Consider the following 115,343-nt stretch of genomic DNA (forward strand, 5'->3'; position numbering starts at 1 on the left):
AGGTACTCCGGGGATAACAGGCTGATACCGCCCAAGAGTTCATATCGACGGCGGTGTTTGGCACCTCGATGTCGGCTCATCACATCCTGGGGCTGAAGCCGGTCCCAAGGGTATGGCTGTTCGCCATTTAAAGTGGTACGCGAGCTGGGTTTAGAACGTCGTGAGACAGTTCGGTCCCTATCTGCCGTGGACGTTTGAGATTTGAGAGGGGCTGCTCCTAGTACGAGAGGACCGGAGTGGACGAACCTCTGGTGTTCCGGTTGTCACGCCAGTGGCATTGCCGGGTAGCTATGTTCGGAATAGATAACCGCTGAAAGCATCTAAGCGGGAAACTAGCCTCAAGATGAGATCTCACTGGGACCTTGAGTCCCCTGAAGGGCCGTCGAAGACTACGACGTTGATAGGTTGGGTGTGTAAGCGCTGTGAGGCGTTGAGCTAACCAATACTAATTGCCCGTGAGGCTTGACCATATAACACCCAAGCAATTTGCAGGCTTTGAGCCCAAGGGCGAAAAAGCACCAGATTGCGGTGTGTGAAGACGACACAAGTCGAAAGTTTGCGATCAAACACACAAATCTATTACATACCCATTCGCTGGCGTGTTACCCGTAAGGGCTGACGCACTGGCTACCGAATTTCTTGACGACCATAGAGCATTGGAACCACCTGATCCCATCCCGAACTCAGTAGTGAAACGATGCATCGCCGATGGTAGTGTGGGGTTTCCCCATGTGAGAGTAGGTCATCGTCAAGATTAAATTCCGAAACCCCTATCTGCTTATGCAGGTAGGGGTTTTGTTTTAGTAGAAGTTATTGATTTTTCTGGCACGTTACTGCGGTAACGCGCTGGTCACAGAATTTCTTGACGACCATAGAGCATTGGAACCACCTGATCCCATCCCGAACTCAGCAGTGAAACGATGCATCGCCGATGGTAGTGTGGGGTTTCCCCATGTGAGAGTAGGTCATCGTCAAGATTAAATTCCGAAACCCCTGTCTGCTAATGCAGACAGGGGTTTTGTCGTTTTGGCGTAGGCAAAGCGTCGAACCATAAACCTCAAGATAGAAGTCCCAAGATCACCTGATGGTAATGGATCAATAACAATGCTCGAATTGAGCGTGCATCGGCGCGAAGTCGTCACCACGAGTTAGTGGCGATTTAACTTTCATCAGAAATGATCTATTCCGATCTTCCCGTACACCGTTCGGCGGGAATAGCTCGCCAATGCCGGACATTTTGTACGGAGCCCTAAGATTTTTCCGGCTTGTGCCGAAAGATTAGTGAGACATGCGCGCACCAAAGTAGAGCGGAATTTAGAGCGCCGTCTGTGCTGTTACATGGAATGTTGCAACTTGGAACGCATCCCACTTTCTGCATAAGAAGTCCTATGAAATGAATCTTAAGTTCAGCCATAAAATTCTTCTGGCCGCCTCGGGCGTCGTGGTCCTGGCTTTCGCGTTGTTCACTTTGTACAACGACTATCTGCAGCGAAACACCATCCGGCAGAACCTCGAGTCGTCCGTTCAGCAATCCGGTGAGCTGACTGCCAGCAGCGTACAGAACTGGATGAGCGGTCGTGTTCTTGTGCTGGAAAACCTCGCGCAGAACGTCGCCCACCAAGGTGCCAATGCCGATTTGCCGGGGCTGGTTGATCAGCCAGCCTTCACTTCGAACTTTCAGTTCACATACGTCGGTCAATCCAACGGTGTATTCACCCAGCGCCCAGACGCGAAGATGCCAGACGGCTACGACCCGCGTCAGCGTCCTTGGTATAAGCAAGCGGTGGCAGCTGACAAAACCATGCTGACCCCACCCTACATGGCCGCGGTCGGTGGTTTGGTGGTGACCATCGCCATGCCGGTGAAAAAGAACGGAGAACTGCTCGGAGTAGTCGGCGGTGACTTGAGCCTGGAAACCTTGGTGAAGATTATCAACTCGGTGGACTTCGGCGGTATTGGCCATGCATTCCTGGTCAGCGCCGATGGACAGGTGATCGTTAGTCCGGACAAAGATCAGGTCATGAAAAACCTGAAAGATATTTACCCCGGCGCCAACGTGCATATCGAGAAGGGCAATCAGGAAGTAGTGCTCGACAAGCAGGATCGTATTCTTTCGTTTACCCCGGTCTCTGGTTTGCCGAATGCCGAGTGGTATATCGGTCTGTCGATTGATAGGGATAAGGCTTACGCACCTCTTAGCCAGTTCCGCGCCTCGGCGTTGATTGCGATGTTCATCGCCGTTAGCGTCATCGCGGTGTTGCTGAGCCTGTTGATTAACGTATTGATGCGTCCGCTCATCACCATGGGTCGTGCGATGAAAGACATCGCGCAGGGTGAAGGTGATCTCACCCGTCGTCTTGCCGTGGAAAGTAAAGACGAGTTCGGTGAACTCGGCAGTGCATTCAATCAGTTCGTGGAGCGGATTCACGCGTCGATTTCCGAAGTGTCCTCGGCTACCCGTCAAGTCCATGATTTGTCACAACGGGTGATGGCGTCGTCCAACGCATCGATTATCGGTTCTGACGAGCAAAGTGCTCGTACAAACAGCGTCGCAGCGGCGATTAACGAGCTGGGCGCCGCGACCCAAGAAATTGCCCGTAACGCCGCCGATGCGTCGCTGCATGCCAGCGGTGCTAGCGATCAGGCGGACGACGGTCGTCAAGTGGTGGAAAAAACCATCCTGGCCATGACCGAGCTGTCACAAAAAATCAGCCTGTCATGCACCCAAATCGAAACCCTGAACGCGAGTACCGATAACATCGGGCACATTCTGGATGTGATCAAAGGCATCTCCCAGCAAACCAACCTGTTAGCGCTGAACGCTGCCATCGAAGCGGCACGTGCCGGTGAGGCCGGTCGTGGTTTCGCGGTGGTGGCTGACGAGGTGCGTAACCTTGCTCATCGCACCCAGGAATCGGCGGAGGAGATCCATAAGATGATCACCTCGCTGCAAGTGGGCTCTCGCGAAGCTGTGACCACCATGAACGCCAGTCAGGTCTCTAGCGAAGAGACTGTCGAGGTGGCCAACCAAGCCGGTTTACGTTTGGTGAGCGTGACGAAGCGCATCGGTGAAATCGACGGCATGAACCAGTCCGTGGCGGCAGCGACGGAAGAGCAGACTGCTGTGGTGGAAACCCTCAACGTCGACGTTAACCAGATCAACCTGCTGAACCAGCAGAGTGTGGCCAACCTCAATGAAACATTGAAGGATTGTGATGCGCTGTCGTTGCAGGCGAATCGGTTGAAGCAGTTGGTTGATAGCTTCAAGATCTGATTCAGCTTTATGGTTCAATCGCGAGCAAGCTCTCACAGTCGACGGCATTCCTTGCGAAGGAACTCAGTCAACCTGTGGGAGCAAGCTTGCGAAAGCGTTGCATCAGTCACCGTTGTACTAAAGCCCTATACGAACAGTTTCAGGGCATTGTTCATCGCATCGTCGGCGAACCCCTGAACGAAATCCTTGAATCCCGGCAACGCCTCGGCTCCGCCTTGGGTGGGTTCGGCGATGATGGTCCAGGTTGCTCGAGATTTGCCCATTCCCAAGGACTCCACATTCATTGCGGCCCACAGATTGGCCACGCCCAAGGTGTTATAGATTGTGGTCCAGGTCATGCAACGCGTTTGGTCGTCCCTAGAGTTGAGTTGTTCGACCACTTGGTTGCCGTCCTTGAAGAACTTCTTGCGCAGCGAAGAAACGCCCTCACCGGTCATCTCGATGTGCGACAGCGCGGGGATGAATCGATCGAAACCGGCAAAGTTGCCGACCACGGCCCAGACGGTTTCCGCGTTCGCAGGTACTTCCACCGAAGACACCACGTGGCAGCCGTGAGGGTTTTTGATCAGGGTATCGGGTTGCAGAATATTCATGGTCTTGCTCCATTGGTTGGGGTGCATCAGATGAAGTTGATTTCTTTGAGGTAATCGCAACCGCGCCGTAGCAATGCCGGGGACTTTTGCGGGTAGTGCGCGCCCATCTGTTTTATCCCCGCTTGGGCGTTGTCGTGGCCAATCATCGAGATATCGCCGATGTCTTCCTCAAAGCCGTTGAGGTAGAAACCCAGCACACCGAACAGCGCGTTATTGCTGTCGACCCGGCCCAGTTGCTGCTGCCAGTCGGCGACGCTGACCATCGAAAACTCCCTACCGGCTTCGCGAAAAGACGCCACGTAAGCGTCCCAGCTCAGCGGCTCTGGGTTGTGCAGGTTGAACACGGCGTGCGCGGGTTGATAACGGCTGGCGTGGAAGGCGATGAACCGTGCGAGAAAATCCACCGGCATCAGGTCAAAATTCAGCGCGAACTCTGGCACCTGGCCGAGCTGAATCGAGCCCTTGAGCATCAGCATCAGGCGATTTTTATGTGGCTGACAGACACCCGTGAGGCTGTTGAAACTGATATTGCCGGGACGATAAAGATTGACCTGCACCCCTTGCTCGCGCGCCCGCTCAAGGATCCGTTCAGCCACCCACTTGGACAGGTTGTAGCCGTTCTTAATGTAGATGGGCGGTGTCTGCGCGGCCGGCAGTTCAAGCACCCGGCCATCAGCGGAAATGTTGCTGGAGGCGGAGAGGGTCGAGACGAAATTGAAGATTTTCTTGCTGCGCCCTTCACATAAACGCAGGCACTCGAAAATCGGCTCGACGTTGTCCGGCGCCAGGGACTCGTAATCGAGGACGTGATTGACGTTGGCGGCGTTATGCACCAGCGCGCCAAACTCCCGGTCCAGCCGTTCGTAGACATCCACTGCGAGCCCTAATGATGGGCGCGCGATGTCTGCGGCGTAGACTCGCACCCGACTCAGGTCCAGATGTTCGAGTCGATTCTCGCGCAAGGCGTGAGCAAAGCGCTCGGCTGCTGATTGGCCGCCGCCGTCGCGCACCAGGCAGGCGACCTCGCTGGCGCCCCAGGCCAGTAGTGCCTCGACAATGTGTACGCCGACAAAGCTGTTGGCGCCGGTGACGATCACCTTATGTACGTCGCCCATGCGACTGACGGGCAGCGGTTGCAAATCGAGCTCGCGGAACGCATCGGCCATCGCCTGCGCGCTCAGCACTTCTTCGGTGCCTGAGCCGCGTACTAACGTCGCCAGCTTCACGATAGTGGGCAATTCGATAAAGCGGTTGATCGAGATGCTCCGGCCAAACTCTTCACGCAGTCGCAACAACATGCGCGACAGCAGGATCGAATGACCGCCGAGGTTGAAGAAGCTTTCGTCGGTGGAAATATCGCTGGCCGGCAACTCCAGCAACTCAGCCCAGATCTGCAGTAACAGTGCTTCGTCGGCGCTGGTGGGTAGCCGTCGATCACTGTCGTGCAGAATATTCACCGGTAACGACAGCAGTGTCCTGCGGTCAACTTTGCCGTTGCTCGCGAACGGCATGCTTTCCAGCTCCGTCCAGGCAATGGGCTGCATGTAGTCCGGTAAAAACTGCACCGCGTGGGCCTTCAGCGCTTCGCGGGCGTTACCCGTCTGGACCTCTTGTGGCTGAGCGAGAAACGCCAGAATTCGCCGCTGGCTGTCGATGACCACCGCCACCTGACGGTACAACTGGCTGCCTCGCAGGCAGCGTTCAATCTCTTCCGGCTCGACCCGAAACCCGCGAATCTTCACTTGGTTGTCCCGGCGTCCGCACAGCTCGATGCCCTCGGCGGTCCACTTCGCCATATCGCCAGTGCGGTAGGCGCGCAAACGCTTGCCGTCCGGGAGATTGAGCATCAGATAGCGTTCGCCAGTTTGCTGTGGGTTATTCAGATAACCCAGGCATACGCCCGGCCCCACGATGAACAGTTCCCCCACGGTTTGGTTGACCACCGGCTGCAAGTCCTCATCCAGGATCAACACTTGGCTGTTGGCAATCGGCGCGCCGAGCGTGCGGTTACTGTCGCCAGTGCGCAGTTGTCGCGCAGTGATCAACACCGTAGCCTCGGTCGGGCCATAGAGGTTGTAGAGGTTGCCCTGACGGGTCAGTTGCTCGATGACATAAGGCTCGCAGACATCGCCGCCGGTCATGATGTGATTCACAACCTGCAACTGATCCAGCGGCAGAATGCTCAACAGTGCCGGCGGCAGGAACGCGTGGCTCAATTGTTGATGACGGATCAACGCCACCAGTTGTAGCGGGTCGCGACGTTGATCATCGTTGGGCACGATCAGCTCGGCCCCCTGGAGCAGAGTCGGAAAGATATCGATCAGCGACGAATCGAAACTCAGCGACGAAAACTGCAGCACTCGGCTCTGCGCAGTCAGTTGTACATAATCGGCGTACCACGCGGTAAGGTGCGCCAGGTTGGCCTGGCTGAGTAGCACGCCTTTGGGATGGCCGGTGGTGCCTGAGGTGTAGAGCGCCATGCAGGGCGCATCCAGTTCGGGTCGTTGGCGCATCAAGGGTTGGTCGAGATCCACGTCATGGATGTCGACCTGACTGATGTCCAGCCCTGGCATTTCGTCGGCGAGCGGATGTTGCCCGTCATGCAGCAACAACACCGCGCCGGCATTCGAAAGAATGTACTGCTGACGTTGCATTGGGTGGCTCGGTTCCAGCGGCAGGTACACTGCGCCGCTGCCCAGGATCGCCAGAATTGCTGCGTATAACGCGCTGCATTTGGGCAGACAAATCCCTACCACGGGCGTGCCCTGATGCTGATCGAGTAGCGGCTGCAAGCGCTGCTGGATTGCACGGCTGTGGGCATGGAGGTGGCGATAGCTGAGGGAGCTGCCGGCGATGTTCAGCGCCGGGCGTTCAGCACATTGGATAAAGCGTTGTTCGAGGCGTTCGATCATCGGAATCTGACCGAGGTCCAGCAGCCGCTGCTCAGCCGTGAAGTTGAGCTGATGGACGAACGCCAGGTGTTCCAGAAACAGCAAATTTTCCACCCGCTCGAAATCAGCGCGCGGCGTAGGCTCGGCACACGAAAAATACCCGGCATCGCGCGAGAAGCGACTGACCAACAGTGCTGCCTGGTCTACCAACTCCGCCACGGCTCGCAAGCGTAATGCCTGGCCGTTGCCGAAGGAGTCATCAGCGATAGGCACGCGACTGAGCGGCTTAGAGCCATACGTCAACAGTAAGTCCAGCGAGGGTAACCCAGAAGCTCCTGGCCGCCCGACCCCCAGACTCAGCCTCAGCCGTGGCACCTCAATCAGGCCCTTGAACGACAGGCTGGCGTCGTCGATCAGCAAGTCGGCGTTACCTGACGGCTGCTCGTCGTCCGCCGCCAGGCGTGCCAGTGAATGACCGTGTTGCTCGAGTTCCAGCGCCAGGTCGGTCAAGGCCTGGCTTTGCCCAATCAGCAAAATATCGAGACGTCTCATGATTTTCTCCGCGTTAAGCCAGGTAGTCGGTCAGGGTGTCTTGCACACACGGTGAGTCCAGCAGCGAACTGCTGCGGAAAAACCGCACGATGTTGGCGACCAGCGGGTGATGGCGATTGATCGGGAAGGCCAGGCCCGACACTTCGTTCTTGAGTGCGTGCTTTGCGGCGTCGCTGACTTGCAGGGCATCGATCAAGCGAAAGTCGAAAGATTTCTGGATGTCATTGGTCAGGTAATGGCTGATGAACACCGGCAGGATTTTCGCGATGCACTCGCGATCGGCTTCGCTTGCGGTGTGCCAGTAGATGCGTACCAGCCGAGCCCAAAACCCGGAGTGTCGGCCTTCGTCCAGCAAGTGGTCGGCCATCAGCCCCTTTATCGACTGCTTGACGGTGGCGTCTTTGGCGAATGCGGCCACATCGCCGGTCACGGTGTTTTCGGCGATAGCCACGCATATCAACTCGACGGCACTGCGCAGGTGCTCCGGTGCCAATGCAACGGCTATGGGAATAGCCCGGCTCAACTCGATTTCATCCGGTAGTTCGATGGGTGGGATGCCGGTCATGGCCATGGTCTGTTGCATAAAATCCATGGCCACCAAGGCGTGGTAATCCTCGTCCACCACCACGGTCATAGCGTCATAGCGGCAAGGGAAAGGGAACTCGACGCTGAAGCGGTTTTTGGCGATGCTGCGCGCGGTTTTGTCGACGATTTCGGTTTCGAAAATCACCACGTCGTTGATGAACTTGTAGAGCGTCTGCACCAAGGCGAAATCCCTCTGATGCGGGCACTCGCGCAAGAAGGTTTCGCTCAGCACCAACGGCTGGCGACTCAAGGGGTAGATCAACTTATCGTCGTTTTCCAGCACACGCCGTGGGCGGGAGCGGATGGTCGCGCGGCTTTCCCACGCGTCGGCAAAGGATTGGTAGTCGGCGGCCTTCATGCGCTCACCTCGCTGACTGTTTCGTGCATGCTCAGGCGCAGGCCGTCCCACAAGGCAATGCGGTTTTCTACGGCCGCGATGGCACTGGCATAGACCTCTTCCTGGCGCTGCGGGTCGCCATCGACCAGGCGGGCGAGGAGTTTTTCTGCGGCGGGGCCGTGGTCCTCGGAGTCGACTTCAATGTGGCGCTCCAGGTAGTACCGGAAAGTGGGCGCCTGTTCGATGTCGATGCTCCAGTCATCGAGGATTCTCTGGAACATCTGTGGGATCACGTGCTCGCGCCCATGCAAAAAGGCTGCCGCTACACAGTGACTCGATGCGTGCAACGCGGTGTGTAAGGTGTGCCGGACGAACTGCGCTGCGGCGGGGTCGATGTCGATACTTTGCAGGGCGATGTCATAGCTCACGCCTTCTTTTTGCAACACGACAAAGCGTTCCACCGCCACCGTACTTGCACCGACTTCACGCATGGCTTCCAGGTACAACTCGAAATGGCTGCAGTGACCGTTGGCGGGTCGATCATCAGACTCCTCGCCGAGCACAATCTCGTTGATCAGACGTGCCGCTAGCGCGTCCCGCGGTGGTAGCCAGGGCACCTGAACGCAGGTGAGTTCCTGTTGCAGGCGCTTGGTCAGCGACATGAAGTCCCATACGGCAAATACATGGGTTTCCATGAAGCGTTGCAGGACCGATAGCGAATGTATTTCGGAAAAAATCGGATGAACGCTAAGTTCTGCTTTCTTCTGGTTTAGATGGGCTTTAGTCGGTTTCATGAGCGAGCCTATACGTGATTAAAAGTGTCGGTGAGTGATGCAATAGCCAAGCGAAAGTTGGTAACTACTTTCTGTGAGCGAACGAAGGCATAAAAATAAATAACTTTTAAGTTGCGTCACAATTTTTAGAAGTGACTTAGGCCTTGCTGGCTTAAGCCGTTGCCCCAGGGGTTTCAATGGGTGCGGAGAAAAACTAATACAGGGATAAAGTGTTGGGCAAGTTATTTTTATATTATTTTAAAGTTTGGTTTTCTCGGGCGCGACAAGTCCCAATAAAACTTTTAGTTTGAGTTTTATTGGGCTGAAGTTGCTCCTTCCGATTTATAAAAGTCAGAATAAAATAAGAAAGCGAATGCCTCGCTCGTAGCAACTTTCTAATTAAGAGAATTAGTATGATTTGATGGGACGGAAGTAGGCCGGGAGTACGCCGTTCTTCCTTTCCCGTGGCAAGACTCCTTCCGTAGGTTCTTGATGCGAGGACTACGCCGCTGGTACGCCCGTTCAATGTTGGGGTGTTGGATCCAAGAGTGAGCGTAAATCGCAACAGCCGCTATCTCCGCAACGCCTCATCCATGAGGTGGCAGATAGGGAGCGGGAGGATGTTAGTAAGGGGTGCGATACGCCATACCTATCAGAGGCGAGCACCGCAGGCTTTGTAAGCAGATTGTTCGCTAGACACATTCAGATACGATCAGAGGTGGCGAGTTGTTTCAGTGGTAGGAAGCAGTCGTCACTGATTCGTGGCGGTTGCCGCCATGGCCGGAACTCAGCACGGTCCGCTGTTCGCGTCTCTGACCGTGCGCCGTTGCGTTGTCGCGTCGTTTTTATCGGGTGCTGCTGCTCGTGCGGTGTGCAGTCAAACTATTGAGGTAGTGTGTGATGACCTCGACCCCACGACTGAGGTGTTGTTCGAGCAGTTTCACCGAATGATCGACGTCATGGTTTTCGACGGCCCGCAGCAGATTGCGGTGATCCTCTTGGGACAACTTGCCCAGGCCCATCGCTTCGAGGTTGAAGCGCAGGAAGCGCTCCTCCTCGTTGAGTCCGTCTTCCACCAGTCGCAATAGTCGTTGGTTAGGCGCTTTGCAGTACAAGGACATGTGGAACAAGCGGTTAAGCCGGCCGATTTCGGTGTAGTCGTGCTCTGTTTCCAACTTATCGATGTAATGCGCCGCTTGTTCGAGGTCGCTGGCCTTAAGCAAGGGAATCGAACGGCGCAGGGCTTCTGATTCCAACAGAATCCGCAGCTCATATGTTTCGGCCGCGTCGCCCTGGACCAGCGGGGCAACCACTGCGCCTTTATGGGCGATAACGTTGAGCAACGCTTGCGCTTCGAGCTGGCGCAAGGCTTCGCGAACCGGCATGCGGCTAACGCCGAACAGGTCGGCCAGATCCTGCTGGCGCAGGGCGGTCCCGCAAGGAATACGGCCGTCCAGAATGGCTGAGCGCAATGTGTGCTCGATCACCGATCGCGCCAAGTGAGCGGGAATCGGTTCGTTGACCTTGATGCTATTCAGAGGATTGGGCTTCTGTGTCACGACTACGCACCCTGATTGACTGAAATGATTTTTGGATCCAGATGGACACTAGTAACGACAGAACACCTTGTCAAACCGCCGAAAAGATCGTCTGACATCCAAAGTTTAGCGCGTCCAGGGTGATTGCACCGTGCCATTGTTTTTTGCATGGCGAACCTTCACCATCAACCGACTTCTCAACCTGCCTACCCTGGATGCCTCGCATTGGCGGTACGTTTCGCTTTTCCCCGGATTTTGCGCTGGCTAGGCTGCTCGTTGCTGCTGGCCTGCGTCATGCTGGGCGGGCTGCATGCAGATTGGGACTTCTCGTTGATCAGCCGCCGCGCCGAGGCATTGTACGGGCCATTGGGGGTCGGGCAGCAGCGGATTGATGCCTGGCAACATTTGTTGGCCACCCAGAAACAGATCAGCGAGCTGGAAAAGCTCAACGTGGTCAATCAGTTCTTCAACAAGCAGATGCGCTATGAAGAAGACATCGACTTGTGGCACGTGGACGATTATTGGGAAACGCCCATCGAAGCCTTGTGGAAAGGTGCCGGCGACTGCGAAGACTATGCCATCGCCAAGTATTTCAGCCTGCGTCATCTCGGCGTGTCCAGTGACAAGCTGCGGATTACCTACGTCAAGGCTTTGCGCCTGAATCGTGCGCATATGGTTTTGACTTACTACACCAGTCCCGAAGCCATGCCGCTGGTGCTCGACAGCCTGATCAACGAGATCCTGCCGGCGAGCCAACGAACCGATTTGCTGCCGGTCTACTCTTTCAACGCTGAAGGCTTGTACTTGCCCGGCGCCAAGGGCAACAAAAAAGTCAGTGACACCAAACGTCTTTCCCGCTGGCAGGATGTACTGAAAAAAATGCAGGCCGAAGGATTCCCGGTCGAGACGACTAACTAGGAGCACACGCTCAGATGTCTTTGTTCAAACAGCTGTTGATCGCTATCTGTCTGTTCCTGGTGGTCGCCTTCACGGGTAGCTTCATGGTCAGCCTGGAAAGCTCGCGTACCCAGTACGTCAACCAGTTGCGCTCCCACGCCCAGGATGCCGCCACGGCGCTGGCGCTATCCCTGACACCGAACATCGACGACCCGGCGATGGTTGAGCTGCTGGTCAGCTCGATCTTCGACAGCGGTTATTACGCGAGCATCCGTGTGGTTGACCTCAAGACCGACAAGACCCTCGTCGAGCGCAGCGGTATACCCGCGGTGAACAACGTGCCGGACTGGTTCGTCAAACTCATCGGCCTGGAACCGGCGGGCGGTGATGCACTCGTCAGCCGTGGCTGGGAACAGGCTGCGCGGGTCGAAGTCGTCAGCCACCCGATGTTCGCGTTGGCCAAGCTCTGGCAGAGCGCGCTGGGCAGCCTGGGCTGGTTGTTGATATGCGGCGCGGTGAGTGCGGTGCTGGGTGCGCTATTGTTGCGTCGGCAACTGAAGCCGCTGGACTACATGGTCCAGCAGTCTCATGCCATCGCCCGTCGTGAATTTCTCAGCCTGCCACAACTTCCGCGCACCCCTGAATTACGGCGGGTGGTACAGGCCATGAATCAGATGGTGGAGAAACTCAAAGCCCTGTTCCAAGAGCAGGCCGAACGCAGTGAAAAACTGCGTGTCGAGTCCTATCAGGACACCCTCACTGGCCTGGCCAACCGGCGTTATTTCGAGATGCAATTGCACGCTCGGGTGAGCAATCCGGAGCAGACCAGTTCCGGTTATCTGCTGTTGTTAAGGGTCACTGATCTGGCCGGATTGAACCAGCGCTTGGGTGGCCAGCGTACCGATGAGTTATTGAAAGCTGTTGGCGAGCAGCTGTGCCGCGAGTGCGCCAGGCACCCTGAAACCCAGAACCTCATCACACGGATTCGCGGCGGAGAATTCGCCGTGCTGGCCCCCGGGCTGGTGCGTGAAGAAGCGCTGCAACTGGCACAGAACCTCGACGGTGCGCTCGCAAGTCTGTATGCGACTGGAGCGACCGATGTGGCGTCGGTGGCTTCCATCGGGTTGGCGCCGTTTGCGCATGGTGACTCGCCGCAAGCGGTGATCGGCCTGGCGGATCAGGCGTTGGCTCAAGCTGAGGTTCAAGGAGAGCAGAACTGGGCCTGTCTGGACCACAGCGCCTCGACCAGTGTCGGCGATGACCATCATGCCTGGCATACACTGCTGGATCGGGCGCTGAGTCAGCAACGTTTCGAGCTGTACTTTCAACCGGTGTTCGCGACGCAAGACACCACATTGGTGTTGCATTACAAAGTGCTGTCGCGCTTGCTCGACGATCAGGGCCAAACCATTCCCGCCGGGCGCTTCCTGCCGTGGCTTGAGCGTTTTGGCTGGACCGCGCGGCTGGACCGACTGATGTTGGAGTGGGTGTTGGTGCAGATGGCCAGTCACGAAGAGTCCTTGGCGCTGAACCTGTCGTCGGCGACCCTCGCCGATTCACAGGCTCTGAATAAGATTTTTGACATTCTGCGTCAGCATTCGAACCTCGGGCCGCGACTGACCCTGGAAATCGGCGAGGAGCAATTGCCTGAGCAAGCGGTGCTGGAGCAGTTGACCCGGCGTCTGCGTGAACTGGGGTTCTCCTTGAGCCTGCAACGCTTCGGTGGACGCTTCAGCATGATTGGCAACCTCGCGCGCCTGGGGTTGGCGTATCTCAAGATCGATGGCAGTTATATTCGGGCCATTGATAAGGAGAGTGACAAGCGGTTGTTTATCGAGGCGATTCAGCGCGCCGCGCACAGCATTGATCTGCCGTTGATTGCCGAGCGGGTCGAGACCGAAGGGGAACTGTCGGTGATTCGCGAGATGGGGCTTTACGGGGTTCAGGGTCAGTTGTTGGGTGAACCGAAGCCTTGGAAATGAGCCGTTGAACCGTTAGCCAGGGCACCCCAAAACGCCGCCGACGACCTGATTGCTTCGATCTACGGCCGTACTGTGGGGGCGCCCTATACGCTGGACATCGATTCGATTAGTTGAGTGGGCTGCGACATTCGGGCCATTGATCAAGAGTCAGATCAATCCTCTTTCGTCATCATCAATCAGATGGCTCAACCCGCCCAACACTTCACGCGCCTGGTTCCGGTCCATCAGTTTGGCCTGGGCGGCCGGCGGCAGGTCGGTGACTCGGATCACGCCTTTACTGGTCAGCACCTGGATCAAGTCGTCGAGTACCCGGATCATTTCCAGGTCGCTTTGCTTGAGCTGTTTGAGGCTCGACTCCACGACTTCGTTGGCATACCAGGCCTGGATTTCGTGATTGTCAGCCGGCAGGGTTTCCGTGGCCTCGGCGTAGGCCGCAGCTTCTACGCGCATTAACTGGCCTTGCGCATCGCGTTGCACGTAAAACATTGAGCATCCCTCAGAAATGGACCGGTACCCTGCTGTCAGCAGCATAGGTGAACTGTTGGCGAGTATGCGTTGCAGTGACGGGCTCGTCACCCGGGAGATGGGTGCAAACATGACGGCCGCCCCTTGAGGGCGGCCGTCAGCCAGCGAATCAGCTGTTGTTGTGATCGACTTTGATGGTGGGGTCACTGCCGGCAATCAACGAGTGAATGTTGGCGGTGGACCAGTTGTTGCCTTCGAGTTTGATCGTCACGTCCGGTGCGGCTGCGGCTGCGTCGGTACCATTGAACTTGCCGGTAGAACTCACTTGCAGGGACGACACGCCGTCCACAGTAGTGATCTTCAGGAAGTTGTCGATGGTGCTGCCGGTTTCACCCTGCAACAAGTCGCGCAGATCAATACGGTCACCTTCGCTGGCTTTGAAGTCCTTGATCACATCGTTGCCAACGTCGCCCGCTTTCCAGACGAAGGTGTCGGCACCCGCGCCGCCAATCAGGATGTCGTTGCCCGGACCGCCGATCAATGTGTCGTTACCGGTACCGCCCAGCAGGATGTCATTGCCTTTGCCGCCATCGAGGTAGTCGTTACCTCCTTGGCCGAAGAGAATGTCATTGCCCGCGCCGCCCAGCAGCGTGTCATTGCCGTCATGAGTGCCGGACACGTCGAATGCGGCGTAGTGCTCCGTAATGAACTGATGCACGTTGCTGGCGGTGACTTTGCTGACATCCACGCCAGTTTGCTGGGCGACGAACGCCTGCATGGCCTGGTAACCCTCGCCCGCAATGCCGGTGAAACTCACCAAGTCGCCAAATATGATGTCATTGCCGTCGCCGCCACTGACCGTGTCGTTGCCCGGCAATGTTGCTTCAGTGTGACCGACGATCGAGTTCGCCAGGTCTTTGGGGTCGATGTTGGTTTGCGGCGAGTGGTCGGAATCATACGGTTTCAGGTCGTTGAGGCTCACTCCGCTATTGATGCCGATGGCCTCGACATTCGACAGATGGCTCAACAGCGCGAAGCTGCTGCTGGCATTGCTGGTGGTCGAAGAGTCGGTACTGTTACCAGTGCCCGCCAGCGTCGACAACTCGTAGGTGCCGTCCCCCTGAGCGTGAACGGTGCCCAGGCTGGTATAGCTCCAGTTGCCGTTTTTATAAATTTGCAGGGCCGCGCTGCCCGAACTGTTGATGGACAGGTAATGCGTGCTGTCGATGTACGTGCTGAAGGTGTCACCGGTTTTGTAGTTGCTGCTAGTCACCACGTCATCGAGCTTCACGTTGCCATACAGCGTTGGGTTGGTCTGCTCGCCCGTCTGGTAGAAGGTCGGCTGGCCGTCGGTGATGAAGTACGTCAAGTTCTTCGCCCCGGTGTTGGCCACTGCGTCGGCGCTTTGGAACCAGTTGGCCGTGGTCTTGAACACGTCCTCATAGTTGGTGCCGCCACCGGATGACATCGAGTCCAGGACCGTTTTGAGCGTAGCCAGTGCGTTCGGGTCATTCAGGTTGACCGACACCGATTTGTTGACCTGGGTGTCGAAGTCCACCAGGAAGATGTTCACCGTCCCGGAGTTGCCGCCCAGGCTCTGCTTGAGGGTGTTGAACACCGACGTCAGGGAGTCCTTGGCCGCGTTGATCGACGACGTGCTCATGCTGCCCGAGCTATCGACCATGAACGCGATGTTGTAGTTGGTGCCCGGCACCACGGTGAGGCCGCCGATGTCAGCGACGATAATGTCGTTGCCGCTGGTGCCGGTGACCGTGTCATCGCCAGACGTCGCCGTGATTGCGTTGTAGACCGCGGGGTATACGGTGACTGGAATCTGCGCGGTGGTGGTTGCTGAACCGCCCAAGGCTTCGGTGGAGGTCGACGTCACGGTCAGGTTGAACTGGCCGTTGTAATAAGACGGCGGGGTGACGGTCAGGGTGCCGAGGTTCCAGCCGGTGACGTTGGCGTCGCCAGACGTCGTGGTGACGGTGAAGGTGTGACCTGCGCCGTCAGTGAGTACCGAGCCTGCCGGGATGCCGCTGATCTTCACGCTCAGACTTTCGGAGCCATCGATGTCGGTCAGTGCCGTTTTGATCGCGCTCAGGTGAACGCTGGTGCCTTCGGCGCCTTCGTTGAGTTTGTAGCCGTCGTAGTAGCCTTCGCCGTTGGCGCCGTGCAGGTCGGAAACCGTTACACCGGCGGCGACCAGATCCGCTACGCCGGTGTACAGCGCCACGCCGGCACTGCTCAGGTCTATGGCGGCGCCGCCGTTGACCGACAGGTTGACGTCATAGTTGCCTGGGCCGTTCTGGTTATCGTGGTAGATGTCCAGGGTGTAGTAACCACTGGTCATCGGGGTGAACGAGCCGTTCAGTTTGCCGCCGGCACCCCACGTGGTGGCCGCGATGTTGTTACCGCCGATGGTCACCAGCAGGCTGTCGTCGCCAGTGCCACTGAAGGTGTACGTCTTACCCGCCTCGAGGTAGATCAGGCCGGAGGTTTTCGACGCCGTGCCCGCCGCCACATCACCGTCGGATTGCACGTTACTGACGGTGCTGCTGGACTTTGGAGTCCCCGCGCCATCGATGACCGATTTCAGTGTGGCCGTCGGTGCGCCACTGCCATCGGTGCCAAGGCCCGCCAGACCGGTCCACACGGCTTTGATCAGCCCGGTGGATTTGACGCTGTTATCCGCCACGTTCAGGGTCGGTGCATCGGCGACAGGCGTGATGTCGATTTTCACCGTACCGGTGTTACCCAGCAGTTGACCGTCGGTGGGCTGGAACTTGATTTGCGCGTAGTCCGCCTGGTTATTGCCCAGGCCGGTACCACCGTAGCCGTTGGCGCCGGATTCGTTGGCATCTGGCACGAAGCGCAGTTTTCCGGCGTCAATGTCGGCCTTGCTAAAGGTCTGGTTACTCGCCACGTCGGTCCAGGTTTTGCCATCGCTGCCCAGGAACTGCAACTTGCCTTCGCCCGGTAGGCCGGTGATTTTTACACCGAGGCTGGTGGCTGGACTGTCGACGTCGCTGACACCGAATGTCGACCACCCGAGAATCAGTGGGGTGTCTTCGGTGCCGGTGACGTTAACAGGCGCCGCTGTCGGAGCATCGTTGACCGCTACCACGTTGACCGTGGTGGTCGCGACGTTGGAGTAGTTACTGCCATCGGTCACGGTCACGGTGATGATGCGCGGCACCGTGCTTGGGTCGTGACTGCTGTTGGTGAAGCTGATGTTCTTGATCTGCTGCATGTAGTCGGCAAGCGTTGCGTTGCCCGACAGGGTTAGCGTGACCGAACCATCCTTACTGTTGGCATTGATGGTGATGCCGTTGACGCTGTTACCCAGGTTCAGCGCATCGCCTGGCTGACGGTTGGTCAGCACGATGGTCGCGCCGGTCAGCATGGTGCTGTCCGGGTCGGTGATTTTCAGGTCGGTGTCAGCAATCGACACACCCTGGCCGAGCGTGCCCTCGGTGAACGTCACCTTGTAGTTGGCACCGGTCGCGCCGCTCGAATCGTTGGCATCGAGGTCGATGACCGGCGGCGCATCGTTGTCGATGATCGAAGTGCTGACGCTGCCACTGGTGGTGCTGATCGCCAGGTTTTCGAAGTTGCCACCGGTGGCCGAGTCGATCTTGACCACAAAGTTTTCGGTACTTTCGGTGATTTTGTCGTCGATGGTCGCGACGTTGAAACTGGCGCTGCTGGCGCCAGCCGGGATTTTAACCGTGTAGACGCCGGTGAAGTCCGAGCCGTCGGTGGCGGTGCCGCTGTAGACGATTTTGAGCGTCACGTCAGTTTGCGCGGGGTGCGTCAGGCTGACGGTGTAGCTGGCGGTTTCGCCTTCGGTCACCGAGGTGCTACCGGTGATGCTGAGGGTCGTAGTGTCCTTGACGTCGCTGACGGTGGTCGAGACGACCGACTTATCCACGCCCAGCGCTTCGAGGTTACCGCCGATGGCGCTCTTGATCGATTCAGTGACAGTCGGCGCGCCGATGTAAACGTCATTCGCTGCGGTCACCGGCAAGCTGCCGGAACTTTGGCCGACGGCGATGGTGATTACTTTGCCGCTGTCGAGAGTGACGGTGACAGGGTCGATGTGCGCAGTAACGAGATTGCCTTTGGCATCGGTCAGGGTCGCGGTGTAAGTGATCGTGCCGCTTTCGTTGACGGTTGGCGTGGCGGTCAACGTTACAGTGGTGGCATCGGTGACGTCATTGACGGTCGTGGTGACCGGCGTTTTGTTCGGCGCTACCGCTTCGAGGTTTCCGCCCGAAGCATCTTTGATCGACTCGGTAACGGCGGTCGGGCCTTTGTAAACGTCATTCGCTGCGGTCACCGGCAAGCTGCCGGAACTTTGGCCGACGGCGATGGTGATTACTTTGCCGCTGTCGAGAGTGACGGTGACAGGATCGGTGTGCGCAGTGACGAGATTGCCTTTGGCATCGGTCAGCGTCGCGGTGTAAGTGATCGTGCCGCTTTCGTTGACGGTTGGCGTGGCGGTCAACGTTACGGTGGTGGCATCGGTGACGTCATTGACGGTCGTGGTGACCGGCGTTTTGTTCGGCGCTACCGCTTCGAGGTTTCCGCCCGAAGCATCCTTGATCGACTCGGTAACGGCGGTCGGGCCTTTGTAAACGTCATTCGCTGCGGTCACCGGCAAGCTGCCGGAACTTTGGCCGACGGCGATGGTGATTACTTTGCCGCTGTCGAGAGTGACGGTGACAGGATCGGTGTGCGCAGTGACGAGATTGCCTTTGGCATCGGTCAGCGTCGCGGTGTAAGTGATCGTGCCGCTTTCGTTGACGGTTGGCGTGGCGGTCAACGTTACGGTGGTGGCATCGGTGACGTCATTGACGGTCGTGGTGACCGGCGTTTTGTTCGGCGCTACCGCTTCGAGGTTTCCGCCCGAAGCATCTTTGATCGACTCGGTAACGGCGGTCGGGCCTTTGTAAACGTCATTCGCTGCGGTCACCGGCAAGCTGCCGGAACTTTGGCCGACGGCGATGGTGATTACTTTGCCGCTGTCGAGAGTGACGGTGACAGGATCGGTGTGCGCAGTGACGAGATTGCCTTTGGCATCGGTCAGCGTCGCGGTGTAAGTGATCGTGCCGCTTTCGTTGACGGTTGGCGTGGCGGTCAACGTTACGGTGGTGGCATCGGTGACGTCATTGACGGTCGTGGTGACCGGCGTTTTGTTCGGCGCTACCGCTTCGAGGTTTCCGCCCGAAGCATCTTTGATCGACTCGGTAACGGCGGTCGGGCCTTTGTAAACGTCATTCGCTGCGGTCACCGGCAAGCTGCCGGAACTTTGGCCGACGGCGATGGTGATTACTTTGCCGCTGTCGAGAGTGACGGTGACAGGATCGGTGTGCGCAGTAACGAGATTGCCTTTGGCATCGGTCAGCGTCGCGGTGTAAGTGATCGTGCCGCTTTCGTTGACGGTTGGCGTGGCGGTCAACGTCACCGTCGTGTCATCGACTTTGTCAGTAACGGTGGTTTCAACCGGAGTCTTGTTGGCGCCGAGGTTTTCGAAGTCGCCGCCGGTGGTGCCGGTGATCTCAGTCTTAACTGGAGCCGCGCCGTTATAGACGTCGTTCGGCGCATTAACGTTAATGCTGGCGCCAGTCTGACCCACCGGGATGGTGATTTTTTCACCATTGCCCAGCGTCACAACCACGTCCGAACCGGTGACTTTAACCGGGTTGCCTTGGGCATCAGTGATGGCGGCGGTGTAAGTAATGACACCGGCTTCGGACACGGTAGGCGTCGCGGTCAACGTCACCGTCGTGTCATCAACCTTGTCAGTAACGGTCGTTTCGACCGGAGTCTTGTTCGCGCCGAGGTTTTCGAAGTCGCCACCGCTCGTTCCGGTGATCTCGGTTTTAACTGGAGCCGCACCGTTATAGACGTCGTTCGGCGCGGACACGTTGATGCTGGCGCCAGTCTGACCCACCGGGATGGTGATTTTCTCGCCATTGCCCAGCGTCACGACCACGTCCGAACCCGTCACTTTGACTGGGTTGCCTTGGGCATCGGTGATGGCGGCGGTGTAAGTAATGACACCGGCTTCGGACACGGTCGGCGTCGCAGTCAGCGTCACCGTCGTGTCATCGACTTTGTCAGTAACGGTCGTTTCAACCGGAGTCTTGTTCGCACCGAGATTTTCGAAGTCGCCACCGGTGGTGCCGGTGATCTCAGTCTTAACCGGGGCCGCGCCGTTATAGACGTCGTTTGGCGCGGCCACGTTGATGCTGGCGCCGGTTTGGCCGACGGGGATGGTGATTTTTTCACCATTGCCCAGCGTCACGACCACGTCCGAACCCGTCACTTTGACTGGGTTGCCTTGGGCATCAGTGATGTTGGCGGTGTAGGTGATCGCTCCACTTTCCGAAACGGTCGGTGTTGCCGAAAGAGTTACGGTGGTGTCATCAACCTTGTCAGTAACGGTCGTTTCAACCGGGGTCTTGTTCGCGCCGAGGTTTTCGAAGTCGCCGCCAGTAGTACCGGTGATCTCAGTCTTAACCGGGGCTGCACCGTTATAAACGTCGTTTGGCGCGGCCACGTTGATGCTGGCGCCAGTCTGACCCACCGGGATGGTGATTTTTTCACCATTGCCCAGGGTTACGACCACGTCAGAACCGGTGACTTTAACCGGATTGCCTTGAGCGTCGGTGATGGCGGCGGTGTAAGTAATCGGCCCGCCTTCAACCGTGCTTGGCGAAGCGGTCAGTGTGACGGTGGTGTCATCGACTTTGTCGGTAACGGTCGTTTCAACCGGGGTCTTGTTCGCGCCGAGGTTTTCGAAGTCGCCGCCAGTAGTACCGGTGATTTCAGTCTTAACCGGGGCCGCGCCGTTATAGACGTCGTTCGGCGCATTAACGTTAATGCTGGCGCCGGTCTGACCCACCGGGATGGTGATTTTCTCGCCATTGCCCAGCGTCACGACCACGTCCGAACCCGTCACTTTGACTGGGTTGCCTTGAGCGTCGGTGATGGCGGCGGTGTAAGTAATCGGCCCGCCTTCAACGGTGCTCGGCGAAGCGGTCAGCGTGACGGTGGTTGTATCGACTTTGTCAGTAACGGTCGTTTCGACCGGAGTCTTGTTCGCACCCAGATTTTCGAAGTCGCCACCGGTGGTGCCGGTGATTTCAGTCTTAACCGGAGCCGCACCGTTGTAGACGTCGTTCGGCGCTGCCACGTTGATGCTGGCGCCAGTCTGACCCACCGGGATGGTGATTTTTTCACCATTGCCCAGCGTCACAACCACGTCCGAACCCGTCACTTTGACTGGGTTGCCTTGAGCGTCGGTGATGGCGGCGGTGTAAGTAATCGGCCCGCCTTCAACAGTGCTCGGCGAGGCAGTCAAGGTCACCGTCGTGTCATCGACTTTGTCGGTAACGGTCGTTTCAACCGGGGTCTTGTTCGCGCCGAGGTTTTCGAAGTCGCCACCGGTCGTTCCGGTGATCTCAGTCTTAACCGGGGCCGCGCCGTTATAGACGTCGTTCGGCGCATTAACGTTAATGCTGGCGCCAGTCTGACCCACCGGGATGGTGATTTTTTCACCATTGCCCAGCGTCACAACCACGTCCGAACCCGTCACTTTGACTGGGTTGCCTTGGGCATCAGTGATGTTGGCGGTGTAGGTGATCGCTCCACTTTCCGAAACGGTCGGTGTTGCCGAAAGAGTGACGGTGGTGTCATCGACTTTGTCAGTAACGGTGGTTTCGACCGGGGTCTTGTTCGCACCGAGGTTTTCGAAGTCGCCGCCAGTAGTACCGGTGATTTCAGTCTTAACTGGAGCCGCACCGTTATAGACGTCGTTCGGCGCATTAACGTTAATGCTGGCGCCAGTCTGACCCACCGGGATGGTGATTTTTTCACCATTGCCCAGCGTCACAACCACGTCCGAACCGGTGACTTTAACCGGGTTGCCTTGGGCATCAGTGATGGCGGCGGTGTAAGTAATGACACCGGCTTCGGACACGGTAGGCGTCGCGGTCAGCGTGACGGTGGTGTCATCAACCTTGTCAGTAACGGTCGTTTCAACCGGGGTCTTGTTCGCACCCAGATTTTCGAAATCGCCACCGGTCGTTCCGGTGATCTCAGTCTTAACCGGGGCTGCACCGTTATAGACGTCGTTCGGCGCGGACACGTTGATGCTGGCGCCAGTCTGACCCACCGGGATGGTGATTTTTTCACCATTGCCCAGGGTCACAACCACGTCAGAACCCGTCACTTTAACTGGGTTGCCTTGGGCATCGGTGATGGCGGCGGTGTAAGTAATCGGCCCGCCTTCAACAGTGCTCGGCGAGGCAGTCAAGGTCACCGTCGTGTCATCGACTTTGTCGGTAACGGTCGTTTCAACCGGAGTCTTGTTCGCACCGAGATTTTCGAAGTCGCCACCGGTGGTGCCGGTGATCTCAGTCTTAACCGGGGCCGCGCCGTTATAGACGTCGTTTGGCGCATTAACGTTAATGCTGGCGCCAGTCTGACCCACCGGGATGGTGATTTTTTCACCATTGCCCAGGGTTACGACCACGTCAGAACCGGTGACTTTAACCGGATTGCCTTGAGCGTCGGTGATGGCGGCGATGTAAGTAATGACACCGGCTTCGGACACGGTAGGCGTCGCGGTCAACGTCACCGTCGTGTCATCGACTTTGTCGGTAACGGTCGTTTCAACCGGGGTCTTGTTCGCGCCGAGGTTTTCGAAGTCGCCACCGGTCGTTCCGGTGATCTCAGTCTTAACCGGGGCCGCGCCGTTATAGACGTCGTTCGGCGCGGCCACGTTGATACTGGCGCCGGTTTGGCCGACGGGGATGGTGATTTTTTCACCATTGCCCAGGGTTACGACCACGTCCGAACCGGTGACTTTAACCGGATTGCCTTGAGCGTCGGTGATGGCGGCGGTGTAAGTAATCGGCCCGCCTTCAACAGTGCTCGGCGAGGCAGTCAAGGTCACCGTCGTGTCATCGACTTTGTCGGTAACGGTCGTTTCAACCGGAGTCTTGTTCGCACCCAGATTTTCGAAGTCGCCACCGGTGGTGCCGGTGATCTCAGTCTTAACCGGGGCCGCGCCGTTATAGACGTCGTTCGGCGCATTAACGTTAATGCTGGCGCCAGTCTGACCCACCGGGATGGTGATTTTTTCACCATTGCCCAGGGTTACGACCACGTCAGAACCGGTGACTTTAACCGGGTTGCCTTGGGCATCAGTGATGGCGGCGGTGTAAGTAATGACACCGGCTTCGGACACGGTAGGCGTCGCGGTCAACGTCACCGTCGTGTCATCGACTTTGTCGGTAACGGTCGTTTCAACCGGGGTCTTGTTCGCGCCGAGGTTTTCGAAGTCGCCACCGGTGGTGCCGGTGATCTCAGTCTTAACCGGGGCCGCGCCGTTATAGACGTCGTTCGGCGCATTAACGTTAATGCTGGCGCCAGTCTGACCCACCGGGATGGTGATTTTTTCACCATTGCCCAGGGTTACGACCACGTCAGAACCGGTGACTTTAACCGGGTTGCCTTGGGCATCAGTGATGGCGGCGGTGTAAGTAATGACACCGGCTTCGGACACGGTAGGCGTCGCGGTCAACGTCACCGTCGTGTCATCGACTTTGTCGGTAACGGTCGTTTCAACCGGGGTCTTGTTCGCGCCCAGATTTTCGAAGTCGCCACCGGTGGTGCCGGTGATCTCAGTCTTAACCGGGGCCGCGCCGTTATAGACGTCGTTCGGCGCATTAACGTTAATGCTGGCGCCAGTCTGACCCACCGGGATGGTGATTTTTTCACCATTGCCCAGGGTTACGACCACGTCAGAACCGGTGACTTTAACCGGGTTGCCTTGGGCATCAGTGATGGCGGCGGTGTAAGTAATGACACCGGCTTCGGACACGGTAGGCGTCGCGGTCAACGTCACCGTCGTGTCATCGACTTTGTCGGTAACGGTCGTTTCAACCGGGGTCTTGTTCGCACCCAGATTTTCGAAGTCGCCACCGGTGGTGCCGGTGATCTCAGTCTTAACCGGGGCCGCGCCGTTATAGACGTCGTTCGGCGCATTAACGTTAATGCTGGCGCCAGTCTGACCCACCGGGATGGTGATTTTTTCACCATTGCCCAGGGTTACGACCACGTCAGAACCGGTGACTTTAACCGGGTTGCCTTGGGCATCAGTGATGGCGGCGGTGTAAGTAATGACACCGGCTTCGGACACGGTAGGCGTCGCGGTCAACGTCACCGTCGTGTCATCGACTTTGTCGGTAACGGTCGTTTCAACCGGGGTCTTGTTCGCGCCGAGGTTTTCGAAGTCGCCACCGGTGGTGCCGGTGATCTCAGTCTTAACCGGGGCCGCGCCGTTATAGACGTCGTTCGGCGCATTAACGTTAATGCTGGCGCCAGTCTGACCCACCGGGATGGTGATTTTTTCACCATTGCCCAGGGTTACGACCACGTCAGAACCGGTGACTTTAACCGGGTTGCCTTGGGCATCAGTGATGGCGGCGGTGTAAGTAATGACACCGGCTTCGGACACGGTAGGCGTCGCGGTCAACGTCACCGTCGTGTCATCGACTTTGTCGGTAACGGTCGTTTCAACCGGGGTCTTGTTCGCGCCGAGGTTTTCGAAGTCGCCGCCAGTAGTACCGGTGATTTCAGTCTTAACCGGGGCCGCGCCGTTATAGACGTCGTTCGGCGCATTAACGTTAATGCTGGCGCCGGTCTGACCCACCGGGATGGTGATTTTCTCGCCATTGCCCAGCGTCACGACCACGTCCGAACCCGTCACTTTGACTGGGTTGCCTTGAGCGTCGGTGATGGCGGCGGTGTAAGTAATCGGCCCGCCTTCAACGGTGCTCGGCGAAGCGGTCAGCGTGACGGTGGTTGTATCGACTTTGTCAGTAACGGTCGTTTCGACCGGAGTCTTGTTCGCACCCAGATTTTCGAAGTCGCCACCGGTGGTGCCGGTGATTTCAGTCTTAACCGGAGCCGCACCGTTGTAGACGTCGTTTGGCGCGGCCACGTTGATACTGGCGCCGGTTTGGCCGACGGGGATGGTGATTTTTTCACCATTGCCCAGGGTCACAACCACGTCCGAACCCGTCACTTTGACTGGGTTGCCTTGAGCGTCGGTGATGGCGGCGGTGTAAGTAATGACACCGGCTTCGGACACGGTCGGCGTCGCAGTCAACGTCACCGTCGTGTCATCAACCTTGTCAGTAACGGTCGTTTCGACCGGAGTCTTGTTGGCACCGAGGTTTTCGAAGTCGCCGCCAGTAGTACCGGTGATTTCAGTCTTAACCGGAGCCGCACCGTTGTAGACGTCGTTCGGCGCATTAACGTTAATGCTGGCGCCAGTCTGACCCACCGGGATGGTGATTTTTTCACCATTGCCCAGCGTCACAACCACGTCCGAACCCGTCACTTTGACTGGGTTGCCTTGGGCATCAGTGATGGCGGCGGTGTAAGTAATGACACCGGCTTCGGACACGGTCGGCGTCGCAGTCAACGTCACCGTCGTGTCATCAACCTTGTCAGTAACGGTGGTTTCGACCGGGGTCTTGTTCGCGCCGAGGTTTTCGAAGTCGCCACCGGTGGTGCCGGTGATCTCGGTTTTGACTGGTGCCGCACCGTTATAAACGTCGTTTGGCGCGGCCACGTTGATGCTGGCGCCAGTCTGACCGACGGGGATGGTGATTTTTTCACCATTGCCCAGCGTCACGACCACGTCCGAACCCGTCACTTTGGCTGGGTTGCCTTGAGCGTCGGTGATGGCGGCGGTGTAAGTAATAGGGCCGCCTTCAACGGTGCTCGGCGAAGCGGTCAGTGTGACGGTGGTGTCATCGATCGAGTCGGTGACGCTGGTGACAGCAGCGTCTTTGCTCGGCACCAGATTTTCAAAATTACCGCCGGTGGCGCCGGTAATGGTGGTGCTGACAGTGCTGGCGTTGTTGTAGACGTCGTTGGCTGCTGTTGGGACATTCACGCTACCGGTGGTTTTGCCGGCATCAATGGTGATAGTCGAACCATTGGACAAGGCCACTGTGACCGGCGTTTGCGCCGGGTTGGTCAATGTCGCGGTGTAAGTGATCTGGCCGCCCTCGACGACCGTTCCGGTGGCGGTGAGGGTCAGGCTGGTGGTATCCACCGAATCGGTAATCGTGGTGACCGCTGGCGTCGGGTTCGCGGTCAACTGTTCAAAATTACCGCCGGTGGCACTGGTAATGGTGGTGCTGACAGTGCTGCCATTGTTGTAGACGTCATTGGCGGGCGTCGCGACGCTTACGGTGCCGGTGGTTTTGCCGGCATCAATGGTGATAGTCGAACCATTGGACAAGGCCACTGTGACCGGCGTTTGCGCCGGGTTGGTCAATGTCGCGGTGTAAGTGATCTGGCCGCCTTCAGTGACGTTGGCATTCGCCGTCAGGGTCGCGGTGGTGGTGTCGATGGTGTCGGTGACCTGGGTCACAGCCGGTACGGTCGGCGCAGTGACGACGATGCCGTTGCCGCCCGTGGTGCCGGTGACCGTCACGCTGATCTGACTCGCGTCGTTGTAGACGGTGTCGTTGGGCGCTAATGGGATATTGACGCTGCCAGTTACCTGGCCAGCCTGAATCACGATCACCGAGCCATTGGACAGGTTAATGGTCAGGTCGGACAGCGGTGCCTGAGTCAGCGTCGCGGTGTAAACCAGTACACCACCGGCTTCGGTGATAGTCGGTGTGGCGCTCAGAGTCAGGGTCGACCCCGGCAACGCGTTGGCACTGGTGTTGGTGTTCTGGCCACCCGTGGTGTTTTGGGTCGCCAGCGCGGCAGAGCCAATGCCCGCAGTCGGGAAGCCAATGGTCGGGTCGACTCGCGCGGCGGTGGCGTCCAGAACCACAAAACTGTGGCCGCCACCGGCTGCGCCGCCAGTGCCTGCTGCGGCCGGGCCGGCAGCTGCCGCTTCAAATGCGGTGGTCGGGTCGACGCCGGCCGCGATGGCTTGTTGCAGTTCTTCAACCGATGGCGCGGCTTGCGCGGTGGCCTCTACCAAGTTGGTCGTGTCGTCTGGTGCGCTGCCGCTCCACTGCGTGTCGCGGCCCAGGTCCAGGGTCCGGCCGTCAGCCAATTCGAGCGTGACAGCGCCGGCCGCGCCGGTGTCTACCTGATCGCCGACGAACAGCCGGTCGCCTTCAACAAGTACGCGGCGGACGCCCTCCGGGGACACCGCGAAAACTTGACCGACAATGCTTTTGACGATGGCCACAACACTGCTCATTGAAGACTCTCCGGGTGTCACGTTCAGTTAACTTCCATGACCCTGATGGCGATCTCGCCGAATCTGTCTGGACGTACTATAAAAAATTAACAAATCTAATTTGACGCTAAAAAGCGCCAATATTTTGGCTGTGTTTTTTCGCTATTAACTTTATGCCAAACTATTGACCTTATAGAGGGCATCCTAAACAATCGTCCCAGTAATGTCACATTGATATTTAAGCGGCGACCTGTCCTACAGCGTGTGATCCAGTTCCTGTTTTGAACTTTCCGACATACGGTCATTCTGGTTGCCATTATCCGACGCAGCACCACGTTTTGCTGTGATTCAAGACAAGAAGTTCCGGGGAATTTTCAAGATGCGTTCGTACCTGTTAAAGGCTTTACCGCTAGCGCTTGCAGCCAGTTTCGTACAAGCACAAACCCTGCCTGAAGCCATGCAACAGGCAATGGATGTCCATCCTGAAATTCAGGCCGGCGTTAACAGCCGAATGGCCGCCGATTATCAATTAAAAGCGGCCCAAGGTGGATACCTGCCACGGGTCGATTTGTTGGGCGGTTACGGTCGCGAAGGCACCGACAACGTCACCACGCGTGCCGCCACCGGTAACAATCACTGGGAAACCCTGAACCGCGGCGAGTCCAGTCTGCGACTGTCGCAAATGGTTTTTGACGGTTTTGCGACGTCCAGCGAAGTGGGACGCCAACAAGCCACCGTTAACTCTCGCGCTTATTCGTTGCTGGGCACTTCGGAGCGCACTGGGCTGACCGTCGCTCAGGTCTATCTGGACGTGCTGACCCGTCGTGAGTTTGTGCGCCTGGCTGACGAAAACTTGAAGAGCCACGAACGGATTTTTGACCAAATCAAACTGCGCACGTCGCGCGGTGTGGGCAGCGGCGCTGACCTTGATCAGGCCGAAGCGCGCATGGCGCAGGCTCGCAACAACCTGATCACCGAGCAGACTAACCTGGCCGATGCCGAGACCAATTTCCTCAGCGCTGTTGGCCAGATGCCCGACCAACTGGAGCGTCCGGCGCCTTTCGTTGCACTGTTGCCAGTAAGCCTGAACGAAGCCCGCTCGCAGATGCTGGAAAACAGCCCGGTGCTGCGTTCTGCTGAATCCGATATCGCTGCCGCCGAGAAACAGTACGAAGCGGCCAAGTCGACCTTCTACCCGCGTTTCGATGCCGAACTGGGCCGTACCGCCGACGACAACCTCGACGGCCAGGTCGGTCACAGCAACGAATGGCAAGCCATGTTGCGCATGCGCTTCAACCTGTTCGCCGGTGGCAGTAACAAGGCTGACCTGGAATCCAAGTCCTATTTGTCCACTCAGGCGCTGGATATCCGCAACAACGCCTTGCGCGTGTTGAACGAAGAACTCGGTTTGGCCTGGAATGCTTTGAACAACGCTAACGCCCAAGTGCCGATCGCCCAGCAGTATGTGGATCACAGCACTGCCGTGCGCACGGCGTATCAGAAGCAATTCAGCCTGGGTCAGCGCACCTTGCTGGATTTGCTCGACAGTGAAAACGAACTGTTCACCGCTTCCCGCCGTCTGGCGGAGATCAAGAACATTCAGTTATTTACTCAATATCGAATCAAGGCGACCATGGGCGAGTTGCTCAAGAGCCAGGGAGTGGTCGCACCGTTGGCATCCGTTGTGCAAAACGACGTGAAGCCAAAGGTCAAACTGCCCGGTATGAATTGAGCAGAACCTTAATTGTTCAATTTGTTAGCCAAGAGTGCCGAGCGTGGAATCAGAAGTCAGTCGAGTTCATCTCATTCATGATCCTCGCGCGTTGCACGACGACCCATTACTGGATGGCTTGTTAGCTCTTTGCACCTTGCATCAGAAGCCGGCCAGTGCGGCGATGCTGACCACCGGCCTGCCGTTGCCCAAACAACGCCTGAGCGTTGAGTTGCTGCCCCGCGCAGCCGCTCGCGCCGGCCTCCAGGGACGGGTGCTGGTACGTAAGCTGGAAGACATTCCAGCGATTGCGATGCCAACGCTGTTACTGCTCAAGGGTGGGCGCAGCGCCGTGTTGCTCGGCTGGCAAGGTGAAGACCAGGCCCGCTTGCTCCTCAGTGAAAGCGACGGCGGCGAATGCCTCGTCAGCCGTGAGGTCCTGGCCGACGACTACATTGGCAAAGTTTTCTTCGCTCAGCCCCAGCACAAATTCGATGTCAATCACGGCACGTTGATTCCACGTGCGCGCTCGTGGTTTCGCGACACGCTGAAGCGCTCGCGCTGGCTGTACGCCGACGCCATTGCCGCCAGCTTCCTGATCAACATCATCGCCATGGCTGCGCCGCTGTTCGTGATGAACGTCTACGATCGCGTGGTGCCGAACCAGGCCGAATCGACGTTGTGGGTACTGGCAATCGGCATCACCGGCGCATACCTGTTCGACCTGATCCTAAAAAGCCTGCGCAGTCTTTGCCTGGACCTGGCCGGCAAGAAAACCGACCTGATTATTTCCGCAACGCTGTTCGAGCGCATTGTCGGTATGGCCATGAAGTACCGCCCGGCCAGGGTTGGCAGCTTCGCCCAGAACATCCACGAGTTTCAAAGCCTGCGGGACTTCCTTGCGTCACTGACCCTCACCAGCCTGATCGACCTGCCGTTTACGTTGCTGATCTTCATGGTCATTGCCATTCTCGGTGGGCATTTGGTGTGGATTCCGGTGTTAGCGTTCCCGATTGCGTTGTTGATCGGTTATGCCTTGCAAAAGCCGCTGGTGGCGACCATGGAACGGACCATGGCGCTCGCTGCCGAGCGTCAGTCCAGCCTGATCGAAACCCTCGCCGGCCTCGATGCAGTGAAGGTGAACAACGCCGAAAGCGAACGTCAGTATCAGTGGGAACAAACCATCGGCACCCTCAGTCGTCTTGAGTTGCGGGTGAAAATGCTCTCCGGTCTGGCGATGAACATCACCTTGCTGATCCAGCAACTGGCCGGGGTGATCATGATCGTGTTCGGTGTGTACCAGATCATCGACGGCCACCTGAGCATGGGCGGGCTGATTGCGTGCTACATGCTCAGCGGTCGCGCCCTCAGCCCGCTGGCTTCGTTGTCCGGTTTGTTGACCCGGTATCAGCAAGCGCGGGTGACCATGTCATCGGTCGACCAGATGATGGAACTGCCCCAGGAGCGTAATTTCGAAGAGCGCCCACTGAGTCGCAAAGTCCTTCAGGGCGGCATCGAGTGCCGGCAACTGAACTTCACGTACCCGGACCAACAGAACGCGGCGTTGAAGAACATCAACCTGATCATCAAGCCCGGCGAAAAGATCGGCATCATCGGTCGCAGTGGCTCCGGCAAAAGTTCCCTGGCCAAGTTGCTGGTGGGGCTGTATCAGCCGGACAACGGTGCGTTATTGGTGGATGGCGTCGACATCCGTCAGATCGATGTCAGCGAGCTGCGCCACAACATCGGCTATGTGCCCCAGGACATCCAATTGCTCGCCGGCACCTTGCGCGACAATCTGGTGTCGGGCGCTCGCTATGTAGAGGACGAAATGGTGCTGCAAGCCGCCGAATTGGCCGGCGTCCATGAGTTCGCCCGTTTGCACCCGCAAGGCTATGAACTGCAAGTCGGCGAGCGTGGGCAGAACTTGTCCGGCGGTCAGCGGCAGAACGTCGCCCTGGCCCGCGCGCTGTTGCTCAACCCGCCGATTTTGTTGCTCGACGAACCCACCAGCGCCATGGACAACACCGGCGAAGAACGCCTTAAACAGCGCCTGACCGCTGTGGTTGAAAGCAAGACCGTGGTGCTGGTCACGCACCGTGCCTCGCTGCTGTCGTTGGTCGATCGCTTGATCGTTATCGACCGCGGACAAATTCTCGCCGACGGCCCGAAAGCCGTTGTGATGGAAGCGTTGAAGAAGGGGCAGATCAGTGTTGCTTAAGTCGGGTTTCAAAGATTCGATCCGTCGTTACTTCAAAGGCTCTGCCTCGCTGCAAGGCCAGCCATTGCCCGAAGTCAACAAGGCGCTGATCGAAGATGCGCCGCGCGTGGTGCGGCTGACGATCTGGACGATCATCGGCTTCTTCGTGTTCCTGATGCTGTGGGCCAACTTCGCCGTCATTGACGAAGTGACCAAGGGCGACGGCAAGGCCATTCCATCGTCCAAGATCCAGAAAATCCAGAACCTTGAGGGCGGGATTGTCTCTGAACTGTTCGTCAAGGAAGGGCAGATCGTCGAGGCTGGCGCCCCGTTGATTCGGCTGGACGACACCCGGTTCGCCTCCAACGTTGGAGAGACCGAAGCGGATCGCCTGTCGATGGTACTGCGCGTGGAACGCTTGAGCGCTGAGGTCGATGACCGTCCACTGAAGTTCCCTGCCGACGTCCTCAAGGCGGTGCCTAACCAAGCCAAAAGCGAAGAGTCGCTATACACCAGCCGTCGCCAGCAATTGCACGACGAAATTGGCGGTTTGCAGGAACAGTTGATCCAGCGCCAGCAAGAGCTGCGTGAGTTCACTTCCAAACAGGCGCAGTACCGCAGTGGCCTGGCATTGCAGCGCCAGGAAATCAACATGTCCGAACCGCTGGTGGCTCAGGGTGCGGTGTCACCGGTGGAAGTGCTGCGACTCAAGCGCTCCGAGGTGGAAACCCGTGGGCAACTGGACGCCACGACCCTGGCGATTCCTCGTGCCGAATCGGCGATCAAGGAAGTACAGCGCAAGATTGACGAGACGCGCGGCAAATTCCGCAGCGACGCCCTGACCCAACTCAACGAAGCCCGTACTGACCTGAATAAGGCGCAGGCCACAGGTAAAGCACTGGAAGATCGCGTCAGCCGCACGCTGGTCACCTCGCCCGTGCGTGGCATCGTCAACAAGTTGCTGGTAAACACCATCGGTGGCGTGATCCAGCCGGGCAGCGACCTGGTGGAAATCGTGCCGCTGGACGACACCTTGCTGGTGGAGGCGAAGATCCGTCCGCAGGACATCGCGTTCCTGCATCCGGGGCAAGAGGCGACGGTGAAGTTCACTGCCTATGACTACACCATTTATGGTGGGCTCAAAGCCAAGCTTGAGCAGATCGGTGCCGACACTATTACCGATGAAGACAAGAAGACCACGTACTACATCATCAAGCTGCGTACTGACCGCAGCCACTTGGGGACCGATGAAAAGCCGCTGCTGATCATCCCCGGGATGGTCGCATCGGTAGACATCATTACCGGCAAGAAGACCATTCTCAGCTACTTGCTCAAGCCGATTATCCGGGCGCGGGCCGAGGCGCTGCATGAGCGATAAACCTGCCTGATCATTCCCACGCACCGCGTCGGAGTGCCGCCATGGCGCTCCGAGTCCACTGTGACGCAGAGCGTCGCGGGATGTGTTCCCACGCAGGAGCGTGGGAACAATCGGTGGCATATCGTTATGCACTAACGGTATTTAAATTCTAATTCTTATACCCATATAGTCACTCCCCTGCGTACCTTCCGACCAATCGGCGCGCCGCACGACACGAACCAACACGGGACCTCCGTGAGTTTCTGATCGTCGCGCGCGCTACGGCGTGCCGTGCGTGGGAGTGATTTTTATGTCAGTCGTCTCTTTTTCTGAAAAACCTGCTTCTCAAAGCATCGCGCCGCAAGTGTTCGACATCCGCCCGTTCAGCGATGCCGTCGGTGCCGAAATCGTTGGCCTGGACCTGTCCCGCCCCATTAATGAGCAGGATTTCTCGCGCATCCACCGCGCGCACCTGGATCATCACGTCGTGGTGTTTCGCGATCAACGCATTACCCCCGAGCAACAAATTGCCTTCAGCCGCCGCTTCGGCGTGTTGCAGATCCATGTGCTCAAACAGTTTCTGCTGGCCGGGCACCCGGAAATCCTCATCGTGTCCAACATCATCGAAAACGGTGTCGCCGTTGGCCTCGGTGACGCCGGCAAATTCTGGCATTCGGACTTGTCCTATAAAGAACTGCCGAGTCTGGGCTCGATGTTGCACGCCCAGGAGCTGCCGGCCGAAGGAGGCGACACGCTGTTCGCCGACATGCACAAAGCCTGGGACGGTTTGCCCGAGGGGCTGCGCAAAGCGGTCGAAGGTCGTTCGGCTGCGCATTCTTACACCGCGCGCTACAGCGAAACCAAATTCGAAGGCCATTGGCGCCCGACCTTGACGCCTGAGCAACTGGCTCAGGTCGCTGAAGTCTTACACCCGATTGTTCGCACTCACCCGGAAAATGGGCGCAAGGCGTTGTTTGTCAGCGAGGGGTTCACCACCCGCATTGTTGGTTTGCCGCAAGACGAGAGCAAACAGCTGCTCGCCGAGCTGCATGCCCATAGCGTGTTGCCGCAAAACATCTACCGCCATCAATGGCAGCCCCATGACCTGGTGTTCTGGGACAACCGCTCTTTGATTCACTTGGCCGCCGGCTGCCCAAACGCGCTGCGCCGCAAGCTGTATCGCACCACCATCCAGGGCGACGCGCCTTTCTGATTTGCCGGAGAACTACCATGTCCAAACGTCTCGCGTTGGCGCCGTTGGCGGCTGCCCTCGGTCTGGGTTTCAGCCTGCTCGCCGGTAGTCTGGTGGCGCCGACCATGGCCCACGCCGAAGGTGAAATCCGTATCGCCGAGCAGTTCGGCATCGTTTATCTATTACTCAACGTGGTACGCGATCAGAACCTGATCGAGAAGTACGGTAAGCAGGAAGGTATCGACATCAAGGTTGACTGGACCCAGCTCTCGGGCGGTGCGGCGGTCAACGACGCGTTGCTTTGCGGCTCCATCGACATTGCCGGTGCCGGCGTCGGTCCGCTGCTGACCATTTGGGATCGGACCCACGGCAAGCAGAATGTCAAAGCCGTGGCTTCGCTCGGTAATTTTCCTTACTACCTGTTGAGCAATAATCCAAACGTTAAAACCATCGCCGACTTTACCGAGAAGGACCGCATTGCAGTGCCGGCGGTCGGGGTCTCGGTGCAGTCGCGCTTCCTGCAATACGCGGCGGCCAAGCAGTGGGGCGACAAGGAGTTTAATCGCCTCGACTCGTACACCGTGGCCGTTCCGCACCCCGACGCGACCGCTGCGTTGATCGCCGGTGGCACCGAGTTGTCCGGACACTTTTCCAACCCGCCGTTCCAGGATCAGGCGCTGAAAAATCCCAACGTCCACGTGGTGCTCAATTCCTATGACGTGCTTGGTCCGAACTCGCCGACGGTGCTGTTTGCCACCGAAAAATTTCGCGACGAGAACCCGAAAACCTACAAAGCCTTTGTCGAGGCGCTGACCGAAGCCGCCGATTTCGCGCAGAACGATAAAGGCGCGGCGGCGGACACTTACCTTCGTGTGACCAAGGCAAAAATCGACCGCGCGACACTGCTGAAAATCATCGATAACCCGCAATTCGAATTCAGCGTGACGCCGAAGAACACCTACCCCTTGGCAGAGTTCATGTACCGCGTCGGCGCGATCAAAAACAAACCGGATTCGTGGAAGGACTATTTCTTCCAGGACGCCAAGCCGCTGCAAGGGAGCTGATCTGGATGAACGCTTCCCTGCAAGGCCACACGGTCAGCAACCCCATCAACACCTCCGATGCGTTGCTGTCGGTCAATAACGTCAGCCTGGAATACCGCACCGCGCAGCGTGTGGTTCGGGCGACGCATCAGGTCAGTTTCGACATCGATGCAGCCGAGCGCTTTGTGCTGCTTGGGCCCTCCGGCTGCGGTAAATCAACCTTGCTCAAAGCCGTGGCGGGGTTCATCCAGCCCTGTGAGGGAGAGATCCGGCTTCAAGGACGCACCGTTAATGCACCCGGTCCGGACCGCATCGTGGTGTTTCAGGAGTTTGATCAACTGCCGCCGTGGAAAACCGTCAAACAGAACGTGATGTTTGCGCTGCTGGCATCGAAAACCCTCAAGCGTAAAGAGGCTGAAGAGCGCGCGCGGCACTATCTGGACAAAGTCGGGCTGTCGGCGTTTGCCGATGCCTATCCACATACCTTGTCCGGCGGTATGAAGGCGCGAGTAGCGATTGCTCGGGCGCTGGCCATGCAGCCGAAAATCCTGCTGATGGACGAACCCTTTGCGGCGCTCGATGCGCTGACCCGCCGCAAGATGCAGGAAGAGTTGCTGCTGCTCTGGGAGGAGGTGCGTTTCACATTGCTGTTCGTGACGCACTCCATTGAAGAAGCGCTGGTGGTGGGCAATCGAATCTTGCTGCTTTCGCCGCATCCAGGGCGGGTACGGGCTGAGGTCCACAGTCATCAATACGATTTGCACAGCCTCGGCGGTGCGGCTTTTCAAGCGTCGGCGCGGCGTATTCATCGGCTGTTGTTCGATGAAGGCCAGTCCCCGCAAGCCGAGCGCGAGCTGGGTTTCGCGGATGTTCGTATTGCTTATTGAGCTGCCTGGAGGATCGCCCGATGAGCTACTCATCATCCCCGCGTCATGAATTCGAAACGGTTCTTCAACCCCTCACCAGCGTGCCGCTGGAGCGTGAGCGGCCCCTCGGGCAACGCCTCTGGCAGCAAGGTTGGCTGCGCAAAAGCCTGATCCTGATTTTGCTGGCGGTGCTGTGGGAGGTGGTCGCGCGTATTCAGAACAACGACTTGCTGTTGCCGAGCTTTTTACAAACCAGCAGCGCGCTGTACGACGGCCTGCTCAGTGGCGAGTTGCTGGGCAAGGTGTGGATTTCGCTGGTGGTGTTGCTCAAGGGTTACCTGATCGGCATTGTTCTGGCGTTTGCCCTGACGACGTTGGCGGTATCGACGCAGTTGGGGCGCGATTTGTTGAGCACGTTGACCTCGATGTTTAATCCTTTGCCGGCAATTGCCCTGCTGCCGCTGGCGTTGCTGTGGTTCGGTCTGGGGCAGAACAGCCTGATTTTCGTGCTGGTGCATTCGGTGCTTTGGGCCTTGGCGTTGAACACCTACGCCGGGTTTCTCGGCGTCTCGCACACCCTACGCATGGCCGGGCGCAACTATGGTTTGAAGGGCATGCGCTTTGTGTTGTTCATCCTGATCCCGGCGGCGCTGCCGTCGATTCTTGCCGGTCTGAAAATTGGTTGGGCGTTTGCCTGGCGCACGTTGATTGCCGCCGAACTGGTGTTCGGTGCGACCAGCGGCAAGGGTGGGCTGGGTTGGTACATTTTTCAGAATCGCAATGAGCTGTACACCGACAAGGTTTTTGCTGGCTTGGCGGTGGTGATCCTGATTGGGTTGCTGGCAGAGAATCTACTGTTTGACACGCTGGAGCGGGTGACGGTGAAACGCTGGGGGATGCAGCGTTAGGTTTTGCGCGGGCAGGCAAGGCACTTTGCAATTAAGCCCGCTTTCAGGTGAATGGAGTGTGTGCCTGGGTTATGCCTGCGACACCGACCAACGGTTCGAGACGGGTGACCCCGACACCAAACGTCATGAAGGAGCCCACAAATACGTCCATAAGTACTCATCCTTCAGGTGCGTGATCTGGCGGGCCCCGTGTCGGCGCGTGGCCCGCCCCGGAGCTGCTGGGCTGCCGGATGTCGCTATGAGCAACGCCAGCATCGACGACTACCCTGTGGCTGGCCTAAAGTGACGGCATATTTCAGGGATACACCGTCGTGGTTTTTCCGGCACCGCATGAGGAAGTAATGGAGGCGCGCAGAGAAACGTCGGTTGGCGACACGCAAGACCCCCACGCAGCACCAAGCGCCTGGATGGGCGCGCAACGCTGGGCTCGTTGGGCCAGAGAATATGGGCTGGTGTCGATCATGGTTTTGGCGGCGCTGGTGCGTTTCTACGACCTGACGGCCGCCGCGATCTGGGGCGACGAAGGTTCCAGCCTGTTGTTGAGCCAGCACTCGTTGAGCGAAATCTGGGCGCATGCCGCCCACGACGTACACCCACCGCTGTACTTCATGCTGCTGCATGGCTGGATCGCCTGGTTCGGCGACGGTATTTTTTCGATCCGCGCCATGAGTGCAATACCGGGGGTCATTACGGTCGGGCTGGGCGTGTGGCTGGTCGACCTCCTCGCCACCCGGCGCGCTGCCTTACTGGCGGGTATCCTGCTGGCGCTGCTGCCCACAGCGGTGCGTTACAGCCAGGAAGTGCGCATGTACTCCTTGCTCGGCCTGCTACTGATCGGGGCCACGATTGCGCTGGTGTATTGGGTCCGGCAACCCCGGCGTAACGGCTATCTCGCGGTGTACACGCTGCTGATGGCGGCGGCGTTCTATACCCATTATTTCACTGCGCTGTGTGTCATCAGTCATTGGCTGTGGCTGGCCGTAGTGCGTGTGCAGCCGGGCTATCGCCTGCGGCATATCCAGCGTCCGGCCTGGTGGCTGGCGAACCTGGGGATTGTGTTGCTGTACTTGCCTTGGGTGCCCAACCTGATCGATCTGGTGCAGCACATGGATGCGCTCAAAGCCAATGGCGATGTTGGCTGGGAAGACCCGGTCACGCTGAGTTCATTGCCGTCGATGATCTGGTCGGTGCTGACCCAGGACGACGGCGCAACGTTGCCACGCTGGCTGTTCGTCACGTTGCCGGTGGCGGTGCTGGCGGTTACAGGTGTGGCGTTGGCACGCGATCGCAGCATTTTTCGCGGCAGTGTCCTGCTGGCGTTTTTCAGCGTGCTGCCGATGTTGCTGGTGTTCGCGGTGTCGTTCATCTCGCCAGTGTTCATTGAACGTTATTTGACCGCCTACGCGCTGGGCTTGCCGATGCTGGTGGCACTGGCGGTTGATCGTCTGTACGCACGTTTTCGAGTGTTGGCGCTGGCCATTCTGGTGCTGTTCATCGGGGTTGAACTGGTGGGGGTGAAAAACAACGCCACGGCTATTCCCAGCGAACAGTTCAGCGTCATGGTCGACTACGTCAATCAGCGTTTCGTCCCTGGCGACCAGATTGTGACGGGAGATATGCTCTGGTATCTCGTTTACGTCTATTACAACCGCACCGACGCCAAGCCGCTGCTGTACACGCCGCCCCAGGCCAATGGGTCGTCGAGCCGGCCCAATGCCTATGGCTTTGGTACGTTGGTGACCAGCGACGTCTATGTGGACAGCCTGGGTGATTTGCTTAAAAGCGGTGGGCGCGTGTGGTTGATCGGTTTGGCGCAGATGCCGGACGAGTTCCCCGCATTGCCCGCCGGCTGGCAAAATCTGGGCGAGAAGCGGGTCGGGGATGTTAGGGCGAGGTTGTTTGTGCGGCCGTGAGGGCATCCGCGCAGCACTCGCGCTGGCGCTGATTGTTTCCTCACAGTGGTGGCTCGGCTGCTTTAACTCTCGCACTGCTGGTCGGCCGCTTACCACTGCGGTTAAACGCTTCACCCAAAAACAGTGACGCTTACCGCAGCTTTTTACCCGCTCCGCTCCGATTTGATATCAAAAGTCCAATAGTGAACCCCCGTCCATCGACTACGCTCTGTCCTATAAGTGGACTGACGAAAACGGTGAAGGGATTGCAACAGTTTCACTTTATCTGCGGCTTGCCGCGTTCTGTTTTCACCGTGCCTTCTGCCCATTTTTTGCAGAATTCGCGTTTTCACGCGGACATGGCCAGCCCGGTCGGTGCTCTCTTCAGCCGCATCCTTGATCAAAGCAGCGCCAGCAGTGAATTTGCGGTGGGCGGGCATTACGACGCCCACTCGTTTTGGGTCAACGACAAATGGGCCGACGACAAGGTGAAAGGGACCTGGAACCTGTTTAATGTTATTTCCGCGCCGGTCGCAATCCATGTCGCCAAAGCGGTCGAGGAAGTGGCCAAGGCGTGCCGCCAGGCGATGTCCATCGCGGCATTGGCCAACCGCGAAGCGGCGTGGGTGTCGGGCGCTATCACGGTGCCGGTGGCTTATGTCAAAGCAGCCTGATTTGCTGGCGCCGACGTCGAGTGTCAGCCGCGCTCGGCGCGAGGCCCGCAACGGTCATCGCGGTACGGCGATTCTGCTGACCGGGTTGCCGGCCGCCGGCAAATCTACCCTGGCCCAAGCGCTGCACGCCGCGCTGTTCGAGCGCGGCGTGCAAAGTGTGGTGCTCGATGGCGACGGCTTGCGTGTGGGGCTCAATCGCGACTTGGGGTTCGCCGACAGTGATCGTCTGGAAAATATTCGTCGCGCCAGTGAACTGGCGGCACTGCTGGTGGAAAACGGGCAGATCGTGATTCTGGCAATGATCGCACCGCTGGCGGAGTTGCGGGCGCTGTTCGCCCAGAGGCTTGGCGCTGATTACCACGAAGTCTGGTGCTGCGCATCGTTGGCGGTGTGTGAACAGCGAGACCCAAAAGGTCACTACGCCCGGGCCCGGCGCGGCGATCTGGCGGGTTTCACGGGCGTGTCCGCGCCTTATGAGGCGCCGCTGTGCGCGTCGCTGGTGCTCGACACGGGTGTGCAACCGGTCGCGGACTGTCTTGAGCGTTTGCTCGGGTGGCTTGAAGCGTGTGCGGTGCTGCCCAAGCGATAAGTCGCCCGGTATTCTCCCGTTTACGGTTGAAGGTGGAGGTGCTGCTGTTGCAGGCGTTGGCGGCTCGACGCTGTTCAGTCAGGCGCTTGCCCGACTCGACAGCCACATCGTTTTCAGCGAACCACCACCGCTGGACGTCTTGCTGCGCGGTGGCTTGCCGGCTGCGTCATGTGTCGAGGGCTCTGAGGCCATCGCGAGCAGGCTCTTGCGACGTTTAGCAGGCCGCGCATAAACGAAGAAGGCGTCTGCGAGAAGGTTCAGGGTTTGGACGACAAATCCGCCATGCCCTTGAGCAATTCGATCGGCAGCGGGAAGACAATGGTCGAACTCTTGTCGCCGGCAATCGACGTCAGCGTCTGCATGTAGCGCAATTGCATCGCGCCCGGCTGGCGACCGAGCATCTCGGCCGCTTGCATGAGTTTTTCCGAGGCCTGCAATTCGCCCTCGGCGTGGATCACTTTGGCCCGTCGTTCCCGTTCGGCTTCGGCTTGTTTGGCGATGGCCCGTACCATCGACTCGTTAAGGTCCACATGCTTGATTTCGACGTTGGCGACCTTGATGCCCCAGGTGTCAGTCTGCGCGTCGAGGACTTGCTGGATGTCCACGTTTAGCCGCTCGCGCTCGGCCAGCAACTCGTCGAGTTCATGCTTGCCGAGCACCGCCCGCAACGTGGTCTGCGCCAGTTGGCTGGTGGCCATCAGGAAGTCTTCAACCTGAATGATCGCTTTCTGCGGATCAAGCACGCGGAAATACAGCACGGCGTTGACCTTCACCGAAACGTTATCGCGGGTTATCACGTCTTGCGGCGGCACGTCGAGGACGATGGTTCGCAGGTCGACGCGAACCATTTGCTGGACCACTGGAATCAGCAGGATCAGGCCTGGGCCCTTGACCTGCCAGAAGCGCCCGAGCTGAAACACCACCCCGCGCTCATATTCGCGCAGGATGCGAAAGGTCGACCCCGCCAGCGCAATCACCAATAACAGTAGCGCGGCAACACCCACTTGCAGGCCCATGATTATTCTCCCGCTGGCGCCGCGTCAGCCGCGGCCACTTGCAGCAACACACCGTTGCGCGCCACCACCCGGACCCGTTGCCCGGGTTGCAGCGGTGTTGCACTCAATACTTGCCAGTTTTCCCCTTGCAGGTGAACCCAGCCATTGCAGGCGTTACCCATTTGCAACCCGGTGATCGGCGTGACGCTGCCGAGCAGCCCCGCATCGCCACTGACGATTCGCCGCGGGCGGGTTTTCAGGGCGCGGATCAGCAGCGCGACAAGTAGCACGGCACTGACCAGCCCAAGACCGATGATCAACGGAACCGGGAGTTCGGTATTGGTCAGAAGGACCGCACCGATGACGAACATCACAATGCCGGCCAGGCCGATCACGCCGTAATTGGGCACCGTGGCTTCGGCCACCAGAAAGGCGAAGCCAAACAGAATGAGCCAGAGACCCATGGGATTGGGGATCAGCAGGACAACACTGTCCGCCGCGAAAACCGATCCGCTCATGGCCAACAGCAATACAGCGGTACACCAGCGAGTGTTCACTTGACCCTCCGAGAGCGTCTTGGGGGAAGCGCTCTCTACAGTCTAGTTGAGCCCCGGCGGGTTTGAATTCTGATCCCGTGCCCGTCTGATCCGGTGGGCAGATTCCCTGTCGGTTTCTGGCATTGGGCCTAGACTTTCAAGCAACAGAACGGGTTTAACCACCGTCCGCTCACCGCGGACACCGAGGTGAATCATGCGCATGGCAAGAACTGTGCAGAACAGCCTGGACAAGGCTCGCTGCGAATATGACGTCGTCACTCATCCTCACTCGGCCAGCAGCCTGGAAACGGCGCGGGTCGCAGGCATTCCGGCAGAACGGGTGGCCAAATCGGTGATCCTCGATGATCACCACGGGCATTATTTGATGGCCGTACTGCCTGCCAGTCGTCACTTGGACCTGAGCAAAGTTCGCGGCAGTGGCGAATGGCAGATCACCCGGGAAAGTACCCTGGCTCATCTGTTCAACGATTGCGAACGCGGAGCGGTGCCAGCACTGGGTGAGTCCTATGGCCTGGACATGGTCATCGACCCATTGCTGACCCGGCAGAAAGACATCTACGTCGAGGCCGGCAATCACCACAACCTGGTCCACATGAGCATGTTGCAGTACCTGAAAATGGTGCCGCACGCCGAGGTGTGCGAGTTGAGCCACTAACCTTATTGTTCAGTCGCCACGGAGCCCGATATGCAATCGCCGACTCACAGCCTGCCCTCGCTCTTCAAACAACTCGGCCTGGACAACGACCCGGCCAGCATTGAGCAGTTCGTTGCCACTCATTCACCGCTCAAACCTCAGCTGCACCTGGCTGACGCATTTTTCTGGAGCAAGGGCCAGGCTGAGTTTCTGCGCGAGGAAATTCTGGGCGATGCGGATTGGGCTGAGGTGGTGGATCAGCTGGATGTGCTGCTGAGGACGGGGCGAGCGGTGTAAAAAATTTTCAGGAATCGGCTGAAACTGCTCGCCCATCGCACGCAGGGAGTGCGACAGACATGGACCATGCGGCCCGTTATTTATTCTGCCGCCCGTCCTGTTCAGTTTCCAATACTGTGCCGATTCTTGAAGAGGTCGGCAGCGGCTTGCTCATCAATTTGTTTCAAAACTTGACCCGCTTTCCTTTCCAGTGCCATATTGATAGTTAGCAAACTAACAGTGTGTCTATTCCCGTGCCCAAATCCCTCGACGCCCTCCAGATGAACATCAGCAGCGCCATGGTGGTGTCCGCCCGGCATTGGCGGAAAATCTGCCAGACCACGCTGGCCAACTACGGCATCTCCGAAGCGTGCGCCGTTCCGTTGTTGATGATCGGGCGTCTGGGCGAGGGCGTGCGGCAGGTGACAGTGGCGCACGCGGCAGGGATGGAGAGCCCGTCGCTGGTGCGTTTGCTCGATCAGTTGTGCAATTCCGGTTATGTCTGCCGCACCGAAGATCCTCACGACCGGCGCGCCAAATGCCTGAGCCTGACCGAAACCGGGCGCGAGTTGGTGCAAGCGGTTGAAATCGAACTGGTGCGTTTACGCCATGAGGTGCTGGAAGGCATCGCGGTGAGCGATCTGGAGGCTGCCCTGCGTGTATTGAGAGCCTTTGAAGCAGCCCATCATTTGCCGGTGGCCGCCCCTTGAACGGATTTTTTACCGGCATGCCCCCCGCGCGCGACTGGTTTTATGGGGTGCGCACCTTCGCCGCGTCGATGATCGCGCTGTACATCGCCATGCTGATGCAGATGCCGCGTCCGTATTGGGCCATGGCGACGGTGTATATCGTTTCCAGCCCGTTCGTCGGCCCCACCAGTTCCAAGGCCCTGTACCGTGCAGTCGGCACCCTTCTTGGCGCCGCCGCCGCGGTTTTTTTCGTGCCGATGTTTGTCCAGACGCCCTATGTGCTGGTGGTGGTCATCGCCCTGTGGACCGGCACTCTGCTGTTTCTGTCCCTGCACCTGCGCACAGCGAACAGTTACGCCTTGATGCTCGCCGGGTACACCTTGCCTCTGATCGCGCTGCCGGTGGTGGATAACCCGCTGGCGGTGTGGGACGTGGCCGAGGCGCGCACTGAAGAAATTTTCCTTGGTATCGCTGTCGCCGCGGTGGTGGGCAGCATGTTTTGGCCACGGCGTCTGGCGCCGGTATTCAGCGATTCGGTGAACAAATGGTTTGCCGATGCCTCGACCTACAGCCTGCGCTTCCTCAGTCGTGACGTGCAGCCGGACGAAGTCAGCGCCCTGCGTTCGGCCATGGTCGCGACCTTTAACAGCCTGGAGCTGATGATCGGTCAGTTGCCGCACGAAGGTGCGCGGCCGCAAACCGTGCGCAATACCAAGGAGTTGCGCGGGCGAATGATTCACCTGTTGCCGGTGATCGATGCCCTCGACGACGCGCTCTACGCCCTTGAACGGCGAACGCCCGAGCTGGTGGATAAATTTGCGCCTTTGCTGACGGCAACCACCGAGTGGCTCGCTCACAAAGAGGCTGACCTGGGCCGCTGGCAAGCGCTCAAAGAGCAACTAGAGTCGCGGCAACCTAGTGCCGAGGCGCTGGATGATCGCAAGCAACTGCTGTTTTCCAACGCGTTGTATCGCCTCGGCGAATGGATCGACCTGTGGCAAGACTGTCGCAGCCTGCAATACGCCATCCAGTGCGAAAGCCAGGACAGCTGGCGCGCGGTTTACCGGCATTGGCGCCTGGGTCGTCTGACACCGTTTCTCGACCGTGGGTTGATGCTCTATTCGGCGGCGTCCACGGTGACCGCGATCATTGTGGCGTCGGTGCTGTGGATCTTGCTGGGCTGGAACGACGGCGGCAGCGCCGTGATTCTGGCAGCGGTGGCCTGTAGTTTTTTTGCGTCGATGGACGACCCGGCGCCGCAGATTTACCGGTTTTTTTTCTGGACCGCGATGTCGGCACTGTTTGCCAGTCTTTATCTGTTTCTGATCCTGCCCAACCTGCATGATTTCCCGATGCTGGTGCTGGCGTTCGCCGTGCCGTTCATTTGCGTCGGTACGCTCACGCTGCAACCGCGATTCTATTTGGGCATGCTGTTGACCATCGTAAACACCTCATCCTTTATCAGTATCCAGGGTGCCTACGACGCGGACTTCTTCAGCTTCGTCAACTCCAACCTGGCCGGCCCCATCGGGCTGTTGTTCGCCTTTATCTGGACATTGGTTGCGCGCCCGTTCGGCGCGGAACTGGCGGCCAAACGGCTGACTCGTTTCAGTTGGCGCGACATCGTCAGCCTCACCGAACCCGCTACGCTGTCGGAGCATCGTTACCTGGGCGTACAGATGCTCGACCGCCTGATGCAGCATTTGCCCCGGCTTGGGTTAACGGGCCAAGACACCGGCGTTGCGCTGCGCGAAGTGCGGGTTGCGCTCAATTTGCTGGATCTACTCGCCTATTCGCCTCGGGTTCTGGGCTTGCCGAAGGTGTTGTTAGGTCAAGTGGTCGTCGAGGTTGGCGGCTACTTCAAGGCGTGCCTGAAGGCGGGCGAGCGCTTGCCGGCGCCGAGTCCATTGTTGATGACCCTCGACCGCACGCGCCGAGCCCTCAGCGGTGCGGGCGATGATGAAACCCGCCGGCACTTGCTGCATGCCCTGAGTGGCTTACGTCTGGCGCTACTGCCAGGGGTGGAATTCGTTGGCGGCGGCGAGCCTGAAGAACAGCTTCCCCATGGCATCGATGGAGCGCCCTTATGATCGGTGATCTGGATCTCAGCGGGGTTTTCCTCCCGACCCTGCTGGTGTTGATGGGCATTACGTATGTGTTGTACCTGTTGGTGCATGGGGTGCTAACGCGCCTGCACTTTTACCGTCTGGTCTGGCACCGGGCATTGTTCAACGTGGCTCTCTACGCTTTGCTGCTCGGCGCCGTGGACTCACTCAGTCGATACCTGATGACATGAAAAAACCTTTTTTGACCATTGGTCGCGTCGTGCTGACCTTACTTATCGTGACCTTCGCCGTTGTCGTGGTCTGGCGCATGGTGATGTATTACATGTTTGCGCCCTGGACCCGGGACGGGCATATCCGGGCCGACATCGTGCAAATCGCCCCGGACGTGTCCGGGCTGATCCAGCGCGTTGAGGTGCGTGATAACCAGTTGGTGACGCGTGGGCAAGTGCTGTTCAGCATCGACCAGGACCGCTTCAAATTGGCGCTGCGCCAAGCGAAAGCCGCCGTGGCCGACCGTGAAGAAACCCTGGCGCAGGCTCAGCGCGAGGCCAAGCGTAACCGTGGCCTGGGCAATCTGGTGCCGGCCGAGCAACTGGAAGAAAGCCAGTCGAAGGTCGCCCGTGCGCAGTCGGCGTTGTCTGAAGCCCTGGTGACGGTCGACAGCGCTCAGCTCAACCTGGACCGCTCGGTGATCCGCAGCCCGGTGGACGGTTATGTCAACGACCGTGCCCCGCGGGCTCAGGAGTTTGTAACCGCCGGGCGCCCGGTGTTGTCGGTGGTGGACAGTCATTCATTCCACATCGACGGCTATTTTGAAGAAACCAAACTGGACGGGATTCATGTCGGCCAGAGCGTTGATATCCGAGTGATTGGCGACCGTGCCCGCTTGCGCGGGCATGTGGAAAGTATCGTCGCTGGCATCGAAGACCGCGACCGCAGCAGTGGCAGTAACCTACTGCCCAACGTCAACCCGGCGTTCAGTTGGGTGCGGCTGGCCCAGCGAATTCCGGTGCGGATTGCCTTCGACGATGTGCCCGCGGATTTCCGCATGATCGCCGGGCGCACCGCCACGGTCTCGATCATGGACGACAGCACCCGGGAGCCGGTGAAATGAACAAGGCCTCGGGTTTAGCGGCCGCCGGGTTGGGCCTGTTGTTGTCGGCCTGTCAGGTCGTTGGGCCGGATTATCACCTGCCCAAAGAGGCTGCCGTACAGCGTGAAGATTTGCAGGGCAACCTGGCGATGAACGGCAAAAATGTCGTCTCGGCACCGGTGCCCGGCGATTGGTGGCGCTTGTATCAAGACCCGCGCCTCGACCAGTTGGTGCAACAGGCCATGGCGTCCAACACCGACCTACGGGTGGCCGCGGCGAACCTGTCGCGCGCTCGCACTCAGGTTGAAGAGGCGCAGTCGGCGGGTGGTTGGAGCGGTGGCGTGAAGGCGGGCGCCCAACGTGTGCAGGAGTCCGGCGAGGCGTATTTATTGACGGAAAAGGTGCCGGTGTCCAACGTTGGCGACCTTGGCATCACCACGTCCTATCAGTTCGACCTGTTCGGCACCCTGCAACGCGGCATCGAAGCGGCCAAGGCGAACGCCGACGCTACTCAGGCGGCGGCTGATACGGCCCGCATCACCTTAGTGGCGGATGTGGTTCGCGCTTACACCCAGGTGTGTGCGGCCAACGAAGAACGGGCAATCGCTCAACATTCCCTGGACTTGCAGTCCCAGAGCACCACCTTGACCCAGCGCCTGCGTGATGCCGGGCGCGGCGACGAGACTCAGGTCACCCGCTCGCAAACCCAATTCAAATCTTTGCGCGCCGACATGCCACGCTACGAGGCGGCGCGCCAGACGGGGTTGTTCCGGTTGTCGATGCTGCTGGCCAAACCTGTCGACCAACTGCCCGTCGGCACGGCTGACTGCGCCGAACTGCCGACGATTACGCAATTGCTGCCGGTCGGTGACGGCGCGGCGCTGCTAAAACGTCGGCCCGACGTGCGTCAGGCGGAGCGTCGTCTGGCTGCCGCCACTGCCGACATCGGCGTTGCCACTGGCGCGTTATACCCGGACATCAGCATCGGTGCGACCCTCGGTACTGTCGGCATTCTGGGTGATCTCGGCAAACCGGCGACCAATCGCTGGGGCTTCGGTCCGTTGCTGAGCTGGACCGTACCGTCCAACGGCTCTCGGGCGCGGATCCGTGAGGCGGAGGCTGCGACCCAAGGCGCCTTGGCGCATTTTGACGGGGTGGTGCTCAACGCCATTCGCGAGGCTCAGACGGGTCTGGCCCAGTACGCCGCGCTGCTGCAACGTCGCGATGCTTTGGCGGACGCCGGGCAATCGGCACAACTGGCTGCCGAGCAAACTCATCGCTTCTACCAGGCCGGTCGCGCGTCGTTCCTGGCGGACCTGCAAGCCACTCGAACGTACACGGATGTACAGGCCCAACTGGCGGCGGCCAACACTCAGGTCGCCATGAGTCAGATCGACTTGTTCCTGGCCTTGGGCGGCGGCTGGGAAAGCGGACGAACGCAAGCCATGAACCCCGGCAAACCCTGAGCCCGTTGCTATGCTTTGATCTGTTGGGCTGACGCGCCACGAGCCACGTCAGTTCGCGGATCAAGGCTCGCGTTGGTCATGGGGATTCCAATAATGAAAAACCCTTATGCTCCCGGCTTCTGGTGCGCCGTTGCGGCGCTGGTGCTGCTGTCAGCCACTTACTTCTACGGCATCATGCTGGCCCACCAGATCGACAAGGCGCTGGTGTTTCTCGACAGTGCGTCGGCGCTGATTGCGGTGCTGTCCATCGTGGTCGTGGCCTGGGCTTCATTCCAGGGTCAGCGGATTAAAAAAAGACACCTCGAACAAGGCAAAACCCTGGTGCTGATTTGGGACGCCAAGGTCGCGCTACGACGAGTCGAAACCGTGTTCGATCGCTATTTCTGGGGCAGTTATTGGCAGCCGGGGCGCACGTTCCAGGAGGTCATGGGCGAACTCACCGGCACTCCCCTGGAAAAAAGCCTCGAAGCCTTGAAAACGCAGTGCCTGGCCCTCGACAAGCAAGTCACCGAGGAAGGCTGGCATTGGCTCAATAACGCTCGCGAGTTGTCCGATGTCGCCAATGCCATGGCCCGCGAGCGCTATCAACTGGACTTCTGCGACCCACGCTCTGAGTCCCCCAGCGGTACGGCGGTGATCAACCGTGATTTTGAAGTGCTGGTGTATACGTGGACGGCACGCCTGAAAAGCTTTGACCATCAGTTGGACGAGATTGAAGTGCAGTACTCCTGATTTTTTAGCCACACTCACGCCTTCGCGACCACACTCGCTCCCGCAGAGGGTCACACGCCTCCTGTGGGCGTGAGCCTGCTCGCGGAGGCGATTGCCCCAGCGCCGAAACGCTGGCCCTGCGCGATGTGTCCCTGGAGACTCTTTCACCTTTAATCATTGAGCCGTATCGCTCGGCAAATGCTAATCTCTTGCGCACTTTTAGCGGAGTCGAGCCACAACCCGTCATGGGTGCAGGGAAGACGACCTCATTTTCAACAACGGACATTGATCGGGTAATTCATGAATAAATCAGCAGGCGTGCTTCTTGGGATTGTTGTCGCCATCGGTGCGATCAGCGCCGGCGGGGCCTGGTACACCGGCACCCAACTTGAAGGCGTACTCAATGCCTCCGTTGCCGACACCAACAAAGAGTTGGAGTCGGCGCTGGTCGGTTCCAACGGCAAAGCCTCCCTGGAACTGGTCTCGCTGGAGCGTCATGTGTTCAGCAGCACCGCGCATTTTCGCCTGAAGGGTGAAGGCCAGTTGTTTGGGGATGCCCCGATCGAATTGTTGTTCGTTGATCACATCGAACACGGCCCGTTGCCGGCCTCGCGCCTGTTTTCGTTGAAATGGCTGCCAGTCATGGCCACCCTTCACTACGAGCTGGAAAAAACCCCGCTCACCGAAAAGTGGTTTGCCGCGGCCAAGGATGTTTCCCCGCTCAAGGGCTTGGTCAATATCGGCTATGACAAGGCCACCAACGGCAACGTTGAACTGGTGCCTTTGGAACTCGCCCTGAATGACAAGGTGAGCCTGAAGTTTTCTGGCCTTAACCTTGAAGTTTCCGCTACCGCGCAGGCTCAGAAGCTCAAGGCCAGCGGCTACATGAACAGTCTGAAATTGACCGCCGTGTCTGAAAACCAGGCGCCCATACAGATAGAGCTGAACGGCTTGACCCTGGCCAGCAACTTGAGCAAAAGCCCCTACGGTTATTACACCGGCGAAAATACCGTAGAACTGACCGACAGCAAGACCACCTTTGGTGCCAAGCAGTCGGTTGTGGGGATCAAGAATTTCGAGATGAAAAGCCAGACTGAAGAGTCGGGCACCAACGCTTCCGGGCGTGCCGACTACAAAATGGGTGAAATGTCGCTCAACGGCAAAGCCGTGGGTTCTGCCCAATTGGCCATGAGCGCGAAAAACCTCGATATTCCGTCGAGCATGTCGTTGATGCAGATCTATCAGACCAAGCTGCAACCTTACGAGAAGGCTGTCACTAAAGCGGCTGCCGCTCACCTGCCAGCACCAGAACTGAACCTCACCCCGGCTGAACAAGCCCAGATCAAGGCTGGCCTGGAGAAACTACTGGCCGCGGGTCCTCAGTTGGCATTGGAAAACCTGTCGTTCACCACCCCTAACGGTGAAAGCCGCGCCAACCTGGTGCTGGATCTGACCAAACCGACGTCGATGGACCTGTCGCCGGACCAACTGGTAAGACAGGTGATCGCTCTGCTGGACATCAACCTGCAAGTGTCCAAGCCGATGCTCGTTGACGTGCTTAGTGCGCAAGCGCAAGCGCAAGCGCAAGCGGGCGGCCAGACCGACGCCAAGGCCATCGCCGACCAGGCAAAGGCGACCAGCGACATGTTCAGCGCTATGGCCGTGGGCACGCAACTGGCCAAACTGGACGGCAATAACGTCGTCAGCAAGCTGCACTACGCCAACAATCAGGTAGAGTTCAATGGCCAGAAAATGACCGTCGAACAATTTGTCGGCTTCGTGATGGGCAAACTGGGTGGCGCTGGCGCGATCCAGTAATACGCTCCAGTCACACCCAAGGCAGCACCTCAATGCCCGGCCTCTGCGCAACGCAGACGCCGGGCGTTTTGCTGCCTGGCGTCTGGTTTCTGACGTCAGAGGTAAACGCCGGAATGTCACGATTCTGAATAAATATTGTGTGCTGAATATTGGTCTACGCTTGCATGCAAGAATGCCCAGATATAAAGCACGTCGGGTCCCCTGATCCGACTCTCCGTTACGAATGGGCAAGGGCATTGTGACCCGGCTGGCCATGGAAGGATGCTGACGAATGCCGCGTTTTACTCGTCTCGAAATTCAATGGCGTTTACGCCCCTTGTTTCGTTTTGCACTGTGTAGCCAGTTGCTGTGGTCCGGTCTGGTTTTCGCTGATACCCCTTACGATCAAATGGTCCGTGATGCCCGGGCCGGCAACTATGCGCCCGCGCTGAACGTGCTGCGTCAGGTGCCTGTGAACCAGGCCACCACCAGCCAGGTCAGCGATCACCTGCAGATAGCCGGTTGGGCGGGTCTGGACGCCGAAGTTGTGCAGGTCTATGAAGCCCAAGGACGTAACCGGGTACTGCCGGTGCAGGCGTTAGTCGCGACGGCACGCGCCTATCGCAACCTTAAGCGCTGGGACTCGGCAACCGAGCTGTACACCAAGGCCCTGGCCCTCGAACCGCAGAACCCTGATCTGCAGCTGGGTCTGGCGATGACCCAGGCCGATGCCGGTAAACCCGCCGAAGCGGTGATTCGCACCCGGGCGCTGGTGGCAGCCAAGCCTGATGATCCTTCCCGTCACCTGGCCCTGGCCTACGCCTTGACCCGCGCCGGCGCGACCTACGATGCGTTGTTCGAGTACGACCAGGCCTTCATTCGCGCGGGCAGCAAGCCGCAAGTCGCTCGCGAATATGTCTATGCCCTGCAACGGGCGCGCTTGCCGGAGCCGGCCTTGCGTCTGGCCCGTCAACGACCGGGGTTGATCGACCCGGTGCAGCAGCGGCGTCTTGAGGGTGATGTGGCTGCCCAGCAGGTGCGCATGGCCGAGTTTGCAACGCGCAGCGAAAGTGAACGCTACGTCATCGCCGACCGTGCCCTCAGTGGCTATGATCAGTTGTTGAGCACCTGGAATGCAGACCCGCAGGCCCATGACGACGTGAACCGCTGGCGCATTGATCGCCTGGGCGCGTTGAAGGCTCGCGCACGCACCGCCGATGTCATCAGCGAGTATCAAAAACTGTTGGCCGAGGGCGTGAAAATCCCCACCTATGCCATGCGCTGGGTCGCGGCGGCCTATCTGGATCAACGTCAGCCCGAGGTTGCCACGGACCTGTATCGTCAGGTCCTGGCGGCCCCTGATGCTGACCCCACCGATCATGTTGAAGACACCACGGCGCTGTATTACGCATTGAATGAAAGCGACCACGCTGACGAAGCGCGGGCCGTGGCAGAAACTCTGGCCGCGAGTCAGAAGCCGAGAGTGGAACTCAAAGGATTGCCGTTCGGTAATCCCAATGACTCATGGATGGATGCCCAACAACTCGATGCCCAGGCCGAGACCTCGGGTTCCGATCTGCCTACGGGTGAACAGCGTTTGCAGACACTGGTCGATCAGGCACCGGGCAACATCGGCTTGCGCCTGGCCCAGGCCGATCTGTACCTGGCCCGTGATTGGCCGCGCCGCGCCGAGAATCAGCTCAAGGAAGTCGAGGCCATGGCGCCGCGCGACGCCCGGCTTGAAGTTGCGCAAGGTCAAACCGCCATGGCCTTGCAGGAATGGCGGCAGATGGACGCGCTGACCGATGACGTGGTCGCGCGTTACCCCGACAGCCGTCAGGTACAGCGCCTGGACCGTCAGCGCGACGTACATGACATGACCGAGCTGCGGGTGCAGACCTACGGCGGCAAGAGTAATGGTGGTGGCAGCAGCGGCGCCGGCGCGGTGGCTGGCAGCAAGGATTTTGGCATTGAAACCTTGCTGTACAGTCCGCCCATCGACGAAGACTGGCGCGTTTTCAGCGGTATCGGTTATGCCTCCGGCGACTTCCAGGAGGGCACCGGGCGCGACCGTTGGCAACGGCTCGGCGTCGAGCGCCGAACCCGTGACATGACCCTGGAAGCGGAGGTTTCCAATCATGACTTCGGTTACGGCGCCAAACAGGGCGCGCGAGTGGCTATCGCCCGCGACATCAACGATCAATGGCAGTACGGCGGCAGCTTCGCCTACTTGTCTGCCGATACGCCGCTGCGCGCGCTCAACAGCGACATCACCTCCAACGGCGGCAGTGGTTTCATCCGCTGGCGCGCCAATGAAAGCCGAGAATGGAAACTGGCCGTCAGCCCGTCCCATTTCAGCGACGGTAACAACCGCGTCGAAGCGTTGCTCACCGGCCGTCAGGGTGTTTACACCGCGCCGAAGGTGCAGGTCGATTTGGGTCTGGAGGTTAGCGCCAGCCATAACTCCTTGTCTGAAGACGTACCCTACTTCAACCCAAAATCCGACTTCAGCGTCCTGCCCACGGTGAGCGCGAGCCATGTGCTGTACCACCGCTACGAAACCACCTGGAGCCAGCAGTTTCAGGCAGGTGCGGGCACCTACAGCCAGCGTGATTACTCCACTGGGGGCGTTGGCCTGTTGGGTTATGGCCAGCGCTACAGCTGGAACGACGTGTTCGAGGTGGGCGGTCTATTGACGGTGATCAACCGGCCCTATGACGGACAACGCGAAACCGATCTGCGCCTGCTCGTCGACCTCACTTACCGCTTCTAGAAGAGTTTGAAAATGCCTTTGATTTCGCGTTTCATCCTTCTGCTGGGAGTGCTGCTGATCAGCGCTTGTGCCCAGCAGGCCCCTGCCTTTGCGCCGCCGTCCGAGCGTCCACTGTCGGCCAATGAAAAGCCGTGGCCGAAAAACCACGTGCTGGGCATTGCTTACCATGACATTGAGGACCGCGACCCCGATCAAGCGGTCGTGGCTGTGCGCACCGAGCGCATGCTTGATCAAATGGCCTGGCTGCGGGAGAACAACTACATACCGGTCACCATCGACCAGATCCTGGCCGCTCGCAAGGGGGGGCCAGAGTTACCGCCCAAAGCGATTCTGCTGACTTTCGACGATGGCTATGCGAGCTTCTACAGCCGTGTCCTGCCGGTGCTGCGCGCATATAACTGGCATGCATTGCTGGCTCCGGTTGGCGTGTGGATCGATACTCCGGCGAACCAGCGAGTGGATTTTGCCGGCGAACTGCGTCCGCGTTCGGATTTTCTGAACTGGGATCAGATCCGGGAAATATCCCGGTCAGGTCTGGTGGAAATCGCCGCCCACACCGACGCCAGCCACAAAGGCATCCTGGCTAACCCTCAGGGCAATCTGCAACCCGCGGCGGCAACCCGCCTGTATAACGCGACCACCGGACACTACGAAACCGAAGACGAATTTCAGGCTCGCATGCGCATCGATGTGGTGACGATTTCGGAGAAAATCCGCAAAGTCACCGGTTACAAACCTCGGGTCTGGGTCTGGCCTTACGGCACGGCGGACGGCAGTACGCTGGAAGTGATTAACGAACAGGGCTACCAAATGGCCCTGACGCTGGACGACGGCCTCGATGCCCTCGACAACCTGATGAGCAGCCCACGTTTTCTGGTGGCGTCTGACCCTGACGGCCAACACTTCGCCAACAGCGTCGTCGCGGTCCAGGGCGACGCGCCGATGCGCGTGGTGCATATCGACCTCGACAACGTCTACGACCCTGACCCGGCCCAGCAGGACATCAACCTCGGCAAGTTGATCCAGCGTATGGCTGACATGGGCGCCAACACCGTGTTCCTGCAAGCTTTCGCCGACCCCAAAGGCGATGGTCTGGTGCATTCGTTGTACTTCCCCAACCGGCACCTGCCGGTGCGCGCCGACATTTTCGACCGCGTAGCGTGGCAGTTGCGTACCCGGGCTCGTGTCAAAGTCTATGCCTGGATGCCGGTGCTCAGCTTTGCGCTGGATTCGAAGTTGCCCCGGGTTACCCGCTGGGACCCGAAAACCGGCACCACCTCGGTCGACCCGAATCAATACCAACGGTTGTCACCGTTCGACCCGAACGTGCGTCGTATGATCGGTGAAATCTATCAAGACCTGGCGCGCCTGACATCGGTCGACGGCATCCTCTACCACGATGATGCGGTGCTGTCGGACTTCGAAGATGCCAGCCCCGAGGCCTTGAAGGCGTATGCCGCCAACGGTCTGCCAGGCTCGATTGCCGCCCTGCGCGACGATCCGGCGGCGATGCAGCGCTGGACGCGTTTCAAAAGTCGTTACCTGATCGACTTCACCCAGGAGTTGACGGCCAAGGTCCGCGCCATTCGCGGTCCGCAGGTGCTGACGGCGCGTAATATCTTTGCCGAGCCGATGCTCAACCCGCAGAGCGAAGCCTGGTTCGCCCAGAACCTCGATGACTTCCTCCAGACCTACGACTGGACGGCGCCAATGGCCATGCCGCTCATGGAAAAACAGAGCCAGCAGCAATCCGGGCCTTGGCTTGAATCGTTGGTTGCCACAGTCAAGTCTCGCCCCGATGCACTCAAGCGCACGGTGTTCGAATTACAGGCCAAGGATTGGACGAAACAAACCAATTCAAACATCGATGGCGCGCAGTTGAGCGACTGGATGGGCCGCCTCAAGCGTCAGGGCGCTACCAGTTTTGGCTACTACCCGGACAACTTCCTCGAGAACGAGCCGGACTTGAAAACCGTGCGGCGTGAACTCTCCAACAAATGGAATCCCTAACATGCTGGATAGACTTCTGGCTCTGCTGGTCCTGGCGATTGTCCTCGGGATTCCTCTCGGGCTGATCTTTCTGGTCACCGGGCAATTCCTGATGGACTTCGTGTTCTTTTACCCACTGTTCATGTCGGGGCTATGGATCGCCGGCGGCCTGTATTTCTGGATGCACTGGGAGCGCCACTGGCCGTGGAAGGACGACACGCTGCCGCCGCCGCTGGCCGGCGAACCGATGATTTCTATCCTGATCCCTTGCTACAACGAAGGCGATAACGCCGCCGACACCATTCACGCGGCGCTGGCCCAGCATTATCCGAACATTGAAGTCATCGCGATCAACGACGGCTCCAAGGACAACACGGCCGCAGTGCTGGATGCCTTAGCGGCGAAAGACTCGCGTCTGCGGGTTCTACACCTCGCGGAAAACCAGGGTAAAGCGGTGGCGTTGCGCATGGGCGCCATAGCGGCGCGCAGTGAATACCTGGTGTGCATCGACGGCGATGCGCTGCTGGCGCCGAACACCGCAGCCTATCTCGTGGCGCCGATGCTCGACAATGCGCGTTTGGGCGCCGTAACCGGCAACCCGCGCATCCGCACCCGTTCGACGCTGGTCGGCCGGGTTCAGGTCGGTGAATTCTCCTCGATCATTGGCTTGATCAAGCGCACGCAGCGGGTGTTCGGGCGGATATTTACTGTCTCCGGGGTCATTGTCGCCTTCCGGCGCACGGCCCTGAACCGGGTTGGCTACTGGAGCCCGGACATGATTACCGAAGACATCGACATCAGCTGGAAGCTGCAACTGGACCATTGGACGATCTTCTACGAACCTCGTGCGTTGTGCTGGATCCTGATGCCGGAAACCCTCAGTGGCCTGTGGAATCAGCGTTTGCGCTGGGCGCAGGGCGGTGCCGAGGTGCTGTTCAAAAATATTCGCGGCATCTGGCAGTATCGCCATCGTTACCTCTGGCCGTTGCTGTTCGAATACTGCCTGTCCACGGGGTGGGCCTTCACTTTCCTGTTGTCGGTGATCTTCTGGGCGGTGGGCAAGTTTATCGAAATGCCTGACGCTATTGCAGTGCATCACTTGTTGCCACCGGCCTTTACCGGGTTGCTGTTGGCGATGGTTTGTCTGGTGCAGTTCGCCGTCAGCATTTTGATCGACCGCCGCTATGAGCAAGGGTTGTGGAAAACCATGTTCTGGGTGGTCTGGTATCCATTGGTGTTCTGGTTCATCAGTCTGCTCACGACGCTGGTCAGCTTTCCCAAGGTGCTGTTCGGTCGCCACCAGAAGCGTGCGCGCTGGGTCAGTCCGGATCGTGGCATCAAACCGTTGGACGATGAGGAAGAAGAGGTCGTCAAATGAAAATCATCAGAACCCGGCAACGGCCTTTTCTGGTCGTGCTCGATGTTTTTTTCACGGTGCTGGCCTGGATTGGTCTGCTCTATCTGCTGGTGCGAGGTTTGTTGCCACTGTTCGATACCCACGGCGGTCAGCGTATCGACACGTCGTTCTTCGAGGCCCTTGGCACGTTGCAGATTTATATGTGGGTGGCCGTGGTCAACGCGGTGATCCTGATTTCCTGGGCGCGTTATCAACAGCGCAAAAGCAACAGCTTCGCTCAGCGTCGATTGCCAGCCCCGGTGGTGGACGACGAGGGGCTGAGCAAAAGTTTCAAACTGAGCGGCGACCGCCTGCAGAAACTGCGTGCCCCCGGCTCGATGACTATTCACAACAATCAGGAAGGTGATGTCAGTAACGTCATCACCCATTTTTTCCCGATTAATCCGCTCCTTCAGCCGCCACCCCTGGCACCGTTGGATCATCCTCGGGTGATCCGCCTACCTGCGGAGGAATGAGGCGTCCCTCGCCACATACGGACACCGCAAGGTGTTCGACTGCTGAGTTTGGCCCTTATCCTCAGGTTCAGCCCAATTGCTACTGCCACCGAACGAACGGTCCGGCTATAGTTTGCGGGCCGATGACGGCCTCACCAGCACAAGGTGCTCCGGAATGACCCGATTGACCTCTCTGAACCCTTGGCTGGCGGCTATTGCAGTCGCCCTTTGCGTGCAAATGCCCGTGCAGGCCCAGGAGCGCTTTACCCTTAACATCCCTGGTGTTTCGGACGATCGCCTGTTTACTGCTGCCGCCGCCAGCGACGCTTCCGGTTGTGGTGGGCACAACGTGTCACCGGCCCTGAACTGGAATGCCGGCCCCGCGGGAACGCTCAGTTACGCCATCGTCATGCACGACCCGGACGGCCAGAAAGGCCAGGGAGTTGATCACTGGGTGCATTACGGCATCAAGCCGACCACACACCAGCTCCCAGCCGGTATTGGCACAAAACCTACGCTTGAAGGCCTCGGTGGCACCAACACTAAAGGCACCACGACCTACATCGGTCCTTGCCCTCCGATCGGCGACAGCGCGCACCATTACGTTATCCAGATCTACGCCCTCGACCTTGCCCCGGATGCATTGCCCGCAGGCCTGACTCGCGTGCAACTGCTGGAAAAAATCAAGGACCACGTCTTGAAGAACAGCAGTGTGGTGCGCCGCTACCATCGCTGAGGTTTAAACCGGCGAATTGGCATCGCCCCTTGAATGAGCGCACTATCAAGCCATTGCCGATGCGTTGGAGGAAGCCGTGGCGAAAAAAATCGACCGCATCGCCCAAATGCTCAACTGCCCGGTAAAGGGTGAGGAATTGCGACGGGCGATCACCGAGAGCCGTAAAGAATTCCTCCTGAACCAACCGCAAGAAGACGAAACCGATGAGGACGACTTCGAGGAAGATCAGGATTGGGATGACGATCTCGACTGGACCACAGAATAAGAAAACCGCTTCGGCGGTTTTTTTTGGCTATTCATCAGTGGCCGTGGTTTGGAAAAAACGAGCAAAGGCGATTTTTGCCGTTGGCCCTGAGCGCCACAAAAAAGCCCCAGACCCTATGGCCTGAGGCTTTCTCGTTTTTGCGTATGGTGCACCAGGCGTCGTTTGAACTGGAGGCTGTGAGGCCCGGTTTATAAGGGTGCGGCCGGTGATGTTTTGGTTAGGCATACACGGGGGCGTTTACTGGGTATGTCCGACGGTGAGCGCTTGGTCATCCATGGGGTGCTCTAATTACCCACCTGCAAGCTCTTTTCGATGGGGTGGCCTTGTCCGAGTTTCTCTCTCTCGGGGCTGTTCAGCTGTCTATCCTCTGATAAGTTACTCCGCTCTGGGATTTTTATGACAGGAGGTCATAGTGGCTAAGCCAGCAGCGCGTAAAAGTGATCCATACAACTGCCCTCTGCCGGGGCACGGTACCAACCCCATTGCATCAGGGTCACCTGACGTGTTCTTCGACGGCCTTCCCGCAGCGCGTCAAGGCGACACCTGCACTTGCGGCAGTGCGCTCTCTGCAGCGCTGTCTCCGACGGTTTTCATTAACGGCAAGAATGCGGCAACCATCGATACCGGAGGCACACACGGCGGAATCGTGATTGGTGGCTCGGGCACTGTAATCATCGGTGGTACTCATACTCCATGCGAATTTGTTCCTCCCGCGCCGTTGACTGGTTACGCACGCTGGATCGGCTTCAGAATTCCCGCTGACGAAAGCTACGAGGGCTTATCGTGCACCGCGCATTTCGAGGATGGGTCATCACTGCCAGGTGTATTCGACGGACAAAACGCCGTGAAGTTTTCGAATCCGTCCGGTAAGACTTGCGTAATGCTCAAGTTCGAAGATGACGCGTCTAGTGCTGCATCGTCGCTGACTGAGAGTTTTTTGAACCGAATTTTAGGATAAGGAACATCCTGTGACAGAACCCTATCTCGTTACCGGCAGCTACGTCGTTCAGCGTGAGCATGCCTTACAGGATTCTCCGCTCGACAGGGCGCTAGAGCTGATGGAGGGCACTGCGCTCAGATTCTCTCTAGACGCCATCTCTGACGAAAAGATCAGGGCGAACTATCTGAAAAACATAAAGCGTATGTCACAGCAGACGTTGGCCGATGTGAAAGCCGGGAAGATTACAGCGCTTGAGGGCGTGCAGTTCAGTCATGAAATGCGAAACAAAATCTTGATGGAACATCGCAAGGTTACGTCCGCACAGGGCCTTGCTGTCGTGCAGCGAAAAAAGGCGGGGGGCCGGCCACTTCAATCGCTTTTTGATCGCTATTCGAAGGAACTCTTCCAAAAGAGTTACGAAAGTCTTTCACGTGCGGAGCAGAGCAAGGTTCATTACACGATTCTGGAGGCCGCTGGACGAGATGATGCCAAGTTTACGAATGGCACCAAAACTATGCGGATGATGGGCAAACTCGGCATCTTAGTTACCGCCGCTCTGGCTACTTATCAGATTTTGAATGCTGAAAACAAACAGAAGGAAACGGCGCGTCAAGGCCTCATCGTGGGTGGCGGCGCGGCGGGTGGTCTCCTTGCAGGGCTAGGAGTCAGCGCTCTCTGCGGGCCAGGCGCTCCGATCTGTGCATTTGCCGTTGTATTTTTGGGAACCGTTGCCGGAGGAATCGCAGGTGGTGCGGCAGCGGACTCGCTTGATGAGGAATTAGAGGAGTTCTCACATTGGGACATTCTTTGAGTCAGTCTGAGTTGACGAAGATTAGAGTCGCGCTCTCAGATCCGTTCAATGATTTCCCGGTTGATTACGACTACATAGCAAGACAGGTCAAAGGTGTCGATCCTCAAACTCTCTACGAGATTCTTTATTCTGACGTTGCGCCTGTGTGCTTCACCAATATTGCAGCGGTGCTTCCAACGGTATGGACAGGCTTCGATCCAGATTCCCTTAACGCCATGATTGAAGAAAGGCATGCAGCCAGGAGAAATAATTGGTTCCGCAGGCAATTTGATAAGTTGCTCGTCCGCTGGCTGGAATATAACTACGGGTACATTTGGAAGGAAATCGTCACTCGGCTGTGAGTTGACGACCAAGTTATTCACTCTGGGCCAAGCACGCTCAACAAAAAGGGTCCATCTGGGCCCTTTTTCAGGTGAAGCAGTTTTACTTTTTCAGCCATCCCTCGACGACGTCGGCACCGTGCTCTGCTTTCCACTCTTTCAACGCTTTATGATTCCCACCTTTAGTTTCGATGACTTCACCGGTATTCGGATTTTTGTAGACCTTGAGTTCGCGTGGTTTGCGCGTGCTGGCGGCCGGAGCGGCAGATTGGCGTCGGGCGTTGGTTTGCGGTTCCAGTAGATTGATGATGTTCTTCAGGCTGAAGCCATAGTGTTCGAGCAGCTTGCGCAGCTTCGTTTCGAACTCGATTTCTTTCTTCAGTCCATCATCACCTTTCAGTGCTTCGAGGGCTTTCAGTTGTTCGGCCAGATGTTTTTCCAGCTGACGGTATTCTGCGAGTTTGGACATGTTATTTCCCTTGTCAGTGAAGTCATGCGTGCTTGGTTGGATAGTAGTGCGGGTTACAAGTTCAGCACTATCTCCGGCGATTCAGTTGGCTTTCAATATGAGCCATTTCCGATTTAATCGCGTTGATGGTTAGCGTTTGTATCGGACTGGTTTTGCCCGGCCCCGCGTTGATGGTTTTCAACAGGGCATTCAGATGGGCTTTACGAATTTTAAGCGTGTCAGACCAGCTCGCGCTGTTCTGTATTGGCTTGTTCATTACGTTCATACCCAGCGATTTCAGGGCGGTGCGGCGGCCCTCTTTCATCGCGAAATGGCCCGTACCGTGGATGCTGGAAAACTCCCTGCGTACCGCGTTTTTGCGGATCAGTTCAGGCAATTCCCAGGGGTTGGGTTTAAGCGGAAGGACCAGGCCATCAGGGTTGAAAAAGAAGGCTTCTTGTTCTTCCCCGTTCCAGCTCACGCCCGCAATGGTGCGATGCCGCCAGTTGATCGCATCAGGTCGATAGATGCGGAATCCTACGCTGTAGGAATCGAGAAATGGCCCCTTGAAAGGGCAGTGGCTGCGTCTCATTCGGCCACCTGATCACGGGCTTCAATGCGGCTTTTTACCCAGCTCTGAACTTCAGAAAAAACCCAGGCAACTGGTGCGCCACGAGCTGTGCTGTTGCTCAGTTTGACGGGCTGTGGAAAACCACTTTCGGGGCACTGCATGAGCTTGTAGATCGTCGAGCGCTTGAGCCCCGTAGCAATCTCAAGACGTGGCATGCGTATGAGGGTGGTAGCAGGGTCGAAAGGTGTAGCGAGATTTGGAACTGCAGAAGCCGCGCCGAGAGGTGTGGCCAGATCTGGAAAGGCAGGATTGAATCCGAATGGGGAGTGGTTAGTCATTGGTATTGCTCTCGATTGGTTTGGACTGACGAGAGCAATGATCTAAGTGTTGAAATGCGGTGAGCAGTTCACTTCCATTTGAAATTTCTGGTTTACAACACCTTGTGTTGTTTGAGGATGGCTTCCACTCGTTTGCGGGTTAGCGCCGTTGATGTTTCGAGGGGGATCCAGTCGGGCCGCTCATCTTCGAGTTTGGCCACCTCCCTCTCAAGCCAGCGATGCACCGTTGTTGTGACAGCCCGACGCGACATACCGTTTCTCAGCAAGCTCCGTGCCTGGTTAACGATGGCAGCATCACGTTCATTCATCTCATCCTTTCGATCTATGCCGCTGAACACACCGCCCTTCTGCCGGGTCGCGGTTTTGATGGCTGCGGAAGCAAGATCGGTAATGTCATCGTCGTAAAGCGAGAGCAGCGAAGTCACCACTTCCAAATGCGCGACATAGTTCTCTAATGCATCAATGCGCTCATCTGGGTTGATTTCGCTCGCGACGGCTTGGCAGAACTCCTCCCAGGGCAACGCCAATATCCGCCAGTTCATCGAAACGGCTTGCTGTTCACTCGCCTGCATCCAGTCGCTGAGCGATTCAATAGGCCCCAGTCGTCCAGGATCAGCAAGTCGGTCTTGGCGTAGCCGGCCATGAGTTTGGCGAAGCGGCCGTCGCCGTGGGCCAGGCCTAGTTCTTCCATCAAGCGCGGCAAGCGCAGATAACGCACGCTGTAAAGGGGCAGCGACTGTTGCCGATGTGATTCTGGAGAGGATTGCGTCTAAGGCGGCCGCGAAACGTGTATTGACGAAACCAGACGAAGCATTTTTTTGGTCTGGCAGAACTGAACGGCTTGGTGGTGCCGATTTAGCCCAGCAAATTGCTAAGGAACATGGAGGTACTACTTTGGAGAGTTTAATTGCCCAGCGAGGGATAGAAATGCCTGCGTGGGACGCCACAAACCCAATGGTTGTTAAGGCATGGAAAGACATATCTGCACAATATGCAAATGGTGTGTCAGGTACTGTTCGCGCAGTTATAGGGCAGGATCTACGGGTTGGTAATGTGTGGGAAACTGCCGAATTGCCAGCTCTGATGAAGAACCCGAATGTAGAGAAAATCATTACGGTTGATCCCGTAAGCAGGGCCCAAAAAATAATATATGAGAGGGTAAGTAAATGATTTTAGAAGTTTCACGTGGACATGTTAGAGTGCAAGTCGGAGGGCGAGTTGTAACTGTTCAGGGCGAGATGTTTTTTCCGAAGAACGAGAAAATGGGCTTTGTATTGTATCGAGATTCAATAAGGACTTGGGATAAGCCCAACGAATTGGACGCTCTCACTGCTGATGAGGTGAACTCGCTCATTGCCGAAATACAGGACGAATTTTCTAGAGGTGGACATACATTGGAAATTGAGACGTAAAGATAGGGGGACGGAGAAATTGGGGCACCCATTAGCCGGAATAAGAGAGCTAGAACCCTCCAGCCCGCTCGTAGGTAATGAGTATTTCTTGTTGCAGGTAATCATCTCCCTGTAGGGGCACCGGAGATGGTGATTCGTTCGATACCAACCATTGATAATGGTGCGGTTGCTACTGTTTTGAAAGTGAAGGTGGATCCCTAGTGAACTTTCCAGAAGCTGAGCTGGTTGTGCGCGATATTGCAGGTGCTAGAGCTTTAGTAGTTTGTGGTGATGTGAATATTGCATCTAAGCTTATAGCTTTAGGCTTTGTGCATGACTGTCAGGGAATGATCCGCCATATAGTTAATGATGAGGATAGGAAAAAGCTCGTTCCAGATCTTATTGAAATAAAAGCTATTTTTTTCGTATGGTACGGGCTGGAGTCCTGCTGAACTTGTTGATTGTTATCGTGACTTAGGCTTTGTGACGGGGACCTTTCGAGTGATCTCTTGGGCGGAGCCAGGTAATTATACAATATTTGATAAATAGCTATTTAGAAGGGAAGTACTCGCTTGTGTGCCGTCTCTGAAATAAGTTTCTAACCTGAGCTATGCTTCTGTGGTCAGTCAGTGCTTGGAGTGATCACATGAACTCTCAGGACATCGTGCTCAGTGAAGACGAACAAATTGAACTGAGTCGGCGCATAAGATCAGCCACGATCAGTCAGCGCGACGGTCGTCGGGCGCGGGTGATTTTGTTAGCCGCTCGAGGTTGTTCTCGTAACGAGATTGCCCAGTTGACCGGTCTCTCCGTTGTTTCAGTCACCCGCTGGTGCAAGCGTTTTCAAGAGCTGCGTCTACAAGGCCTGGTGGATCTGCCCGGAAGAGGTCGCAAGCCATCCCTGCCGGCCGAAGCGTTGAAACGAACCCTTGAGCAAGTCACTCAGCCGCGTATCGGTCAGCCTCGCTGGAGCTGCCGAAGCATGGCGCGAGTCGCCGGCATTTCACCGGCCAGCGTCCAGCGCATATGGGCCGCCAACGACATAAAACCGCACCTGACACGCACCTTCAAACTGTCCAAAGATCCAAACTTCGAAGAGAGGGGAATAGGGGACACCCATTAGCCGGTCCTGCGTCAAGATCCAAAGCCTACCCGCCCTGCTTTTTAACGGTCGCGGTAGGAATGGCAGTCACCTGCCACCCCCCGCACAGATCCGTACGTGCGGAATTACCGCATACGGCTCCTGCCTTGGGTTTTGACGCCGAAGCGGGTTATGGGATAAGGATGCATCGGTAACTCACGCGGATACCGTCGGCGCGCCGCTCTTGGCACTGCAGTGCACTGAGCATGTATTGCTCTTCAACCGGATCCAGGCGTCGCGAGCGCTCGTCGTTGTAGCTTGGGCGGCTGACCATCCGCACCGGATTCTCGGCGAGATGAATTCCCCATTCTCGGCGAGCGACCTCAATCACGCATTGAAACAAAGCCAGCTCACGCTTGACCGTGTTGCCCTTGCGGATCTTCAGGCGTTCGTCACGGTAGCGGGCGAAGTCGGATGAGGTGAGTGTTGCGACGATGCGCGTAGCCAGTGGATGACGCTTGAGGGCTTCCAGGCGTTTGATTTCCGAATAGGCGCCTTTGTGCTTTGGAGCGATCTCGGAGATGTAACGATCAATGAGTTGATGAAAGGCGGTACGTTCGGCCTCGACGCGAGAGACAAAGATGCCTCGGTCGATTTCGCTTTCGATCATGCGCGCCCAGGCTTGGGCATCTGCTTTGGTTTCGAAGGTTTTTCGTTGGGCTGGATAGCCCTTACGGCGGATTTGCGCTTCCCACTGATACTCGCCGCGATTCCTGATTGTTGCCATTTCGACCATTCCCGCCACTTTTGAGTGTGGCAAATTTGTGGCAAAAACGACTTTCAGGACTAGGACAGGTTTCTGTCAGGAGCGCTATCCCCTTGTATTACAAGGGAAAGAAGATGGTGCACCAGGCGGGATTCGAACCCACGACCACTGCCTTCGGAGGGCAGTACTCTATCCAGCTGAGCTACTGGTGCGATGCGGGCGCCATGATACTCATATGCACTGCGGGCGTCCATGCTGCTGAATCGCCTGCGTTTTTTAACCTGTCACAGCCGTTTGCTACGTTGATCAGAAAAAATAGGCAAATGCGGCGTTTTCGTTCTTTTTTTCGAACAGGCTATTGTCCTTTAGGCCCTTTGATCCTAGGATCCGTTTGAGATTTCAAACGCTCTTGTCTGGGTGCTGAACCGCACGAGTTTTGATCAGTGCGCTATTTATGTGCTTCAGCCCGGTGAATGATTTCCCTGACGGCAGCCGAAAAGGCGCCTTTCTACAATCATAATTTGCTCCGCATCAGTGCGGTGCTGTTAAGGAAAGCCGACATGCAGCTTAAAGACACCCAGTTGTTCCGCCAACAAGCCTTCATCGATGGCGCTTGGGTCGATGCGGACAACGGTCAGACGATCAAGGTCAACAACCCGGCAACGGGCGAAATTCTGGGCACTGTGCCGAAAATGGGCGCTGCCGAAACCCGTCGTGCCATCGAAGCTGCTGACAAAGCGCTGCCAGCCTGGCGTGCTCTGACCGCCAAGGACCGTGCGAACAAGTTGCGTCGCTGGTTTGAGCTGATTATCGAGAACCAAGACGACTTGGCTCGCCTGATGACTCTCGAACAGGGCAAGCCATTGGCCGAGGCCAAGGGCGAAATCGTTTATGCCGCGTCCTTTATCGAGTGGTTTGCCGAAGAAGCCAAGCGTGTCTACGGTGACGTGATTCCGGGTCACCAACCAGATAAGCGCCTGATCGTGATCAAGCAGCCCATCGGCGTGACTGCCGCGATCACTCCGTGGAACTTCCCGGCTGCGATGATCACCCGTAAAGCCGGCCCGGCCTTGGCCGCCGGTTGCACCATGGTGCTCAAGCCTGCTTCGCAAACTCCGTTTTCCGCATTCGCTCTGGCTGAACTGGCTCAGCGTGCCGGCATTCCAAAGGGTGTGTTCAGTGTGGTGTCCGGCAGTGCTGGCGACATCGGCAGTGAGCTGACCAGCAATCCGATTGTGCGCAAGCTCTCCTTCACCGGTTCGACTGAGATCGGTCGCCAGCTGATGGCTGAATGCGCCAAGGACATCAAGAAAGTCTCGCTGGAACTGGGCGGTAACGCGCCGTTTATTGTGTTCGACGACGCGGACCTGGATAAGGCCGTCGAAGGCGCGATCATCTCCAAATACCGTAACAACGGCCAGACCTGCGTCTGCGCCAACCGTTTGTACATTCAGGATTCGGTCTACGACGCGTTTGCTGAGAAGCTGAAAGTGGCGGTGGCCAAACTCAAAATCGGTAACGGCCTGGAAGAAGGCACTACCACTGGCCCGTTGATCGACGAAAAAGCGGTGGCCAAGGTCAAGGAACACATTGCGGATGCGCTGAGCAAAGGCGCGACCCTGCTGGCTGGCGGAAAGAGCATGGAAGGCAACTTCTTCGAGCCGACCATCCTGATCAACGTGCCGAAGAACGCGGCGGTGGCCAAGGAAGAAACCTTCGGCCCATTGGCGCCACTGTTCCGCTTCAAAGACGAAGCTGAAGTGATCGCGATGTCCAACGACACCGAGTTCGGCCTGGCCTCGTATTTTTACGCTCGTGATCTGGGCCGTGTGTTCCGTGTGGCTGAAGCCCTGGAATACGGCATGGTGGGCGTCAACACGGGCTTGATTTCCAACGAAGTCGCGCCGTTCGGCGGTATCAAGGCGTCGGGCCTGGGCCGTGAAGGCTCCAAGTACGGCATCGAAGATTACCTGGAAATCAAATACCTCTGCCTGGGCATCTAACACGCCCGGCGAGGCATGGTTTCAAGCACTACATGGTTTCAAGCACTAAGGGCACGAGAGCGCTGACCCTTTGTGCGCTTCAACCGGCATTTTCTCGGTGGCCGGGAACGCTGTGGCAGTCGATCATCGCATGCTGTCGCCGTCGTTTTCCCGCCACTTAATCCTTGAACAACGCCGCCCGATGAGCGGCGACTGAGGACTGTATGAGCAAGACTAACGCTTCTTTGATGAAACGCCGCGAAGCCGCTGTACCACGTGGTGTTGGCCAGATTCACCCGATCTTCGCCGAGTCCGCGAAGAACGCTACGGTAACTGACGTTGAAGGTCGCGAGTTCATCGACTTCGCCGGCGGTATCGCCGTGCTGAACACGGGTCACCTGCACCCGAAAATCATCGCCGCCGTGACCGCGCAGTTAAACAAGCTGACCCACACCTGCTTCCAAGTCTTGGCGTATGAACCTTACGTTGAGCTGTGCGAGAAAGTGAACGCCAAGGTGCCAGGTGATTTCGCCAAGAAAACGCTGCTGGTCACCACCGGCTCCGAAGCTGTTGAAAATGCTGTGAAAATCGCCCGTGCAGCCACTGGCCGTGCCGGCGTGATTGCGTTCACCGGCGCCTATCACGGTCGTACCATGATGACGTTGGGCCTGACCGGTAAAGTCGTGCCTTACTCGGCCGGCATGGGCCTGATGCCCGGCGGCATTTTCCGTGCGCTGTACCCGAACGAACTGCATGGCGTGAGCATCGACGATTCGATCGCCAGCATCGAGCGCATTTTCAAGAACGACGCCGAACCGCGTGACATCGCCGCAATCATCATCGAACCGGTTCAGGGTGAAGGCGGTTTCTACGTCGCGCCTAAAGCGTTCATGAAGCGTCTGCGCGAGCTGTGTGACCAGCACGGCATTCTGTTAATCGCTGACGAAGTACAGACCGGCGCAGGCCGTACCGGTACATTCTTCGCCATGGAGCAGATGGGCGTTGCGGCCGACCTGACCACCTTCGCCAAATCCATCGCTGGCGGCTTCCCGTTGGCCGGTGTCTGCGGTAAAGCTGAATACATGGACGCCATTGCGCCAGGTGGCCTGGGCGGGACTTACGCGGGTAGCCCGATTGCTTGCGCGGCAGCGCTGGCCGTTATGGAAGTATTTGAAGAAGAGCACTTGCTGGACCGCTGCAAGGCTGTCGGCGAGCGCTTGGTGACTGGCCTCAAGGCTATTCAGGCCAAGTACCCGGTGATCGGTGAAGTCCGTGCCCTGGGCGCGATGATCGCGGTCGAGCTGTTCGTCGACGGCGACAGCCACAAGCCAAACGCTGCAGCAGTTGCAGCGGTGGTGGCCAAGGCTCGTGACAAGGGTCTGATCCTGCTGTCGTGCGGTACTTATGGCAACGTTCTACGCGTGCTGGTGCCGCTGACTTCGCCGGACGAGCAACTGGATAAAGGTCTGGCGATCATCGAAGAGTGCTTCTCCGAGCTCTGATTGCCAAGTGTGACCTGATCGACAAAAAACCCGCTTCGGCGGGTTTTTTTGTTTTTGAGGCATCTCAGTGGGTAATTGCGCTGTATCGAATGGCCAGCATTGACTAAGGTGAAGTCATTGTCGTTGGAGTGTGCAGATGATCGCCGTGGTTTTACCTGCTGTACCGCGTGTGCTGATTGCCGAGGCGGACCCTTGGTCACGCGATTTGCTCCAGCAAGTTTTGTTGAATGTGCGTTGCGACGCACGGCTGGACCTGTGTGCCGATGGCCAACAGGCGCTGGAACTGCTGGCGCAGGTACCCTATGACCTGGTGATCGCTGACTGGGAGTTGCCCGGCGTCGATGGCCTGAATGTCTTGCGCAGTGTTCGTCAACGCAAGCGTAATCCTCCGCTGCCGTTCATTCTGATGAGCAGCCGCAATGACAGCGCCAGCGTGCGCGAAGCGTTGCCCCTGGCCCCCACGGCCTACCTGACCAAACCCTTGAACATGGAAAGCCTGACCCAGCGCTTACAGGATTTGTTGCTGAACGCTGGTGAAGAAGTGTCGTGTGTGGTGCCGACGCTGGCGCCGGGCATGACGTTGTCGGTTTACCTGGAGCGTCGTCGAGAGCTGGCGGATGGAGCGCCATTGATGACGGATGTGCAGGTGGCGGTCAAACGCAGCCTTAACCCCAATGGCCTCGACCTGACGCTGCTGAAGGACGAGCTTCGTACCGATCCGCAGGTTACCGCTGTTCTGATCGCGGCGGCTAACAGTGCTTCCCAGCACAATGGTGCTGCCGTGCAAACCCTGGCGCAGGCGCTGCAACGCCTCGGCACCGGGCAAAGCATGAATCTGATTCTTGGTCTTACGCTCAAGCGTAGCGCCCGACTCAGTGACCCGTGCCTGGCCGACTATGCCGAGCGTTACTGGAGTCTGTCGCTGCACACCGCTGAGTACGCCCGAACCCTGGCACGCTTGCTCGACCTGGATCAGGATCGCTGCTATTGCGCCGGCATGCTTCATCGCCTCGGCGACTTGGCGTTACTGCGCTGCTTACAGGAATGGAAGCAAGCGGGCGGCAAGCTGGATGAGTGGGAAGAGGTTGGCGAAGCGCTGGCCGAGTTCGGATCGGGCTATGGTTCGGCACTAAGAACCCGCTGGCGCTTGCCGCTGGAGCTACGAGAGCTGATTGCGGCGGTTTACCAGCTTGGCGGTGGGGTTTACTCGCGCGAGGCCCTGGTGATGAGTATCGCGGGGCAATTAGCGCGGCTGACCGAGCATGAGGGCATTGAAGAGTTGGCCAAGAGCCGAACAGCACGGTTGCTCAAGATTGGCTTGCCGGAACTGATGCGCTTGCGCAAAAAGTAACTAGGCCTCGAAACCCTCTAGCCGCTGGCTTGCTCGCCACAGGCGCTGATTCAAGCCAGAGAGTCTGTTAGCCAGAGATGATGCGGTTCTTGCCCTGCCGCTTGGCTTGGTACATCGCAGCATCCGCGCGGGCGAACAGGGTGTCGATGCTGTCGTCCTCATCGGTGAGCCGGGTCAGGCCCTGGCTGACGGTGATGCCATACGTCTGGTCGTCATGGGTGAAGCTCAATCGCTGGATTTCCCGTTGCAGCCGCTCGGCCACTTGCATGGCCATGTCTGGCGCACACCCAGGGAACACTGCCGCGAACTCCTCGCCCCCAATGCGTCCAAACAGGTCACCCCGGCGCAAGACCGCGCGCCCGCTTTCTGCGATCCGTTGCAGTACGGTGTCGCCTTCCTGATGGCCATATGTGTCGTTGATCACCTTGAAGTCATCGATGTCCAGCAGCAGGAACGCCAGTGGCGTGCCTTGCAGCCGCGCCTGTGCGAATTCGCGATGGGCGCATTCGAAGAAATGTCGGCGGTTGCTGCTTTGGGTCAGCGCGTCGGTGGTGGCCAGGCGTTGCAGCTCGGCTTCCATGTGTTTTTTGTCGGTGATGTCTTCAGCAATGCCGACGATGATCACCGGTTGCCCCGGTTCTGCCTGGCGATTGATAAAGCATTTATCGCTGAGCCAGCGCACCTGACCGTCGGCAGCAATGATGCGGTATTCGCGATCTTCGACAGCGCCCTTATCCAGCACTTGCGCCAGGCTGCGCTCGGCATAGTCGAGATCGTCAGGGTAAATGCTGTCGCGCCACTCGTTGTAGTCGGCCAGCAGTCCACCTGCGGAGCGGCCGAAAATCCGTTCGTATGCCGGGCTGACGTAAAGCACCTGCTGGGTTTCCCAATTGAAAGCCCACAGCACCGCGTTGACGCTCACGAGCAAGGAGCTGAACAATTGCTCGCGCTCGCTCAGGCGCGCTACTTCGCCCTGTGCGTGCATCAGCGCCATGAGGGTTTGCGCGGCTTCGGGCCATTGCTCGGGGGATGAGTCTTGTAGGTTTTTATTGACCATCGGCACAAATCTCAAAGAGCGTGCCGCTGTTTCGACGGCAGCCACGGTACAGCCCGCCGGGGGTGGCGAAGTGTATTTGAGATAGGGGATTTTGAGCTAAGTTCCCGCCCTATGAGGCGAGGGCGCATGCTCCCGCTGGGCGGTATGGGCGTGTTTCTTCAGTTGAAACGCAATGCCCAGGGGACGACGACTTTGCCACCGAGCCGGGACAAGCCCCGTTCCAGAGGCTTGCCCATGGCGGTCGGTCAGACTGCGCCGGGGCGCAGCGAGTAGGTTTTCAACTGGTTGGCGAAGTCGCGCAGCGATTGAATCCCGCTGGCCTCGGCTTCATGTACCCATTCCTTGATGGCGGCCAGCATGTCATGACCGTTTGAGCTGGTCTTGACCCAGATCTGCTGCAAGGCCAGGCGTTTCTCGTAAATCACTTTCAGCGCCTGGCTGTGCTCGAGCATGTTCTGGATACGGATGTGATGCTTGTCATCCAGCAAGCTGGTTTCTCGGGACAGCAAACGCTTGGCCCGGTGGAACTGGTGACGAACCGAGTGATCGACTTTTTCCAGCTCCTGCTTGACCAGCGGAGCGATCACCAATTTGCGGTACTGGGCCATGATCTGGAAACGGTTATTCAGGATCGCCATGGCAGTGTCCATGTCCAGGTTACCTTTGCCTTCCACCCGGTGGGCGATTGGCGCAACCCGCTGGACCTTCGCCAGGCGCAAGAAACTGAAGACCTGGATCCAGGCCCAGCCGAGATCGAACTCCCACTTCTTCACCGACAGCTTGGCGGAGTTAGGGTAGGTGTGATGGTTGTTGTGCAGTTCTTCGCCGCCGATCAGGATGCCCCAAGGCACCAGATTGGTTGCCGCATCGCGGCATTCGAAGTTGCGGTAGCCGATGGCATGCCCCAAGCCATTGACCACGCCGGCAGCCCAGACCGGAATCCACATCATCTGGATGGCCCAGATGGTGATGCCGATGGTGCCGAACAGCAGCAGATCGATGACGCCCATGATCGCTACGCCCAGCAGCGGGTAACGGCTGTATAGGTTACGCTCGATCCAGTCTTCGGGGCAGTTCTTGCCGTAGATGCGCAGGGTCTCGGGGTTTTCCGCTTCGGTGCGGTACAACTCGGCACCTTTGCGTAGAACCGTGGAGAGGCCCTTGATGACCGGGCTGTGCGGGTCATCGACGGTTTCGCATTTGGCGTGATGCTTGCGGTGGATGGCGGTCCACTCGCGCGTGTTCTGTGCCGTGGTCAGCCACAGCCAGAAGCGGAAAAAATGTTTCAGGCCCGCATTGAGCTCAAGCGAGCGATGGGCTGAATAACGGTGCAGATAGACCGTGACGCCGATGATCGTGACGTGTGTCATCAGCAGGGTGACGGCCACCAGAGACCAGGGTGACAAGCCAAGAAAACCTTCGTACCACATAGGCTATAGGGCCCTCGAAAAAGAAAAAACAGCCGTTGCATTATCACTAAGCGCACAGATAAAACCAGTCGCTCTTTCAGATAAGAGTGGCTGGATGTTTCTTTCATCTATAATCCCAACTTTTTTGTAGGGACATGGACGGCCTAATGTCAGCCACATATCGTGATGCCCTGCGTGCTGCGCTGCTTTACCTAGTGCTTTCTGTGGCTTGGCTGCAGTTTAGTGGCTATTTATTGAACAGTTTCTTCGATAGCTCCGCTGAATTGTTGCGATGGCAACTGATCAACGGTTACGCCTGGGTGGTGTTCAGCGCCGGATTGATTTTTATCGCTCGGGCACGACTGTTCCGCTGCCTGGGGATCGGCGCCAAATTGCGCGAGCGGCATGAGGATCGGGAGCGCCTGCGCCAGGCGGCAGCGGTCTTCGATTGCACCCGCGAAGGTGTGCTGGTGACCAATAACAAAGGGCTGATCATCCATGTGAACCGGGCATTCATGGAAATCACCGGTTACCAGCGTGAGGAAGTGCTGGGACAGCAGCCCAGTCTGTTCAAGTCCGGGCACCACCCTGCGGATTTTTACCAGGCGATGTTCGCCAGCCTCGATAGCACAGGCGAGTGGAGTGGAGAAATCTGGAATCGGCGTAAAAGCGGCGAGATTTACCCGCAGTGGCAGACGATCCGCATCATTCACGACGATCAAGGACGTCCCAGTCAGTATGTGGCGGTGTTTTCCGACATTAGCGCGATCAAGGATTCCGAGCACGAACTGACGCACCTGGCCCATCACGACCCGCTCACCGACCTGCCCAATCGCCTGCTGTTTACAGATCGCGCCGCTCAGGCCCTGGCGTCGGCGCAGATCCATAAGCGTGGGTGTGCGTTGCTGATGATCGATCTGGACCACTTCAAGATGATCAATGACAGCCTCGGACATAACGTCGGCGATCAGTTGCTCAAGGCCGTTTCCCGACGTCTGCAAGCCATGTTCGGCCCCGGCATTACCCTGGCTCGACTGGGAGGCGATGAGTTCGCGGTGTTGGCCGAAAGCTGCTCGCAACTGGTGCAGGCTGCCGCGTTGGCGCAACGCATCCTCGACGGCCTCAAGGAATTGTTCGAGATCGATGGGCATCAGTTGTTTATCAACGCCAGCGTCGGTATCAGTCTGTTTCCCAGTGACGCCTTGAGCGCCGAGCAATTATTACGCAACGCTGACTCGGCGCTGTTCAAGGCTAAGAGCAGTGGGCGCAATGGCTACGCCCTCTACACCGAAGAATTGACCGCCCATGCCCAGCAGCGCGTCGAGCTTGCGTTCGAATTACGTCGTGCCATGGAGCAGCAAGAGCTGCGGGTTTACTACCAGCCGGTCCACGACCTTAAAACCTGTCGTTTGATGGGCGTCGAGGCCCTCGTGCGTTGGGAGCATCCGCAGCGCGGGCTGGTTTCTCCGGCAGAATTCATTCCGATCGCCGAACGCACCGGTTTGATTGCCGAGATCGATAGCTGGGTGATGCACCAGGCCTGTCGACAGATGTGCCAGTGGCAAGCCGTCGGTGTGGGGCTGTCATTTATCGCGGTAAACGTTTCGTCACGCCTGTTCGCCCGCCGCGAGTTGTATCAGCAGGTAGCACACGTGCTGGACGAAACGGGGCTGGACCCGGCCTACCTGGAGCTGGAAGTCACCGAAAGTGCGGTAATGGAAGACCCGGAAGTGGCCCTCGAGCAAATGCACCGTCTGCGTGAGTTGGGCGTGCGATTGGCCATCGATGATTTTGGGACGGGGTATTCGTCACTGCTGCGGCTCAAGCGTTTGCCGGTGCAGAAGCTCAAGATCGACCAGGGTTTTGTCGCCGGGTTGCCGTGGGATGAGGATGATGCGGCGATCGTGCGGGTGATCATCGCCCTGGCCAAGAGTATGGGGATGCAGGTGCATGCCGAGGGCATTGAGCAGGCTGAGCAGGCCGACTTTTTGCTCGAACACGATTGTGATTTAGGGCAGGGCTATCGGTTCGGAAGGCCGGTGCCGGCTGAACAGCTGGAGTGGTCCGCCTCGGTGGCGGTCGCGATGATCGCTCCCACGAGCGGCAACGATGAGGCTTGAAATGCTGCGCAAGCCATTGCTTCGTCAAATAATGCTTTCTGGTTATATAAACATTCTTAAATAGTCTTTTTAAGAATATCTGCGCCTGCCTATTATTGCTCCCACGCCGCAAGCAGTGCCGCCACTGCCAGGCAACCTCTCAGCAAAGGAGCAGCACCATGAGCGCATCCCTACGTAGCGTTGACGGCCAGGACGAAGCAACTATTTTGCGTGAGATCCAGAGCGCGTTGCGCGACCTGCGCTTTGGCGCGGTGGAGATCACGGTGCATAACGCCCAAGTGGTCCAGATCGAACGCAAAGAAAAATTCCGTTTGCAGAACCCCAGCCACAAACCCACTTGAAAAGATCGTCCGAACGCGGCAGCCCAGATAGTAGAACGCCATAAGAAAAGCCAGCACCCCCAGAATTCCAGGAGCTTCACCATGTCGTCGATTCGTCATTTTGCCTTGGCCGCGTTGGCCAGCGCCCTTTTTGCAGGTTCTGCGGTTGCCAAGGATTACGAGCTGCTCAATGTGTCTTACGACCCGACTCGCGAGTTGTACCAGGACTACAACGCTGAATTCGTTAAGTTCTGGCAGAAAGACCACGCGGGCGACAGCGTAAAAATCCAGCAGTCTCACGGTGGTTCGGGCAAGCAAGGTCGAGCGGTAATTGATGGTTTACGAGCTGATGTAGTGACCCTGGCCCTGGCCGGTGACATCGACGAAATCGCCAAACTCGGCAAGACCCTGCCGGTCGACTGGCAGAAGCGTCTGCCGGATGCGAGCACGCCTTACACCTCGACCATCGTGTTTCTAGTGCGCAAGGGCAACCCGAAAGGGATCAAGGATTGGGGTGACCTGACCAAGAATGGCGTTGAAGTCATCACGCCAAACCCCAAAACGTCTGGCGGTGCGCGCTGGAATTTTCTGGCGGCGTGGGCCTATGGCCTGAAAGCCAACGGCGGTGACGAAGGCAAAGCCAAAGAATACGTACAAACCCTGTTCAAGCATGTCCCCGTGCTGGATACCGGTGCTCGCGGCTCGACCATCACCTTCGTCAACAACGGTCAGGGCGACGTGTTGCTGGCGTGGGAAAACGAAGCGTTCCTGGCGCTGAAAGAGGACGGGGGGGCCGATAAGTTCGACATCGTCGTGCCGTCGCTGTCGATTCTTGCCGAGCCGCCGGTGGCGGTGGTGGACAAGAACGCCGAGAAAAAGGGCAACACCGAGATCGCCGAAGCGTACCTCAAGCACCTGTACAGCCCAGCTGGGCAGGAAATCGCCGCGAAAAACTTCTACCGTCCACGTGACAAGGACGTGGCCGCCAAGTACGCCAAGCAGTTCCCGACACTGGACCTGGTGACCATCGACAAGGACTTCGGTGGCTGGAAAACAGCGCAGCCGAAGTTCTTCAATGACGGTGGCGTGTTCGACCAGATTTACCAGGCGCAGTAACCTGCAACAGCCCTAAACGAGCCCCGATTTAACCGTCGGGGCTTTGCGCGTTCTCAACCAAGGACTTCTATGTCGCGTCGTATCTCCCCCGTCATACCCGGCTTCGGGCTGACGCTGGGCTACACCTTGGTGTACCTCAGTCTGATTGTGCTCATTCCACTGGCGGCGATGTTTGTACACGCCGCCCAACTTACCTGGGATCAGTTCTGGGCGATCATCTCGGCGCCACGGGTGCTGGCGGCGTTGAAGTTGAGCTTCGGCACGGCGCTGTATGCCGCGATCATCAACGGCGTTATTGGCACGTTGCTGGCCTGGGTGCTGGTGCGCTATACCTTCCCCGGTCGCAAGATTATCGACGCGATGATCGACCTGCCGTTTGCCCTGCCAACGGCCGTGGCCGGTATCGCGCTTACGGCGTTGTACGCGCCGAACGGACTGGTCGGGCAGTTTGCCGCGGACCTGGGTTTCAAGATTGCGTATACCCCGCTTGGCATCACCCTGGCACTGACCTTCGTCACCTTGCCGTTCGTGGTGCGCACGGTGCAGCCGGTACTGGCGGACATCCCGCGTGAAATCGAAGAAGCGGCGGCCTGCCTCGGTGCCAAGCCGTGGCAGGTGTTCCGCTACATTTTAGTGCCCGCGCTGTTACCCGCCTGGCTGACCGGGTTTGCCCTGGCCTTCGCCCGTGGTGTTGGCGAGTACGGATCGGTGATTTTCATCGCCGGCAACATGCCGATGAAAACCGAGATTTTGCCGTTGCTGATCATGGTCAAACTGGACCAGTACGATTACACCGGCGCCACTTCCATCGGCGTGATGATGCTGGTGGTTTCCTTTGTTCTGTTGCTGCTGATCAATTTGCTGCAACGACGCATCGAAACCCCATAAGGAGGCGCTGAACATGTCCCAATCATCAATTTCTGCGGCGTCCTCGAACGCCGCCCGCCGTGGCAGTGCGCTCTCACGTCGAATCCTCATCAGCCTCGGCTGGCTGATATTTGCGCTATTTCTGTTGCTGCCATTGTTCATTGTTGTGTCCCAGGGGCTGAAGCTTGGCCTGGGGGCATTTTTCGCCGCGATTTTTGAACCGGATGCGCTGTCGGCGCTGAAACTGACGGTCTTCGCCGTACTGATCTCCGTACCGCTGAACGTGGTATTTGGCGTCAGTGCCGCGTGGTGTGTCAGCAAGTATTCGTTTCGCGGCAAGAGCATGTTGGTGACACTGATCGACCTGCCTTTCTCGGTGTCGCCCGTGATCGCCGGTCTGGTCTATGTGTTGATGTTCGGTGCGCAGGGCTTCTTTGGCCCGTGGTTACAGGATCACGACATCCAGATCGTCTTCGCCCTTCCGGGCATCGTGCTGGCGACGATCTTTGTTACCGTGCCGTTCGTGGCACGTGAACTGATCCCGCTGATGCAGGAACAGGGCACCCAGGAAGAGGAGGCCGCGCGACTGCTCGGCGCCAATGGCTGGCAAATGTTCTGGCACGTCACCGTGCCGAATATCAAATGGGGCCTGATCTACGGCGTGGTGCTGTGTACGGCACGGGCCATGGGTGAATTCGGCGCGGTGTCAGTGGTGTCCGGGCACATCCGCGGGGTGACCAACACCTTGCCGCTGCACGTCGAGATTCTCTACAACGAATACAACCACGTGGCCGCGTTCGCCGTGGCGAGCCTGTTGCTGATCCTGGCGCTCTTCATCCTGCTGCTCAAGCAGTGGAGCGAATCCCGTATTAACCGCCTGCGCGCCAGCGCCGCGGAGGAATAAGTCATGTCGATCGAAGTGCGCAACGTCAGCAAGAATTTCAACGCGTTCAAAGCGCTGGACAACATCAGCCTGGACATTCAAAGCGGCGAGCTGGTGGCGCTGCTGGGGCCGTCCGGTTGCGGCAAGACCACGCTGTTGCGGATCATTGCCGGCCTGGAAACCCCGGACCAGGGCAGCATCGTGTTCCACGGTGAAGACGTATCCGGTCACGATGTGCGCGACCGCAATGTCGGTTTCGTGTTTCAGCACTACGCCCTGTTTCGCCACATGACGGTGTTCGACAACGTTGCGTTCGGCTTGCGTATGAAGCCGAAAAACCAGCGCCCGAGCGAAAGCCAGATTGCGCTCAAAGTTCATGAACTGCTGAACATGGTGCAACTGGACTGGCTGTCGGATCGCTACCCGGAGCAACTCTCTGGCGGTCAGCGTCAACGTATTGCCTTGGCCCGTGCCCTGGCGGTCGAGCCCAAAGTGCTGCTGCTGGATGAACCCTTCGGCGCCCTCGACGCCAAGGTTCGTAAAGAGCTGCGCCGCTGGTTGGCGCGGCTGCACGAAGACATCAACCTGACCTCGGTGTTTGTGACCCATGACCAGGAGGAGGCCATGGAAGTCGCCGACCGTATCGTGGTGATGAACAAAGGTGTGATTGAACAGATTGGCTCACCGGGTGAGGTGTACGAGAGTCCGGCCAGTGACTTCGTTTATCACTTCCTGGGGGATTCGAACCGTCTGCATCTAGGCGACGACCAGCACGTGCTGTTCCGTCCGCATGAGGTGTCGCTGTCGCGGCATGAACTGGAGGACCACCATAGCGCTGAGGTGCGCGATATTCGCCCACTGGGCGCAACGACGCGGGTGACGTTGAAGGTTGAAGGCCAGAGCGAGCTGATCGAGGCCGAAGTGGTGAAGGATCACGACAGCCTGGTCGGGTTGGCCAAGGGTGAGACATTGTTCTTCAAACCGAAGGTCTGGCAGAAAGCCTGAGATCAAACGCTTCGCGAGCAGGCTCGTTCCGACAGGGGATCTATGTACGCCATAGATCCCCTGTGGCAGCCAGCCTGCTGGTGATTTAGGCCTAAACAGCCGCACGCTTCGGATTGACCCGCACCAAACCCGCGCGCGCCTCGATCTGCTCTTTGAGGTCGTGCCGCAATCCCAGCAAAAACGCCAATTCGGCCACCACAAACAGCGGCCCGACGATTAACCCCGTTACGTCATCGACAAACGCCGGTTTGCGCCCTTCGTAGTGATGGCCGACAAACTGGATCGCCCAGCCGATCACAAACAGTGCCACGCCGCTGCTCAACCAGAGCATCGTGCCTTGCTGCGCAAGCACGTGACCTAGCCACACGGACAGGCCGAGCAGTACCGTCATCAGCGCCCCGAGTCGCCATTCCAGTCGCAGGTAAAACCACGCCGAAGCCAACGCCAAAAAAATCGCCGGTGACAGCCATACCCCAGCCAACGGCCATTGTGGCCGTGATAGCAGCACCGCCACCGCCACCACGATCAGTGGAATGCCGATGAAGTGGCTGGCGATGTTGCGCGGGTCACGGTGGTAGGCGGCGTATTGACTGAGATGGTCAACGAGGCTTTTCATTGTTATTCCTCCTGTAGGGTGATTGATCATGCACCGGGTTCGCTGTTCGCTCTGTCGGGCAGGCGACAGTCTTTAGGAGTTTTTATGGATATGCAGGTCTGGCGTCCAAGCCTGATGAGCGGCCAGTGGTTCAGCCATCTACCGGTGCCTTTTCAGGACGGCTTGCTGGCGGCAGCCCGGGTGCGGCGCTTGTCGGCGGGGCAGCGGCTGTTCAAACGCGGTGACCCGCCGTGCGGCCTGTACGCGGTACTTGAAGGTGCAGTGAGCATAGGCGCCGTCAGTGGGCAGGGCAAAGAGGCGCTGCTGAGCCGGGTAGAGTCGCCGCACTGGTTCGGCGAAATCTGCCTGTTCGATGGTCAGCCACGTACCCACGATGCGATCGGCATGGGCCATTGCATCCTGCTGCATGTATCGCAAGCGGCGCTGTTGAAGATGCTCGATGAGCAACCGCTGTACTGGCGGCACGTGGCGTTGTTGATGAGCCAAAAACTGCGCCTGACGTTCATCAACCTCGAACAACTGAGCCTGATGCCCGCGCCAGCACGATTGGCCCATCGCTTGCTGATGATTGCCGATGGCTATGGTGAGACTGATTCGCCAAGGAGGGTGCTGCAACTGCCACAGGAGCAGTTGGCCTCGATGCTGTCGTTGTCACGCCAGACCACGAACCAGATTCTCAAGGCGTTAGAGGGGCAGGGGATTATCGGTCTGGGGTATGGGGAGATCCAAATACTGGACGCCGAGCGATTGCGGGCACTGGCCACGCTCTAGGCTTCATTGCAAAGCCTCTGTGTGAGCGAGCTGTTCGCGATGGGTCGGGCCACTCGACATGGCTGTCGAACGACAGGAGGCTATCGCGATCAGGCTGCACTCAGAAATGGGGGGTGGGTCTAGGAACCGCGATAGGTCGAGAAACCATAGGGGCTAAGCAGCAGCGGGATGTGGTAATGCTGATCCGTTTGCTTCACTTCAAAAATCACCGGTATTTCCGGAAAAAACGTCTCATGTCTGGTCTTTTTGAAGTAGTCACCCGTCTTGAACACCACCCGATACTCCCCCGCCTCGAACGGCTGTTTGGCCGGGTACAGCTCAGCAATGCGCCCTTGTTCGTTGGTGATGCCCTCCGCCAGCGGCTGCCAATGCTGGCCGACGTGTTTTTCAAGGGTGACGTTGATGCCCGCTGAAGGCAGGCCGTTTTCCAGGTTGAGTACATGCACGCTTAAAGGATTGCCGGCCGCAAACGCCAAGCTTGTCAGGCTGCTGAGGCCTAGGGCGGCGAGGGTCATGCGCAGGGTGTTCATGGTCGTTCTCCTGAGTTGAGTTGGTTGGTCCGCAGGCCGACAGACTCGGTCGCTTTGATCGCGCAGTTTTCGTCTTGCTCGCCACCGCCGGAACCGGCCACGCCGAGCGCGCCCACTAGTTCATCGCCGGCAAACAGCGGTACGCCGCCGCCCAGCAAGAGCAATTCGTGGAGGGTGTTGAGGTTGGCGGTTTCAGGGTTGCTGCGCGCGCGTTGGGCGAACAACCGAGTCGGGGTTTTGGTCGACAGCGCGGTGTAGGCCTTGCGCTGACTGGCGACGGTATTGTGCGGGCCGATGCCGTCGGCGCGCAGGGTCACTAGCAGATTACCGCCGCGATCCAGCACCGAGACTGTGCCTGTGCAACTGGCCAGCGTGGCATCGGCCAGCAGGCGTGCGGTCCGCAGGTCGAGGTCCGCGTGGCGCGGTAAATCAGTGGCCGCGAACGCGCTGCCGGTCAGGCCGGCGGCAAGGCTCAGGGCGAGGGTTTTGAACAACATGGGCAGGCTCCGAAAATCACGGCGCCACCTTATCCCGGCATTTTTGCAGAACACCGTCAGCACGATTACAAGTTTGTAATGGGCAATCGGGCCGAACGCGCCTAGCCTGTACCTCTGAAAAATTGAGGTGTGCCATGCGTGTCCTGTTAGTGGAAGACGAACCTGAAGTCGCCAAGGCCCTGGCCAGCGGCTTGAGCGAAGCGAGTTATTCGGTGGATGTGGCGCTCAATGGTATGGACGGCCGGCGATTTATCGAGTCCGGCGAGTATGAGTTGATCATCCTCGACGTCATGCTGCCGGGGCTGAACGGCTGGCAGTTGCAGCAACAGATCCGCAAACTCGGCGAAACGCCGGTGCTGTTCCTCACCACCAAGGACGGCATCGAAGATCGTCTGCGCGGGCTTGAGCTGCATGAGGATGATTACCTGCTCAAACCGTTTGCCATGAGTGAGCTGGTGATGCGGGTACGTAAGTTGTTGCGGCGGGATCGGGGGCGTTGAGCGATTTCTACGGTGTCTGAAAAATTGCTTGGCGAGCAGACCCGTCCACACCGGTGCGTCAGCGCAAGCCATCCCGAAACTGTCCCGGCGTCATCCCGGTCCAGCGTTTGAAGGCACGGCTGAAGCTGCTGGTGTCCGCAAACCCCAGCAGATAACTGATCTCACTCAACGAACACTGCGGATCACGCAGGTGCAGCAGCGCTAAATTTTCGCGGCTTTCGTTGAGCAGCGTATCGAACCGACAGCCCTCGTCCGCCAGATGCCGTTGCAGGCTGCGCAGGCTCAGATGCAGGGTCTGGGCGATGCGTTCGGCACTGGGTTCGCCTTCGGGCAACTGCTCTTCAATGGCATCGCGCACCTTGCGCTCCCACGTCAAAAGCTTGAGTTGCGCCAATGTACGCTTGAGCACGGTTTCGTTGTGTTGTGCCAGTTCGGGATTAGCGTCGTCCAGGTGGCTGTCGAAATCCGCCAGGGAAAACTCCAGCCGGTCTTCGTCGGCAGCAAAGTACACCGGCGCCCGGAAGACCTTGTGCCAAGGGTGTGGGTCCGCCGGTTCCGGCCGGCGCAGATAGACGGCCAGCGGCGCGTAATCACGGCCCAGGCGATTGCGGCAGGTGCGCACGTAAATGGCGGCAAAGGCGTCGATGGCTTCGAGCGCCGGGGCGAGGTTGCCGACCGGGACTTGCAGGCGAAAGGTATAGCGGTCCTCGGTACGGGTCAATTTCAGCTCCAGGGCATCGCTGACCACCTGGTGATAACGCACGATCCGTTCAAACACTTCCCTAAGGCTGCCGCTGGCGACCAGCGCATAACCGAGCGCATGGAACGTGGTGGGGCTGACGAAGCGCGACACCCGCAGGCCAATTGCCGGGTCGCCGCTGGCCTGTACCGCGAGTTCCCACAGACGCGTGGTGCCGGACAAAGGGTAGCGTGCGTTCGGGTCGTCCATCAGGTGCGGGTCGAGTCCGGCCTGTTGGCACAGGCCGATGCTGTCCAGGCCCAGGGCATCGAGTTGCTTGCGCAGGGCGCGGGTCCAGCTGGCGAGGGAGGTCGGTTCAGTCATGCTGATTGGCGCTTCCGGTCAACAGATTGGCGTTCACGGCTACCCCGTTGTCAGCCTTCACAAGGCAGGATGTGAACCTCTAAACCCGAGGATGGAAGCATGGACGGTACTTCTGCAAGTCCCCAGCGACTGAATGCAGCCCAGCGATCAGCACATATTCGCGAAGTGGTGCTGGCCAAGGGGGTCGAACTGCGGCAGCGCTACCCACTTCTCAAGCATCAGGACGCGCTTGGCGTGGGCATTCTGACCTTTGCGCTGGCGGGAATGATCGGTTCGGCAGCGCTGTACATCACCGGGCACATTGCGTGGTGGGCATGCCTGCTGCTGAACGGTTTTTTCGCGTCTTTGACCCATGAGTTGGAGCATGATCTGATCCACAGCATGTACTTTCGCAAACAACGCATCCCGCACAACCTCATGTTGGGCCTGGTCTGGCTGGCACGGCCGAGCACGATCAATCCATGGATTCGCCGGCATCTGCACCTCAATCACCACAAGGTTTCCGGCACCGAAAGCGATATGGAAGAGCGTGCGATCACCAACGGTGAGCCTTGGGGTTTTGCACGGCTGTTAATGGTGGGCGATAACGTGATGTCAGCGTTCATCCGCATGCTGCGGGCGAAAACCTGGGCGCACAAATTCAGCATTATCAAGCGCACCCTGCGGGTCTATGCGCCGCTGGCGCTGGTGCATTGGGGCGCGTGGTACGTGTTTCTTGGGTTTCATGCCGCGAATGGTATCGCCCATCTGCTGGGGGCGCCGATTGAATGGTCAGCGACCACGTTGTCGGTGATGCAAGTGATCGACATCGCGGCGGTGGTGATCATCGGGCCGAACGTGTTGCGCACTTTTTGCCTGCATTTTGTCAGCTCCAACATGCACTACTACGGTGATGTCGAGCTGGGCAATGTGATTCAGCAAACTCAGGTGCTGAACCCTTGGTGGCTGTGGCCCTTGCAGGCGTTTTGCTTCAACTTCGGCAGCAGCCACGGGATTCACCATTTTGTGGTGAAGGAGCCGTTTTACATTCGCCAAATGACCGTGCCAGTGGGGCATAAAGTCATGCGAGAAATGGGTGTTCGGTTCAATGATTTCGGGACGTTTGCGCGGGCTAACCGGTTTGTGCGCAAGGACGAGGCGGTGAGGGAAGAGGTGCGTGCGGCCCAAGCGTGATGGTTGAGTCTGAGCGGCCCATCGCGAGCCAACTCGCGTCCACAGGGACTTCCCCGTGCTCACACATTGTGTGGCCGCTGAAGACCCAGTGAGCAAGCGAGCCCGCTCGCGATTGCGGTCGTGCAGGCCCCCTCAATCCTGGTCAAACGGCGACTCGCTCAATATCACGCCGGTCTCCTCCACGTAAGTTTGCCAATGCTCGATCAGGGCGTTGAGCCTCTCCGGCTGACTCAAAGCCAAATCATGAACCTCCCCCGGATCGCTCCCCAAGTCATACAACTGCCAGGTTGCCGGCCCGGGCAACAGCGAAAATGAACGCTCGAACCCACGGGCGTGCGGCGCCCGGTCAGCGCTCAGGCCCAGGTGCCATTTGCCGCTCATCAGCGTTTGGTCGCCAGCCTCGCGCAGCAGTTTCACCGCCAAACGCACCGATGTTGGAAAAACCCAGGTCATCGGCCAGGATCACCAGAAAGTTGGGACGTTGCTGCATCAGAAATCTCCTGTTCAGCAGGCAATGAAGGACAGCGGCAGGTCGCGAATCTGCGCCGCCACCGTGGGTTGGTAGTGGTCGTCACTGGTGAGCTCGTGCAGCAGTTCTTCACGCAGTTGATGGAAGTCGAAACGGCTGCGCTGTCGCGGATGCGGCAAAACGATGTCGACCACTTGCTTGATGCGGCCGGGACGCGGCTCCATCACCACCACGCGGTCGGCGAGAAAGATCGCTTCCTCGACATCGTGAGTGACCAGGATTGTGGTGATTTTTGCGCGGTTACGGATCGCCAGCAGCTCGTCTTGCATCTGCTGCCGCGTCAGGGCGTCGAGGGCGCCGAAAGGTTCGTCCAGCAGCAGAATTCGCGGGCTGGCGACCAACCCGCGAGCGATTGCCACCCTTTGTGCCATGCCGCCGGAGAGCTGGTGCGGGTAGGCGCGGGTGAAGTCGGTGAGGCCGACCAACTCGATGAAGTCACGGATGCGTTGTTGTTTCTGATCGGCGCTCAGTGGTTCATTGACCAGGCCCAGGCCGATGTTCTCGGCCACCGTCAGCCACGGGAACAAGCGGTGCTCCTGAAAGACAATGCCGCGTTCGCCACCGATGCCGGTGACCGCTTTGCCGTCCACGGTTATCTGGCCGCGAAACTGCGTATCGAGGCCCACCAGCAGGCGCAGTAAGGTGGACTTGCCGCAGCCACTGGAACCGACGATGGCGACAAATTCGCCCTCGGCGATGTCCAGGTTGAACTCACGAATCGCCTCCAGCTCAACGCCATCGACGTCGAAGGATTTGCCCACGTGATTGAAGCTGACAATCGGTGCGTTCATACGTGTCTCCAGCCGGTAGCGCGGATTTCCAGGCGTTGGCCAATGAGGTTGAGCAGGGCGCCGGTCAGGCCCACCAGCAACATGCCGGCCATGATCAGGTCCATGCGTAACAGTTGCTGGGCGCCAATCATCTGGCTGCCGATTCCGCCATTGGACGGCATGAAATATTCGGCACCGATGGTGCCAAGCCAGGCGTAGATCAGGCTCAGTCGCAGCCCGGCGAAAATCCCCGGTGCTGCGCCCGGCAAGACCAAGCGGCGAAGGCGTTGGCCAAGGTTGAGGCGCAGCACCTGCGCGGCTTCAGTGAGTTGCGGCGAGAGGTTGGCGACGCTACGTTGGGTGGCGATGAACAGCGGAAAAAACGCCGCCAGTGCGACAAACACCCACTTGGCCAACTCGCCCAGGCCGAACCACGCCGTGAGCAACGGCACCCAGGCGAAAATGGCGATCTGGCGAATGGCGGCCAGGGTCGGACCGAGGATGCGTTCGCTGGTGTGCGACAGTCCCAGCAGTAACCCCAGCGCAAACCCGAGACCGCCACCCAGCAGCAAACCTGCGACGGTGCGGCCCAGACTCAGGGCCATTGCGCTGATCAGTGTGCCGTCGCGCAGGCCGTGCCACGTGGTTTCCAGCACCGCCTTCGGGCTGACCAGAATATGGGCGTCGACCCATTGTTGATCGGTGGTCACTTGCCACATCGCCAGCAGTGCCAAGGGCAGCAACCAGGGTTGCAGGTGCTGCCAGCCCGAGTACGTCGGAGCGCGGCGGATTTCGGCGGTCGCCGGGTGTGGCCAGAACACCCATTTTTTATCCAGCAGACCGATGCCGCGATCCATCGCTACGCCGATCAACCCGATCACCACGATGCAGACAAACACGATATCGAGCATGAACAACTGCCGGGCCCAGACCATCAGGTAGCCGATGCCTTCGCTGGACGCGAGCAGTTCGACGGCGAGCAATGAAGTCCAGCCGGCCGCCAGCGCCAGGCGCACGCCGGCCATGAAGGCGGGCAGCGCGGCGGGCAGCACCAGGCGTCGAATCAACAACCGTGGCGGCAGGCGCAGGACCGCAGCGGCTTCGCGTAATTTGGGTTGTGCATCGCGCACGCCGACCAACGTGTGCAAGGTCACCGGCACCACGATGGCCTTGACCAATACCACCAGTTTCAATACGTCGCCGATACCGAAAAACACCATGAACAGTGGAATCCAGGCGAGGGTTGGAACTTGCGCCAGCCCGGCAAAGGTCGGGAACACCAAGCGCTCCAGAAGCCGACTGGAGCCCAGCGCCGCGCCGAGGGCCGCACCGGCGCCGATTCCGGCGAGCAAACCCCAGAACAAGCGTTGCAGGCTGATCCACAGGTGGCCCCACAATTCGCCTTGGGCCAGCTCAACCGCGCTGCTCCAGACCAGCGCCGGTGCGGGCAGGATTTGCTCGCTCATCCAGTGATTCCGGCTGGCCAGCCACCACAGCGCGAACAGGCTGACGGGCAGTAGCCAGGGCAAGACTCGCTGGCTGAGGCTTGGCCAAAAACGCGCGGCGTTGAGCGGCGGCGCCACCAGCGGCAGGCAGAGAAGGGAAACACGGGCCATGGGTGACCTCCGTTGTCGGGTTGCAAGACAGGCCTGCTGTTGTGGGGAGCGCCTGCGCTATCGCGAGCAGGCTCGCTTCAACAGGTTTAGACATATGTTTATTTGATCTATTAAATTTAAAATAAATTCTATTAAGAGATAAGCAAGACCATTTAAGGCCTCCTGCCTACACGCATCCAATGCATTCGGAGAATATTTTCGATGCCGTTTAGGCATACACGGCCAAGAGCCCCATCCCTGTCGGCATAGAACAAAAAGATATAAAAATGTGAATTTATAGTATTTATGAGTTTGCTCCGATCAAGCCTACGTTCGGCTCCTCAACGCTGTCGCCACCAGGAGCCGCACCCATGAACCTTCCCTTTAAACGTGTCATCAGTCTGTTCGCCGTACCGGCCCTGGCGGGGTTGCTGGCGTTGACCGTCAATGCCGACGAACTCAAGGAAATCAGGATCGCCGTGCCCGATCTCAGTGCCGGTAGCCAGCACAGCGGCGGTGGCGTTGTGGATGTGCTGCGCGACCAGCAGATTTACGAAAAGGCTTTCGCCGATCAGGGCATCAAAATTCAATGGAGTTTTTTCAAGGGCGCCGGTCCGGTGATCAACGAAGCATTTGCCAATGGGCAGGTAGACCTGGCGTATCTCGGCGATCTGGCGGCGATTATTGGCAAGTCCAATGGTCTGGATACGCGACTGTTGAGTGCGTCCGCTCGAGGCGTGAAGCATTACCTGGGCGTGGTGCCAGGCTCGGGGATCAAGACCTTGCAAGACCTAAAAGGCAAGCGCGTGGCGATCTTTCGTGGTACCGCCAGCCAGTTGTCGTTTGACGCGGCACTGGCCAGCCAGGGCTTGAGCGAAAAGGATTTGAAGGTCATCAACCTGGATTTCAACGGCGCGGTTGCGGCGCTGGCGGCCAAGCAAATCGATGCATCCTGGGGCAGTTCCAATTTGACTGCGTTACAGGCCAAGGGCCTGGCGGAGTTGCCGCTGAGCACCAAAGATCTGGGCGGCGCCGGGAGCATCCAGAGTGTGTTGGTGGGCACCGGGAAATTTGTCGACGAGCATCCTGAAGCGGTGGCGAAACTGTTGAAAGCGCAGCAGCAAGCGGTGGAGTGGTTGACCCAGGACAGCCATAAGGATGCCTATATTCAGCTGGTATCAGGGCTGGCGAGTTATCCGCCGGTGATTCTTCAGCAGGACTTGAAGGACCAGAAATTGAGTGAGGTGTTTCCTTCGACGCTGGACCCAGTGTTCCTGGGGAAATTGCAGGACGCGGTGGACCTGGCTTCGCAGCAGAAGCTGATTCGCAAGCCATTCAAGGTGACGGATTGGGTGGCGCCTGAATTGACAGCGGCGAAACTCTGACTCGCTAGCCGCTGTGCGCATGTCTTCGCGGGCTTGCCCGCGATGAGTCGCTAAACCGCGAGGCCCATTGGCCGCTTGTCCACCGCCACCAACGTCTCAATCATCGTCCTTGCGGCGGGTGACAAGCGGAACCCGGTGCGGCTGACAATCCCGCACCGCGCATTCATGCTGTCGATGTTCTGCGGCAAATTGCGCCAGTGCAGCAACGCCAGCGAACCCCGTGCGATGTCCTCGATAAACGCTTCTTCCGTGCCTACGCCAATCGCGTTGGATTGCAGCACGATTTTCACCAGCGCCGGAAAGTGTTCAGTCTCGATGGTCGGCGAGAAGTCCATCCGGCCGCTAAGGTTGGCCAGCAATTTGCGGATGCCGGGTGGAATCAATGTGGTCGCCAACGGATAGTCGAACATGTCGTTGGTCGACAGGCTGTCCTTGGCCAGCAGTGGATGTCCCGGTCGGCAGAAAAACACCCCGCGCTTGGGTGTCAGCGCTTGCGTCTGAAAGTTAGGGTCGGCTTCGAAATGGCGAATGTCGGCAATAAAAAATTCGATCTCTTCACGGCTCAGTGCGCGGCTGAGTCTTTCCCAGTTATCCACTTGAAAACAGGTGCGTACTTTCGGGTGCGCATTGATGAAATGCGCCACCGAATCGGGCACCAGTTTCACCGCCGGGGCCGGCCCGCAACCGAAGCGCAGCTCACCGGCGTCGAGCTTGGTCATGCGGGTCACTTCGGCCGTGAGCAGTGTTGCACCCTGGACCAGGGTCAGGGCGTGTTGCAACACTACCTGGCCCTCGGGCGTGGGGCGTAAATCCTTGTTGCCACGGTCTACCAGTACGCAGCCGAACTCTTGCTCAAGCCCCTGAATACTGCGGCTGAACGCCGGTTGAGTAATGCCCATGGCGTCTGCCGCGCGAACGAAACTGCGGTGCTCGTTGAGGGCGATGAAGTAGCGCAACTGGCGAAGATCCATATGCTTTTGCGGCATCCCAAAAATAGCTCGAAGGCATTTGCGACGAGGTTGTGTTGAGGTTTTAAATGCAAGCTCTTATTCCGTCAACGAAGCATATGAATATCTATTAGATCTAAAACGAATATAGATAGAGCGTTGTTTCGCTGCCGCTCAACCGTCAGCAGTCCGATCGAGGGTCTCACCATGAGCAATGCCGCTTTCGCTGTAACACCCGCAGTTCACGCGTTGGAAATCCATCCGGTGGCCGGTCGGATCGGCGCCGAAATTCGTGGCGTGCAACTTTCCGGTGAACTGGACGCCAGCGTTGTCGAGTCGATCCAGCAAGCGCTGGTGCAATACAAAGTGCTGTTCTTCCGCGAGCAGACCCAGCTCGACGATCAGCGCCAGGAAGCGTTTGCTCATCTGCTTGGTGAGCCGGTGGCGCACCCGACGGTGCCGGTGCGTGAAGGCACCCGTTACCTGATGGAGCTGGACGGCGCAGAGGGCCAGCGCGCTAACTCGTGGCACACCGACGTGACCTTCGTCGATGCCTATCCGAAAGCCTCGATCCTGCGCTCGGTGGTGGCCCCGGCCTTCGGTGGCGACACCCTATGGGCCAACACGGCCGCGGCCTACAACGAACTGGCGCCGGAACTGCGAGCGCTGGCTGAAAAACTGGTGGCGGTACACAGCAATGAATATGACTACGCCGGCGCCAGGCCTGACGTGTCGCCGGCGACGCTGGAGCGCTACCGCAAGGTCTTCACGTCCACCGTTTACGAGACCGAGCACCCGGTGGTTCGTGTACACCCGATCAGCGGCGAAAAAAGTTTGCTGCTGGGGCATTTCGTCAAGCGCATTAAGGGCTATTCCCACGCTGATTCGGCGCACCTGTTCGGCTTGCTGCAAAGTCATGTCACCCGTTTGGAAAACACCGTGCGCTGGCGTTGGAAGGCCGGTGATGTGGCGATCTGGGACAACCGTTCTACCCAGCATTACGCGGTGGATGATTATGGAACACAGGACCGTATCGTTCGGCGGGTGACGCTCAAGGGAGAGGTGCCGGTAGGGGTGGCTGGGCAGCGCAGTCAGACGATTAAAGGGGCTGAAAACGTCGGCGTCTGACCTGACGCCTTCACGGCCAAGCTCCCACAAGGTCATGCGTTTTCTGTGGGAGCGGGCTTGCCCGCGATGCTCTTTCACCACACCCCGATCTGCACCACTTTCTTGGTGTGCGGCTCACCATAACGAAACCGCTGCCCGCGCCAATCGATCTCCTGATGACTGATGGTCGTGCGCCGCTTCAATCCGCGCAGCCATTCAAAAAGGTACCCCGCATGTTCTTCGCGAACCGCGGCATACGCCGGATCAGCGCCGAGGTCGCGCAGCTCCTGCGGGTCATTCAGCAAGTCGAACAGCTGTGGGCGAAAGCCGTCATACGACAGGTATTTCCAGCGCTCGCTGCGCACCATGGTCATGCGGCAGCGGTCGATGGGCTGCGCCAGTCGTTCGCGGGCCGGTGCTTGAAACGCGTAGTCGTATTCGCTGATTGCGTAGCGGCGCCAGTCGGTTTGCACGCCGTGCAGCAGCGGGATCAGTGACCGTCCTTCGAGTCGGTGTTCAGCGTTCGGCAGACCCAACGCCTCGAGAAAGGTCGGCAACGCATCGATGGTCTCCGCTAGTCGATCGTCTACCGAGCCGCGAGTGAGATCAGCCTCCGGACGCGGATCGCGCACGATCAACGGAACGCCGACGGCCGGCTCCAGTAGAAACTCTTTTTCCCCCAGGTAATGGTCACCCAGGAAATCGCCGTGGTCGCTGGTGAACACAATCAAGGTATCGTCCCAGCGACCGCTGCTTTGGAGGACATCGAACAACCGTCCGAGTTGATCATCGACTTGCTTGATCAGTCCCATGTAGGTCGGGATCACGTTCAAACGCACCTCGTCCCTGGAAAAATTCAGACTCTCTTCGTGCTCACGGAAGGCGTTGTACACCGGGTGATCGCTTTCCTCGCCACGTGCCGCGCGCACCGGCTCAATCACCTGCTCTGCGCCATACAGCGCGTGATAGGGCGCGGGTGCGATGTAGGGCCAGTGGGGTTTGATGTACGACAGGTGCAGGCACCAACGCTGCTCACCTTGTTCGGTGATGAAGTCGATGGCGCGGTCGGTGGTGTAGACCGTTTCCGAATGCTCCTCGGGCACCCTGGCGGGCAAATGGGCGTTGCGCATTTTCCAGCCGCTGAGGATTTCACCCTCTTTGCCTTCGGCCGCGTTGGCCCAGTCGTGCCAAGGGTTACGCCCCTCGAAACCCAGGTCACGCAGGTAATGGGTGTAGGGCGCTGACTCGCGTTTGTCGTCGAACAGCGGGTCGTCAGGGAAGATTCCGTCGTGACGTAAGTACGCCTCGAAACCGACTTCGTTCAGCACCTCGGCCTGTGCGCTGGCGGGATCGATGGCCAGCCGTTGCAGGGCCTCGATATTAGGTGTGGCGTGAGTCTTGCCGACCAGCGCGGTGCGGACTCCGTGAGGGCGCAGATAGTCGCCAACGGTCAGTTCTTCCAGGGGTAACGGCACCGCGTTCCACGCCACTTGATGACTGCTGACGTAGCGTCCGGTGTAGGCCGACATCCGTGACGGTCCGCAGATCGTGCCTTGGCTGTAGGCGCGGCTGAAGCGAACGCCGGCGGCGGCCAAGCGATCAATGTTCGGGGTGTGCAAATGCGGGTGGCCGTAGCACGACAGGTAATCGCGGCGAAGTTGATCGCACATGATGTACAGCACATTGCGGACGGGGTTTTGGGTGTTGGGCATGGGGCTCACCGATCAAAAGACTGGCAAGGGTTTTCGCTGCTAAGGCGGGGTTAAGGCAAGTGCATTTGGGGACTGGGTTGTATGCAGCGCCTGCATCGGTGTCACCGATAGCGGCAGGTCAGACCGCCAGCTTATCGAGCGAGCACACGTCCTCATCCTGGGCATCAATCGCCTTGATCTGCGCAATCATCGCCTCGGCCAACGGCGACAACCGATACCCCGCAAGGCTGACAATGCCGTAACGGGTGTGCAGCGCTTCGAGGTCATCGGCCAACCCTTCGATCTTCAAACACACCAGCTCACCCTTGGCCGTGTGCAGCGCATCGGAATAGGCGCCGACGATGCCGATGGCGTCGGAGTGCATCACCACACTCAGCAAGCTGTAGCTGTTTTCACACTCCACATTCGGTTTGAAATCCGGTCGCCCGCTCAAATCGACGAGAACTTTGCGCAGGTTCGGCGGGCGGATGCTAACGGCCATCGGGTAGCTCATCAATTCGGCGGCGCTGACACGTTCACGCCCCGCCAGCGGATGTCCGATGCGGCAGCAGAAATGCCATTTGCGGGGCCGTAAGCGTTGAGTCAGGTACTGCGGATCCGCCTCGAAAGAGCGGGTGTCGGCGACGAAAAATTCGAACTCCTCACTCAGCAATCGCTTGCTCAGGCTCTGCCAGTCGTCTACCTGAAACTGCACCCGAGCCTTGGGATAGCGCCCGATGAAATGGCCGATTGCCCGTGGGATTAATCCCGCCGCCGGCGCTGGTCCGCAACCGAAATGCAGCTCACCGGCCTCCAGGCCGTTGAACTGGCTGATCTCGTTGGCCATCTGCTGCGCGCCGCTGACCAGCCGCCGTGCGTGTTCGAGCAGCACCTGTCCCTGCTTGGTTGGCGCCAGGTCCTTACGCCCGCGATCAACCAACTGACAGCCGACGCTGTGTTCCAGCGCCTGAATGCTGCGGCTGAACGCCGATTGCGAAAGGTTCACCGCCAGCGCTCCCGCGACGAAGCTGCGCTGGTCAGCGAGGGCGATGAAGTGGCGTAGCTGGCGTAAATCGATATGCATTTTTCACATAAAAAATATCGGGGAAATGCATTGGATATGCATCAGGTGGACTCCTTATAAAGGCAATCTCTTATGCAGTAAAACTTTATAAAAACATAAATAAATAACCTTAAAGAATATGCAATACCAAAATCACTGTGTGTTTTTTGATCAGGAGTCGCTGAATGAGCCTGTTACATCTTGCGTCACCGCTACCCCCTCGACGGCTCAAACGCCTGCCCCTGGCCCTGTTGCTAGCGGGGAGTGCCAGTTGGACTCAGGGTTATGCGGCCGAGGTTGCCACCCCGGAACCGGCCACCACGGGCAAAACCACGGCCGAGGGCGCGCAGCTGGAAACCGTCACAGTCACCACGCGCCGTCGCGAGGAAAGCGCGCAGGACGTACCAACGCCGATGAGCGTGATCAGCGGCCAGTCTTTGGAAAGTCAGCGGGTTTATCGCATTCAGGATTTGCAGCAACGGGTGCCCAGCGTCAACGTCGCCTACATGCATGCGCGCCAATCCAGCGTGTCGATTCGCGGCCTGGGGAATAACCCGGCCAGCGACGGCCTCGAAGGCAGCGTCGGGCTCTACATCGACAACGTCTACCTCGGCCGGCCGGGCATGGCCGTGTTCGACTTGATGGACATCGAGCAACTCGAAGTGCTGCGCGGTCCGCAAGGGACTTTGTTCGGCAAAAACACCACCGCCGGTGTGATCAACATCAACACCCGGGCACCGAGCTTCACCGCTGAACGCAGCATCGAAAGTTCGGTGGGCGAGGACGGGTATTTCCAGACCAAGGGCACTGTCTCCGGGCCATTGAATGAGCAACTGGCCGGACGCTTTTCGGCCTACCGCACCCGAAGCGACGGCGACATCAAGAACGAATACAACGGCCATGAACTGAACGGCGGCTCGCGCGACGGTTTTCGTGGGCAGTTGCTGTACAAACCCAACGAGTCGTTCAACCTGCGCTGGATCGGCGACTACAACGAAGAGGACTCCAGCGCCGGCACTCGCGTGCTGTACAGCACCGGGCCGACCATCAATGGCGTGAATCTCTACCAGTCCCGCGCCGCCGTTGTCGGTGCGACGCTGGCCAACGGACCTCATCGCGAGGTCAACCTTGATAGCGATCAGCACGTCACGGTGCATCAGGGCGGTACGTCGGTGGAGGCCAACTGGACCTTGCCCAATGACTTTACCCTGACCTCTGTCAGCGCCTACCGCTGGTGGAATTTCACCCCGCGTAACGACGACGGTTTGAACGTACCCGTGGCTTATAACGCCGGGGTGTCGGTTGAGGATAAGCAATACTCCCAGGAGTTTCGCCTGGCTTCGCCCAAAGGTGAGTTCTTCGACTACGTGCTCGGCGCTTACTACTTCGGCTCGAACCTGGACAACACATCCTTTTCCTATTACGGCCCGCAAGCCGACCTCTGGAACGGCACGCCACGGGGGGCGTTGGCCAACGTCAACAGCGTCGGCAATGGGCACATTGAAACCAATAGTTTTGCGCTCTTCGCCCAAGGCACGTGGCACCTCAGCGAACGCCTCGATTTCACCGCCGGACTGCGGGGTACTTATGAAGAGAAAAACGCCTGGGTCACACGGAATGCGCCCGTGGGTGGCGCAGGGGTAAGCGGCGCGGCAGCCGCGGCCAGGGGCGGCCGTACTGGCGCTTACGATTCCGGCGATTTGAATCAGTACAGCTCAAGCCCCTCGGGCCTGCTGAACCTCAGCTACCGCTTTACCGACAACTTGCTGGGTTACGCGACCCTGTCCCATGGCGAGAAATCCGGCGGGGTCAACCTGGCTGTGGGTTCGGCACCGACGGCAGGCGCTGATTCACTGCTGATCGGCACCGAGCGCGCCAACAACGCCGAACTCGGCTTCAAAAGCACCCTCTGGGACAAGCGCCTGCAACTCAACGCCAACGTCTTCTGGACTCAGGTCAATGCTTACCAGACCAACGCTTACGATGACGTCAACCGCGTGCAATACCTGACCAATGCCGGTTCCGTGCGCTCGCGTGGTGTGGAGGTCGAAAGCACCCTGATCCCTCTGCGCGGCCTGACCCTGAACCTCAACGGCTCGTTCAACGACGTCAGCTACCTCTCTTACAAAGATGCACCGTGCCCACCGGAAGTCAGCCAGGCACCGGGCGCTCCGGCGTCGTGCGACCTCAGCGGTCATCAAGTGGTTGGCGCCTCGAAATGGATCGGCAACGCCAACGGCGAATACAAATGGAACCTGAACAACGGTTTCGAAGAGTACGTCACCGCCAGCTACGCCTTCCGCTCCAAAGCGGTGGGCACGGTGGAAGACTCTGACTACGGGCAGATCCCGAGTTACGCGGTGGTCAACTTATCCACCGGCCTGCGTGGCGACTTTAATCAGAGGCAGTGGGATGTCTCGCTGTGGCTGAAAAACGCCTTCGACAAAACCTATTACACAACCCTGTGGACCGGCGGTAACGGCGGGTACGAAGGCTTGCTGGGGACACCCAGAACGCTGGGGGTGACCGGTCGCTACGACTTCTGATCGGTGACGTGACTGACGCACATGTTGAAAATCAGAAAGCTCATACAGAACTCCTGGATTAGTCCTACATCAATCAATTCCTCCCATTGCTAACGTACTCGGCTCTTTCGCGAGCACGGGCCATGGACGGTTTGGACGTCGCGCTTTCATATCCTCTGGGCTTAAGGATAAGCGTATGTTCGGGTCAGCCAATACGGCGCATTTCACACTGCACATCCCCGCAGTTAGTCACGATTTCAAGGTGCTCGCGTTTGACGGTACAGAGGCCATCAGCGCCTTGTACGCGATCAAGGTCGAGCTGGTCAGCGAGCACCCTGATTTCGATCTGGAACGCCTGCTCAGTCAGCCGGCGTTTCTGCAATTTGGCTTCAACGGCGAAGGCCTTCACGGCCGCATCGAAGACGTCATGGTCGGTGAGGCCGGCAAGCGCCTGACCCGTTATCACCTGACGCTGGTGCCGGCGCTGCACTATTTGCAGTTCAGCCACAACCCACGGATTTTCCAGCGGTTGACGGTGCCGCAGATCATCACGCAAGTGCTCAAGGGGCACGGCATCCTGAGCGATGCGTTCAGCTTCCATGTCAGCACCAGCCCCGAGCGTGAGTACTGCACTCAATACGGTGAAAGTGACCTGGATTTCGTCCAGCGCTTGTGCGCCGAAGACGGCATCGCGTGGCATCACCAGCATTCATCGGACGGTCATCAGTTGGTGTTCACCGACGATCAAACCTTCTTCCCTAAACTGGGCTCCACCCCCTACCAGCAAGACTCGGGCATGGTCGCGGAGCACCCGGTGGTCAACCAGTTTTCCATGCGTTTCAGCACCCGTACCAGCTACGTGACCCGCCGCGACTACGACCTGAAACGGTCACAGCTGTTGCTGGAAAACAGCTTCAGCGCCGAGTTCACCCCGGTGCTGGAAGACTACGATTACCCGTTGCTGATGCAGACTGAAAAACGCGGCAGACAACTCGCCCGTCAGGCCTTGGAGCGCCACCGCACCGACTATCAGTTGGCCCAAGGCACCAGCGATCAGCCGACCCTGCGCAGCGGTCACTTTTTTGACCTGATGGAGCATCCGCGTAAAACCGCCAACGATCTGTGGCTGCTGCTAAGCGTTACGCACTTTGGGAAACAGCCACAAGCACTCGAAGAGGTGATCACCCGCGACGTCAAACCCGAAGAGGGTTTCACTCAGGGTTACCGCAATACGTTCAGCGCCATTCCGTGGGACGTTTTTTATCGTCCGCCGCTGTGCCCACGCCAAGCGCAGCTGGTCAGCCAGACCGCACGCGTCACCGGGCCGGAGGGCGAAGAGATTTTTTGCGATGAGTTTGGTCGGGTAAAGGTCGAACTGCCTTGGGACCGCGCCGAACTCAACAGCGATAAAAGCAGTTGCTGGCTACGGGTCTCGTCCAGTTGGGCGGGCGAGCAGTTCGGCGCGGTGACCATCCCGCGCATCGGCATGGAAGTCGTCGTCACCTACCTCGAAGGCGACCCCGACCAGCCGCTGATCACCGGTTGCGTGCCGAACAAAGTCACCTGCGTCGCCCATGCCTTGCCCGAACACAAAACCAAAACCGTATTGCGCAGCCACAGCTCGCCGCGCACCGGCGGCTACAACGAACTGTCGCTGGAAGACCGCGCCGGGCAGGAAAAAATCTACCTGCGGGCCCAGCGCGATATCGAGCAACTGATCCTCAACGACAGCGACAGCCGCATCGGCAACGACCGCCGTGAACAAATCGCCCGCGACAGCCACAGCCTGATCGGCAACGACCGTTTTGAACAGGTGGACCAGCACAGCGCCAGCCTGATCAAGGGCGACGAACTGCACACCACCGAAGGCGCGCGCAATACGGTGATCGGCGGTGAAGAACGGATCAGCATCAGCAGTAACGCCAGCACCACGGTGGCCGGAACGCTGGTGATTCAGGCGGGTTCGCAAGCGCATATGACGGCCGCCAATGTGGTGATTGAGGCCGACGTGAGCCTGACGCTTGAGGCCGGTGGCCAACACATCGTGATCAACGCCAGCGGGATTTTCAGCAGCGTGGCCATTGTTCAGGGCGGGGCGCCGGTGGTGGGCGTCGTCGCCGCGCCGGCGTTGTCGGCTGAACAGGCTGCGTTAGCCGCCCTGCAAGTCCCTGTTCTACCCCTGCCACAGCGTTTGGCGTTGATGGACAAAAAACCGATCTGTGCGGTCTGCGAAGCCGCCCGACAACAAGGTGGACCCGCCCATGTTTGATTTGCCGCCGCTACCGGACGATTTGCCCTGGACGATGCCGGCTTACTTGCTGCTTGACGGTGTCAGCGCGTCAAACCTGGCGCAGCGTCTGCATCGTTGGAATAACCCGGCGTACTGCCTTTACCAAGGCACGCGCTGGCAGGCGTTGTCGGACATTTCACCTTATTTGATCTTGCTCAACGGCGCGCACGACTCACTGCTGGCGTACTACCAGGAACACGCCGCCCTGGAATGGGGCTATCTGCTGTTCAGTGCCGCTGAGGCAACAACGCTCTGCAAGCATTGGCGGCGCCTGCTGAGCGTCGAACACCCGAGCGGCATTGAGGTAATGCCACGCATTGCCGATCCGGCCGTTATGCATCAATTGCTTGGCCTTGCTGCGCAGGCACCGGACGCATGCTGGTTCGGCCCCGTCGAACACGTGTGTTTGCCCGATGCGCTGCAAGCCAGTTGGCACCAGCACACCCGCCCCGCTCACCTGACGCCACAGAGCCCCCAGACCTATCGCCTGACGGACCAGGAGCTCACGGCCTTGGGGGAGGTAGAGTTTCGTCATCGGGTATTTGGCTTGAGTGAGCACCTGCACACGCATTTCCCCACGTTCATGGCGTCTTCTTCCGTGCAAGAGCGTCTGTGTTATGCCCATCAGATGGCCCAGGAGGCTTACCGGCAGGGCTTCACCTCGGAGCAGGAAATCACCCTTTACGCCAATGTCTTTGGTTCTCTGGCCGGGCAACCGTTGGCAGACCATGCGGACATTGTCGAGTTGCTGACGGCCTCCACCGCGCAGTCCCCTTTGCCACGCGTGCAACGCGCAGCTGAACTGGCTCAGCGCCGTGTAATAGACCCACAAGGAAGCCGCCGGTGACTGCCCGACAACCGCCTAAAATCGATGCCAACACTGCCGCGATGGCCAAGAGTGCCCAAGATGTTCGCTCACCCTTGGGGCTCTGCCCGTTGATGAGCTTAAAAGTGCAGTTGCTGCCGCTGCGCTATGGCCTGGTCGAACACCTCGACCCCTCGTGCGAACTGTCCATGCCGCTGACACTGAGCAGCCAGCCCTTGGGCATCCGGTTGTTGCGCGACGGCTACCTGTACCTCATCGACCCCGCGACGGGTTTTTTGCATGAGTACGCGATTGAGCAAGGTCGCGTCACCCAACTGCTCTGGAACAGCCAGGAAGTTACCGGCGATACGCGCACCGCGGCGGTGGGTGATCCGCACTTGGTGTTTATGCGCCAGCACACGGTGTACGCCAGCTATTCGGAAATTCAGTGGACCGCCAACAAATGCGCGCAAGTGCTCAAGCACAGCGTCGAGCGCGAACGCTTGATGCAGCGCATCGAGCTGGCGAGTGCCTGTCCGGTGAACGGCGGCGCCGATCTGCTGAGTAAACAGCAGGCTGAACGCTGGCTGGCGGAAGTGGCAGAAAACACCCCGAAAACCGATCTTTGGGGCGTTACTCAGCCGATGCCGGTCAAGGCCTTGCCCGACGGCGCCCACCCCCAAGAGCGTCAGCCCTATCACTGGGAAGACACGCCGCTGTTTCAGGAAACCGCGATTGAAGCACTGACCAGCCAAGTGCTCGGGCCACACCAGAACGATTATTTGTTTTTAGTCTTGCGCGATGACATCGGCGTGATGCGCGATCTGGCCAGCGCACAACTGAAAGTCGCCGACTGGATCGGGCACTGGAGTGACGACGATGCGGCTCAGCGGCAGTACCTCACCGGCGCGTATATTCAGTCGCTGTACGAGGTGAGTCCGGGTCGTCTGGAGGCATTGGGCGCCTCTGATCCCCAGGTTAAAGCCCTCAAGGATGACACCACGCCCGAGCAGCAGGCCACGATTTATGAGCACCTGCACGTCAGGCAAGCGGCGGGCGGGCCGAGCCGCTACGACGATATAGCGTTTTGGCGCAACTCGCCTAACCCAGGGGTCCAGGCCTGGTTCAGGATGTACGACGCGCTGGGCGAGGTGAAGTGGCAAAAACACGGTAAGACCATCGAACAACTGGAGCAACAGTCGAAGGACGCCCTGCACGGCGAAAAAATCGGCCAGCGTGGCATTGATGACTTGGTCAATCGGGCAGACATGGAAGCGTTTGTCAGCCATCAACAGCGCTTACTGAGCCATTGGCAGCAACGACTTCAGGCTATTCGCGAAGATCGCTTGAACTTGATCACCGGTGGTTACTTTCACCGGGCGGCCTGGTATTACGACTTCGAACACGATGGGCAGATCAAGCATCGCCTGGAAACCGAGTTCGTGTGTGTCGCCGCGCTGTGCGGGGATCGCGCCGCGACGGAAAAACTGGCGGTCTACCTGGAGAAAAACCTGCTCACCGTCGTCCCCGGACTGGACACCTTGACCCTGGCGGATCAGCTCGATGTGAGCAAAAAGCTGATGGACTTGAGCAATTTCTCGATCAAAGTGGGCACGGCCGAGGAGAGCTTGGCCAACGTCAACACGCTCTCCAGCCAGTTCAAAAGCCTGATGAACGAACGGCTGCCCAACTTTGCGGATTTGAATACGCGGTTTAGTGGGCTGCAAAGTCTGTTGGATAGCGCTTATATTCCCGCGCATCAGTTAATCGCAGCGGACCAGTTAGACCGAGCACACAACGAATTCAAGCGACAACAGCCCATTGACCCCAACAGCTTCATACGTAACATCGGGGCACCCGCTCGCCTGCAATTGCTGCGTGAGTTTTCCCGCAGTGGCTTAACGCTACGCGCAGCATCGGCTTCTGAAATACACGCGTTCAACCAGACCCGCGATGCCGCCCTCGACCTGCGTCGCCAGCTCAAAGACACCTATAAACTGCGCCAGCGCGAGTTATCAAGGCTAACCGCCGGCTTTGTGGCGCCGGGCGGCGAGCAGGTTTACAACGAGCGCATTAATCAACTCAAGACCAGGCTGGCACCGTTGGAAGACAACCTCAGCCGTGCGTTGACCGTCGGCAGTGGCAACCCCGGACAAATCGGCACGGTGGTCGATGGCATGGCGCCGAAACTGCGTGATGAAATGCACCGTACCGTGCGTGATTTTCGCGCAACAGGCACCTTCGGCCAACCCCTGAGCAGCGCCCTGAAGTCCGGAGGGGACGGGATTGCGCTGCTGTTGTTTGTGTATCAGGGGCAGAAGTTTGTAGAGGCGTTGAGTACGTTTGGTAAAAAATCCACGGTCTCTCTGTCCGACTGGAATGTGCTCTTTGAATCATTCATAGGCATGTCCGCTGCCGGCTTTGCAGCAGTGCAAGGCCTGTCGGTAACAATCTTGCAAGCGCATATCGAGCAGATGGACAGTGCCGCCGGCAAGCTCAATACCATGAGTCGATTGGGCCGTTGGGCCGGCATTGCCGGCGTGGGTGCCTTTGGCTTTGGCGCGCTGGCCGCCGCCATTGATTTAGGCAAACACTCCCAGCAATGGACTAAAGCGCTGGCCCAAGGCAATTACCAGAGCTTGGCGGCCACGAGCCTGCAACTCAGCGGTGACGCCATCTTGTTGGGCACCAATACCTGGGGCGCCAAACACACGACATCGGTCATTAGCCACATCCTGAAAAATCCCGCCGAGTTACGGGCCCTGGCTTGGGCCGAAGCCAGCCCCAAACTGCTGAGTATCGGCGTAAAAACCAACCTGGTCGGTTTGGTCGGCACCGCGTTGCAACTGACGGGGGAAGGCTTCTATCACTATTTCAACGTGGACGACTTGCAACAATGGTTCCAGGCCAGTGCGTGGGGCAAAAAAAACCTGCACCGCGGCCTGCCCGAAGACTGGAGCGCGTTGGCGAAGGCGGTGCAACAACCGACCTGTGAACTGGTGCGCGACGATAAATCCACCTACCTGAGGCTGGTGCTGCCCGGGGTCCGTACCCGGGAAATGGACCGCCGACAACTGCATCTACAGGCGTATCAGCAAACCCGCGATCGGCATATTCCCCGGCCCTACAGCCGCCAGTTGCCGCCTGCGCGCTGGCAGGAAAGCAGCGCGGCGTGGGCGGCAATATCGATGGTGGTCAGCCAGGAAGAGGAGGCGCTGACCCTTCATCTGCCGCTCGCTAAATTCCTGCAAACGACGGATTTTGCGCTGGCCCTCCACATCGGTTACCAACTGGAAGCCGAGCGTGATTTGCCGCACCGCAGCTGTTTTGTGTTGCGCAACCTGTACATCCAGACCGTGCGCGGGGTAAGCCTGCCGGCCAACGGCAGGTTCCCACTTGACCCGGAGCCGAGCATGCCCAGCGGCACCGGCAACGCGCCTTTCTGGTATTTCACCCGCGACGAAATGGCCACGGTCGATGTTTAGGGCGCTGTTCAAACGCCGCAAAAAATCCCCCGCCCCAGAGCCTGCAATGGATATACGCAGCCAGCGGCCGAGTGCCGGGGAATTGCGGGTCAAGGGATTAAATCAAACCCTGTTCTTGGCGCCGTTACCGGTCTACACCGGTCAGGCACAAGCCTCTCGGCGTAGTTTTTCGCAGATGAATGAGACCTATCTGGAGCTGGGGGGTAATAACTACGGGATGGTTGAGCTGGGGAAGAGACTGGCGTTCCAGATCTGGATGGTTCTGTTCACGGCTTTTTTTATGCCTGTTCTTATTTGCTTATGGCTTGTTGCTTTTAGCCCGCCTGAGATTGACCGAAAATTTTTCGACATTGTTGGGGATGCTGTGCAAGCGTTCGCTACAGGTTCGCTGCTATTCATTTTCCCCGTTGGAGCCTTCGTCTACGGCATGCTATCCGGCGTCTACACCTCAGCCAAAAGCTATCCCCTGCGGTTTAATCGTCAGCGCCGAGAGGTCTGTTACATCGACGACCGCACTCACCGTGTGTTGATTGTGCCGTGGGAACGTGTGGTGGCGTGGGTTGCGAACAGTCAGGGCCTGAGCAGTTATGGCGCCCTGCGCGATTACACGTTTGGCATGGGCCTGGAAGACGAAGCGCACGACACGGTGCAGTTTGTACTGATGGCGCAACCCAGCGATGCGCATGCCTTGGGCCTGTGGACCTCGATCCGCAATTACATGGAGGAGGGCGAATTAGTGGATGCGCCGAGCCCGATGCTCGTCATTTTGGGACTGACGCCCACGGAGGATGAACTCAAACCCTACGAAGGCTTGCATACCTTTGAGATTGAACGTAAGGGCGCACGCTTCATGGGGTCAATGGACGATGACGGCGGGCACCTGACTGCGGAGCAGCGACACCGTTACGGTTATGGCAAGCGAACACCTTGGCCCTTACGCTTCTGGTACATCCGGCGCGTGTTTGTGTTCTGGAAAATGCCCTACCTGATCGCCGAGTGGGCCCACCGCAAGGGCCGTCCGACCCTGCCCGAACGGGTACAGGCCTGGTCGCAACCGCTGCCCCCCGAACAGTGGGCCAAACCCAGCCCCGCGCTTCAAAAAGCCAACGCCTTGGTCAAAACGGCGATGGACAAAAAAGGCGTGAACTTCGTCGATGCCTGCAAAGCGGCGGGGTTGCATTGATCGACCTTCAACCCATGGCATAAACCGTCACTGTTGTTGGCCGTGGTGCCACTCACTTTCCTCATCAATCGATGCCTTTCGGGAATACTTTGAATGCGTGGAAAGCATGGCGCTTTGGTCGCCGGGCTACACGCCATGAACGCCGGGGCTTGGGCGAAACTGATCTTTTTTATATTCGATTAAGATCTATCAATAACTTTAAAAATTACTTTAAGAGATAAGCCTCTGCGCCAATGATTGGCCTGTCGATGCGCTACGCGGGGGATTTAATGCGCTGCCATCGGTTTATTCGCCAAGAAACCGCAGGGAGTTAACCAATGGGCAATGTCCAAACCGCCGCTGTGGCACAGGAGGTGCTGTGGCGTCAGGCGCCGAGTGGCGAGTTGGTCGACCTTGGCCGGCCTCTTCGGGTGCCGTTGGGTCAGTTGCGCTTGCAGCGTGCGCCAAAGGGCATTCTGAGCCGGCGCGAAGTGATCCTGCTCGGTGTGTTGGCGTTGCTGGTGCATGGCGCGCTGATTTATTGGGTCAATCAGCAACCGACCACCACGCTGCCGATTGTGCCGCCGCAGATTCCGCCGATGAGCATTGAGTTCTCACGTCCGGCACCGTCTGTGGTTGAGCCCTCGCCACCGCAACCTGCTCCACCGGCGGCGGTTGAACCACCGCCGCCGGTGGAGGACGAGTTGGCCGTGAAGCCCGCGCCGCCAAAACTGATTCCCAAACCCAAACCCAAACCCAAACCGGTCGCTAAACCGCTGCCGAAACCGGCGCCCAAAGCCGTCGAACACTCCCCTGCGCCGCCGCAGCCGTCCGCGCCTGTGGCCGCCCCGGCGCCTCCTGCCCCCCCGGCGCTGGCACCTGTAATCCCGGCTTCGGCCAACGCCGCTTACCTGAAAAACCCTGCGCCGCAGTACCCGTCACTGGCCCAGCGTCGCGGTTGGGAAGGCACGGTGTTGTTGCGGGTGCAGGTGTTGCCCAGCGGCAAACCGGGAGAGATCCAAATTCAGAAAAGCAGTGGTCGCCAACAGCTCGATGACGCGGCGCTTAGCGCGGTGAAACGTTGGAGTTTTGTGCCGGCCAAGCAGGGTGATGTGGCCCAGGTCGGCTGGGTCAGCGTGCCCATCGATTTCAAAATTCATTAAACCGAAACCTTTTACGCGCGAAACGTTTACACGAGGGAATACATCATGACGTTACTGGCATCTCCACTTGAATCCATCGAAGGCGCGGTGATCTGGCTGTTGGTGATTTTTTCCGTTGCTACGTGGGGCTTGGCCCTGCTTAAGGGCGTGCAGTTCGGTCGTCTCAAGGCGCAGGATCGCAAGTTTCACCAGCAATTCTGGGCCGCTTCGAGTCTTGATTCAGCGGCCGAGTTGAGCGAAACCCAACCGGGTGCGGCGGCGCGGGTGGCCCAAGCGGGTTATGCCGCGATTCAGGTCAGTGAGGCTCCGGCAGCGAGTGATCTGAGCCAGGCGATCAATCATCAAGATCGGCTGGAGCGGGCCTTGCGTCAGCAGATCGTGCGCGAGCGGCGCTCGCTGGAAACCGGCCTGGCGGTAGTCGCGAGTATCGGCAGCACGTCGCCGTTCATTGGTTTGTTTGGCACGGTGTGGGGAATCATGGAGGCGTTGAAAGGTATCAGCGCGGCCGGTTCGGCGAGTCTGGAAACGGTGGCCGGGCCGATTGGCGCAGCATTGGTCGCCACCGGTGTCGGGATCGCGGTCGCGGTGCCGGCGGTGCTGGTTTACAACTACTTTTTGCGGCGCCTGAAACTGACAGCGGCGGATTTGGATGACTTCGCCCATGACTTCTACAGCTTGGCGCAGAAGAACTCGTTCCGCTTGTTGCTTCATCCCGCCTCGCATAAGGCCGTGCAGGGCAGCGTGCAGAAAGTAAAGGAGGCGTCCTGATATGGCCTTCTCCACGCAAGACAGCGATGAGGTGCTGAGCGAGATCAACGTGACACCGTTGGTCGACGTGATGTTGGTGCTGCTGGTGGTATTTATCGTCACCGCGCCGCTGCTGACCAACGCAATCCCGATCAACCTGCCCAAGACCGAAGCCGTGGCGCCGGTGGAACAGAAAGACCCGCTGGTGGTGAGTATTGATGGTGCCGGCAAGCTGTTTATCAACAAGGACGAGATCGCGCCGAATCTGCTGGAGTTCAAGCTGCAAGCGGCGAAGGCCAAGGATCCGCAAGTGCGTGTGCAGTTGCAGGCGGACGACGGCGTGAATTACGGCGAAGTAGCGCGGGCCATGGCGTCGATTGAGCGGGCTGGGATTACCAAGCTGTCGGTGATTACCGCGAAATAAAGGGTTTCTACCGTTTTTCAGGGCCGTCTCCTTGGCAGGGTGCGGCCCTTTTTTTTGCGTAAAGATCGTTACTACGCTCTGCGTGGGAACGATCAGTAGTCGGCTTCATATTCTTTATAGGTCTTAATAAATAGCTTCTTATTCCTTAACGAATATAACTCTCGTCCCTATACTCGGCCAGGAACAGACACGCAGCAGGAGAGCTCCCCCATGCGCAACGAATCAATTCGCTACCTGATTGTGCCGGGCTGGCAAGGATCGCCAGAAGATCATTGGCAAAGCCATTGGCAGAACAGCCTGCCTAACAGCGCGCGGGTTGAGCAGGCCAACTGGCTGGCGCCGCGGCGTGAGGATTGGGTCGCGGCGCTGGCCGAGGCGATTGCCGCTGACAGCACGCCGGTGATCCTGATCGCTCATAGCCTGGGCTGCATCACGGTGGCTCATTGGGCTGCCACCGCCCCGCTGAATTTTTTGCGTCAGGTACGCGGTGCCTTGCTGGTCGCGCCAGCGGATGTTGAACGCCCGGCCTGCGCGCCAGCCCTGCGTAATTTCGCACCGATTCCGACGGACCTGCTGCCGTTTCCGAGCCAGGTTGTCAGCTCCGATAACGACAGCGCGGTCAGCGCACCGCGGGCCTTGGAGCTGGCGCGAAATTGGGGCGCTGAAGCGGGGATTCTGGCAGGGGCCGGACATATCAATGTGAAGTCCGGTCACCAGCGCTGGGAGCAGGGTTTTGCCTATCTCTATCGAATGCAAAACCGAATGGAACATCACGCCCTGCGCCGCGCTTGAACCTTTTTCTTGTTGCTTTTTTTAATATCGCCCACCGTCTCACGACGGTTTTGGGCGGGAGTCTGCCATGAGTTTTGAAGCCTTCGGTCAACCGCTGCTGACCTTCCCCGACGCCGAAAAAAGCCCTCTGAGCATCCGCGCCAAGGCGCTGGTGTTTGTCGATCCGCGCTCGCGGCAGTTGCGCCAGGAGTTGGAGCAACTCGCCCCGCGTGCGATCTCAGTGTTAATCCGTGGTGAAACCGGCAGCGGTAAGGAGTTGCTGGCGCGGCATATCCATCGCGGCAGTGACCGTAGCGGCTTGTTCGTCTCGGTCAATTGCGGTGCGATCAGTCCCACTTATGCCGACGCCGAATTGTTCGGTTACGCCGCCGGTAGCTACACCGGCTCGGCCAGCAGTCGTGCGGGCTGGTTCGGTTCGGCCAATGGCGGGACGTTGTACCTGGACGAAATCGGCGACCTGCCACTGCCGATCCAGATCAAATTGCTCGCCGCCCTGGAAAACCACGAAGTCACCCGCGTCGGCGCTCATCAACCGAGTCCGGTGGACGTGCGCTTGGTGGCCGCCACCAGTATCGATCTGGCACAAGCGGTCGCCGCCGGGAAATTCCATGAACGGCTGTATCACTACCTCAGCGAGGGTCAGCTGGAATTGCCGGCGTTACGTGAGCGGGTGGGCGACATCCTGTCCCTCGCCGAATACTTCCTGGGCATCTACAGCCAGCGCCTGGACCTGCCGGTGCCGCTGATCAGCGAGGCCGCGCAACACCTGTTGGAGGCTCACCGTTGGCCGGGCAACACCCGGGAGTTGGAGAACGTTATTCACTTTGCCTTGCTGGTGAGTACGGGAGACGAGATTTTGCCGGAGCATTTAAATCTGCCGGACGCGACGGTGTCGCTGGAACGGATCGAATGGCAAGTGGCTCATGTCGCCAAAAACGGCACCGTTGCCGAACGATCGGCGCTCAAGGGGTTGCTCGAAGACCTCAGTCAAACGCTATAAGCCCCCCCCAGCGGCAAGCTTGCGCTGGGGATGCAAAGGGTGGTGCCTGTGTATGAGCAAAATGGAATATGAAAGTGAATAAAAGATATTGTTCGGGAATAAAAAATCCCGGTATTGTCCGCGTCACGCCAGCGATGGCACTTCACTAGCACCTAACAAAAACCACCTTCATAGTTAGCCGTCGTCACTGACGACCGTGATTCTCGATAAGGACACTGCATGAAAAAGGTTCTGTTGTTCACCGCATTGGCGGCTGCCCTGACTGCGAGCCTGGCCCAGGCCGGCGAAAAACTGGTGGTGGCGGCTACGCCGATCCCGCACGCCGAGATTCTTGAACTGATCAAGCCTACCCTCGCCAAAGAAGGCGTGGACCTGGAAATCAAAGTCTTCACCGACTACGTCCAGCCGAACGTGCAGGTCGATCAGAAGCGTCTGGACGCCAACTACTTCCAGACCCTGCCGTACCTCAACAGCTTTAACGAAGGCAAGGGCACGCACCTGGTGACCGTGATCGGTGTACACGTCGAACCCTTTGGTGGTTATTCGAAGAAAGTCAAAACCCTGGCTGAACTGAAGGACGGCGCAACCATCGCTATCCCGAACGAAGGCAGCAACAGTGGTCGTGCGTTGATCCTGCTGCAGAAGGCAGGCCTGATCGAGTTGAAAGACCCGAAAAATGCCTTGGCCACGCCGAAAGACATCGCCAAGAACCCACATAACTTCAAGTTCAAGGAACTCGAATCGGCCATGCTCCCGCGTGTGCTGGATCAGGTCGACCTGGACATGATCAACACCAACTATGCGCTGGAAGCGGGTCTGAACCCGGCCAAAGATGCGTTGGTGATTGAAGGTGCAGATTCGCCTTACGTGAATTTCCTGGTCGCTCGTCCGGACAACAAGAACAGCGACGCCATGCAAAAACTGGCCAAAGCCTTGACCAGCCCGGAAGTCAAAGCCTTCATCGAGCAGAAATACAAAGGCGCGGTACTGCCCGCGTTCTGATTCGACGCCATACCCAACTGTTCAAGGTTTCGAGCGCCGACGGCTAGCAGCAGCGTCGGCGTTATTGTTTCTGCGCCGCGCGTGGAAGCGACCCTCTCAGCGCCCTCACGCCACCCTGGCCTCCAACGCCCTGCGCAGTGCTATCAGCAACTTCACGATGTCTTGTGGGTCCAGTCGCTGGGGCATTTTTACGTCAGCCATTGCGTTCTTCCTTGTGGTGGATTGGCCGGGAGACTGGCCAAAAACGCTCCGTCCCTGGCGAGGCTGTTTGAAAAAAGTCCCCTCCTGTGGCGCACAGAAAAATAGCTGTCTAGGGCTGTCGGAGCAAATCCGCCCGATAGTTTTTTGCGTGATATCAATATGCTTTATCGGTATTTAAATTCTTCTTTTTATACCTTTAAAGTCGGTGCCTGCCGGGGGGTTATCCACCGCCCATGGATGGCATCACCGTCGCTTACCGAGCGGCGTACAGGACGTTCAATGACTCTCGATTACGCGTTTATCCTCAGCACCCTGCCGGCGTTTCTTAACGCAGTGGGCGTGACGCTGCAGGTCGGGCTGATCGCTATCGGCACTTCAACGCTGGTGGCGCTGCTCAATGCGACACTTCTGGTGTTTCGCACGCCCTACCTGCAACGCCTGGTCGGGCTGTACGTGGAGTTGGCGCGCAACACGCCTCTGCTGATCCAATTATTTTTTGTCTATTTCGCATTGCCGGCCTTGGGCATCAAGGTTTCCGGTTTTACCGCCGCGATCATTACCCTGACCTTCCTCGGGGGTGCCTACCTGACGGAAGTGTTGCGCGCGGGCATAGAGGCCGTACCTCAAGCACAGCTTGAGTCCGGCCGCTCGATTGGCCTGTCACGCGGTCAACTGCTGCGCTACGTGATTCTGCCCCAGGCCGGCCTTCTCAGCCTGCCGTCGCTGTTCGCCAATTTCATTTTCCTACTCAAGGAAACCACCGTGGTGTCGGCGGTGGCGGTGCCGGAAATTCTCTACACCACCAAGAGTTACATCGCGCTCTATTACAAAACCTACGAAATGCTCACCGTGCTGACGCTGATTTGCGTGTTGCTGTTCTTACCGTTGTCGCTGCTGCTCAGCCGCCTGGAAAGGAGGCTCCAGCATGGCCAGTTCGGGTCTTGAATTGTTGTGGGTGTCGTTGCCGCAATTGGGCAAGGGTGCCGCGCAAACCCTGTCGATTTCCTTCCTGAGCATCGCCTTGAGTACCGTCGGCGGCCTGCTTTACGGCGTGTTATGCACGCTGAATTCGCAGTGGCTGAAGGTGCTTCTGCGGGTGTACCTGGAACTGTTTCGGGCGATTCCGGTGCTGGTCTGGCTTTATCTGCTGTTCTTCGGGTTGCCAATTTTTTTTGGCCTGAGCATTCCGAGTTTCGGCTGCGCGGTGCTGGTGCTGTCGTTGTGGGGCGCCAGCGAGGTCGGCGAAGTGGTACGCGGTGCCTTGCATTCACTGCCGCGCGGTCAGCGAGAGGCCGGGTTGTCGATCGGTTTGAACAGCGCGCAACTCTACGGCTATGTGCTGTTGCCCCAAGCCCTGAAATGCATGACGCCACCGACGATCAACGTGTACACGCGAATCATCAAAACCAGCTCGTTGGCGGTGCTGATCGGTGTGGTGGACGTGATCAAGGTCGGTCAGCAAATCATCGAGCGTACCTACGAATCGGTGCTGATCTACGGCGCACTGTTCCTGTTTTTCTTTTTCATCTGCTACCCGCTGTCGGCCGCCTCGCGCGTGCTAGAGCGGCGCTGGACGCAAGCATGAGCGCATTGATCGAGTTCAAGGGTTTCAACAAGTTTTTCGGCGAACAGCAGGTGCTCAACGAGATCGACCTGCAAGTGAAGTCCGGCGAGGTGATCGTCATCCTCGGCCCCAGCGGCTGCGGCAAAAGTACCTTGCTGCGCTGCCTTAATGGCCTGGAAGTCGCTCACAGCGGTAGTTTGAAGTTTGCCGGCCGCGAGCTGCTGGACAAGGGCACCGACTGGCGCGAGGTGCGCCAGCAGATCGGCATGGTGTTCCAGAGTTATCACCTGTTTCCGCACATGACGGTGCTCGATAACCTGCTGCTCGGCCCGCTCAAAGTGCAAAAACGTGAACGTCGCGAAGCCCGTGAACAGGCCGAAGCCTTGCTGGTGCGCGTGGGCCTTTCGGACAAGCGCGATGCCTTCCCGCGTCAGCTCTCCGGCGGTCAGCAGCAACGCATCGCCATCGTCCGTTCGCTGTGCATGAACCCCCAAGTGATGCTGTTCGACGAAGTCACCGCCGCCCTCGACCCGGAAATGGTCAAGGAAGTGCTGGAAGTGATTCAGGGCCTGGCCCGCGAAGGCATGACGCTGTTGATTGTGACCCACGAAATGGCCTTCGCCCGCGCGGTGGCCGACCGGATTGTGTTCATGGATACCGGGCACATCCTCGAGCAAAACCCTCCCGAGATTTTCTTTACGAACCCGCAAACCGCGCGAGCGCAGCAGTTCCTGGAGAAGTTCTCCTACGTCGAAGCCCTGCCCAAAAAGACTCAAACCAAGGAACTGGAACTGCTATGAAAACTGCCACGTCTTCACGCTTCTTATTGCCGCTGTTCGGCCTTGCACTGCTGACCGGCTGCGGCCCATCGGACACGTCCACCAAACCTGCTGCCACCAGTGCCAGCGCGGCCCCGGCTGCCAGCTACCTGGAGAAAATCAAAGCACGGGACAAACTGATTGTCGGCGTCTTCACCGACAAACCGCCGTTTGGTTTTGTTGATGAAGCGGGACGCTACGTCGGCTTTGATACCGATATTGGCCGTCAATTCGCCAAGGACTTGCTGGGCGATGAAAACAAAGTCGAGTTCGTGACGGTGGAGCCGGCCAGCCGCATTCCGTTCCTGCAAAGTGACAAGGTCGATCTGATCCTGGCCAACATGACCGTCACCCCGGAGCGCAAGGAGGCGGTGGAATTTACTAACCCGAACCTCAAGGTCGCGGTACAGGCGCTGGTTCCGCAGGGCAGCCCGGTAAAAAACCTTGATGACCTGGCGAGCCGCACCACCATCGTCACCACGGGCACCACCGCGGATATCTGGCTGACCAAAAACCACCCGGACTGGAAACTGCTGAAATTCGAGAAAAACTCCGAGTCGCTGCAAGCCCTGGCCAATGGTCGCGGTGATGCTTACGCGCAAGACAATTTGGTGTTGTTCAGTTGGGCCAAGCAAAACCCTGGCTACCGCGTGCTCGCTCAGACCTTGGGCGCTGAAGCACCGATTGCTCCAGCGGTGAAGAAGGGCAACATCGAGCTGCGCGACTGGGTGAACACCGAGTTGGCGAAGCTGGGTGAAGAGAAGTATTTGCTCAAGCTGTACGACCAGTACGTGCGTAAAGAACTGAGCGATGACACCCAGCCTGACAGCGTGATTGTCGAGGGCGGTAAGTGGCAGGGGTGATGCTCTGAGCTGATCGGTCCCACGCAGAGCGGGGGAACGATCGGTTTACCTCAATCCGGCCAATACCACGCCGGTTCATCCAGCATTCGCTGGCCGACAATCCCGGTCTGGCCCAGCGTTTTCTCGAGCACGATGCAGTTGCACTCCGGGTCTTCCTGCAACGTCGAAATCAACCGCCGCGCATGGGACACCACCCACACCTGACACTGCCCGGAGGCGCGGATAATCAACCGCGCCAATGCCGGCAAGAGGTCCGGGTGCAGACTGGTTTCCGGTTCGTTGAGCACCATCATGGACGGTGGCCGGGGCGTCAGCAGCGCCGCGACCAGCAACAGGTAACGCAACGTCCCGTCCGACAACTCCGCTGCCGACAATGGCCGCAATAATCCTTCCTGATAAAACTCGATGGCAAATCGGCCGCCCTGCAATGGCGCGATGTTCAAACGCGCACCGGGAAAGGCATCGCTGATGGCTGTCTGCAAAGCCTCGGGATCGCCGATTTCACGGATCGTCTGCAACGCGGCGGCCAGGTCGCGACCGTCGTGGTGCAACACCGGCGTGCGGGTACCCAGTTGGGGTTGGCGGGCGGGGGCGTCGGCGTCGCTGCGAAAGTGATCGTAGAAACGCCAGCGGCGGATGAACTCGCGTAGCTGCAACACCTCCGGCGAGCTGCGCAAGTTGCCCACTTGATCGAACAGGCTGTCGAAATTTGGCGTGTGTTGGGTCAGCACTTCCCAGCCATGGCCTTCACGGGCCCGAATCATGGGGCCGTCGCGGTCCACCAGCAGGCTCGCTGGGCGGTAGAACGGTCCGGACCAAATGCATTCTTTTTTGATTTCCGGATCGAAAGAGAAATAGGACTGCGAGGGCTTTGGCAGGCCCAGGGCTATCGAATAACTGAAGTCCTGCGCGGCAAATCCTAGTCGCAGGCGCACCGGAGACTTGCGTAAAGAGGCTTCGATGGCAACTTCACCGTTGCGCATGCGCCGGCTGATGTTTTCCGGGCCGGCCCAGAAAGTCGACTCCAGCCCGCCTTCGCGGGCCAGCGCATTGACCACGCCACCCTGAGCGGTTTCCGCCAGTAGGCGCAGTGCCCGGTAGAGGTTGGACTTGCCACTGCCGTTGGGGCCGGTGATCAGGTTCAACCGACCCAGCGGGATCACCAATTTATTGATCGAGCGGTAATTAGCCACCGCGAGAATGTTGAGCATGAGAAGCGTCCTGCTGCATAGGCGCGCAGTTTGCCTTATTGTCGGCAACACTGTGATCTCCAAAAGGGTTTGCAGCAAACCCGTGCGCGCGTGGAACCCTGTTCTAAGCTCACAGTCGTATCGTCACTTGCACGTTTGTTCACCGCAAAGGAGTCTGCATGGCGGGTACCGGATTGAAAGTAATGGTGGGCCTCAGCCTCTTTGCGTTGTTGACGGCCTGTGGCGATAAGAAACCGGTCGAGAAGGACCTGCCACGGGTATTTGTGCAGGCGGTCAAACCAGCGGATTACGCGGCCTCGGTGACCCTCACCGGTGACGTTCAGGCACGGGTACAGACCGAACTGTCGTTCCGCGTCGGCGGCAAGATCATCCAGCGCATGGTCGATGTCGGCGACCGCGTGTCAGCCAAACAAGTCCTGGCCAAACTTGACCCCAAGGACCTGCAAACCAACGTCGATTCGGCCCAGGCCCAAGTCGTCGCTGAACAGGCCCGGGTCAAACAGACGGCGGCGGCTTTTGTTCGCCAGCAAAAACTCCTGCCCAAGGGCTACACCAGCCAAAGCGAATACGACTCGGCCCAGGCCGCGTTACGCAGCAGTCAGAGCGCGCTGACCGCGGCGCAGGCGCAATTGGCCAACGCTCGCGAACAACTGGGCTACACCGCGCTGATCGCTGAAGCGCCGGGGGTGATTACCGCGCGTCAGGCCGAAGTAGGGCAAGTGGTGCAGGCTACGGTGCCAATTTTCAGTCTGGCCCGGGACGGTGAGCGCGATGCGGTGTTCAACGTCTACGAATCGCTGCTGTCCGAACCCTCTTCAAACAAGTCGATTGTGGTCAGCCTGCTCGACAATCCGGCGATCAAGACCACCGGCACCGTGCGTGAAGTTACTCCGGCGGTTTCGGCTCAGACCGGAACCGTGCAAGTCAAAGTCACCCTCAACGGTTTACCTGACGGTATGCAACTCGGTTCGGTGGTCAGCGCGACGGCCAAGGCACCCGGTAAGTCTGCCGTAGAGCTGCCGTGGTCAGCGTTGACCAAAAACCTTAGCGACCCGGCCGTGTGGCTGGTGGACGCTAACGGCAAAGCGCAATTGCATACCGTCACCGTCGGCCGTTACCTGACCGGCCATGTGATCATCAGCGGCGGTCTGGACGGTGGTGAAAAAGTCATCATCGCCGGTGGCCAGTTGCTGCACCCCGGAATGAAAGTCGAGATCGCCGAAAACACCTACAAAGATTTGGCACCGGGAGCCCAGCCATGAAGCGCCTGATGCTTTTAGCCGGCGGCCTGCTGTTGATCGCCTGCTCTAAAAAAGAACCACCACCGGAACCGGTGCGACCGGTGTTGTCGGTCGAGGTCAAGGCCCTCGACCAGGAGGACCTCGGTCGCTTTGCCGGTAACATCCAGGCGCGCTACGAAAGCAACCTCGGCTTCCGGGTGCCGGGTCGCATCGCCAGTCGAAACGTAGATGTCGGCGCCGAAGTCGAGACGGGTGCGCTGCTCGCCACCCTTGACCCCACCGACCAGCAAAACCAATTGCGTTCGGCCCAAGGCGATCTGGCGCGGATTCAGGCGCAGTTCATCAACGCCCAGGCCAGCGCCCGACGCCAGCAGCAGTTGTTTGATCGCGGGGTCGGCGCCCAGGCGCAACTGGACATCGCTCAGACCAACCTGAAAACCACTCAGGCTTCGCTGGATCAGGCCAAGGCGTCGGTCAATCAGGCCAAGGATCAGCTCAATTACGTCGAGTTACGCACCGATCACAAAGCCATCGTCACCGCCTGGAAAGCCGAGGCCGGGCAAGTGGTTACCGCTGGCCAGCAAGTGGTGACCCTGGCGCAACCGGACATCAAGGAAGCGGTGATCGACCTGCCCGACACGCTGGTCGATCGACTGCCGGCGGATGTGGTGTTTCTGGTCGCTGCGCAGCTGGACCCGAGCATCACCAGCACCGCCATCGTGCGTGAAATCGAACCCCAGGCGCAGAGCGCGACACGCACCCGTCGTGCCCGCCTGACCCTGGCCGATACACCGCAGGGTTTGCGTTTGGGCACGGCGATCAGCGTGACCCTCAGTTCGGCGATCACACCGCGAATCGAACTGCCGCTCAGCACCCTGCAAGAAGTCGACGGCAAAACCCGCATCTGGGTGATCGATCCACAGAGCCAGACCGTTGCCCCGCGTGACGTCAGCCTGATCAGCCGCACAGACTCGACGGTGGTGTTGGCCAGTGGCGTGAAGTCGGGTGAGCGTGTGGTCAGTGCCGGTGTAAACAGCCTGAAACCTGGGCAAAAAGTGAAAATTGATGAGGGCAGCCCGCGATGAAAGGGAGTTTCAACTTATCCGAATGGGCCCTCAAACATCAGTCGTTTGTCTGGTATTTGATGTTCGTCGCGCTGCTGATGGGCGTGTTCTCCTACATGAACCTCGGCCGCGAGGAAGACCCGTCATTCACCATCAAAACTATGGTGATCCAGACCCGTTGGCCGGGCGCGACCCAAGAGGAGACCCTCAAGCAGGTCACTGACCGCATCGAGAAAAAACTCGAAGAACTCGATTCCCTCGACTACGTGAAAAGCTACACCCGGCCCGGTGAGTCCACGGTGTTCGTCTACTTGCGTGACACCACCAGCGCCAAGGACATCCCGGAGATCTGGTACCAGGTACGCAAGAAGATCAACGACATTCGCGGCGACTTCCCCAAAGGCCTGCAAGGGCCGGGGTTCAACGACGAGTTCGGCGATGTTTATGGCTCGGTGTATGCCTTTACCGCCGACGGCCTGTCGATGCGTCAGTTGCGCGATTACGTCGAACAAGTCCGCGCCGAGATCCGCGGAGTGCCAGGGCTGGGCAAGGTCGAGATGATCGGCGAGCAGGATGAAGTGCTGTACCTGAACTTCTCCACCCGCAAACTCGCGGCACTCGGCATCGACCAGCGTCAGGTGGTTCAGAGCCTGCAATCGCAGAACGCCGTGACCCCGGCAGGGGTGATCGAAGCCGGTCCCGAGCGGATTTCGGTGCGCACTTCAGGGCAGTTTGAGTCCGAGAAAGACCTGGCCAACGTCAACCTGCGCCTCAATGATCGTTTCTATCGCTTGGCTGACATCGCCGAGATCAGCCGCGGCTACGTTGACCCGTCCACCCCGCAATTTCGCTTCAACGGCCACTCCGCCATCGGCCTCGCCATTGCGATGAAGAAGGGCGGCAACATCCAGGAGTTCGGTAAGGCGCTGCACCAGCGCATGACCGACCTGACCGCGGACCTGCCGGTAGGCATCGGCGTACACAACGTGTCGGATCAGTCAGACGTGGTGGAAGAAG

Annotated in this window: 92 protein-coding genes, 1 tRNA gene, 3 rRNA genes and 5 pseudogenes (2 of these 101 cut by a window edge); 70 read left to right on the top strand and 31 right to left on the bottom strand. The window is 58.5% G+C overall.

Going from position 1 to position 115,343, the window contains the following annotated elements; genetic code table 11:
• From RHM68_RS00020 to RHM68_RS00035, 4 genes are all read left to right on the top strand, one after another.
• A 23S ribosomal RNA gene (locus tag RHM68_RS00020) occupies positions 1 to 470 on the top strand (it extends 2,422 nt beyond the left edge of the window).
• A gap of 168 nt (positions 471 to 638) precedes the next feature.
• Positions 639 to 754, top strand: a 5S ribosomal RNA gene (gene rrf, locus RHM68_RS00025).
• Between the two features lie 107 nt (positions 755 to 861).
• Positions 862 to 977 (top strand): 5S ribosomal RNA (gene rrf, locus RHM68_RS00030).
• 416 nt (positions 978 to 1,393) lie between these two features.
• Entirely contained in the window at positions 1,394 to 3,274 is a 1,881-nt protein-coding gene (locus RHM68_RS00035) for a methyl-accepting chemotaxis protein (protein ID WP_322219930.1), read from the top strand.
• A 125-nt stretch (positions 3,275 to 3,399) separates the two neighbouring features.
• On the opposite strand, the gene RHM68_RS00040 is transcribed toward RHM68_RS00035, so the two are convergent.
• The 5 genes from RHM68_RS00040 to RHM68_RS00060 form a co-directional block, all read right to left on the bottom strand.
• On the bottom strand, positions 3,400 to 3,867 hold the full coding sequence (locus RHM68_RS00040; protein ID WP_322219931.1) for an SRPBCC family protein: 468 nt from the start codon (positions 3,865 to 3,867) through the stop codon (positions 3,400 to 3,402).
• 26 nt (positions 3,868 to 3,893) lie between these two features.
• Complete coding sequence (locus RHM68_RS00045; protein WP_322219932.1) at positions 3,894 to 7,310, bottom strand: non-ribosomal peptide synthetase; 3,417 nt, start codon at positions 7,308 to 7,310, stop codon at positions 3,894 to 3,896.
• Between the two features lie 13 nt (positions 7,311 to 7,323).
• Positions 7,324 to 8,253, bottom strand: a complete 930-nt coding sequence (locus RHM68_RS00050) for a diiron oxygenase (RefSeq protein WP_322219933.1) — start codon at positions 8,251 to 8,253, stop codon at positions 7,324 to 7,326.
• A complete protein-coding gene (locus RHM68_RS00055) occupies positions 8,250 to 9,026 on the bottom strand; it encodes a DUF3050 domain-containing protein (protein WP_322219934.1) in 777 nt (258 codons plus the stop codon). Before RHM68_RS00055 ends, RHM68_RS00050 begins: the two co-directional genes overlap by 4 nt.
• Positions 9,027 to 9,850: 824 nt before the next feature.
• Complete coding sequence (locus RHM68_RS00060; RefSeq protein WP_322219935.1) at positions 9,851 to 10,564, bottom strand: GntR family transcriptional regulator; 714 nt, start codon at positions 10,562 to 10,564, stop codon at positions 9,851 to 9,853.
• Positions 10,565 to 10,768: 204 nt separating this feature from the next.
• Here RHM68_RS00060 and lapG point away from each other — a divergent pair, with 204 nt between their 5' ends.
• Both lapG and lapD read left to right on the top strand, forming a co-directional pair.
• Positions 10,769 to 11,461: a cysteine protease LapG gene (lapG, locus tag RHM68_RS00065; RefSeq protein WP_322219936.1), complete on the top strand. Its 693-nt coding sequence runs from the start codon at positions 10,769 to 10,771 to the stop codon at positions 11,459 to 11,461.
• Between the two features lie 14 nt (positions 11,462 to 11,475).
• Positions 11,476 to 13,422: a cyclic di-GMP receptor LapD gene (gene lapD / locus RHM68_RS00070; protein WP_322219937.1), complete on the top strand. Its 1,947-nt coding sequence runs from the start codon at positions 11,476 to 11,478 to the stop codon at positions 13,420 to 13,422.
• Positions 13,423 to 13,569: 147 nt separating this feature from the next.
• On the opposite strand, the gene RHM68_RS00075 is transcribed toward lapD, so the two are convergent.
• The 3 genes and pseudogenes from RHM68_RS00075 to RHM68_RS26540 all read right to left on the bottom strand — a co-directional run.
• The gene (locus tag RHM68_RS00075; protein ID WP_322219938.1) at positions 13,570 to 13,908 is read right to left on the bottom strand and encodes a tryptophan synthase subunit beta; all 339 of its coding nucleotides are present in this window, start codon (positions 13,906 to 13,908) and stop codon (positions 13,570 to 13,572) included.
• A gap of 148 nt (positions 13,909 to 14,056) precedes the next feature.
• Entirely contained in the window at positions 14,057 to 20,269 is a 6,213-nt protein-coding gene (locus tag RHM68_RS26535) for an immunoglobulin-like domain-containing protein (protein WP_416195232.1), read from the bottom strand.
• Positions 20,270 to 20,341: 72 nt separating this feature from the next.
• Positions 20,342 to 27,145, bottom strand: a pseudogene (locus RHM68_RS26540) (retention module-containing protein); the annotation flags it as partial.
• 358 nt (positions 27,146 to 27,503) lie between these two features.
• Between RHM68_RS26540 and RHM68_RS00085 the strand changes: the two are divergent.
• From RHM68_RS00085 to cysC, 10 genes are all read left to right on the top strand, one after another.
• Complete coding sequence (locus RHM68_RS00085) at positions 27,504 to 28,856, top strand: TolC family outer membrane protein (RefSeq protein ID WP_322219940.1); 1,353 nt, start codon at positions 27,504 to 27,506, stop codon at positions 28,854 to 28,856.
• A 43-nt stretch (positions 28,857 to 28,899) separates the two neighbouring features.
• On the top strand, positions 28,900 to 31,056 hold the full coding sequence (locus RHM68_RS00090) for a type I secretion system permease/ATPase (RefSeq protein WP_322219941.1): 2,157 nt from the start codon (positions 28,900 to 28,902) through the stop codon (positions 31,054 to 31,056).
• Positions 31,046 to 32,413 (top strand): HlyD family type I secretion periplasmic adaptor subunit, encoded by a 1,368-nt coding sequence (locus RHM68_RS00095; RefSeq protein WP_322219942.1) that lies wholly within the window; start codon positions 31,046 to 31,048, stop codon positions 32,411 to 32,413. Before RHM68_RS00090 ends, RHM68_RS00095 begins: the two co-directional genes overlap by 11 nt.
• Positions 32,414 to 32,702: 289 nt before the next feature.
• Positions 32,703 to 33,605, top strand: a complete 903-nt coding sequence (locus tag RHM68_RS00100) for a TauD/TfdA family dioxygenase (RefSeq protein ID WP_322219943.1) — start codon at positions 32,703 to 32,705, stop codon at positions 33,603 to 33,605.
• 17 nt (positions 33,606 to 33,622) lie between these two features.
• A complete protein-coding gene (locus tag RHM68_RS00105) occupies positions 33,623 to 34,648 on the top strand; it encodes an ABC transporter substrate-binding protein (RefSeq protein ID WP_322219944.1) in 1,026 nt (341 codons plus the stop codon).
• 5 nt (positions 34,649 to 34,653) lie between these two features.
• A complete protein-coding gene (locus RHM68_RS00110; protein ID WP_322219945.1) occupies positions 34,654 to 35,514 on the top strand; it encodes an ABC transporter ATP-binding protein in 861 nt (286 codons plus the stop codon).
• A gap of 20 nt (positions 35,515 to 35,534) precedes the next feature.
• Positions 35,535 to 36,401 carry an ABC transporter permease gene (locus RHM68_RS00115; RefSeq protein ID WP_322219946.1) on the top strand — a complete coding sequence of 289 codons (867 nt, stop codon included), beginning with the start codon at positions 35,535 to 35,537 and terminating at the stop codon, positions 36,399 to 36,401.
• A 341-nt stretch (positions 36,402 to 36,742) separates the two neighbouring features.
• On the top strand, positions 36,743 to 38,314 hold the full coding sequence (locus RHM68_RS00120; protein ID WP_322219947.1) for a glycosyltransferase family 39 protein: 1,572 nt from the start codon (positions 36,743 to 36,745) through the stop codon (positions 38,312 to 38,314).
• 245 nt (positions 38,315 to 38,559) lie between these two features.
• Entirely contained in the window at positions 38,560 to 38,967 is a 408-nt protein-coding gene (locus RHM68_RS26545) for a hypothetical protein (protein ID WP_416195218.1), read from the top strand.
• The gene (gene cysC / locus RHM68_RS00130) at positions 38,951 to 39,556 is read left to right on the top strand and encodes an adenylyl-sulfate kinase (protein WP_322219948.1); all 606 of its coding nucleotides are present in this window, start codon (positions 38,951 to 38,953) and stop codon (positions 39,554 to 39,556) included. Before RHM68_RS26545 ends, cysC begins: the two co-directional genes overlap by 17 nt.
• 257 nt (positions 39,557 to 39,813) lie before the next feature.
• On the opposite strand, the gene RHM68_RS00140 is transcribed toward cysC, so the two are convergent.
• Both RHM68_RS00140 and RHM68_RS00145 read right to left on the bottom strand, forming a co-directional pair.
• On the bottom strand, positions 39,814 to 40,572 hold the full coding sequence (locus RHM68_RS00140; protein WP_416195219.1) for a slipin family protein: 759 nt from the start codon (positions 40,570 to 40,572) through the stop codon (positions 39,814 to 39,816).
• Positions 40,573 to 40,574: 2 nt separating this feature from the next.
• On the bottom strand, positions 40,575 to 41,069 hold the full coding sequence (locus RHM68_RS00145; RefSeq protein WP_322223628.1) for an NfeD family protein: 495 nt from the start codon (positions 41,067 to 41,069) through the stop codon (positions 40,575 to 40,577).
• 232 nt (positions 41,070 to 41,301) lie between these two features.
• On the opposite strand from RHM68_RS00145, the gene RHM68_RS00150 reads away from it, so the two are divergent.
• The 18 genes from RHM68_RS00150 to RHM68_RS00235 all read left to right on the top strand — a co-directional run bounded on the left by RHM68_RS00150 (position 41,302) and on the right by RHM68_RS00235 (position 59,546).
• The gene (locus RHM68_RS00150; protein WP_322219949.1) at positions 41,302 to 41,763 is read left to right on the top strand and encodes a YbaK/EbsC family protein; all 462 of its coding nucleotides are present in this window, start codon (positions 41,302 to 41,304) and stop codon (positions 41,761 to 41,763) included.
• A gap of 30 nt (positions 41,764 to 41,793) precedes the next feature.
• Positions 41,794 to 42,039: a DUF2789 domain-containing protein gene (locus RHM68_RS00155; protein WP_322219950.1), complete on the top strand. Its 246-nt coding sequence runs from the start codon at positions 41,794 to 41,796 to the stop codon at positions 42,037 to 42,039.
• Positions 42,040 to 42,299: 260 nt separating this feature from the next.
• Positions 42,300 to 42,728 carry a MarR family winged helix-turn-helix transcriptional regulator gene (locus RHM68_RS00160; RefSeq protein ID WP_322223630.1) on the top strand — a complete coding sequence of 143 codons (429 nt, stop codon included), beginning with the start codon at positions 42,300 to 42,302 and terminating at the stop codon, positions 42,726 to 42,728.
• Positions 42,725 to 44,797 carry an FUSC family protein gene (locus RHM68_RS00165; RefSeq protein ID WP_322219951.1) on the top strand — a complete coding sequence of 691 codons (2,073 nt, stop codon included), beginning with the start codon at positions 42,725 to 42,727 and terminating at the stop codon, positions 44,795 to 44,797. The genes RHM68_RS00160 and RHM68_RS00165 overlap by 4 nt, the downstream gene beginning before the upstream one ends.
• Entirely contained in the window at positions 44,794 to 45,003 is a 210-nt protein-coding gene (locus RHM68_RS00170; RefSeq protein WP_007987399.1) for a DUF1656 domain-containing protein, read from the top strand. The genes RHM68_RS00165 and RHM68_RS00170 overlap by 4 nt, the downstream gene beginning before the upstream one ends.
• Positions 45,000 to 45,887 (top strand): HlyD family secretion protein, encoded by an 888-nt coding sequence (locus tag RHM68_RS00175; protein WP_322219952.1) that lies wholly within the window; start codon positions 45,000 to 45,002, stop codon positions 45,885 to 45,887. The genes RHM68_RS00170 and RHM68_RS00175 overlap by 4 nt, the downstream gene beginning before the upstream one ends.
• Complete coding sequence (locus RHM68_RS00180) at positions 45,884 to 47,332, top strand: efflux transporter outer membrane subunit (protein WP_322219953.1); 1,449 nt, start codon at positions 45,884 to 45,886, stop codon at positions 47,330 to 47,332. Before RHM68_RS00175 ends, RHM68_RS00180 begins: the two co-directional genes overlap by 4 nt.
• Before the next feature lie 93 nt (positions 47,333 to 47,425).
• Complete coding sequence (locus RHM68_RS00185) at positions 47,426 to 48,064, top strand: NADH:ubiquinone oxidoreductase subunit N (RefSeq protein ID WP_322219954.1); 639 nt, start codon at positions 47,426 to 47,428, stop codon at positions 48,062 to 48,064.
• Between the two features lie 279 nt (positions 48,065 to 48,343).
• Positions 48,344 to 49,861, top strand: coding sequence for a YdgA family protein (locus RHM68_RS00190; RefSeq protein ID WP_322219955.1), 1,518 nt, complete (start codon positions 48,344 to 48,346; stop codon positions 49,859 to 49,861).
• 271 nt (positions 49,862 to 50,132) lie between these two features.
• Positions 50,133 to 52,613: a poly-beta-1,6 N-acetyl-D-glucosamine export porin PgaA gene (gene pgaA, locus RHM68_RS00195; RefSeq protein WP_322219956.1), complete on the top strand. Its 2,481-nt coding sequence runs from the start codon at positions 50,133 to 50,135 to the stop codon at positions 52,611 to 52,613.
• A gap of 12 nt (positions 52,614 to 52,625) precedes the next feature.
• Positions 52,626 to 54,623 (top strand): poly-beta-1,6-N-acetyl-D-glucosamine N-deacetylase PgaB, encoded by a 1,998-nt coding sequence (pgaB, locus tag RHM68_RS00200; protein WP_322219957.1) that lies wholly within the window; start codon positions 52,626 to 52,628, stop codon positions 54,621 to 54,623.
• A 1-nt stretch (position 54,624) separates the two neighbouring features.
• Entirely contained in the window at positions 54,625 to 55,980 is a 1,356-nt protein-coding gene (pgaC, locus tag RHM68_RS00205) for a poly-beta-1,6-N-acetyl-D-glucosamine synthase (protein ID WP_322219958.1), read from the top strand.
• Complete coding sequence (gene pgaD, locus RHM68_RS00210; protein ID WP_322219959.1) at positions 55,977 to 56,474, top strand: poly-beta-1,6-N-acetyl-D-glucosamine biosynthesis protein PgaD; 498 nt, start codon at positions 55,977 to 55,979, stop codon at positions 56,472 to 56,474. The genes pgaC and pgaD overlap by 4 nt, the downstream gene beginning before the upstream one ends.
• A gap of 154 nt (positions 56,475 to 56,628) precedes the next feature.
• Positions 56,629 to 57,189: a YbhB/YbcL family Raf kinase inhibitor-like protein gene (locus tag RHM68_RS00215; protein ID WP_322219960.1), complete on the top strand. Its 561-nt coding sequence runs from the start codon at positions 56,629 to 56,631 to the stop codon at positions 57,187 to 57,189.
• 52 nt (positions 57,190 to 57,241) lie between these two features.
• Positions 57,242 to 57,454, top strand: coding sequence for a hypothetical protein (locus RHM68_RS00220; protein ID WP_322223632.1), 213 nt, complete (start codon positions 57,242 to 57,244; stop codon positions 57,452 to 57,454).
• A 412-nt stretch (positions 57,455 to 57,866) separates the two neighbouring features.
• Positions 57,867 to 58,412 (top strand): PAAR domain-containing protein, encoded by a 546-nt coding sequence (locus tag RHM68_RS00225; RefSeq protein ID WP_322219961.1) that lies wholly within the window; start codon positions 57,867 to 57,869, stop codon positions 58,410 to 58,412.
• 10 nt (positions 58,413 to 58,422) lie between these two features.
• Positions 58,423 to 59,205, top strand: coding sequence for a hypothetical protein (locus RHM68_RS00230; protein ID WP_322219962.1), 783 nt, complete (start codon positions 58,423 to 58,425; stop codon positions 59,203 to 59,205).
• Positions 59,190 to 59,546, top strand: a complete 357-nt coding sequence (locus RHM68_RS00235; RefSeq protein WP_322219963.1) for a hypothetical protein — start codon at positions 59,190 to 59,192, stop codon at positions 59,544 to 59,546. The genes RHM68_RS00230 and RHM68_RS00235 overlap by 16 nt, the downstream gene beginning before the upstream one ends.
• Positions 59,547 to 59,628: 82 nt before the next feature.
• Here the strand turns inward: RHM68_RS00235 and RHM68_RS00240 are convergent, their stop codons facing one another.
• The 5 genes and pseudogenes from RHM68_RS00240 to RHM68_RS00260 form a co-directional block, all read right to left on the bottom strand.
• The gene (locus RHM68_RS00240; RefSeq protein ID WP_322219964.1) at positions 59,629 to 59,994 is read right to left on the bottom strand and encodes a histone-like nucleoid-structuring protein, MvaT/MvaU family; all 366 of its coding nucleotides are present in this window, start codon (positions 59,992 to 59,994) and stop codon (positions 59,629 to 59,631) included.
• Positions 59,995 to 60,061: 67 nt separating this feature from the next.
• Positions 60,062 to 60,565 (bottom strand): hypothetical protein, encoded by a 504-nt coding sequence (locus RHM68_RS00245; RefSeq protein WP_322219965.1) that lies wholly within the window; start codon positions 60,563 to 60,565, stop codon positions 60,062 to 60,064.
• On the bottom strand, positions 60,562 to 60,882 hold the full coding sequence (locus RHM68_RS00250) for a helix-turn-helix transcriptional regulator (RefSeq protein ID WP_322219966.1): 321 nt from the start codon (positions 60,880 to 60,882) through the stop codon (positions 60,562 to 60,564). The genes RHM68_RS00245 and RHM68_RS00250 overlap by 4 nt, the downstream gene beginning before the upstream one ends.
• Before the next feature lie 92 nt (positions 60,883 to 60,974).
• Positions 60,975 to 61,454 (bottom strand): hypothetical protein, encoded by a 480-nt coding sequence (locus RHM68_RS00255; protein ID WP_322219967.1) that lies wholly within the window; start codon positions 61,452 to 61,454, stop codon positions 60,975 to 60,977.
• 20 nt (positions 61,455 to 61,474) lie between these two features.
• Positions 61,475 to 61,606 (bottom strand): annotated as a pseudogene (locus tag RHM68_RS00260) (ATP-binding protein); the annotation flags it as partial.
• 68 nt (positions 61,607 to 61,674) lie between these two features.
• On the opposite strand from RHM68_RS00260, the gene RHM68_RS00265 reads away from it, so the two are divergent.
• The 4 genes and pseudogenes from RHM68_RS00265 to RHM68_RS00275 all read left to right on the top strand — a co-directional run.
• A complete protein-coding gene (locus RHM68_RS00265) occupies positions 61,675 to 62,052 on the top strand; it encodes a hypothetical protein (protein ID WP_322219968.1) in 378 nt (125 codons plus the stop codon).
• Positions 62,049 to 62,294, top strand: coding sequence for an Imm74 family immunity protein (locus RHM68_RS26550; protein WP_369124957.1), 246 nt, complete (start codon positions 62,049 to 62,051; stop codon positions 62,292 to 62,294). The genes RHM68_RS00265 and RHM68_RS26550 overlap by 4 nt, the downstream gene beginning before the upstream one ends.
• Positions 62,295 to 62,494: 200 nt before the next feature.
• Entirely contained in the window at positions 62,495 to 62,725 is a 231-nt protein-coding gene (locus tag RHM68_RS00270; protein ID WP_322219969.1) for a hypothetical protein, read from the top strand.
• A gap of 194 nt (positions 62,726 to 62,919) precedes the next feature.
• A pseudogene (locus RHM68_RS00275) lies at positions 62,920 to 63,375 on the top strand (helix-turn-helix domain-containing protein); the annotation flags it as partial.
• A 169-nt stretch (positions 63,376 to 63,544) separates the two neighbouring features.
• Here the strand turns inward: RHM68_RS00275 and RHM68_RS00280 are convergent.
• Together RHM68_RS00280 and RHM68_RS00285 are read right to left on the bottom strand one after the other, a co-directional pair.
• Positions 63,545 to 64,141, bottom strand: coding sequence for a Shufflon-specific DNA recombinase (locus tag RHM68_RS00280; RefSeq protein ID WP_322219970.1), 597 nt, complete (start codon positions 64,139 to 64,141; stop codon positions 63,545 to 63,547).
• Between the two features lie 114 nt (positions 64,142 to 64,255).
• Positions 64,256 to 64,332: transfer RNA gene (locus RHM68_RS00285), tRNA-Arg, on the bottom strand.
• Between the two features lie 348 nt (positions 64,333 to 64,680).
• Between RHM68_RS00285 and gabD the strand changes: the two genes are divergently transcribed.
• The 3 genes from gabD to RHM68_RS00300 all read left to right on the top strand — a co-directional run bounded on the left by gabD (position 64,681) and on the right by RHM68_RS00300 (position 68,955).
• On the top strand, positions 64,681 to 66,123 hold the full coding sequence (gene gabD, locus RHM68_RS00290) for an NADP-dependent succinate-semialdehyde dehydrogenase (protein WP_322219971.1): 1,443 nt from the start codon (positions 64,681 to 64,683) through the stop codon (positions 66,121 to 66,123).
• Between the two features lie 203 nt (positions 66,124 to 66,326).
• A complete protein-coding gene (gene gabT, locus RHM68_RS00295; RefSeq protein WP_322219972.1) occupies positions 66,327 to 67,604 on the top strand; it encodes a 4-aminobutyrate--2-oxoglutarate transaminase in 1,278 nt (425 codons plus the stop codon).
• 136 nt (positions 67,605 to 67,740) lie between these two features.
• A complete protein-coding gene (locus tag RHM68_RS00300) occupies positions 67,741 to 68,955 on the top strand; it encodes an HDOD domain-containing protein (RefSeq protein WP_322219973.1) in 1,215 nt (404 codons plus the stop codon).
• A 67-nt stretch (positions 68,956 to 69,022) separates the two neighbouring features.
• On the opposite strand, the gene RHM68_RS00305 is transcribed toward RHM68_RS00300, so the two are convergent.
• Together RHM68_RS00305 and desA are read right to left on the bottom strand one after the other, a co-directional pair.
• Positions 69,023 to 70,012: a sensor domain-containing diguanylate cyclase gene (locus RHM68_RS00305; RefSeq protein ID WP_322219974.1), complete on the bottom strand. Its 990-nt coding sequence runs from the start codon at positions 70,010 to 70,012 to the stop codon at positions 69,023 to 69,025.
• A 245-nt stretch (positions 70,013 to 70,257) separates the two neighbouring features.
• Entirely contained in the window at positions 70,258 to 71,442 is a 1,185-nt protein-coding gene (gene desA / locus RHM68_RS00310; protein ID WP_322219975.1) for a delta-9 fatty acid desaturase DesA, read from the bottom strand.
• 146 nt (positions 71,443 to 71,588) lie between these two features.
• On the opposite strand from desA, the gene dibA reads away from it, so the two are divergent.
• The 6 genes from dibA to RHM68_RS00340 all read left to right on the top strand — a co-directional run bounded on the left by dibA (position 71,589) and on the right by RHM68_RS00340 (position 77,732).
• Complete coding sequence (gene dibA / locus RHM68_RS00315) at positions 71,589 to 73,541, top strand: phosphodiesterase DibA (protein ID WP_322219976.1); 1,953 nt, start codon at positions 71,589 to 71,591, stop codon at positions 73,539 to 73,541.
• Between the two features lie 158 nt (positions 73,542 to 73,699).
• Positions 73,700 to 73,882, top strand: coding sequence for a sulfur starvation response protein OscA (oscA, locus tag RHM68_RS00320; protein ID WP_322219977.1), 183 nt, complete (start codon positions 73,700 to 73,702; stop codon positions 73,880 to 73,882).
• An 81-nt stretch (positions 73,883 to 73,963) separates the two neighbouring features.
• Positions 73,964 to 74,977 carry a sulfate ABC transporter substrate-binding protein gene (locus tag RHM68_RS00325; protein WP_322219978.1) on the top strand — a complete coding sequence of 338 codons (1,014 nt, stop codon included), beginning with the start codon at positions 73,964 to 73,966 and terminating at the stop codon, positions 74,975 to 74,977.
• A gap of 69 nt (positions 74,978 to 75,046) precedes the next feature.
• Positions 75,047 to 75,865, top strand: coding sequence for a sulfate ABC transporter permease subunit CysT (gene cysT, locus RHM68_RS00330; protein ID WP_322219979.1), 819 nt, complete (start codon positions 75,047 to 75,049; stop codon positions 75,863 to 75,865).
• Between the two features lie 13 nt (positions 75,866 to 75,878).
• Complete coding sequence (gene cysW / locus RHM68_RS00335; RefSeq protein WP_322219980.1) at positions 75,879 to 76,748, top strand: sulfate ABC transporter permease subunit CysW; 870 nt, start codon at positions 75,879 to 75,881, stop codon at positions 76,746 to 76,748.
• Positions 76,749 to 76,751: 3 nt separating this feature from the next.
• Positions 76,752 to 77,732, top strand: coding sequence for a sulfate ABC transporter ATP-binding protein (locus tag RHM68_RS00340; RefSeq protein WP_322219981.1), 981 nt, complete (start codon positions 76,752 to 76,754; stop codon positions 77,730 to 77,732).
• A gap of 91 nt (positions 77,733 to 77,823) precedes the next feature.
• Here the strand turns inward: RHM68_RS00340 and RHM68_RS00345 are convergent, their stop codons facing one another.
• Positions 77,824 to 78,348, bottom strand: coding sequence for a DUF962 domain-containing protein (locus RHM68_RS00345; RefSeq protein ID WP_322219982.1), 525 nt, complete (start codon positions 78,346 to 78,348; stop codon positions 77,824 to 77,826).
• An 84-nt stretch (positions 78,349 to 78,432) separates the two neighbouring features.
• Between RHM68_RS00345 and RHM68_RS00350 the strand changes: the two genes are divergently transcribed.
• Complete coding sequence (locus RHM68_RS00350) at positions 78,433 to 79,119, top strand: Crp/Fnr family transcriptional regulator (protein ID WP_322219983.1); 687 nt, start codon at positions 78,433 to 78,435, stop codon at positions 79,117 to 79,119.
• 119 nt (positions 79,120 to 79,238) lie between these two features.
• Here the strand turns inward: RHM68_RS00350 and uraH are convergent, their stop codons facing one another.
• Positions 79,239 to 79,649 carry a hydroxyisourate hydrolase gene (gene uraH, locus RHM68_RS00355; protein WP_322219984.1) on the bottom strand — a complete coding sequence of 137 codons (411 nt, stop codon included), beginning with the start codon at positions 79,647 to 79,649 and terminating at the stop codon, positions 79,239 to 79,241.
• Positions 79,646 to 80,146 (bottom strand): heme-binding protein, encoded by a 501-nt coding sequence (locus RHM68_RS00360; RefSeq protein ID WP_322219985.1) that lies wholly within the window; start codon positions 80,144 to 80,146, stop codon positions 79,646 to 79,648. Before RHM68_RS00360 ends, uraH begins: the two co-directional genes overlap by 4 nt.
• 134 nt (positions 80,147 to 80,280) lie before the next feature.
• Between RHM68_RS00360 and RHM68_RS00365 the strand changes: the two genes are divergently transcribed.
• A complete protein-coding gene (locus RHM68_RS00365) occupies positions 80,281 to 80,646 on the top strand; it encodes a response regulator (RefSeq protein WP_322219986.1) in 366 nt (121 codons plus the stop codon).
• Between the two features lie 58 nt (positions 80,647 to 80,704).
• Here RHM68_RS00365 and RHM68_RS00370 read toward each other — a convergent pair whose 3' ends face one another.
• Entirely contained in the window at positions 80,705 to 81,709 is a 1,005-nt protein-coding gene (locus tag RHM68_RS00370; protein WP_322219987.1) for an AraC family transcriptional regulator, read from the bottom strand.
• 99 nt (positions 81,710 to 81,808) lie between these two features.
• Between RHM68_RS00370 and RHM68_RS00375 the strand changes: the two genes are divergently transcribed.
• Complete coding sequence (locus RHM68_RS00375) at positions 81,809 to 82,882, top strand: fatty acid desaturase (RefSeq protein WP_322219988.1); 1,074 nt, start codon at positions 81,809 to 81,811, stop codon at positions 82,880 to 82,882.
• 132 nt (positions 82,883 to 83,014) lie between these two features.
• On the opposite strand, the pseudogene RHM68_RS00380 reads toward RHM68_RS00375, so the two are convergent.
• The 4 genes and pseudogenes from RHM68_RS00380 to RHM68_RS00390 form a co-directional block, all read right to left on the bottom strand.
• A pseudogene (locus RHM68_RS00380) lies at positions 83,015 to 83,179 on the bottom strand (arylsulfatase); the annotation flags it as partial.
• Positions 83,171 to 83,372 (bottom strand): annotated as a pseudogene (locus RHM68_RS26555) (hypothetical protein); the annotation flags it as partial. The pseudogenes RHM68_RS26555 and RHM68_RS00380, both read right to left, overlap by 9 nt.
• A gap of 14 nt (positions 83,373 to 83,386) precedes the next feature.
• Positions 83,387 to 84,202 (bottom strand): ABC transporter ATP-binding protein, encoded by an 816-nt coding sequence (locus RHM68_RS00385; RefSeq protein ID WP_322219989.1) that lies wholly within the window; start codon positions 84,200 to 84,202, stop codon positions 83,387 to 83,389.
• A complete protein-coding gene (locus RHM68_RS00390; protein WP_322219990.1) occupies positions 84,199 to 85,797 on the bottom strand; it encodes an ABC transporter permease in 1,599 nt (532 codons plus the stop codon). Before RHM68_RS00390 ends, RHM68_RS00385 begins: the two co-directional genes overlap by 4 nt.
• 350 nt (positions 85,798 to 86,147) lie before the next feature.
• Here RHM68_RS00390 and RHM68_RS00395 point away from each other — a divergent pair, with 350 nt between their 5' ends.
• Positions 86,148 to 87,161, top strand: a complete 1,014-nt coding sequence (locus RHM68_RS00395) for an ABC transporter substrate-binding protein (RefSeq protein WP_322219991.1) — start codon at positions 86,148 to 86,150, stop codon at positions 87,159 to 87,161.
• A gap of 50 nt (positions 87,162 to 87,211) precedes the next feature.
• On the opposite strand, the gene RHM68_RS00400 is transcribed toward RHM68_RS00395, so the two are convergent.
• Positions 87,212 to 88,132: a LysR family transcriptional regulator gene (locus RHM68_RS00400; protein WP_322223635.1), complete on the bottom strand. Its 921-nt coding sequence runs from the start codon at positions 88,130 to 88,132 to the stop codon at positions 87,212 to 87,214.
• A 183-nt stretch (positions 88,133 to 88,315) separates the two neighbouring features.
• Between RHM68_RS00400 and RHM68_RS00405 the strand changes: the two genes are divergently transcribed.
• The gene (locus tag RHM68_RS00405; protein ID WP_322219992.1) at positions 88,316 to 89,236 is read left to right on the top strand and encodes a TauD/TfdA family dioxygenase; all 921 of its coding nucleotides are present in this window, start codon (positions 88,316 to 88,318) and stop codon (positions 89,234 to 89,236) included.
• Positions 89,237 to 89,310: 74 nt separating this feature from the next.
• On the opposite strand, the gene RHM68_RS00410 is transcribed toward RHM68_RS00405, so the two are convergent.
• Positions 89,311 to 90,927 carry an alkaline phosphatase family protein gene (locus RHM68_RS00410; RefSeq protein ID WP_322219993.1) on the bottom strand — a complete coding sequence of 539 codons (1,617 nt, stop codon included), beginning with the start codon at positions 90,925 to 90,927 and terminating at the stop codon, positions 89,311 to 89,313.
• Positions 90,928 to 91,045: 118 nt separating this feature from the next.
• Positions 91,046 to 91,990: a LysR family transcriptional regulator gene (locus RHM68_RS00415; protein WP_322219994.1), complete on the bottom strand. Its 945-nt coding sequence runs from the start codon at positions 91,988 to 91,990 to the stop codon at positions 91,046 to 91,048.
• A 164-nt stretch (positions 91,991 to 92,154) separates the two neighbouring features.
• Between RHM68_RS00415 and RHM68_RS00420 the strand changes: the two genes are divergently transcribed.
• The 15 genes from RHM68_RS00420 to RHM68_RS00490 all read left to right on the top strand — a co-directional run bounded on the left by RHM68_RS00420 (position 92,155) and on the right by RHM68_RS00490 (position 110,810).
• Complete coding sequence (locus tag RHM68_RS00420; protein WP_322219995.1) at positions 92,155 to 94,515, top strand: TonB-dependent receptor; 2,361 nt, start codon at positions 92,155 to 92,157, stop codon at positions 94,513 to 94,515.
• 175 nt (positions 94,516 to 94,690) lie between these two features.
• Complete coding sequence (locus RHM68_RS00425) at positions 94,691 to 96,763, top strand: type VI secretion system tip protein VgrG (RefSeq protein ID WP_322219996.1); 2,073 nt, start codon at positions 94,691 to 94,693, stop codon at positions 96,761 to 96,763.
• On the top strand, positions 96,756 to 97,631 hold the full coding sequence (locus RHM68_RS00430) for a DUF4123 domain-containing protein (protein ID WP_322219997.1): 876 nt from the start codon (positions 96,756 to 96,758) through the stop codon (positions 97,629 to 97,631). The genes RHM68_RS00425 and RHM68_RS00430 overlap by 8 nt, the downstream gene beginning before the upstream one ends.
• Positions 97,628 to 101,074 carry a toxin VasX gene (locus RHM68_RS00435; protein ID WP_322219998.1) on the top strand — a complete coding sequence of 1,149 codons (3,447 nt, stop codon included), beginning with the start codon at positions 97,628 to 97,630 and terminating at the stop codon, positions 101,072 to 101,074. The genes RHM68_RS00430 and RHM68_RS00435 overlap by 4 nt, the downstream gene beginning before the upstream one ends.
• Before the next feature lie 46 nt (positions 101,075 to 101,120).
• The gene (locus tag RHM68_RS00440) at positions 101,121 to 102,257 is read left to right on the top strand and encodes a hypothetical protein (protein WP_322219999.1); all 1,137 of its coding nucleotides are present in this window, start codon (positions 101,121 to 101,123) and stop codon (positions 102,255 to 102,257) included.
• 317 nt (positions 102,258 to 102,574) lie between these two features.
• A complete protein-coding gene (locus tag RHM68_RS00445; RefSeq protein WP_322220000.1) occupies positions 102,575 to 103,399 on the top strand; it encodes an energy transducer TonB in 825 nt (274 codons plus the stop codon).
• Between the two features lie 45 nt (positions 103,400 to 103,444).
• Positions 103,445 to 104,167, top strand: coding sequence for a MotA/TolQ/ExbB proton channel family protein (locus tag RHM68_RS00450; RefSeq protein WP_322220001.1), 723 nt, complete (start codon positions 103,445 to 103,447; stop codon positions 104,165 to 104,167).
• A 1-nt stretch (position 104,168) separates the two neighbouring features.
• A complete protein-coding gene (locus RHM68_RS00455; RefSeq protein WP_322220002.1) occupies positions 104,169 to 104,570 on the top strand; it encodes a biopolymer transporter ExbD in 402 nt (133 codons plus the stop codon).
• Positions 104,571 to 104,780: 210 nt separating this feature from the next.
• Positions 104,781 to 105,362 carry an alpha/beta hydrolase gene (locus RHM68_RS00460; RefSeq protein WP_322220003.1) on the top strand — a complete coding sequence of 194 codons (582 nt, stop codon included), beginning with the start codon at positions 104,781 to 104,783 and terminating at the stop codon, positions 105,360 to 105,362.
• Positions 105,363 to 105,429: 67 nt separating this feature from the next.
• Entirely contained in the window at positions 105,430 to 106,362 is a 933-nt protein-coding gene (locus RHM68_RS00465; protein WP_322220004.1) for a sigma 54-interacting transcriptional regulator, read from the top strand.
• Positions 106,363 to 106,581: 219 nt separating this feature from the next.
• Positions 106,582 to 107,364, top strand: coding sequence for a MetQ/NlpA family ABC transporter substrate-binding protein (locus RHM68_RS00470; protein ID WP_322220005.1), 783 nt, complete (start codon positions 106,582 to 106,584; stop codon positions 107,362 to 107,364).
• Positions 107,365 to 107,844: 480 nt separating this feature from the next.
• Entirely contained in the window at positions 107,845 to 108,510 is a 666-nt protein-coding gene (locus RHM68_RS00475; RefSeq protein ID WP_322220006.1) for an amino acid ABC transporter permease, read from the top strand.
• A complete protein-coding gene (locus RHM68_RS00480; RefSeq protein ID WP_322220007.1) occupies positions 108,491 to 109,150 on the top strand; it encodes an amino acid ABC transporter permease in 660 nt (219 codons plus the stop codon). The genes RHM68_RS00475 and RHM68_RS00480 overlap by 20 nt, the downstream gene beginning before the upstream one ends.
• Positions 109,147 to 109,929, top strand: coding sequence for an amino acid ABC transporter ATP-binding protein (locus tag RHM68_RS00485; RefSeq protein WP_322220008.1), 783 nt, complete (start codon positions 109,147 to 109,149; stop codon positions 109,927 to 109,929). Before RHM68_RS00480 ends, RHM68_RS00485 begins: the two co-directional genes overlap by 4 nt.
• Positions 109,926 to 110,810 carry a transporter substrate-binding domain-containing protein gene (locus RHM68_RS00490; RefSeq protein ID WP_322220009.1) on the top strand — a complete coding sequence of 295 codons (885 nt, stop codon included), beginning with the start codon at positions 109,926 to 109,928 and terminating at the stop codon, positions 110,808 to 110,810. Before RHM68_RS00485 ends, RHM68_RS00490 begins: the two co-directional genes overlap by 4 nt.
• 50 nt (positions 110,811 to 110,860) lie before the next feature.
• Here the strand turns inward: RHM68_RS00490 and RHM68_RS00495 are convergent, their stop codons facing one another.
• Positions 110,861 to 112,021: an AAA family ATPase gene (locus tag RHM68_RS00495; RefSeq protein ID WP_322220010.1), complete on the bottom strand. Its 1,161-nt coding sequence runs from the start codon at positions 112,019 to 112,021 to the stop codon at positions 110,861 to 110,863.
• Between the two features lie 158 nt (positions 112,022 to 112,179).
• Here RHM68_RS00495 and RHM68_RS00500 point away from each other — a divergent pair, with 158 nt between their 5' ends.
• The 3 genes in view from RHM68_RS00500 to RHM68_RS00510 are tightly spaced (each overlapping or abutting the next) and all read left to right on the top strand, a layout consistent with a single transcriptional unit that may run on beyond the window.
• Positions 112,180 to 113,283 carry an efflux RND transporter periplasmic adaptor subunit gene (locus RHM68_RS00500; RefSeq protein WP_322220011.1) on the top strand — a complete coding sequence of 368 codons (1,104 nt, stop codon included), beginning with the start codon at positions 112,180 to 112,182 and terminating at the stop codon, positions 113,281 to 113,283.
• A complete protein-coding gene (locus RHM68_RS00505; protein WP_322220012.1) occupies positions 113,280 to 114,347 on the top strand; it encodes an efflux RND transporter periplasmic adaptor subunit in 1,068 nt (355 codons plus the stop codon). Before RHM68_RS00500 ends, RHM68_RS00505 begins: the two co-directional genes overlap by 4 nt.
• On the top strand, positions 114,344 to 115,343 hold the start of the coding sequence (locus tag RHM68_RS00510) for an efflux RND transporter permease subunit (protein WP_322220013.1). 2,054 nt of this gene lie beyond the right edge of the window; only the first 1,000 of its 3,054 coding nucleotides appear in the window; it begins with the start codon at positions 114,344 to 114,346; the stop codon falls past the right edge of the window. The genes RHM68_RS00505 and RHM68_RS00510 overlap by 4 nt, the downstream gene beginning before the upstream one ends.

Origin of the sequence: Pseudomonas sp. DC1.2, from assembly GCF_034351645.1 — a bacterium.
In the GTDB taxonomy this organism is placed as follows: domain Bacteria; phylum Pseudomonadota; class Gammaproteobacteria; order Pseudomonadales; family Pseudomonadaceae; genus Aquipseudomonas.

What these genes read in the sequence shown, in the direction of transcription:
- RHM68_RS00035 (WP_322219930.1), top strand. Translation starts at nt 1,394, where the DNA reads ATGAATCTTAAGTTCAGCCATAAAATTCTTCTGGCCGCCTCGGGCGTC.
- RHM68_RS00040 (WP_322219931.1), bottom strand. Translation starts at nt 3,867, where the DNA reads ATGAATATTCTGCAACCCGATACCCTGATCAAAAACCCTCACGGCTGC.
- RHM68_RS00045 (WP_322219932.1), bottom strand. Translation starts at nt 7,310, where the DNA reads ATGAGACGTCTCGATATTTTGCTGATTGGGCAAAGCCAGGCCTTGACC.
- RHM68_RS00050 (WP_322219933.1), bottom strand. Translation starts at nt 8,253, where the DNA reads ATGAAGGCCGCCGACTACCAATCCTTTGCCGACGCGTGGGAAAGCCGC.
- RHM68_RS00055 (WP_322219934.1), bottom strand. Translation starts at nt 9,026, where the DNA reads ATGAAACCGACTAAAGCCCATCTAAACCAGAAGAAAGCAGAACTTAGC.
- lapD (WP_322219937.1), top strand. Translation starts at nt 11,476, where the DNA reads ATGTCTTTGTTCAAACAGCTGTTGATCGCTATCTGTCTGTTCCTGGTG.
- RHM68_RS00075 (WP_322219938.1), bottom strand. Translation starts at nt 13,908, where the DNA reads ATGTTTTACGTGCAACGCGATGCGCAAGGCCAGTTAATGCGCGTAGAA.
- RHM68_RS00085 (WP_322219940.1), top strand. Translation starts at nt 27,504, where the DNA reads ATGCGTTCGTACCTGTTAAAGGCTTTACCGCTAGCGCTTGCAGCCAGT.
- RHM68_RS00100 (WP_322219943.1), top strand. Translation starts at nt 32,703, where the DNA reads ATGTCAGTCGTCTCTTTTTCTGAAAAACCTGCTTCTCAAAGCATCGCG.
- RHM68_RS00105 (WP_322219944.1), top strand. Translation starts at nt 33,623, where the DNA reads ATGTCCAAACGTCTCGCGTTGGCGCCGTTGGCGGCTGCCCTCGGTCTG.
- RHM68_RS00110 (WP_322219945.1), top strand. Translation starts at nt 34,654, where the DNA reads ATGAACGCTTCCCTGCAAGGCCACACGGTCAGCAACCCCATCAACACC.
- RHM68_RS00115 (WP_322219946.1), top strand. Translation starts at nt 35,535, where the DNA reads ATGAGCTACTCATCATCCCCGCGTCATGAATTCGAAACGGTTCTTCAA.
- RHM68_RS00120 (WP_322219947.1), top strand. Translation starts at nt 36,743, where the DNA reads ATGGAGGCGCGCAGAGAAACGTCGGTTGGCGACACGCAAGACCCCCAC.
- cysC (WP_322219948.1), top strand. Translation starts at nt 38,951, where the DNA reads ATGTCAAAGCAGCCTGATTTGCTGGCGCCGACGTCGAGTGTCAGCCGC.
- RHM68_RS00140 (WP_416195219.1), bottom strand. Translation starts at nt 40,572, where the DNA reads ATGGGCCTGCAAGTGGGTGTTGCCGCGCTACTGTTATTGGTGATTGCG.
- RHM68_RS00145 (WP_322223628.1), bottom strand. Translation starts at nt 41,069, where the DNA reads ATGAGCGGATCGGTTTTCGCGGCGGACAGTGTTGTCCTGCTGATCCCC.
- RHM68_RS00150 (WP_322219949.1), top strand. Translation starts at nt 41,302, where the DNA reads ATGCGCATGGCAAGAACTGTGCAGAACAGCCTGGACAAGGCTCGCTGC.
- RHM68_RS00155 (WP_322219950.1), top strand. Translation starts at nt 41,794, where the DNA reads ATGCAATCGCCGACTCACAGCCTGCCCTCGCTCTTCAAACAACTCGGC.
- RHM68_RS00160 (WP_322223630.1), top strand. Translation starts at nt 42,300, where the DNA reads ATGAACATCAGCAGCGCCATGGTGGTGTCCGCCCGGCATTGGCGGAAA.
- RHM68_RS00170 (WP_007987399.1), top strand. Translation starts at nt 44,794, where the DNA reads ATGATCGGTGATCTGGATCTCAGCGGGGTTTTCCTCCCGACCCTGCTG.
- RHM68_RS00175 (WP_322219952.1), top strand. Translation starts at nt 45,000, where the DNA reads ATGAAAAAACCTTTTTTGACCATTGGTCGCGTCGTGCTGACCTTACTT.
- RHM68_RS00180 (WP_322219953.1), top strand. Translation starts at nt 45,884, where the DNA reads ATGAACAAGGCCTCGGGTTTAGCGGCCGCCGGGTTGGGCCTGTTGTTG.
- RHM68_RS00185 (WP_322219954.1), top strand. Translation starts at nt 47,426, where the DNA reads ATGAAAAACCCTTATGCTCCCGGCTTCTGGTGCGCCGTTGCGGCGCTG.
- RHM68_RS00190 (WP_322219955.1), top strand. Translation starts at nt 48,344, where the DNA reads ATGAATAAATCAGCAGGCGTGCTTCTTGGGATTGTTGTCGCCATCGGT.
- pgaA (WP_322219956.1), top strand. Translation starts at nt 50,133, where the DNA reads ATGCCGCGTTTTACTCGTCTCGAAATTCAATGGCGTTTACGCCCCTTG.
- pgaB (WP_322219957.1), top strand. Translation starts at nt 52,626, where the DNA reads ATGCCTTTGATTTCGCGTTTCATCCTTCTGCTGGGAGTGCTGCTGATC.
- pgaC (WP_322219958.1), top strand. Translation starts at nt 54,625, where the DNA reads ATGCTGGATAGACTTCTGGCTCTGCTGGTCCTGGCGATTGTCCTCGGG.
- pgaD (WP_322219959.1), top strand. Translation starts at nt 55,977, where the DNA reads ATGAAAATCATCAGAACCCGGCAACGGCCTTTTCTGGTCGTGCTCGAT.
- RHM68_RS00215 (WP_322219960.1), top strand. Translation starts at nt 56,629, where the DNA reads ATGACCCGATTGACCTCTCTGAACCCTTGGCTGGCGGCTATTGCAGTC.
- RHM68_RS00240 (WP_322219964.1), bottom strand. Translation starts at nt 59,994, where the DNA reads ATGTCCAAACTCGCAGAATACCGTCAGCTGGAAAAACATCTGGCCGAA.
- RHM68_RS00245 (WP_322219965.1), bottom strand. Translation starts at nt 60,565, where the DNA reads ATGAGACGCAGCCACTGCCCTTTCAAGGGGCCATTTCTCGATTCCTAC.
- RHM68_RS00250 (WP_322219966.1), bottom strand. Translation starts at nt 60,882, where the DNA reads ATGACTAACCACTCCCCATTCGGATTCAATCCTGCCTTTCCAGATCTG.
- RHM68_RS00255 (WP_322219967.1), bottom strand. Translation starts at nt 61,454, where the DNA reads ATGCAGGCGAGTGAACAGCAAGCCGTTTCGATGAACTGGCGGATATTG.
- RHM68_RS26550 (WP_369124957.1), top strand. Translation starts at nt 62,049, where the DNA reads ATGATTTTAGAAGTTTCACGTGGACATGTTAGAGTGCAAGTCGGAGGG.
- RHM68_RS00280 (WP_322219970.1), bottom strand. Translation starts at nt 64,141, where the DNA reads ATGGCAACAATCAGGAATCGCGGCGAGTATCAGTGGGAAGCGCAAATC.
- gabD (WP_322219971.1), top strand. Translation starts at nt 64,681, where the DNA reads ATGCAGCTTAAAGACACCCAGTTGTTCCGCCAACAAGCCTTCATCGAT.
- gabT (WP_322219972.1), top strand. Translation starts at nt 66,327, where the DNA reads ATGAGCAAGACTAACGCTTCTTTGATGAAACGCCGCGAAGCCGCTGTA.
- RHM68_RS00300 (WP_322219973.1), top strand. Translation starts at nt 67,741, where the DNA reads ATGATCGCCGTGGTTTTACCTGCTGTACCGCGTGTGCTGATTGCCGAG.
- RHM68_RS00305 (WP_322219974.1), bottom strand. Translation starts at nt 70,012, where the DNA reads ATGGTCAATAAAAACCTACAAGACTCATCCCCCGAGCAATGGCCCGAA.
- desA (WP_322219975.1), bottom strand. Translation starts at nt 71,442, where the DNA reads ATGTGGTACGAAGGTTTTCTTGGCTTGTCACCCTGGTCTCTGGTGGCC.
- dibA (WP_322219976.1), top strand. Translation starts at nt 71,589, where the DNA reads ATGTCAGCCACATATCGTGATGCCCTGCGTGCTGCGCTGCTTTACCTA.
- oscA (WP_322219977.1), top strand. Translation starts at nt 73,700, where the DNA reads ATGAGCGCATCCCTACGTAGCGTTGACGGCCAGGACGAAGCAACTATT.
- RHM68_RS00325 (WP_322219978.1), top strand. Translation starts at nt 73,964, where the DNA reads ATGTCGTCGATTCGTCATTTTGCCTTGGCCGCGTTGGCCAGCGCCCTT.
- cysT (WP_322219979.1), top strand. Translation starts at nt 75,047, where the DNA reads ATGTCGCGTCGTATCTCCCCCGTCATACCCGGCTTCGGGCTGACGCTG.
- cysW (WP_322219980.1), top strand. Translation starts at nt 75,879, where the DNA reads ATGTCCCAATCATCAATTTCTGCGGCGTCCTCGAACGCCGCCCGCCGT.
- RHM68_RS00340 (WP_322219981.1), top strand. Translation starts at nt 76,752, where the DNA reads ATGTCGATCGAAGTGCGCAACGTCAGCAAGAATTTCAACGCGTTCAAA.
- RHM68_RS00345 (WP_322219982.1), bottom strand. Translation starts at nt 78,348, where the DNA reads ATGAAAAGCCTCGTTGACCATCTCAGTCAATACGCCGCCTACCACCGT.
- RHM68_RS00350 (WP_322219983.1), top strand. Translation starts at nt 78,433, where the DNA reads ATGGATATGCAGGTCTGGCGTCCAAGCCTGATGAGCGGCCAGTGGTTC.
- uraH (WP_322219984.1), bottom strand. Translation starts at nt 79,649, where the DNA reads ATGAACACCCTGCGCATGACCCTCGCCGCCCTAGGCCTCAGCAGCCTG.
- RHM68_RS00360 (WP_322219985.1), bottom strand. Translation starts at nt 80,146, where the DNA reads ATGTTGTTCAAAACCCTCGCCCTGAGCCTTGCCGCCGGCCTGACCGGC.
- RHM68_RS00365 (WP_322219986.1), top strand. Translation starts at nt 80,281, where the DNA reads ATGCGTGTCCTGTTAGTGGAAGACGAACCTGAAGTCGCCAAGGCCCTG.
- RHM68_RS00370 (WP_322219987.1), bottom strand. Translation starts at nt 81,709, where the DNA reads ATGACTGAACCGACCTCCCTCGCCAGCTGGACCCGCGCCCTGCGCAAG.
- RHM68_RS00375 (WP_322219988.1), top strand. Translation starts at nt 81,809, where the DNA reads ATGGACGGTACTTCTGCAAGTCCCCAGCGACTGAATGCAGCCCAGCGA.
- RHM68_RS00385 (WP_322219989.1), bottom strand. Translation starts at nt 84,202, where the DNA reads ATGAACGCACCGATTGTCAGCTTCAATCACGTGGGCAAATCCTTCGAC.
- RHM68_RS00390 (WP_322219990.1), bottom strand. Translation starts at nt 85,797, where the DNA reads ATGGCCCGTGTTTCCCTTCTCTGCCTGCCGCTGGTGGCGCCGCCGCTC.
- RHM68_RS00395 (WP_322219991.1), top strand. Translation starts at nt 86,148, where the DNA reads ATGAACCTTCCCTTTAAACGTGTCATCAGTCTGTTCGCCGTACCGGCC.
- RHM68_RS00400 (WP_322223635.1), bottom strand. Translation starts at nt 88,132, where the DNA reads ATGGATCTTCGCCAGTTGCGCTACTTCATCGCCCTCAACGAGCACCGC.
- RHM68_RS00405 (WP_322219992.1), top strand. Translation starts at nt 88,316, where the DNA reads ATGAGCAATGCCGCTTTCGCTGTAACACCCGCAGTTCACGCGTTGGAA.
- RHM68_RS00410 (WP_322219993.1), bottom strand. Translation starts at nt 90,927, where the DNA reads ATGCCCAACACCCAAAACCCCGTCCGCAATGTGCTGTACATCATGTGC.
- RHM68_RS00415 (WP_322219994.1), bottom strand. Translation starts at nt 91,990, where the DNA reads ATGCATATCGATTTACGCCAGCTACGCCACTTCATCGCCCTCGCTGAC.
- RHM68_RS00420 (WP_322219995.1), top strand. Translation starts at nt 92,155, where the DNA reads ATGAGCCTGTTACATCTTGCGTCACCGCTACCCCCTCGACGGCTCAAA.
- RHM68_RS00425 (WP_322219996.1), top strand. Translation starts at nt 94,691, where the DNA reads ATGTTCGGGTCAGCCAATACGGCGCATTTCACACTGCACATCCCCGCA.
- RHM68_RS00430 (WP_322219997.1), top strand. Translation starts at nt 96,756, where the DNA reads ATGTTTGATTTGCCGCCGCTACCGGACGATTTGCCCTGGACGATGCCG.
- RHM68_RS00440 (WP_322219999.1), top strand. Translation starts at nt 101,121, where the DNA reads ATGGATATACGCAGCCAGCGGCCGAGTGCCGGGGAATTGCGGGTCAAG.
- RHM68_RS00445 (WP_322220000.1), top strand. Translation starts at nt 102,575, where the DNA reads ATGGGCAATGTCCAAACCGCCGCTGTGGCACAGGAGGTGCTGTGGCGT.
- RHM68_RS00450 (WP_322220001.1), top strand. Translation starts at nt 103,445, where the DNA reads ATGACGTTACTGGCATCTCCACTTGAATCCATCGAAGGCGCGGTGATC.
- RHM68_RS00455 (WP_322220002.1), top strand. Translation starts at nt 104,169, where the DNA reads ATGGCCTTCTCCACGCAAGACAGCGATGAGGTGCTGAGCGAGATCAAC.
- RHM68_RS00460 (WP_322220003.1), top strand. Translation starts at nt 104,781, where the DNA reads ATGCGCAACGAATCAATTCGCTACCTGATTGTGCCGGGCTGGCAAGGA.
- RHM68_RS00465 (WP_322220004.1), top strand. Translation starts at nt 105,430, where the DNA reads ATGAGTTTTGAAGCCTTCGGTCAACCGCTGCTGACCTTCCCCGACGCC.
- RHM68_RS00470 (WP_322220005.1), top strand. Translation starts at nt 106,582, where the DNA reads ATGAAAAAGGTTCTGTTGTTCACCGCATTGGCGGCTGCCCTGACTGCG.
- RHM68_RS00475 (WP_322220006.1), top strand. Translation starts at nt 107,845, where the DNA reads ATGACTCTCGATTACGCGTTTATCCTCAGCACCCTGCCGGCGTTTCTT.
- RHM68_RS00480 (WP_322220007.1), top strand. Translation starts at nt 108,491, where the DNA reads ATGGCCAGTTCGGGTCTTGAATTGTTGTGGGTGTCGTTGCCGCAATTG.
- RHM68_RS00485 (WP_322220008.1), top strand. Translation starts at nt 109,147, where the DNA reads ATGAGCGCATTGATCGAGTTCAAGGGTTTCAACAAGTTTTTCGGCGAA.
- RHM68_RS00490 (WP_322220009.1), top strand. Translation starts at nt 109,926, where the DNA reads ATGAAAACTGCCACGTCTTCACGCTTCTTATTGCCGCTGTTCGGCCTT.
- RHM68_RS00495 (WP_322220010.1), bottom strand. Translation starts at nt 112,021, where the DNA reads ATGCTCAACATTCTCGCGGTGGCTAATTACCGCTCGATCAATAAATTG.
- RHM68_RS00500 (WP_322220011.1), top strand. Translation starts at nt 112,180, where the DNA reads ATGGCGGGTACCGGATTGAAAGTAATGGTGGGCCTCAGCCTCTTTGCG.
- RHM68_RS00505 (WP_322220012.1), top strand. Translation starts at nt 113,280, where the DNA reads ATGAAGCGCCTGATGCTTTTAGCCGGCGGCCTGCTGTTGATCGCCTGC.